At 51.6% G+C, this 105620-nt stretch carries 98 protein-coding genes and 2 tRNA genes; 68 read left to right on the forward strand and 32 right to left on the reverse strand.

Annotated elements, in window-relative coordinates; translation table 11 throughout:
* The first annotated feature begins 296 nt into the window (after positions 1-296).
* Positions 297-905, forward strand: coding sequence for an OmpW/AlkL family protein (locus K7H08_RS15790; RefSeq protein ID WP_174412718.1), 609 nt, complete (start codon positions 297-299; stop codon positions 903-905).
* A gap of 84 nt (positions 906-989) precedes the next feature.
* Here the strand turns inward: K7H08_RS15790 and pepQ are convergent, their stop codons facing one another.
* The 8 genes from pepQ to K7H08_RS15830 all read right to left on the reverse strand — a co-directional run bounded on the left by pepQ (position 990) and on the right by K7H08_RS15830 (position 9833).
* A complete protein-coding gene (gene pepQ, locus K7H08_RS15795) occupies positions 990-2279 on the reverse strand; it encodes a Xaa-Pro dipeptidase (RefSeq protein ID WP_231658501.1) in 1290 nt (429 codons plus the stop codon).
* A gap of 84 nt (positions 2280-2363) precedes the next feature.
* The gene (locus K7H08_RS15800) at positions 2364-3275 is read right to left on the reverse strand and encodes a LysR family transcriptional regulator (RefSeq protein ID WP_231658502.1); all 912 of its coding nucleotides are present in this window, start codon (positions 3273-3275) and stop codon (positions 2364-2366) included.
* Between the two features lie 49 nt (positions 3276-3324).
* The gene (locus K7H08_RS15805; RefSeq protein WP_095604195.1) at positions 3325-4386 is read right to left on the reverse strand and encodes an ABC transporter ATP-binding protein; all 1062 of its coding nucleotides are present in this window, start codon (positions 4384-4386) and stop codon (positions 3325-3327) included.
* Positions 4383-5399 carry an ABC transporter ATP-binding protein gene (locus K7H08_RS15810; RefSeq protein ID WP_038483575.1) on the reverse strand — a complete coding sequence of 339 codons (1017 nt, stop codon included), beginning with the start codon at positions 5397-5399 and terminating at the stop codon, positions 4383-4385. The genes K7H08_RS15805 and K7H08_RS15810 overlap by 4 nt, the downstream gene beginning before the upstream one ends.
* A 7-nt stretch (positions 5400-5406) precedes the next feature.
* Positions 5407-6351: an ABC transporter permease gene (locus tag K7H08_RS15815; protein ID WP_038483577.1), complete on the reverse strand. Its 945-nt coding sequence runs from the start codon at positions 6349-6351 to the stop codon at positions 5407-5409.
* Positions 6348-7397 carry an ABC transporter permease gene (locus tag K7H08_RS15820; RefSeq protein WP_231658503.1) on the reverse strand — a complete coding sequence of 350 codons (1050 nt, stop codon included), beginning with the start codon at positions 7395-7397 and terminating at the stop codon, positions 6348-6350. The genes K7H08_RS15815 and K7H08_RS15820 overlap by 4 nt, the downstream gene beginning before the upstream one ends.
* 151 nt (positions 7398-7548) lie before the next feature.
* On the reverse strand, positions 7549-9120 hold the full coding sequence (locus tag K7H08_RS15825; protein WP_231658504.1) for an ABC transporter substrate-binding protein: 1572 nt from the start codon (positions 9118-9120) through the stop codon (positions 7549-7551).
* A gap of 326 nt (positions 9121-9446) precedes the next feature.
* Positions 9447-9833, reverse strand: coding sequence for a glutaredoxin family protein (locus K7H08_RS15830; protein ID WP_231658505.1), 387 nt, complete (start codon positions 9831-9833; stop codon positions 9447-9449).
* A gap of 242 nt (positions 9834-10075) precedes the next feature.
* Here K7H08_RS15830 and mpl point away from each other — a divergent pair, with 242 nt between their 5' ends.
* From mpl to K7H08_RS15845, 3 genes are read left to right on the forward strand one after another with little or no spacing between them, the layout of a single operon-like run.
* Entirely contained in the window at positions 10076-11461 is a 1386-nt protein-coding gene (gene mpl, locus K7H08_RS15835; protein WP_231658506.1) for a UDP-N-acetylmuramate:L-alanyl-gamma-D-glutamyl-meso-diaminopimelate ligase, read from the forward strand.
* On the forward strand, positions 11458-12123 hold the full coding sequence (locus tag K7H08_RS15840; RefSeq protein WP_038483587.1) for a flavin prenyltransferase UbiX: 666 nt from the start codon (positions 11458-11460) through the stop codon (positions 12121-12123). Before mpl ends, K7H08_RS15840 begins: the two co-directional genes overlap by 4 nt.
* A gap of 2 nt (positions 12124-12125) precedes the next feature.
* Positions 12126-12749 (forward strand): LysE family translocator, encoded by a 624-nt coding sequence (locus tag K7H08_RS15845; protein WP_176472125.1) that lies wholly within the window; start codon positions 12126-12128, stop codon positions 12747-12749.
* Between the two features lie 10 nt (positions 12750-12759).
* Here the strand turns inward: K7H08_RS15845 and K7H08_RS15850 are convergent, their stop codons facing one another.
* Genes K7H08_RS15850 through K7H08_RS15860 form a run of 3 tightly spaced genes read right to left on the reverse strand, consistent with a single transcriptional unit; the run spans position 12760 to position 15883 of the window.
* A complete protein-coding gene (locus tag K7H08_RS15850; protein WP_231658507.1) occupies positions 12760-14151 on the reverse strand; it encodes a bifunctional DedA family/phosphatase PAP2 family protein in 1392 nt (463 codons plus the stop codon).
* Positions 14152-14178: 27 nt separating this feature from the next.
* Positions 14179-15111 carry a diguanylate cyclase domain-containing protein gene (locus tag K7H08_RS15855; RefSeq protein ID WP_038483592.1) on the reverse strand — a complete coding sequence of 311 codons (933 nt, stop codon included), beginning with the start codon at positions 15109-15111 and terminating at the stop codon, positions 14179-14181.
* On the reverse strand, positions 15104-15883 hold the full coding sequence (locus K7H08_RS15860) for a hypothetical protein (RefSeq protein WP_370687198.1): 780 nt from the start codon (positions 15881-15883) through the stop codon (positions 15104-15106). The genes K7H08_RS15855 and K7H08_RS15860 overlap by 8 nt, the downstream gene beginning before the upstream one ends.
* 264 nt (positions 15884-16147) lie before the next feature.
* On the opposite strand from K7H08_RS15860, the gene K7H08_RS15865 reads away from it, so the two are divergent.
* The 11 genes from K7H08_RS15865 (at position 16148) to lipB (ending at position 26576) form a co-directional block, all read left to right on the forward strand.
* On the forward strand, positions 16148-17455 hold the full coding sequence (locus K7H08_RS15865; protein WP_120387073.1) for a glutamate-5-semialdehyde dehydrogenase: 1308 nt from the start codon (positions 16148-16150) through the stop codon (positions 17453-17455).
* Positions 17452-18111 carry a nicotinate-nucleotide adenylyltransferase gene (gene nadD / locus K7H08_RS15870; protein WP_038483597.1) on the forward strand — a complete coding sequence of 220 codons (660 nt, stop codon included), beginning with the start codon at positions 17452-17454 and terminating at the stop codon, positions 18109-18111. The genes K7H08_RS15865 and nadD overlap by 4 nt, the downstream gene beginning before the upstream one ends.
* Before the next feature lie 107 nt (positions 18112-18218).
* Complete coding sequence (gene rsfS, locus K7H08_RS15875) at positions 18219-18605, forward strand: ribosome silencing factor (RefSeq protein WP_038483599.1); 387 nt, start codon at positions 18219-18221, stop codon at positions 18603-18605.
* The gene (gene rlmH, locus K7H08_RS15880; RefSeq protein ID WP_038483601.1) at positions 18602-19069 is read left to right on the forward strand and encodes a 23S rRNA (pseudouridine(1915)-N(3))-methyltransferase RlmH; all 468 of its coding nucleotides are present in this window, start codon (positions 18602-18604) and stop codon (positions 19067-19069) included. Before rsfS ends, rlmH begins: the two co-directional genes overlap by 4 nt.
* 35 nt (positions 19070-19104) lie before the next feature.
* The gene (gene mrdA, locus K7H08_RS15885) at positions 19105-21012 is read left to right on the forward strand and encodes a penicillin-binding protein 2 (protein ID WP_038483603.1); all 1908 of its coding nucleotides are present in this window, start codon (positions 19105-19107) and stop codon (positions 21010-21012) included.
* Positions 21012-22175, forward strand: a complete 1164-nt coding sequence (rodA, locus tag K7H08_RS15890) for a rod shape-determining protein RodA (RefSeq protein WP_198349805.1) — start codon at positions 21012-21014, stop codon at positions 22173-22175. The genes mrdA and rodA overlap by 1 nt, the downstream gene beginning before the upstream one ends.
* A 47-nt stretch (positions 22176-22222) precedes the next feature.
* Complete coding sequence (gene mltB, locus K7H08_RS15895) at positions 22223-23239, forward strand: lytic murein transglycosylase B (protein ID WP_198349806.1); 1017 nt, start codon at positions 22223-22225, stop codon at positions 23237-23239.
* A 2-nt stretch (positions 23240-23241) separates the two neighbouring features.
* Positions 23242-24216 carry a septal ring lytic transglycosylase RlpA family protein gene (locus K7H08_RS15900; protein WP_198349807.1) on the forward strand — a complete coding sequence of 325 codons (975 nt, stop codon included), beginning with the start codon at positions 23242-23244 and terminating at the stop codon, positions 24214-24216.
* Positions 24217-24284: 68 nt separating this feature from the next.
* Complete coding sequence (locus tag K7H08_RS15905) at positions 24285-25487, forward strand: D-alanyl-D-alanine carboxypeptidase family protein (protein ID WP_120387069.1); 1203 nt, start codon at positions 24285-24287, stop codon at positions 25485-25487.
* A gap of 118 nt (positions 25488-25605) precedes the next feature.
* Complete coding sequence (locus K7H08_RS15910; RefSeq protein ID WP_231658508.1) at positions 25606-25917, forward strand: HP0495 family protein; 312 nt, start codon at positions 25606-25608, stop codon at positions 25915-25917.
* 2 nt (positions 25918-25919) lie between these two features.
* Positions 25920-26576 carry a lipoyl(octanoyl) transferase LipB gene (gene lipB, locus K7H08_RS15915; RefSeq protein WP_231658509.1) on the forward strand — a complete coding sequence of 219 codons (657 nt, stop codon included), beginning with the start codon at positions 25920-25922 and terminating at the stop codon, positions 26574-26576.
* Between the two features lie 73 nt (positions 26577-26649).
* On the opposite strand, the gene lipA is transcribed toward lipB, so the two are convergent.
* Entirely contained in the window at positions 26650-27708 is a 1059-nt protein-coding gene (lipA, locus tag K7H08_RS15920; protein ID WP_038483617.1) for a lipoyl synthase, read from the reverse strand.
* 248 nt (positions 27709-27956) lie between these two features.
* Complete coding sequence (locus K7H08_RS15925) at positions 27957-28943, reverse strand: LysR family transcriptional regulator (RefSeq protein WP_038483619.1); 987 nt, start codon at positions 28941-28943, stop codon at positions 27957-27959.
* Between the two features lie 229 nt (positions 28944-29172).
* Here K7H08_RS15925 and K7H08_RS15930 point away from each other — a divergent pair, with 229 nt between their 5' ends.
* From K7H08_RS15930 to K7H08_RS15955, 6 genes are all read left to right on the forward strand, one after another.
* On the forward strand, positions 29173-31710 hold the full coding sequence (locus K7H08_RS15930; RefSeq protein ID WP_231658510.1) for a DUF3141 domain-containing protein: 2538 nt from the start codon (positions 29173-29175) through the stop codon (positions 31708-31710).
* A gap of 303 nt (positions 31711-32013) precedes the next feature.
* Positions 32014-34641: a type I DNA topoisomerase gene (gene topA, locus K7H08_RS15935; protein WP_038483622.1), complete on the forward strand. Its 2628-nt coding sequence runs from the start codon at positions 32014-32016 to the stop codon at positions 34639-34641.
* Positions 34638-35099 (forward strand): DUF6586 family protein, encoded by a 462-nt coding sequence (locus K7H08_RS15940; protein WP_038483624.1) that lies wholly within the window; start codon positions 34638-34640, stop codon positions 35097-35099. The genes topA and K7H08_RS15940 overlap by 4 nt, the downstream gene beginning before the upstream one ends.
* A gap of 53 nt (positions 35100-35152) precedes the next feature.
* A complete protein-coding gene (locus K7H08_RS15945; RefSeq protein WP_198349811.1) occupies positions 35153-35617 on the forward strand; it encodes a 2-hydroxyacyl-CoA dehydratase in 465 nt (154 codons plus the stop codon).
* 174 nt (positions 35618-35791) lie between these two features.
* Positions 35792-36424, forward strand: coding sequence for a L,D-transpeptidase family protein (locus tag K7H08_RS15950; protein ID WP_038483627.1), 633 nt, complete (start codon positions 35792-35794; stop codon positions 36422-36424).
* Between the two features lie 222 nt (positions 36425-36646).
* Positions 36647-36910 carry an Lpp/OprI family alanine-zipper lipoprotein gene (locus K7H08_RS15955; protein ID WP_009723517.1) on the forward strand — a complete coding sequence of 88 codons (264 nt, stop codon included), beginning with the start codon at positions 36647-36649 and terminating at the stop codon, positions 36908-36910.
* A gap of 89 nt (positions 36911-36999) precedes the next feature.
* On the opposite strand, the gene K7H08_RS15960 is transcribed toward K7H08_RS15955, so the two are convergent.
* Together K7H08_RS15960 and mfd are read right to left on the reverse strand one after the other, a co-directional pair.
* Positions 37000-38124: a L,D-transpeptidase family protein gene (locus tag K7H08_RS15960; protein ID WP_120387066.1), complete on the reverse strand. Its 1125-nt coding sequence runs from the start codon at positions 38122-38124 to the stop codon at positions 37000-37002.
* Positions 38125-38230: 106 nt separating this feature from the next.
* The gene (gene mfd / locus K7H08_RS15965; protein ID WP_231658511.1) at positions 38231-41680 is read right to left on the reverse strand and encodes a transcription-repair coupling factor; all 3450 of its coding nucleotides are present in this window, start codon (positions 41678-41680) and stop codon (positions 38231-38233) included.
* Between the two features lie 254 nt (positions 41681-41934).
* On the opposite strand from mfd, the gene K7H08_RS15970 reads away from it, so the two are divergent.
* The 9 genes from K7H08_RS15970 (at position 41935) to sthA (ending at position 51644) form a co-directional block, all read left to right on the forward strand.
* On the forward strand, positions 41935-43389 hold the full coding sequence (locus tag K7H08_RS15970) for a glyceraldehyde-3-phosphate dehydrogenase (RefSeq protein ID WP_231658512.1): 1455 nt from the start codon (positions 41935-41937) through the stop codon (positions 43387-43389).
* A 317-nt stretch (positions 43390-43706) separates the two neighbouring features.
* On the forward strand, positions 43707-45056 hold the full coding sequence (locus tag K7H08_RS15975) for a Na(+)-translocating NADH-quinone reductase subunit A (protein WP_120387065.1): 1350 nt from the start codon (positions 43707-43709) through the stop codon (positions 45054-45056).
* Positions 45056-46282, forward strand: coding sequence for an NADH:ubiquinone reductase (Na(+)-transporting) subunit B (locus tag K7H08_RS15980; RefSeq protein ID WP_120387064.1), 1227 nt, complete (start codon positions 45056-45058; stop codon positions 46280-46282). Before K7H08_RS15975 ends, K7H08_RS15980 begins: the two co-directional genes overlap by 1 nt.
* Positions 46282-47103, forward strand: a complete 822-nt coding sequence (locus K7H08_RS15985; RefSeq protein WP_120387063.1) for a Na(+)-translocating NADH-quinone reductase subunit C — start codon at positions 46282-46284, stop codon at positions 47101-47103. Before K7H08_RS15980 ends, K7H08_RS15985 begins: the two co-directional genes overlap by 1 nt.
* A gap of 2 nt (positions 47104-47105) precedes the next feature.
* Positions 47106-47774: an NADH:ubiquinone reductase (Na(+)-transporting) subunit D gene (locus K7H08_RS15990; protein ID WP_120387062.1), complete on the forward strand. Its 669-nt coding sequence runs from the start codon at positions 47106-47108 to the stop codon at positions 47772-47774.
* A gap of 1 nt (position 47775) precedes the next feature.
* A complete protein-coding gene (gene nqrE, locus K7H08_RS15995; RefSeq protein WP_120387061.1) occupies positions 47776-48393 on the forward strand; it encodes an NADH:ubiquinone reductase (Na(+)-transporting) subunit E in 618 nt (205 codons plus the stop codon).
* Positions 48394-48461: 68 nt separating this feature from the next.
* Positions 48462-49694, forward strand: coding sequence for an NADH:ubiquinone reductase (Na(+)-transporting) subunit F (gene nqrF / locus K7H08_RS16000; RefSeq protein WP_038483644.1), 1233 nt, complete (start codon positions 48462-48464; stop codon positions 49692-49694).
* Between the two features lie 203 nt (positions 49695-49897).
* Positions 49898-50152 (forward strand): (Na+)-NQR maturation NqrM, encoded by a 255-nt coding sequence (nqrM, locus tag K7H08_RS16005; protein ID WP_009723507.1) that lies wholly within the window; start codon positions 49898-49900, stop codon positions 50150-50152.
* A 100-nt stretch (positions 50153-50252) separates the two neighbouring features.
* Complete coding sequence (sthA, locus tag K7H08_RS16010) at positions 50253-51644, forward strand: Si-specific NAD(P)(+) transhydrogenase (RefSeq protein WP_231658513.1); 1392 nt, start codon at positions 50253-50255, stop codon at positions 51642-51644.
* A 40-nt stretch (positions 51645-51684) separates the two neighbouring features.
* Here sthA and K7H08_RS16015 read toward each other — a convergent pair whose 3' ends face one another.
* The 5 genes from K7H08_RS16015 to leuS form a co-directional block, all read right to left on the reverse strand.
* Positions 51685-52626: a PA2778 family cysteine peptidase gene (locus K7H08_RS16015; RefSeq protein WP_415963970.1), complete on the reverse strand. Its 942-nt coding sequence runs from the start codon at positions 52624-52626 to the stop codon at positions 51685-51687.
* Between the two features lie 10 nt (positions 52627-52636).
* On the reverse strand, positions 52637-53065 hold the full coding sequence (locus K7H08_RS16020) for a PA2779 family protein (protein WP_120387060.1): 429 nt from the start codon (positions 53063-53065) through the stop codon (positions 52637-52639).
* Positions 53066-53165: 100 nt separating this feature from the next.
* Positions 53166-54233: a DNA polymerase III subunit delta gene (gene holA / locus K7H08_RS16025; RefSeq protein ID WP_089038120.1), complete on the reverse strand. Its 1068-nt coding sequence runs from the start codon at positions 54231-54233 to the stop codon at positions 53166-53168.
* Positions 54230-54742 (reverse strand): LPS-assembly lipoprotein LptE, encoded by a 513-nt coding sequence (locus tag K7H08_RS16030; protein WP_038483653.1) that lies wholly within the window; start codon positions 54740-54742, stop codon positions 54230-54232. The genes holA and K7H08_RS16030 overlap by 4 nt, the downstream gene beginning before the upstream one ends.
* Entirely contained in the window at positions 54739-57324 is a 2586-nt protein-coding gene (gene leuS / locus K7H08_RS16035) for a leucine--tRNA ligase (protein WP_095604168.1), read from the reverse strand. The genes K7H08_RS16030 and leuS overlap by 4 nt, the downstream gene beginning before the upstream one ends.
* 163 nt (positions 57325-57487) lie before the next feature.
* On the opposite strand from leuS, the gene K7H08_RS16040 reads away from it, so the two are divergent.
* Positions 57488-58006, forward strand: coding sequence for a zinc ribbon-containing protein (locus tag K7H08_RS16040; RefSeq protein ID WP_009723500.1), 519 nt, complete (start codon positions 57488-57490; stop codon positions 58004-58006).
* A gap of 20 nt (positions 58007-58026) precedes the next feature.
* Here the strand turns inward: K7H08_RS16040 and K7H08_RS16045 are convergent, their stop codons facing one another.
* Positions 58027-59340 (reverse strand): hypothetical protein, encoded by a 1314-nt coding sequence (locus K7H08_RS16045; protein ID WP_231658514.1) that lies wholly within the window; start codon positions 59338-59340, stop codon positions 58027-58029.
* Between the two features lie 619 nt (positions 59341-59959).
* Here K7H08_RS16045 and K7H08_RS16050 point away from each other — a divergent pair.
* The 3 genes from K7H08_RS16050 to K7H08_RS16060 all read left to right on the forward strand — a co-directional run bounded on the left by K7H08_RS16050 (position 59960) and on the right by K7H08_RS16060 (position 61838).
* Complete coding sequence (locus K7H08_RS16050) at positions 59960-60361, forward strand: GFA family protein (protein ID WP_231658515.1); 402 nt, start codon at positions 59960-59962, stop codon at positions 60359-60361.
* 90 nt (positions 60362-60451) lie between these two features.
* On the forward strand, positions 60452-61072 hold the full coding sequence (locus K7H08_RS16055; RefSeq protein WP_231658516.1) for a LysE family translocator: 621 nt from the start codon (positions 60452-60454) through the stop codon (positions 61070-61072).
* Between the two features lie 142 nt (positions 61073-61214).
* Complete coding sequence (locus K7H08_RS16060) at positions 61215-61838, forward strand: peptidase E (protein ID WP_231658517.1); 624 nt, start codon at positions 61215-61217, stop codon at positions 61836-61838.
* A gap of 241 nt (positions 61839-62079) precedes the next feature.
* Here the strand turns inward: K7H08_RS16060 and K7H08_RS16065 are convergent, their stop codons facing one another.
* Positions 62080-62988, reverse strand: coding sequence for a LysR family transcriptional regulator (locus K7H08_RS16065; protein WP_231658518.1), 909 nt, complete (start codon positions 62986-62988; stop codon positions 62080-62082).
* 104 nt (positions 62989-63092) lie between these two features.
* Here K7H08_RS16065 and K7H08_RS16070 point away from each other — a divergent pair, with 104 nt between their 5' ends.
* The 4 genes from K7H08_RS16070 to K7H08_RS16085 all read left to right on the forward strand — a co-directional run bounded on the left by K7H08_RS16070 (position 63093) and on the right by K7H08_RS16085 (position 65828).
* Positions 63093-64211 carry an FAD-dependent monooxygenase gene (locus K7H08_RS16070; RefSeq protein ID WP_231658519.1) on the forward strand — a complete coding sequence of 373 codons (1119 nt, stop codon included), beginning with the start codon at positions 63093-63095 and terminating at the stop codon, positions 64209-64211.
* 21 nt (positions 64212-64232) lie between these two features.
* Positions 64233-64607: an AAA family ATPase gene (locus tag K7H08_RS16075; RefSeq protein WP_231658520.1), complete on the forward strand. Its 375-nt coding sequence runs from the start codon at positions 64233-64235 to the stop codon at positions 64605-64607.
* A gap of 223 nt (positions 64608-64830) precedes the next feature.
* Positions 64831-65370: an MAPEG family protein gene (locus K7H08_RS16080; RefSeq protein ID WP_231658521.1), complete on the forward strand. Its 540-nt coding sequence runs from the start codon at positions 64831-64833 to the stop codon at positions 65368-65370.
* Between the two features lie 89 nt (positions 65371-65459).
* Positions 65460-65828, forward strand: coding sequence for an ASCH domain-containing protein (locus K7H08_RS16085; protein WP_038483689.1), 369 nt, complete (start codon positions 65460-65462; stop codon positions 65826-65828).
* A 30-nt stretch (positions 65829-65858) separates the two neighbouring features.
* Here K7H08_RS16085 and K7H08_RS16090 read toward each other — a convergent pair whose 3' ends face one another.
* Positions 65859-66461 (reverse strand): glutathione S-transferase family protein, encoded by a 603-nt coding sequence (locus K7H08_RS16090; RefSeq protein ID WP_231658522.1) that lies wholly within the window; start codon positions 66459-66461, stop codon positions 65859-65861.
* 150 nt (positions 66462-66611) lie between these two features.
* On the opposite strand from K7H08_RS16090, the gene K7H08_RS16095 reads away from it, so the two are divergent.
* The 3 genes from K7H08_RS16095 (at position 66612) to bla (ending at position 69096) form a co-directional block, all read left to right on the forward strand.
* Positions 66612-67508, forward strand: a complete 897-nt coding sequence (locus tag K7H08_RS16095; RefSeq protein WP_231658523.1) for a LysR substrate-binding domain-containing protein — start codon at positions 66612-66614, stop codon at positions 67506-67508.
* Between the two features lie 89 nt (positions 67509-67597).
* Complete coding sequence (locus K7H08_RS16100; RefSeq protein WP_198349821.1) at positions 67598-68137, forward strand: GrpB family protein; 540 nt, start codon at positions 67598-67600, stop codon at positions 68135-68137.
* Between the two features lie 65 nt (positions 68138-68202).
* On the forward strand, positions 68203-69096 hold the full coding sequence (bla, locus tag K7H08_RS16105; RefSeq protein WP_415965750.1) for a class A beta-lactamase: 894 nt from the start codon (positions 68203-68205) through the stop codon (positions 69094-69096).
* 71 nt (positions 69097-69167) lie between these two features.
* Here bla and K7H08_RS16110 read toward each other — a convergent pair whose 3' ends face one another.
* Positions 69168-70067 (reverse strand): LysR family transcriptional regulator, encoded by a 900-nt coding sequence (locus tag K7H08_RS16110; RefSeq protein WP_089038159.1) that lies wholly within the window; start codon positions 70065-70067, stop codon positions 69168-69170.
* Between the two features lie 197 nt (positions 70068-70264).
* Here K7H08_RS16110 and leuC point away from each other — a divergent pair, with 197 nt between their 5' ends.
* The 18 genes from leuC (at position 70265) to K7H08_RS16200 (ending at position 89811) form a co-directional block, all read left to right on the forward strand.
* Positions 70265-71716, forward strand: coding sequence for a 3-isopropylmalate dehydratase large subunit (gene leuC, locus K7H08_RS16115; RefSeq protein ID WP_120387048.1), 1452 nt, complete (start codon positions 70265-70267; stop codon positions 71714-71716).
* Positions 71717-71719: 3 nt separating this feature from the next.
* Positions 71720-72367, forward strand: coding sequence for a 3-isopropylmalate dehydratase small subunit (gene leuD / locus K7H08_RS16120; RefSeq protein ID WP_231658525.1), 648 nt, complete (start codon positions 71720-71722; stop codon positions 72365-72367).
* A 42-nt stretch (positions 72368-72409) separates the two neighbouring features.
* A complete protein-coding gene (leuB, locus tag K7H08_RS16125; protein WP_038483705.1) occupies positions 72410-73489 on the forward strand; it encodes a 3-isopropylmalate dehydrogenase in 1080 nt (359 codons plus the stop codon).
* 128 nt (positions 73490-73617) lie between these two features.
* Entirely contained in the window at positions 73618-74730 is a 1113-nt protein-coding gene (asd, locus tag K7H08_RS16130; protein ID WP_038483707.1) for an aspartate-semialdehyde dehydrogenase, read from the forward strand.
* Positions 74731-74898: 168 nt separating this feature from the next.
* Positions 74899-76440, forward strand: a complete 1542-nt coding sequence (locus K7H08_RS16135; protein ID WP_231658526.1) for a type IV pilus assembly protein FimV — start codon at positions 74899-74901, stop codon at positions 76438-76440.
* A gap of 24 nt (positions 76441-76464) precedes the next feature.
* Entirely contained in the window at positions 76465-77424 is a 960-nt protein-coding gene (truA, locus tag K7H08_RS16140) for a tRNA pseudouridine(38-40) synthase TruA (protein ID WP_038483709.1), read from the forward strand.
* Positions 77421-78056, forward strand: coding sequence for a phosphoribosylanthranilate isomerase (locus K7H08_RS16145; protein ID WP_038483711.1), 636 nt, complete (start codon positions 77421-77423; stop codon positions 78054-78056). Before truA ends, K7H08_RS16145 begins: the two co-directional genes overlap by 4 nt.
* Before the next feature lie 86 nt (positions 78057-78142).
* The gene (trpB, locus tag K7H08_RS16150; RefSeq protein WP_038483713.1) at positions 78143-79381 is read left to right on the forward strand and encodes a tryptophan synthase subunit beta; all 1239 of its coding nucleotides are present in this window, start codon (positions 78143-78145) and stop codon (positions 79379-79381) included.
* Between the two features lie 8 nt (positions 79382-79389).
* A complete protein-coding gene (gene trpA / locus K7H08_RS16155) occupies positions 79390-80193 on the forward strand; it encodes a tryptophan synthase subunit alpha (RefSeq protein WP_009723460.1) in 804 nt (267 codons plus the stop codon).
* Between the two features lie 90 nt (positions 80194-80283).
* Positions 80284-81303 carry an acetyl-CoA carboxylase, carboxyltransferase subunit beta gene (gene accD / locus K7H08_RS16160; RefSeq protein ID WP_038483715.1) on the forward strand — a complete coding sequence of 340 codons (1020 nt, stop codon included), beginning with the start codon at positions 80284-80286 and terminating at the stop codon, positions 81301-81303.
* The gene (gene folC / locus K7H08_RS16165; RefSeq protein WP_231658527.1) at positions 81296-82630 is read left to right on the forward strand and encodes a bifunctional tetrahydrofolate synthase/dihydrofolate synthase; all 1335 of its coding nucleotides are present in this window, start codon (positions 81296-81298) and stop codon (positions 82628-82630) included. The genes accD and folC overlap by 8 nt, the downstream gene beginning before the upstream one ends.
* Before the next feature lie 42 nt (positions 82631-82672).
* Positions 82673-83320: an SPOR domain-containing protein gene (locus tag K7H08_RS16170; protein ID WP_231658528.1), complete on the forward strand. Its 648-nt coding sequence runs from the start codon at positions 82673-82675 to the stop codon at positions 83318-83320.
* Positions 83321-83323: 3 nt separating this feature from the next.
* Complete coding sequence (locus tag K7H08_RS16175; protein WP_038483719.1) at positions 83324-83914, forward strand: CvpA family protein; 591 nt, start codon at positions 83324-83326, stop codon at positions 83912-83914.
* 171 nt (positions 83915-84085) lie between these two features.
* Complete coding sequence (gene purF, locus K7H08_RS16180) at positions 84086-85609, forward strand: amidophosphoribosyltransferase (RefSeq protein WP_038483721.1); 1524 nt, start codon at positions 84086-84088, stop codon at positions 85607-85609.
* Positions 85610-85665: 56 nt separating this feature from the next.
* Positions 85666-86865 carry an O-succinylhomoserine sulfhydrylase gene (locus tag K7H08_RS16185; RefSeq protein WP_120387042.1) on the forward strand — a complete coding sequence of 400 codons (1200 nt, stop codon included), beginning with the start codon at positions 85666-85668 and terminating at the stop codon, positions 86863-86865.
* 234 nt (positions 86866-87099) lie between these two features.
* Positions 87100-87654 (forward strand): cytochrome b, encoded by a 555-nt coding sequence (locus K7H08_RS16190; RefSeq protein ID WP_038483725.1) that lies wholly within the window; start codon positions 87100-87102, stop codon positions 87652-87654.
* A 72-nt stretch (positions 87655-87726) separates the two neighbouring features.
* A complete protein-coding gene (locus tag K7H08_RS16195) occupies positions 87727-88311 on the forward strand; it encodes a YceI family protein (RefSeq protein ID WP_038483727.1) in 585 nt (194 codons plus the stop codon).
* Between the two features lie 165 nt (positions 88312-88476).
* Positions 88477-89811 (forward strand): MATE family efflux transporter, encoded by a 1335-nt coding sequence (locus tag K7H08_RS16200; protein ID WP_231658534.1) that lies wholly within the window; start codon positions 88477-88479, stop codon positions 89809-89811.
* A gap of 6 nt (positions 89812-89817) precedes the next feature.
* Here the strand turns inward: K7H08_RS16200 and K7H08_RS16205 are convergent, their stop codons facing one another.
* From K7H08_RS16205 to K7H08_RS16220, 4 genes are all read right to left on the reverse strand, one after another.
* Entirely contained in the window at positions 89818-91302 is a 1485-nt protein-coding gene (locus tag K7H08_RS16205) for a uracil permease (protein WP_038483730.1), read from the reverse strand.
* A 250-nt stretch (positions 91303-91552) separates the two neighbouring features.
* Entirely contained in the window at positions 91553-92743 is a 1191-nt protein-coding gene (locus K7H08_RS16210) for an amino acid aminotransferase (protein ID WP_038483732.1), read from the reverse strand.
* On the reverse strand, positions 92744-93082 hold the full coding sequence (locus K7H08_RS16215) for a 4a-hydroxytetrahydrobiopterin dehydratase (protein ID WP_038483733.1): 339 nt from the start codon (positions 93080-93082) through the stop codon (positions 92744-92746).
* Positions 93083-93110: 28 nt separating this feature from the next.
* Positions 93111-94010: a GGDEF domain-containing protein gene (locus K7H08_RS16220; protein ID WP_038483735.1), complete on the reverse strand. Its 900-nt coding sequence runs from the start codon at positions 94008-94010 to the stop codon at positions 93111-93113.
* Positions 94011-94321: 311 nt separating this feature from the next.
* Here K7H08_RS16220 and cobA point away from each other — a divergent pair, with 311 nt between their 5' ends.
* From cobA to dcd, 4 genes are all read left to right on the forward strand, one after another.
* A complete protein-coding gene (gene cobA, locus K7H08_RS16225; RefSeq protein WP_231658535.1) occupies positions 94322-95092 on the forward strand; it encodes a uroporphyrinogen-III C-methyltransferase in 771 nt (256 codons plus the stop codon).
* Between the two features lie 159 nt (positions 95093-95251).
* Positions 95252-96376 carry a kinesin gene (locus K7H08_RS16230; RefSeq protein WP_231658529.1) on the forward strand — a complete coding sequence of 375 codons (1125 nt, stop codon included), beginning with the start codon at positions 95252-95254 and terminating at the stop codon, positions 96374-96376.
* A 154-nt stretch (positions 96377-96530) separates the two neighbouring features.
* Positions 96531-97331, forward strand: coding sequence for an iron-sulfur cluster carrier protein ApbC (gene apbC / locus K7H08_RS16235; RefSeq protein WP_120387039.1), 801 nt, complete (start codon positions 96531-96533; stop codon positions 97329-97331).
* Positions 97332-97342: 11 nt separating this feature from the next.
* A complete protein-coding gene (dcd, locus tag K7H08_RS16240; protein ID WP_038483741.1) occupies positions 97343-97909 on the forward strand; it encodes a dCTP deaminase in 567 nt (188 codons plus the stop codon).
* A gap of 76 nt (positions 97910-97985) precedes the next feature.
* On the opposite strand, the gene purN is transcribed toward dcd, so the two are convergent.
* Positions 97986-98744 (reverse strand): phosphoribosylglycinamide formyltransferase, encoded by a 759-nt coding sequence (gene purN, locus K7H08_RS16245; protein ID WP_038483743.1) that lies wholly within the window; start codon positions 98742-98744, stop codon positions 97986-97988.
* Entirely contained in the window at positions 98741-99808 is a 1068-nt protein-coding gene (purM, locus tag K7H08_RS16250; protein WP_231658530.1) for a phosphoribosylformylglycinamidine cyclo-ligase, read from the reverse strand. Before purM ends, purN begins: the two co-directional genes overlap by 4 nt.
* 200 nt (positions 99809-100008) lie before the next feature.
* On the opposite strand from purM, the gene K7H08_RS16255 reads away from it, so the two are divergent.
* Together K7H08_RS16255 and hda are read left to right on the forward strand one after the other, a co-directional pair.
* Positions 100009-101121 carry an AI-2E family transporter gene (locus tag K7H08_RS16255; protein WP_038483747.1) on the forward strand — a complete coding sequence of 371 codons (1113 nt, stop codon included), beginning with the start codon at positions 100009-100011 and terminating at the stop codon, positions 101119-101121.
* A complete protein-coding gene (gene hda, locus K7H08_RS16260) occupies positions 101118-101822 on the forward strand; it encodes a DnaA regulatory inactivator Hda (RefSeq protein WP_231658531.1) in 705 nt (234 codons plus the stop codon). Before K7H08_RS16255 ends, hda begins: the two co-directional genes overlap by 4 nt.
* Before the next feature lie 76 nt (positions 101823-101898).
* Here the strand turns inward: hda and K7H08_RS16265 are convergent, their stop codons facing one another.
* Entirely contained in the window at positions 101899-102273 is a 375-nt protein-coding gene (locus K7H08_RS16265; protein WP_038483751.1) for a phasin family protein, read from the reverse strand.
* Positions 102274-102622: 349 nt separating this feature from the next.
* Between K7H08_RS16265 and K7H08_RS16270 the strand changes: the two genes are divergently transcribed.
* The gene (locus K7H08_RS16270; RefSeq protein ID WP_231658532.1) at positions 102623-103999 is read left to right on the forward strand and encodes a class II fumarate hydratase; all 1377 of its coding nucleotides are present in this window, start codon (positions 102623-102625) and stop codon (positions 103997-103999) included.
* A gap of 30 nt (positions 104000-104029) precedes the next feature.
* On the opposite strand, the gene K7H08_RS16275 is transcribed toward K7H08_RS16270, so the two are convergent.
* A complete protein-coding gene (locus tag K7H08_RS16275; protein WP_095604130.1) occupies positions 104030-105100 on the reverse strand; it encodes an endonuclease/exonuclease/phosphatase family protein in 1071 nt (356 codons plus the stop codon).
* Between the two features lie 182 nt (positions 105101-105282).
* On the opposite strand from K7H08_RS16275, the gene K7H08_RS16280 reads away from it, so the two are divergent.
* Both K7H08_RS16280 and K7H08_RS16285 read left to right on the forward strand, forming a co-directional pair.
* Positions 105283-105359, forward strand: a tRNA-Val gene (locus K7H08_RS16280).
* A 28-nt stretch (positions 105360-105387) separates the two neighbouring features.
* Positions 105388-105464, forward strand: a tRNA-Val gene (locus K7H08_RS16285).
* Positions 105465-105620: the final 156 nt, after the last annotated feature.

Raw genomic sequence — 105620 nt, forward strand, 5'->3', positions numbered from 1 at the left:
ATGAGTCTGTCGAGATTTATAACGGTCAGCGGCCACACCTAGCGCTGAAATACAAAACGCCCAATGCAGTGCACTGGGCGTTTGAGATGAAATAAGTGTCAATCTATTTTAGGACTAGACACTGCCCTTTGTGCTTGATTTTTATAACCGATGCTGTCTGCCGACAGAGCTTGATATGTAAAACTTATATTAAAATAACACAACAAGTTTGGAAACGCTGTTCGATTGGTATATATTGTATAGGTAGCTGGAGTTACCGGCACCAATCCCGAGTAAGATGTAAGAGGATGACCCTGATGAGTAAATTAAAATTAGTTTCTGCTGCTGTTCTTACCGCTAGCGCATTGATCGCCAGCCAAGCAGCACTCGCTTACGAAGCAGGTGACGTTTTCGTACGTGGTGGTGTCGCCCAAACGGATACGGGTTCTGGAAATGGCAATGTTGGCGCGGCAGATCTAAACGTACAAAGCGCGCGAGGATTTACGTTTGGCGCGGGTTACCTGTTCACCGATAAGCTTGGCGCTGAACTGAACAGCTCCGAGAAGTTCGAACACGACCTCAACACCAGCCCTGGTGGCAGCGCAGGCAGTGTAGACCGTCTGCCGATTAATCTGTTGGTTAACTACTATCCGATGGGCGGTTTAGACTCTAAGGTTCAGCCTTATGTAGGCGTTGGCTTGAACTATACTCGCTTCTCAGGCGAGCCCACTGGCTTAAGCGTTGATGAAAGCTATGGCGCGATCGGTCAGGCGGGGGTTGATTTAGCGGTTACCGATAACGTCATGCTAAATGGTTACGTTAGCTATGCAGACGTGAATGCTGACATCAATGCGGGTGGTAACAAGGTCGGTAAAGTAAACATGGAACCCGTTACTATCGGTGGTGGCGTTACCTACCGCTTCTAACGAGAAGTGCGCAGGGTGATCTTGCCCGCGATCTGATAGTCGCCCGGCCTGGGGAGTTAATCCTTGGGTCGGGCGTTTTGTTGATCAGGGGGTCAAGTTTTTGAAGCCACTCTCTGTGACAACGACGTTATCTTCAATACGGATGCCGCCACAGTTGGCTAACGAATCAACGACTTTCCAGTTAATCGGTAGTGCCTTGTCGCGCAATGGGGCCAGCAACATAGGGATATAGTAGAACCCAGGCTCTATCGTTACTACCATGCCAGGGCGCAGCGTACGGGTTAAACGTAGCGCTGGGTGCTGTGCAGGAGCGGGTGAGGGCGTTCCATCTGGATGGCGAAGCCCTGCCACATCATGAACCTGCAGCCCCAACGAATGACCTAGTCCGTGTGGGCAAAAAGCTCGCGTGATTCCCTCATCAATTGCCTGTTCTGCGCTGCCGTGAAAAAGATCATTGGCAATCAGAATATCTGCCAGCAAACGATGCATTTGCTCATGTAGCGCAATGAACTCGACGCCTGGAGCAACGCTTTCCACCAGCGTGTCTTTTACATGATGAATGCCGTCAATTAAATCACGATAGATGCCTGGCGCGTCAGGGCCTGCATAAGTGCGTGTAATATCCGCGCAGTAACCGCGAAAACGGCGACCAGCGTCAACCAATAGGCTATGTCGTTGCGTGGGACTGTTTAGGTCATAGTGTTGGTAGTGTAATACGCCCGCATGATCATTTAGCCCAATAATGTTCTGGTAGGGGACATCAGACTCCCTCTGTCTGCTGGCAGCCAGGTAGGCCAGTTGAATATCTAACTCAGCCGATGCGCCAATAAAAGCAGCCTGCGCGGCTTGATGTCCTGCTATAGCAAGCCGGTTGGCTTCGCTTAAGCAGGCTATTTCATAAGCGGTCTTCAACATGCGCAGTTCATCTAGATCCCTAACCAGCGGTTCGGGCTGATACTGCGCGTCTAGTGCTTGACGTGTGGTGGCCTCAATATCACCGATCACTGCCGCGCGACCCGCTAACGTTGGTGTAGTCTTTTCGCTACACAGGTGGATATCAAACTCAGTTACCCATGGCTCTTCAGGCAGGCGAGTAGGCAAATGCCAGAAATCTGCTGGCGCATACAGGTACAGCTGCGGGCGCTTGCCGGGTTGAATCACCAGCCAACTGTGCTGAATATCGGCCATGCCTACCCAGTGCATAAAATGGCCGTAAGTTTGGAAGGTTGACGTTTGGTCGTCGCCAAAGTGTGCGCTGGCGTGGCCGCTATAGATGGCTAAGCTATCGAGACTGTGACTGGTTAACAGGTCTGCATAAGCTTGCTGTAAATGCGCTAAGTGTTCGCGCTGCAAGTTAAACAAAGAGGCTGACATGCAGGTGGTGTCCTTTTATCAATGGCGGCTTGGCTAGTGGATCAGGATACGGCATCAAGTCGGGCTATTGCTTTAACTACGGGCTTAACTGCGTGGTAGAGCAAGCTCACTCCACAGGCTATCCAGCTCTGCGTGATGCTGGTTTTGGTGCCGATATAGTCGTAGCTCCATCGGGACATCCCAGCGGCTATCGCCGGCTCTGATTAATGTGCCGTTGGAGAGCTCAGCGGCTATGTTGCGTTCGGGTAACCAGCTCATGCCATAGCCGAGAAGCACCAGCTCTTTAATACCTGCCGCATAGAGATTTTCACTTTGCGCCGTGAGGTAGGTGCTTTGCGGTAAGCGAGCGAGATGCGCCTTTACTGCTGAGCCCAATAAGCCGCGCTTTGGATAGGCCAGCCATGGCGCTGGCTGCTGTCGCGAGCCGGGTAGCAACGCGCAAGGTGTGCCATTCGCATCTAGGCCTGTGACAGGAATCAAACGCTCGTGGCCAATGACCCGATACGTGCAGGCACTGGTATCAATATCTAGATCGCAACGCCCGATTGGCCAATAGCAGATAGCAAGATCGCACTCTGCCCGACCAAGTGCTTGAAAATAGTCGTTTGCCACCCAGCCAGTTGCACGTAAATAGGGCTGTATGCGCTCTTGCCAGCCCGTAGCAGCAAGCCATTCTGGCAAAAACTGCGGGAGTAAGCTCTGTGGAGCAGCCACCATGATGCGGCGCTGCTGCCCGGCGCTAATTTCGCGCACGCGGTCACGCGTTAAGCGCACGCGATCAGTTACCTGCTCGCACAGCGTCAGGAACTCCTCTCCCGCGGGGGTTAGCGAAAGTGGCAACGTCTGCCGGTTGATCAGTGTCACGCCCATCTCTTCCTCTAGCAATTTAATGCGCCGGGAAAAGGTGGGCTGTGTGACGTGCTGTTCATCCGCTGCGCGAGAGAAGTGTCGCGTTCTGGCCAGGGCGATAAAGTCTTCTAGCCAGCGAATTTCCATGTCTTACCTCGTCGTGCTGCCAAACGTGATGCTGTCGTTAAAACTGGCGTCATAGGCGGCCTTCTTCAACAGCGTGGCACGCAACGCGAGTGCCGTCATCCTGCGTTTGCAGGGTAGGGATTTCCTGACGGCAGCGGGCGTTGGCATAGGGGCAACGGCCATGGAATACGCAGCCGCTCGGTAAGTTGACCGGCGTAGGCACTTCTCCGGTAAGACGAATATGCTGGGGGCGGTCATCTTTTAAGCGTGGAATAGCGGATAGCAGAGCTTGGGTATAGGGATGGCGCGGTTTAGCAAATAGCGTTGCCGTTGTGGCCACTTCACACACCGTGCCTAAATACATCACCGCTACGCGGGTACCAAAGTGCTCAACCACTGCCAAATCGTGGGTGATAAATAGATAGGTCAGGTTACGCGCTTGTTGTGCTTCCATCAGCAGGTTGAGCACTTGCGCCTGAATGGAGACATCCAGTGCCGAAATGGGCTCGTCGGCAACAATAAACTCAGGATCAACGGCTAGGGCGCGTGCTATGGCGATACGTTGGCGTTGACCGCCGGAAAACTCATGCCCAAAACGCTTGCCCCAATCGGGGTCTATCCCCACGGACCCCATAACGTCTTGGACCTTGTCGAGTATCTTCTCTCGGTTCCAGTCTGGGTGGTGCAAACGTAGTGGTTCTTCCAGCGTTTGCTGAATCGTCATCCGTGGATTAAGCGAGGCATAAGGATTTTGGAAAATCATCTGCATGCGCTTGCGATAAGGCAATAGCTGGCGAGAGCTCAAATTATCAATGCGCTGCCCGTCATAGCGAATTTCACCCTCTGTGGGGGTGAGTAAGCCCATTACCGTGCGTGCCACGGTGGACTTACCGCAGCCAGATTCACCGACCACGCACAGTGCTTCTCCGCGTTTGATATCAAGGTTAACGCCATTAATCGCGTGTACATGCTCTTGATGACGCACCAGCTTGCCGCCTTTAAAGCGCAGCTGTTCCAAAAAATCCCCTGATAATGAAAAGCGCTTCTTAAGGCCACGAATTTGTAGCAACGATTCGCTGCTCTCTTCATTTTGCGTGGGCGCAGCGTGGCGAGTTTCGACCTGAGCACTCATTGTGTTTCCTCCTTCAGGCGACGATCTTCAAGCATTTCAGCCACCATATGGCAGGCGACACGGCAATTGCCGGATTCGACAAATTCAGGCACTTGCTGGGTGCAGGCAGGCCGTGGTTGACCATCTGCCCTATTGATGAAGTCGCAGCGAGGGTGAAACGCGCAGCCGCTAGGTAAGTTAGAGAGTGACGGCATGCTGCCACGGATCTGGTTGAGCTTTTCACCTGGGGTCGCCATTTGCGGTAACGCGTTGATCAGCCCTTGGGTATAGGGGTGCTGAGGATCGTTGATGATTTCCCGTGTGAGGCCTTGCTCAATAACGCGACCGGCGTACATAACCAGCATGCGCTGGGTGACCTGACTCACTACCCCCAGGTCGTGGGTGATAAGAATCAGGCCGACGTTGTGCTGTTCGCATAGCTCAAGTAACAGCGCCATGATTTCCGCTTGGATGGTCACGTCCAGGGCGGTAGTCGGTTCATCGGCAATGATAATATCGGGGTCGAGCAGTAGGGCGATGGCGATAATAATGCGCTGACGCATACCGCCAGAAAGCTCGTGGGGATATTGATCCAAGCGCGTTTCTGGCGATGGGATTTGTACCTGTTGCAGCTTGTCCAGGGCTATCGCGCGGGCTTCTTTGGTGGAGATCCGTCGATGGGCTTTTAAACACTCGACCATCTGCTCACCAATCGAGAGCACGGGGTTCAGCGTCATCATCGGATCTTGGAAGATCATCGAGATGCGGTTACCGCGTATTTTGCGCAGGCCGCGCTCAGACATGGTGTTAAGCGTCTGACCTTCAAACGTTATGCTGCCACCCGCGATAAAGCCGGGTTTGGCGATTAGGTTAAGTAGCGAGAAGGCGGCCACGGATTTACCCGCGCCAGACTCGCCTACGATACCTAAGCGCTCGCCGCGCTCCAGGGTGAAGTTGACATCGCGTAGAGCGCGCACTTCACCTTGGCGAAGGGCAAAACGTACATCGAGTTGAGAGACTTCAAGTAGTGCCATGGTGTCCTCAGCCTTTATAGAGTCGTGGGTTCATGACATCGCGCAGCCAATCGCCCAATAGATTGATAGACAGCACCAGCACAATGAGTACTGCTCCAGGAATCAGAGTGATCCACCAAGACCCCGATTGAATATAGTCAAAGCCCGATTTGATGAGCGACCCAAGCGAGGGGTGGGTTTCGGGCATACCCAAACCTAAAAATGACAGCGCAGCCTCTGAAATAATCGCGTTGGCAATTTGCACCGTTGAGATAACAAAAATCGGCGACATGGTATTAGGCAGTACATGGCGGAACATAATACGTTTGCTACGTAGCCCCATGACGCGTGCAGCATCGACGTACTCTTTGTTTTTCTCAGCCAACACTGAGGCGCGCACCGTACGTGCATACTGAGGCCACTCGGCTAACCCGATAATCAAAATAAGCATGAGTACGGCATATTGGCTGTAGAACGCGCTGCCCATAGTGGCTTTCACTAGAGCGCCCACGACGATAGCGACCATCAAGGTGGAAAATGACAGCTGGATATCGGCTAAGCGCATCAAAAAAGCATCAATGCGGCCGCCTAGGTAGCCTGCCATTAGGCCGAACGTTACGCCAAGCAGTGCTTGAAGTATGACCGCGCCAAAGCCAATCAGTAGCGATACGCGGGTTCCGTAGAGAATAATCGACCATAAATCGCGCCCCTGGGCATCGGTGCCTAGGCTGTAACGCTCATCGGCACCATCAATCCAAAAGGGTGGTAGCTCGGACGACATAATGTCGATTTGAGCCAGATCATAAGGATCGGTAGGGGCTAGCAATGGGGCTGAAAACGCTGCGATCACTAAGCAAATAAATACTGCGAGGCACAGTTGAGCCGTGCGGTCGCGTTTGAAGCTGTACCATAAATAGGAGTCGCGCAGGCGTTCCCAGCGGCTGGGTGCAGTCGTTGTTGTGGGCGTTGTCATGCGGGCTTACCTGTTAGTTTTACGGTGGGGTTAACGAAGCCGTAGATCAAATCCACAATGGTGTTCGTCACCACGAAAATGACGCCGACAATCATCAGGTAGGTAACAATCAGCGGTATATCGGCTCGGTTAATCGCATCAAGGAACATCAGTCCCATGCCCGGCCATTGGAAAACGGTTTCGGTCAAAATGGTGTAAGCCACCATGGTGCCGATCTGTACGCCGCCAACGGTGATAACCGGCAGCATGGTGTTCTTAAGCGCGTGCACAAAGTAAACGCGTCGCATTGAAATGCCTTTGGCTCGGGCATACTTCACGTACTCTGACTGCAGTACTTCCATCATTTCTGCGCGAATCAGGCGGATAAACAGCGGCAACATAATCGATGCTAGTGAAATAGCGGGCAGTACCAAATGCTGTAAACCGTTCCAAGTCGCCAGGTTGGTGTCCCAGTGGCCTACCACATGTACTAGGTCATAGCCACGGCCAAACGATGGCATATTGCCTTCTGTCGACAGCAGGCCATTTAGCCAAGCTCCCCAACTGGTACTTTCAGGAAACAGAGTGATAGTGATGCCAATCGCAAAAATCTGAATCAATAAGATGGCGGTCAAAAACACCGGTATCGAAATGCCGATGATCGAAGCGCCCATAAAAAAACGTGATATAGGAGAGCGAGGTTTTATCGCGCTATAAACGCCAATCGGTACTGAGAAAAGCACAATAATCAGCGTAGCCGCAAACACCAGTTCAAGGGTTGCGGGCAAATGCCGGGCGATAACCTCCAGCGCAGGTTCGCGATAAAAATAAGAGTCGCCAAAATCGCCTTGAACGGCGTTTTTCGCAAAGCGTACATACTGAACTAAAAACGGATCATTTAAGCCCAAGCGCTCGCGAATGGCTTCACGCTCGCTTTCGGGAACCGACTGACCGACCATCTGTTGTACAGGGTCACCCAGGTTATCCTGGATGGCGAAGGCCAGTACACTGATGACAAACATCACCAATATCGCGTGCATCAGGCGCTTGATTAAAAAAGCAATCATGGCGTACGCCACCTATGTCATAGGTTTAATAGAGAGTTAATTGCAAGTTAGGGCGAAGCCTATGATGAGGCTGTTAACCACATACAACGCTTCGTCCCCCAAAGCTTTGGGGAACGAAGCATCCTTGCACGTGTGAAAGTAAGCGTGGCAATTAGCGACTAATTACCAGATCACCTAGATAGGGAAAGTCTAGGGCGTTAACAACCGGCTCGATATCAACGCCGTTAGCTGCACCATAGGCAAGGTTCTGCCAATGCAGTGTGATGTAGCCCACGTCTTCATAAAGCATGGCTTCGGCTTCACGCAGCATTTCATTGCGTTTTTCGAGATCGGTTTCACTATCTGCCGCAGTCACAAGTGCGTCGATTTCTTCGTTGCAGTAGCTGCCGTAGTTGTACTGACCAGCGCCAGTCTCTTCATCAATGCAGAAAGAGAGGTACTGGAAGAAGTTAGCGGTATCTTCGGTGTCAGCATGCCAGCCAATCATCGCCATATCGGAAGCGCGCTCGTCATACTCAGGCCAGTACTGGGCAAGCGGCATGGTGCGCAGATTAACGTTAATGTTAATTTGTGCCAGCATGTTTGCCACTGCTTGAGCGATCTGAGCATCGTTCACATAGCGGTTATTGGGTGCGATCATGTCAACGCTGAACCCTTCCTCGTAGCCCGCTTCTGCCATCAGCTCTTTGGCGCGTTCAATGTCATAACGAGGCACTAAGTCAGGGTTGTGGCCGGAATAGCCTGCGGGAGAGAACTGGCTTGCTGGCGTCGCGAAGCCGCGCATTAAGCGGTCGGCAATACCTTCTTGGTTAATCGCCAGATCAACAGCTTGACGCACACGTGCATCCTGGAAGGCTTCAACGCGCTCTTCGTTCATTTGGAAGCCAATGATGCGCGTACCATCCACTTCTACCAGGTTGGCGTTATCGGCTTCGCGAACACGGTCCAGATCGTTGGGCGGTACGGCATCGATAAAGTCAACGCCGCCTGACAGTAGTGCCGCAACGCGTGAGGCATTCTCAGCAATAGGTGTCAGGACAATTTTAGAAACGTTGCCTTCGCTTTCGGTATCCCAGTAATCCTCAAAGCGTTCAAAATCAACGCGGACACCTTGGCGGCGTTCAGTGATAATAAATGGGCCTGTGCCCGATGCATTACGCGATGCAAATGAGTTGCCCGCTTTGACGATTTCTGCTTTTTCATTGCCGCTTTCCGTTTCACCCGTGTAGAACTCGCTATCCATCGGGAAAATGTAAGTCGCAAGGTTGAGCAGTAGCGGGTAGGGCTCAGTGGTTGTAATTTCGACAGTGTAATCGTCAACTGCTTCGGCGCCTGCGACGGGCTCAAAAATAGCGCGATAATCGGGGCTCTCTTTCAGGCGCTCAATGGTCCATACCACGTCTTTGGCGGTGAAATCGTTACCTGAGTGAAACTTGACGCCTTCACGCAGCGTCATGCGTGTCGTGGTTTCGTCTACCTGTTCCCATTCGGTCGCCAGGCGCGGCTCAAACTCGAAATCTTTTGTCCAACGTACCAACGGGTCAAACGCTAAGTGTGAAAGGCGCAACATGCCGCCAGATAACTGCTCGTGGATATCGAGGGTTTCAGGATCGGCAGAGTAACCAATGCGCAGGGTTTCTGCGCTCGCGGTCATGGGCAGCATCGTCGTGCCTGCAACCACAGCACCAATAACAGAAGCCAGTAGCGTTTTCTTAAACGTCATAATGTTTCCCTTTGTATTGTTTATTGTTCACTTTGCTGGCCAAAGCAAGTGTGTTTAAAAACAGTGTGTTTAAAAGCTAAGTGCTCTTAAAAACCAGCAAAACAGACACGGTCAGCTTGCAAGCTGTTCTAACAATATTCTGTTCTCTTTAAACATAGAGAGTGGGGGGCGCGTCATACAATCGAAATAATGAGAGGTATCATTCATCTGCTGAATGACAGGGCTGGGCACGGCATTAAGAGGAAAGGAGATTAGACGAAGGTGTAGGGAGTGTGAGCCGCTATTTAGGCGCTTCTGCTCAATAGCGGCATCTGTATAAAGGTGTTTTAAGCGAAATGTTGGTGCAACCAGCGGTTAATGGCATCTGACTCGTAGAGCCACTCTTCACGGCCGTCTTCATGATTAATTTTTAAACAAGGAACTTTAACCTTGCCACCGCCTTCTTGAAGCGCTTTTTTATGGTCAGGGTCTAGCTGAGCATCGCGCAATTCGATCTTTAGGCCCAGCCGAGCGATTTCTTTGCGTACTTTGATACAGAAAGGGCATGTCCGGAACTGGTAGAGGGCTAGGTGTTCACAGGCGGCATCGACTTTCGCTTGCTCTTCCTCAGTACGCTCTACCGATTTAGGGGTTGAAAGCTTCTCTGAGATCAACATGACGGGGGCTAGAATAAGGCGAACACCTCTGAAAAAATAGCGAATTAAAACGCGCATCGTAAGCTCCCTCGGTAGCACTGACACTGGTCAGCGATAAGATATGTATGAATGATCGTATTTAAGAGATCATGAGCAAAAAGGTAGCCGCATCCTGCATCAAACTGGGCGTTTTGTCACTTCTGAACGAGCTTAGGCGCTAGCTTTAAAGCCAAGACCTGCCTTGAACTAGATGAGCAAGTTAACGTTGCATGCTAGTCTCAGCAGCTTAGTTAACTGGTTAAGTAAGGAGCGCTTCACCTATGCGTCTGCATATTATGGGTATCTGCGGCACTTTTATGGGGAGTCTGGCTTTGCTAGCGCGGGAGTTAGGGCATCAGGTGAGCGGCTCAGATACGAACGTTTATCCTCCCATGAGTACCCAGTTGGAAGAGGCAGGGATCACCTTGATGGAAGGGTATCGCGCCGAAAACCTTGCTGATCAACCTGCACTTGTCATTGTAGGAAATGCGCTATCGCGGGGTAATCCCGAAGTCGAGGCGCTGCTAAATAGCGGTTTGCCCTATACCTCAGGTGCTCAGTGGTTGGCTGAACATGTACTGCCTGGCAGGCAAGTCATTGCTGTTGCAGGTACTCACGGTAAGACCACCACTGCCAGCCTTTTAGCATGGCTATTGGAAAGCGCTGGCTTAACGCCTGGGTTTTTAATTGGCGGCGTGCCGCGTAATTTTGGCGTGTCGGCACGCTTAGGTCATCACGACAGCCCCTTTATTGTCGAGGCTGACGAGTACGATACGGCGTTTTTTGATAAGCGCTCTAAGTTTGTTCACTACCGCCCCCAGATTGCGGTGATGAATAACTTGGAGTTTGACCATGCCGATATATTCCCTGACCTTGCAGCGATTGAGCGCCAGTTTCACCATTTGGTTCGAACTGTGCCGAGCCAAGGCTGCTTGCTGGTTGCTGATCAACAGCCAGCGCTGGAGCGTGTTCTGGCAATGGGGGCATGGTCGTCGGTCGAGCATTTCGGCACGTTAGAGAGCAGCGAGTGGCAACTGCGTTTGGAACGTGCTGATGGTAGTCGTTTTCAGGTACTCCACATCGGGGCAAACAGCGAAGAGGACGGCGTGGTCGAGTGGGCGTTAACCGGTGAGCACAACGCGCGTAATGCACTCGCGGCACTTGCTGCAGCGAGCCGTTGCGGTGTGAATCTCGCTCGTGCTTGTGCCGCTCTCGCGCGTTTTAAAACACCCCGTCGGCGTCAGGAAATCATCGGTGAAGTGGACGGCGTACAAGTTATTGATGACTTTGCCCACCATCCAACAGCAATTGCAGCGACGTTAAAAGGGTTGCGCGCAGCCACCACCAAAGGGCGACTACTCGCGGTGATTGAGCCTCGTTCCAACACCATGCGTTTAGGCGCTCTACGTGCCCGACTAAACGAGAGCGTTGCTGATGCGGATGCAGTGTTCTGGTTTCAACCGGCAGGGCTTGATTGGTCAATGGAGGCGTTAGTGGCTGAACAAGGCGAGAGCGCTGAGCTATATAGCGATATAGATGCACTTGTTAAGGCGGTTGTTACTCAAGCGTCACCACTCGACCGTATTGTTGTTATGTCTAATGGTGGTTTCGAGGGCGTTCACCAGCGTCTATTGAGTGCGCTATCTGCCAAGGAGCAAACTGAGTGACAGACTTTAAACCTCCGGTGACGGTGGCGCTGACAGGTGCTTCAGGGGCGCAATACGGCCTGCGCTTGATCGACGTACTGGTGGCCTCAGGGCATGAAGTGTGGGTAATGATCTCCAAAGCGGCACACATGGTTATTGCCACTGAGACTGATGTGTCGTTACCCGCTCAGCCAAAACGCTTAGTAGAGGCGCTTACTGAGCAGAGTGGTGCCAAGCCCGGTCAAATCCGCTGTTTTGGGCGTGAAGACTGGATGGCGCCCGTGGCATCGGGGTCCGGCGCTCCCTCTGCGATGGTAATTTGTCCCTGCTCTACAGGTACGTTGTCTGCCGTCGCAACTGGCGCGAGCAATAACTTAATTGAGCGTGCCGCTGACGTTGCCATCAAAGAGCGGCGGACATTAGTCATGGTGCCGCGTGAAAGTCCATTTTCCCCTATTCACCTAGAGCACATGCTGGCGCTAAGCCGCCTGGGTGTCGTGATTTTGCCTGCGGCCCCCGGCTTTTATCATCGCCCAGAACGGATAGAAGATTTGATCGACTTTGTGGTCGCCCGGATACTCAATCAGTTAGGTATTGCCCACCGCCTTGTACCGCGTTGGGGAGAGGGCCATGAAACCACGTCGAACGATACAGATAACGAAGTAAACAGCACGGAAGAGTAATGATGATGTCATGGGCGACGCTGTCGGTGTTTGTACCCACGTTTTTGTTCGTTTCCCTAACGCCGGGGATGTGTATGACGCTGGCCATGGTGCTGGGCATGACCCAGGGAGTGAAGCGAACGCTGTGGATGATGATAGGCGAGTTAATTGGTGTTGGTATTGTGGCCGCCGCTGCAGGTGCTGGTGTGGCCGCGTTAATGCTACGACAGCCAGAGCTGTTCATTGCGTTTAAGTGGGTAGGCGGCGCTTACTTAGCTTATTTGGGCATTATGATGTGGCGCTCTAGAGGGCGTATGGCTATTCCTGCCGAACTGAATGCCGGACCTGCTGCAGGGCGAGTGCAGTTGGCTACTCAGGGATTAGTCACGGCAGTGGCCAACCCTAAAGGCTGGGCCTTTTTCATGGTGCTGTTGCCGCCGTTTTTAGATGGCAGTCGGCCACTTGCGCCTCAGTTAACCCTGCTGATTGCGGTTATTTTAGTGATCGAGTTTGCCAGCATGCTGGTATACGCAACAGGTGGCAAAACGCTGCGTAACGTGCTGGGCAAAAGTGGCAATGTAAGGTTGCTTAATCGCATTGCGGGGACATTGATGATAGGCGTGGGAATCTGGCTGGCCCTGGGATAGCACAGAATGGCTAGACAGGTGGCATCAGGATAATTCGCAGGACTACCAGCGCGATGGTGGATGCCATTAGTCTGCCTCTCGGGCAATGAGGTAAAGGAGCTCTAACGCGTCGCTGCCAATTCAGCCGAATGAGGGCGCATACCAGCAAGCCCAAGAGCGCGCCGCCGATGAGATCACTTAGCCAATGAACGCCTAATATCAAGCGCGATAACGCCATGGGTGTTGCTAAGATAATGGCCAGCCAATAAACCCAAACGCGTTGTTTGCGGTGCAATTCTGCTGCAATGAAAGCCGCTGCTAGCCCTACAACAACAACCGTCGTGGAGGTGTGTGCACTTGGGTATGAAAATGAGCCAATTAAGTACTCCGGTGTTACTGGTCGAGCACGCTCAAAAACCATTTTTCCTATTGTGTTGAGCAGCGCAACGCCACCGATGGCAAAGACCCAATGGCAGAGAGCATCGATGCGTTTATGATGGATCAGCCAAACGACCAAAGGCAAAAGTAGTGCGCTAACCCCAAGTGCATCGCCTATTTTAGCTAAGACTAAGCTGATTAACTGAAGTGGTTCATTGGTTAACCAGCTAAACAGTCGCTGAGCTTGTAGGTCTATCGCCAGCGGACCTTGATGATTGATTACTAGCAGAGTCCAGGCGGAGACACTGGCCAACGTGATCAAAAACAGCAGTAGAGAGGCTAGCGGCACTTCATCATTAAGGCTCATTGAGAGCCACGACCGACGCATAAAGGGGATGCGGCGAATAAGACGTGCTGTCGCTAAGTAGATGACGCCGTGGCGTCCAACCTGGGCTCTTCCCCAGGAAAAAATCACTGCAAGCACGACGATACTGACGCTTAATGTAATGATTGCCGTTTCTATATTTGGAGGGAGGTTGAGGTGCTGTTGCCAGGTTCTTCCTAGTAAGTAGCCAGGCAACACATAAGCGGGAGCCCACAGGGCTGCGGAGGTGATATTGGCCCACAAAAAAGTGCGCTTTGGCATCCGCATCATACCTGCAATAAGCGGAATAATGGGGCGGACTGGGCCTACGAATCGGCCAATAAATACTGAATGGATACCATAACGGTTAAAAAAACGTGCGCCGCGTTCCAGCCATTCTGGGTGCATGGATAAAGGCCAACGGTTAGTGACCTGTTGACGATGGTGATAGCCGAGCAGGTAGCTAATGCTATCCCCGAAAATTGCACCTATTAACGCAGCACCGATTAGCCATGGCAGGGCAATGGCTTCATGCCCCGCCACGGACGAAGCGGCGGTAATTAACACAACACCAGGCACCAATAAGCCAACCAGCGCAAGGGATTCAAGCAGCGAAATCAGTGCAACCATCAGTAGTAACATGGCTGGCGAGAGTGGCAGGGCAAAAAGCGCATCAGCCATTAAAAATACTGCTCCATTTAATCCGCATTAGGCGATAGATAATGCTTTTGCACGAGCTTCCAAGCGATTTATATAGCGTTCAAAGCTCTCATTTCGGCATGGTAGGCAAACAGCAATACGGGTTTCTAACTGCCCAGTTTCCACTAGAACACGTTGCGATAGTGCGCGTTGAAGCCGCTCGCGCACCAACATAGCACCGCTCTCACTTGTGTCGGGCAGCACTAGCCAGAACGTGGCGTTGTCTGCCCGGCCTAACAGATCGTGGTCGCGGCAACGGCTATTGACTTCGTTACAGAGAGCGCCCAACAGTGCCGTTTGCGCGCGTGAGCCAAATTGCTCTTCCGCCATATCAAGCTGAGGTAAATGCATCACTAAGACTGCCAAGCGTTTGTTAAGCATTGCAGCGCGCAGAAACTCATTGTGAAGCCGCTCTTTTAGCGTATCAATATGGTAAGCATTGCAATCATTGTCGTTTGGGTCTGTCGCCCTCAGCAATGCTCTTTGTCGTGCGTGCTCCCATGGTGGTAAGGCCATCAGCAGAATGAGAGCGGTATAAGCAATAATTATCTCTGAGGATGCATCGCTGTGACGGGTTAGTAGCCACCACAAGGGGCTGGAAAATACCGTTAGCAAGAAAGCGTTCGATAGCGGTAGTAAAAAAAATGCAGCGGCCGTGGGCAGCCCGATCCAAATTGTCGAGATGCTAGGATGACTGTAGAAGGCAGCCAGGGTAATGATATAACTACTACCCAGCAAAATAGCACGGGGAAGAACCGGGTTTAACGCCTGACTGTGGTGCATTAGCAACGCAGTAAGTAGCAGCAGTGTCACAAACATTGGCACTAAAAGGTCGTGATATTTTCCCATGCCATAAAGCCAGAATGTGTACCCTGCTACTAGGATCACACTGGCAGTGTAGGCAAAAGTCATCAGGTGTCTTTGCCGCGGTTGATCAATCATCGTTACCTTCCCGTTGTTGAGGCGGGGGCTGAACCAGCGTTTCGATGGATAGGCCTGATAGCTCTATATCCATTAGTGGTAGATGGTGGGAGTGCTGTGTTTCTGGGAGGCCTGCACAGAGAAGCTTGCGGCGGTGGGCGGCTTCCTTTGGGTTATGCGACAAGGTCAAGGCGGCAAGCGTCTGATTATTTAAGCGATAAACGTGTTCAAAACTGTATATGAGGTTGCATAATTTTTGCGCCGCCGACCAAAGCTGATGGCGTTTTACTTGGATAATTAACAACTCTGCATAGATGGCTTCACGTTCAGATCGGGTTTGTTCTCGGCTCAGGTCTCTCAGCAGCTGTCCACTTGGCCATAGATTTAATCCGGGGATTAGCCGAAGGCGTTTGCGAATGGAGCCGTTAATATCGATTAACTGGCACGCTTTTGCACTGGACAGCACACCTAGCGTGATCAATGCCGCCAACAGTAGTAGCGCTTCGGGTAAGTTAAGAAGGGGGGCAATGAATGACCAGCTAATCAACGCAGCGCAGGTATTGAACACGGCCACCCAGCGTTTCTGAGGCAGCATAAACATTGCCGCCCAAGCCCATATTAAAAAGCTATGGCGCTCTGGAGCCACGGCAATAAGCCCCAGCAGTAGCGCCCCGGAGAGTGCTTGCCAAGGTAGGCCTTTAGAACGACGATGGCTAAAATCGAGCAATAGTGCAGTAACAAAAAGCCAGCCTACAGATAACCAAAGTACTAGCGCGGCCGCGGGCTGCGCCATATATGTCCAGGACGCTAATGCTAACGCCGCTGCGAACAAGTTGGCTCTTAATAGGCGTATTTTGTACTTGCTTTGCATGGTGGCTTACTATTCACCTTTAATTCAGGATTGCCCATGGAGCACTTTGACTAGGCGTGGGCGTCGAAATGTAATCATTAGTAGCGTCAGTATAACGCCCTAATGGCGTAACATACTGCCAAACACCTAGTACCACTACCATAGAATGCAACTTGCCTTGCATACGCAATAAGACAGGGAGAAAGTATGAGCGGTTCAAACGCACACCAAAACATAGCCCTACAGCAATTAGCTGCGGGGAATGTGCCCGCTTATATCCAGGTGCTCGGTCAAGGCGCTAGGGCAGCCGCCAGAGAGCTGCGTCGTGCTGATACAGGATTGAAAAATCGTGCGCTTGAAGCAATGGCATCGCGCCTGACGGCATCTAAACAATTAATACTAGAAGCTAATGCGCTTGATTTACAGCGTGGCAAAGAAACCGGCCTAGACGCTGCATTGCTTGATCGTCTGGCGCTTAATGATGCGCGAATTGATGCCATGGTCGAAGGTCTTCACCAAGTGGCTGCACTACCTGATCCCGTTGGCGAAATTGACGATATGCGCTATCGCCCAAGCGGAATTCAAGTTGGCAAAATGCGCGTGCCTCTAGGGGTTATTGGCATTATTTATGAATCTCGCCCAAACGTTACCCTTGAGGCAGCAAGCCTGTGCTTAAAATCGGGTAATGCTTGCTTGCTGCGCGGAGGTTCTGAGGCCAGTGCGTCAAATGCGGCGATTAGTAGTTGTATCCAAGAGGGGCTAGCTGACGCTGGCTTGCCAGCTGAATCAGTGCAGGTTGTTGCCACCACCGATCGCGCTGCGGTGGGTGCGATGATTAGTATGCCCGAGTACGTCGACGTCATTATTCCAAGAGGTGGTAAGTCTCTGATCGAACGCATTTCCCGCGAAGCAACGGTGCCGGTCATTAAACATCTTGATGGGGTTTGTCACGTTTACATCGACACTACGGCAGATCCCGCTAAAGCACTGGCCATCGCGGTAAACGCGAAAACGCATCGCTATGGCACCTGCAATACGATGGAAACGCTGCTGGTGGATGCGCCGATTGCCGATATCGTGCTGCCAGAGTTGGCTCGTGCCTACGCCGAGCACCATGTAGAGCTACGTGGTTGCGAGCGTACACGAGCATTGCTGCCCCAAGTGGCGTTGGCCACCGAAGAAGACTGGGGCGCTGAGTACCTTGCGCCTATTTTAGCGATTAAAGTCGTCGATGGTATGGATGAGGCGATTCAGCATATCGAGCAATATGGCTCCCATCATACTGATGCCATTGTGACTCAAGACATCAGTCTAGCGAGACGCTTCATGGCTGAGGTCGACTCAAGCTCAGTCATCGTAAATGCTTCTACGCGCTTTGCTGATGGCTTTGAGTATGGACTGGGCGCAGAAATTGGTATCTCAACCGATAAGCTGCATGCGCGAGGGCCGGTTGGATTAGAAGGGCTTACAACGCAAAAATATGTCGTCTTTGGTGATGGGCAAATCAGGCAATGAGTTCAACACCCATGCGAATAGGCATGCTGGGGGGCACATTTGATCCTGTGCATCTGGGGCATTTGCGAAGTGCCGTTGAGGTTCGTGAAGCCCTGGAGCTTGATCGTTTACACATGATTCCCGCACCTCAGCCGCCTCTGCGTGATACGCCTCAGGTGTCACCGGAACAGCGTTTTGAGTTGTTAAGGCTAGGTATTAGCGACACGCCAGGTGTGATGGCTGATGATCGGGAGCTGCGCCGCGAAGGGCCTTCTTATAGCGTGGATACGCTTGCCGAGCTGCGGCAAGCGTATGGCGATAGCGCGAGTCTAGTGATGATTATCGGGTTCGATGCTTTTCTAAGGTTAGCCAAATGGCACAAAGCTAATCAGATATTCTCTTTAGCACATCTCGTTGTGATCGCTCGACCTGGCTATAACGCGCGGTGGCCTGAGGAATTAAGGGAACTGGTGGGTAATCGTGAAGTCGATAGTGTGGATGAACTGATGCGAAGCCCTAATGGTAATGTTCTGACGCTGGCCTTGCCCTCCATGATGGCGATTTCGGCTACTTATATAAGAGAGCGTTTAGAAAAGGGCAAAAGCGTTCGTTATCTACTGCCTGAGGCCGTCGAGGAAGCCATTCTGCGGCATGGTTTCTATCATTCTGGTGAATAGCGCTGGCAGTCAGGAAAGAAGCCGTTACAATGGCCGGCTAATTGACTGAATATCACTGAGCTTGCTTTTGCTGAGCTTACGACAACAAGGGGTTGCCTTTAGGAGCCATGCACATCGATACACTTAAAAATCTAGCGGTTGATGCCCTAGAAGAACTTAAAGCACGAGATATTACGCAGTTAGATGTTTCCAAACTGACTGAAGTTACTGATTTGATGCTGATCGCCAGTGGTACGTCTACTCGCCACGTGGCTGCCTTAGCGCAAAATGTTGTGGAAAAGGCCAAAGCGTCAGGCCTTGCGCCCCGAGGTGTTGAAGGTGGCGATAATGCTGACTGGGTATTGGTCGATTTAGGCGATGTGGTTGTCCATATTATGTTGCCTGAAGCGAGAGCCCTCTATGATCTTGAGCGCTTATGGGCAGACCTACCCAATGACGCTGGGGCTATTAGTGAGTCGCTCAAACGGTTTGAAGAGCGAGCCACGATGTCATGAAGATCCGGCTGTTAGCGGTGGGCACCAAAATGCCTGCGTGGGTTGAGGAGGGCATTGAGACCTACCGCAAACGGCTGCCTCGAGACTTCTCGCTTGAAATTGAAGAGATTCCACTCGGTCAGCGTGGCAAAAATGCTGATATAGCCAAAGCGCGTGCGCAAGAGGCTCAGCGTATACGTGACAAGCTTCGTGGCGACGAGTATATCGTGGCACTTGAGGTTAAGGGTAAGACCTGGAGTACCGAACAACTTGCTGACGAAGCCGACGCTTGGCGCATGTTGGGCAAAGATATTGTGTTGTTGGTGGGAGGACCAGATGGCTTAGAGCCATCCCTTTCAGCAATGGCGGATAAAGCGTGGTCTTTATCGCCTCTCACGTTGCCGCACCCACTGGTACGTATAATGCTGGCTGAGCAACTTTACCGGGCGTGGACACTGTTAGTAGGTCATCCCTATCATCGATAATTGCTTTTTGTCTGATTTGAGAGTCATCGTTACCCATGCCTAAGCGCCGTGACACGCTTAAAAACCCTGAGCAAGAATTGCGTATTTTTCGTGTCAGGGCGCTACTTGCCGTTTTGGTGGTGGTTGTTTTGACGGGATTGCTGACTGGACGATTAGCATACTTGCAGATCGTTCAGCACGATTTATACAGTACTCGCTCCGAAAAAAACCGTGTCCGTGTCGAACCGCTGCCCCCCAATCGGGGGTTGATTTATGACCGCAATGGCGTCCTCCTTGCCGAAAATCGCCCTACCTATAACCTCACGTTGGTGCGCGAACGCGTTGATGATTTAGATGAAACGCTGGCGCTGTTAGTTGAGCTTCTAGACTTGCCCGAAGATGATATTGAAGCGTTCAATGTCCGTTCCCGGCAACGCCAACGCCCGTTTCAGCCTGCGCTTTTAATGAGTGATTTGAGCGAAGACCAAATCGCACGGTTAGCGGTGAATCGGCATCGTCTACCAGGGGTTGAAGTAGAGGCACAACTGCTCCGTTATTATCCTGATGCCGAAATGATGGCCCACTCACTGGGCTACGTAGGGCGCATCAACGCAGAAGAGATGCAAACTCTAGATGCTGGGCGATATGCGGGAACACACTTTATTGGTAAAACAGGGATTGAGCGCTTTTACGAGACGGAACTGCACGGGCAGGCGGGGCTGCGTAAAGTTGAAACGAATGCACGTGGGCGTGTACTTAGAGAGCTTGGTCGTACTGATCCGGTACCTGGGGAAAACCTTACTTTAACGCTTGATAAGTCAATGCAAATGCTGGCTTACGAGCTGTTAGATGGCAGGCGTGGATCTATCGTCGCGATCGTTCCTGGGACGGGTGAAATCCTCGCCATGGTATCGACGCCTGGCTTTGATAGTAATCAGTTCGTGACGGGAATTGATGTCGCTTCTTATCGCGGCTTGCAGGAAAATATCGACCTCCCGCTGTTTAATCGAGCAATTCGTGGCCATTATCCGCCAGGTTCGACCATTAAACCTTTTTTGGCGCTTGCGGGGCTGGTCGAGGGTGTTATCACTCCCGATAGCACGATTAATGATCCTGGTTTCTATCAGTTACCCAATGACTCTCGTCGCTATCGTAATTGGTTGCGTTGGGGGCATGGTCGGGTAGACATGGAGCGGTCTATTGCTGTTTCAAACAATACTTACTATTACACCCTAGCCCATGATCTGGGTATCGATAATCTGCATGAACAAATGACCAACTTTGGTTTTGGCCAACGTGTTGCTCATGACGTGCAAGGTGAAAGCACTGGCCTGATGCCGTCTCGTGACTGGAAGCGGGCACGCTTTAATCAGCCTTGGTATCCCGGTGAAACACTCTCTGTGGGAATTGGGCAGGGTTACTGGCAAGTAACTCCGTTACAACTGGCTAGTGCAACGGCTACATTGGCTAATCGCGGTCATTGGGTAAAGCCACGTCTTGCGTTAGCAATAGGTGAAGAGCCCTTAGCGTTGGATTTGCCGGATACGCTGCCCGATATTCAGTTGGATAATGACAACTGGTGGGACCGTGTTTTCAGTGGCATGGAAAAAGTTATCAGCGGTAATGAAGGTACAGCACGCCGTACGGGAGTAGGGCTAGAGTACCGTATGGGGGGGAAATCAGGCACCGCCCAGGTGTTCTCGCTTGGACAAGATCAGCGTTACAACGCCGCAGAACTTGAGGAGCGCTTACGCGATCACGCTCTTTTTATGGCGTTTGCGCCAATCGACGACCCTCAAATTGCGGTCTCAGTCATTGTTGAAAATGCTGGAGGCGGTAGTACGCATGCCGCTCATTTGGCGCGTGCGATGACCGATGCATGGATATTAAGAGACGATGCGCCAGACGTTGAAGAAGTTAAAGAAGTATTGGAAGAAGATACTGCCAACGTGGAGGGTAACTAATGAGGTCATGGCAAACCCTCTCTCGCCCATTACGTCGTTATCCAGTACGCCCACCCGATAGTGGTATTGCTCGGCGCAAAAGCATCTGGGAGCGGATTCACCTTGATCCGTGGCTGTTAGGTTTGCTGCTGTTGCTGATGGGTGGTGGTCTATTAGTGCTTTATAGCGCTTCCGGGCAGCGTATTGATACCGTGATTGCTCAAGCTATACGTTTTGGTGTTGCCATCGCTGTTATGGTGGTTATTGCCCAATTATCGCCTTCCACGTTTCTGCGCTGGGCTCCCTTGGCTTACGGCTTGGGTCTAGCTATGTTGTTGGCAGTTGAAATAGCGGGTGATGTGGGTATGGGGGCAAAGCGGTGGCTTGAAATACCGGGTGTTATTCGGTTTCAACCATCTGAAATGATGAAATTAGCGGTGCCACTGATGGTGGCTGCCTATCTGAATCGTTGCCAATTACCGCCACGTTTCAAGCATATTTTTGTATGCGCGGTGATAATCGGCTTGCCGGTGGTGCTTACAGCTATTCAACCGGATCTTGGGACGTCGCTTTTAGTGGCCAGCGCGGCGGTTATTGTCGTGCTTTTGGCAGGTTTGTCCTGGCGCCTAATTGGTTTGATTGCTGCCTTAATTGCAGCAGGGCTTCCTGTTCTATGGATGAATATGCACAACTATCAGCGTCAACGGGTTTTAACATTCCTGGATCCAGATAGCGACCCCTTAGGGTCGGGTTGGAATATTATTCAATCAACAACAGCGATAGGCAGCGGTGGCTTATGGGGGAAAGGCTGGCTTGAGGGTACTCAGTCTCAATTAGAATTCCTGCCTGAGCGCCATACGGATTTTATTATTGCCGTGCTGGGTGAAGAGTTTGGTCTGGTGGGAATGCTCGTGCTGCTATCCCTCTATGTCATGATTGTGGGGCGAGGTCTTTGGCTGGCAACCTCTGCTCAGGACACCTTCGGGCGACTTTTTGCAGGCAGTATTATCCTGACGTTTTTTATATATGTGTTTGTCAATGTCGGCATGGTAAGTGGTATTTTGCCAGTTGTTGGCGTACCGCTGCCGCTAGTGAGCTATGGCGGGACTTCTAGCGTGACCTTGCTGGCAGGGTTCGGTATTCTCATGTCAATACATGCCCATCGGCGGTTGTTGCCGCGCTAGTATCGAATAGATAAGTAGCGGTGCTTTTTCACAGGAGTGGTTAGTTAATGAAATGGGCCCGAAATAAAGCAAGCGGCTGCATGGCAGCTATGTTACTGGCGTGTGCTTACACGGTTGCATGGGCTGACGACGCGTCGCCTTTTGATCCTCAGCAGCACGAAGGTACTCAACAGCTAGTTGACGAGTTAGCAGAACAAGGAATTCCTCGGCAATGGCTAACAGATGCCCTGAATCAAGCCAGCTTTAGCCAATCTGTTTTGGACGCGATGGAAGGTGCGGCTGAACGTCGCTTACGTTGGTATGAGTATCGCGATATCTTCTTAACTCAGCAACGTATTGAGGAGGGAGCCGACTTCATCAGTGAGTATGAGGATGCGTTTGCTCGGGCTGAGGATGTGTATGGTGTCCCACCAGAGATCATTGCTGCCATTATTGGTGTTGAAACCTATTACGGTAAGCATAAAGGGCGTCACCTTGTATTAGACTCATTGGCAACATTAGCCTTCAACCATCCTGTCCGTGGTGGCTTTTTCCGGGGCGAACTGGCGGCTTTTTTGAAAATCGCTCATGAGCAAGGCGTTGAGGTTGACGAGCTTTATGGTTCGTATGCAGGCGCAATGGGGTATCCCCAGTTTATTCCCACGAGTTATCAAGCCTATGCCGTCGATTTTGACGGTGATGGTAAACGAGATTTATGGGAGAATCCGGTTGATGCCATTGGCAGCGTGGCGAACTACTTTGCTGTACATGGTTGGCAGCGTGATGGGGCAATTTATCATGAGGCCGATGGCCCTGATTCAGCGCCTGAAACGCTTCCTATTAACCAAACCAGTAAGCCTGATGTGACTGTATCTGAGGCGATTGAAGCTGGCATTGAACCACAAAGTGCGCTTGATCCAGAGTTACTTGTGGTGCCTTTAAGGCTCGAGCTTGCCGATGATAGTATCCAATATCGCTTGGGGGAATATAACTTTTACGTTATTACCCGCTATAACCACAGCCATCTCTATGCAATGGCGGTGACAGAGCTATCAGAAGCGATTGCACGGCAGGTTGAGGGCTAAATATGAGAACAGTGCTGTCTGAGGCTCGTGGCATAGGTGGTGCGGTGATCATCATGGCGTTGGTTAGCGGCTGTGCCAGCCATGAAGCTCAACAAAATAGCGCCAATCAGCCTGCTAGTAAGCCTGCTGAAAGTGCGAGCGGGGCGCTCAGCAGTGGAGCAAGTAGTGGTGGTGAATCGACGGGGGAGCGCTATGCAATGACCGGCGACGCGTATCCGTTAGAGCCGCCGGATGTGAGCAAGGTGCCAAACGCTGAGCCTCGCATAGAACCGCTATCGCGTTCCGGTAATCGCTCCACTTATGAAGTGTGGGGTGAAACCTATCATGTATTGCCGGATGCAACGGGCTACGTGAAGCAAGGGACGGCCTCCTGGTACGGTGAAAAATTCCATGGCTATGCCACATCAAACGGTGAAATTTATGACATGTATAAAATGTCTGCGGCTCACCGTTCGTTGCCACTGCCAACATTCGCCCGTGTCACCAGTTTAGACAGCGGTCAATCTGTTATCGTGCGCGTCAATGATAGGGGGCCTTTTCATAGCGACCGTGAAATAGATCTTTCCTATGCAGCGGCTGCACGGCTAGGCTTTTTAGATAATGGTACTGGCGCCGTTCGGGTTGAGGCTATCGAGCCTGAACAATGGCTGGCTCAGCAAGGTAGGAGTAGCCGTCCAGTCGATGAGGTGCCTTCGGCATCTTCTACTGTGAATGCACGGCCTGTTCCAAATATTGCTGCTCAGCGACCAATGGCAGCGGATGACGCGATTTATCTACAAATTGCGGCACTGGGCAGTGAAGAAGGAGCCCAGCAGTTGCAGCAACGTTTGGTTAGTGAGCTCCCTCATAAAGTACGGGTGATGAGTGATGCAGATGTGCATCGTGTGCAGGTTGGGCCAGTGAGCCCTAATCAGGAAACCCAAGCACGTGAAGAACTCCGTCGGGCGGGCTTCCCACAAGTGTTTATCGTGAGATAGTTCACCCCATTTATTAGCTAAAATAACGTGCTTCGTTGACGTTTTTTCTTTGTTGTGAGAAGTAAGAGATGAATGTATTGATGTCTATTCGCCGTACCGCTGGGCTTTGTTTGTTTGCGGTTTTTGCCGTGGTGTCTTCACCGGCCGTAGCTCAGGTGATACCTCAGCCGCAAACGATTATTCCCTCCGCTCCTCAGCTAGCGGCGAGCTCATGGATTCTGATGGATGCCAACAGCGGTCGTATTCTTGCTGAGCATAATTCTGATGAACGCTTACCGCCAGCCAGCCTGACTAAACTCATGACCGCTTATTTGGTCGAGCGTGAGTTAGATCGCGGCACAATTAGCTTGACTGATATGGTTAATATCAGTGAGAAAGCTTGGCGTACCGGTGGCTCCAAGATGTTCATCGAGGTAGGCGATCAAGTCTCGGTCGATAATCTGCTGCATGGCATTATTATTGTATCCGGTAATGATGCTAGCGTGGCGATGGCAGAGCATCTAGCTGGTGGCGAAACGCCATTTGCCGATTTGATGAATCAGCATGCTACGCGCTTAGGAATGCACAATACTAATTTCCAAAATCCGACAGGTCTTCCTGGCGATAATCACTACTCCACCGCTCACGATATGGCGTTGTTGTCACAGCATATTATTAACGACTACCCTGAGCACTATACTATTTACTCTCAACGCAACTTCGCGTTTGGTGGCATCGACCAGCCAAACCGTAACCGGTTGCTATGGCGCGACCCGAGTGTCGATGGTTTGAAAACCGGTTGGACAACGGAGGCGGGCTACTGTCTTGTCTCTTCGGCCGAGCGTGATGGCATGCGGCTAATTTCAGTTGTGATGGGCACTAACTCAGAAGAGGCGCGAGCGCAGGAAACGCAAAAGCTACTCAGCTACGGCTTCCGCTTCTATGAAACGATGAAGCTCTATGAGCGTGGTGCAGTGCTTGCAACGCCACGGGTATGGGGCGGTGATAGTAATGAGTTGCGTGTTGGCGTTGATGATGAAGTGTTTATGACACTTCCGCGCAACCGTAATGAAGAGTTGCGTGCTCGCTTGAACCTGGATAGCGATCTTCAAGCGCCGATTGCCGTGGGTGATGATGTCGGTACGTTAGAAGTATATTTAGGTGAAGAAATGGTTGGTGAGCGCCAGCTAGTGGCGCTAGAAAATGTTGAAGAGGGTGGCTTGTTTAAGCGCCTATTTGACCAAGTAAGGCGTTTCTTCAGTGGTTTGATTAGCAACTTTACTGATAAGTAGCCACGAGCTTAAGCGCAGGATTTTTAGTATTTTGCGCTTAAGTTATTAATCTTATAAGGCTGTACTGCACTCGTACCCTGAGCAGAAGTATCTATATATTCCCGTGTAAAGGCGAGCTATGAAAAAAGGCGCGAAAAATGGGCTAAGAGATTTACGTCAGCCTGAAGTAAACGAGCCACCTAAAATCACTTTTCCCTGTGATTACTCATTGAAAGTGGTTGGCGATGCTGCTGAGGATTTTCCAGCCTGCGTGTGCCAAGTGATTGTTAAACATTCCCCAGAGTTTGATGAGACGTCGCTTCAAGTCATCGACAGCCGTAACGGCCGTTTTCAATCTGTGCGTGTCACTATTGTAGCCACTGGCGAACAGCAATTACGCCAGCTGTTTGATGATCTGAAGGCTACAGGTCGCGTACACATGGTGGTTTGACCTTGGCTAGTCAACCTATTGAGTTGCATCAGCTTGGCCATCGTGCCTACTTGCCTGTGTGGAGCGCGATGCGCGAACTCACCGACACGCGAGACGAGACAACGCCTGATCAATTCTGGCTAGTTGAGCACGATCCCGTTTTTACTCAGGGGCAGGCGGGTAAGCCCGAACATGTGTTAATGCCAGGTGATATCCCTGTCGTGAAAACGGATCGTGGGGGGCAGGTAACCTACCATGGCCCAGGCCAAATTGTATTATATCCATTGCTGGACGTTAGGCGTGGCAAGATTGGTGTTCGTGAGCTAGTAACTGCGCTAGAAAATTCGGTGATTGACGTACTTGCGCTTTATGGCGTTTCTGCCTGGGCGAAACCAGATGCACCTGGCGTCTATGTCGACACGCAGCAAGGTGAGGCGAAAATTGCCTCGCTAGGGTTACGAATTCGGCGGGGCGCAAGCTATCACGGGGTTGCGCTAAACGTAGACGGTGACTTATCTCCCTTTGGGCGCATCAATCCCTGTGGCTATGCAGGTATGCAGGTAACGCGATTGGCTGATTTAGTGGCGCTGCCTGTCGCTCACCAAGTGGGGAGTCAACTAGCGTCTGCATTAGCTCAGCGGTTGGATCGTCAGTTGGTGGATGTATCCTTTACCCAATAATAAGCGATCTGCACGCAAGGCACTGTTGGAACTGATTTAGCTGTGCCAATTGCGTGCAGCTAGCCTAGACGATTTATCCGACGTTAAACGCAGGAATGCGGTTAGCGTCAGGCTCATGACCAGGAACCGCAGCAGGCGACGCGAGACCAAGATTGTTTTTCTCAAAAACACGGTCAGCGCGATAGCTAGAGCGAACCAGCGGCCCGGACGGCACTTCCATAAAGCCTTTTTCAAGACCAAGCACACGATAGCGATCAAACTCTTCTGGGGTGACCCAGCGCTCTACGGCTAGATGGTTTTTGGTTGGGCGCAAATATTGTCCAAGCGTCACGATATCAACGCCAATCTCTCTCAGGTCATCAAAGGTTTTAAGAATCTCTTCGTCTGTCTCACCTAATCCAAGCATCAAGCTTGTTTTGGTAATTATATCTGGCCGATACTGTTTGGCATGCGCTAAGACATTCAGCGTTTTGCGATAACCTGCACGTGGGTCGCGTACTTTGCTGGTTAGTCGCTCTACCGTCTCTACGTTCTGTGCAAACACTTCCAAGCCCGAATCGACTACCCGCTCAATGGCGGCTTTATCAGCGTCAAAGTCGGGTGTTAGGGCTTCTACAACTACTTCCGGCGTGCGGGATTTGATAGCCTTAATACAGTTGGCGTAGTGCGTAGCGCCGCCGTCGTCCAGGTCGTCTCGGTCAACGGAGGTCAATACGATGTAGCGCAGCCCCATCAACTCGACTGATTTTGCTGTGTTTTCCGGCTCATCTAGATCCAGCCAGCCTTTCGGATTGCCTGTATCCACTGCACAGAATCGGCAGGCGCGTGTGCATACAGACCCCATTAACATGATGGTGGCGGTGCCATTGCTCCAGCATTCGCCCATGTTAGGGCAGTGCGACTCTGCACAAACAGTGCTAAGACGGTGTGTAGAGACATTCTTTTTGACGGCTTCGAAGCGTTCGCCCCCAGGGATCTGTGCGCGCAACCATTTAGGTTTACGGTCAAGACTGGGAGACGCCTCATCTGACGACGTTTTACGCTGTTTCATGCCGTCTTTAATGACCGACATGCCATGCTCATTGCGGAATTTTTCGCCGCTAGGGACGCGCGTTGTGGGGTTATTGCTCATAGGAAAGAGCCTCTCTACTGTGCGGCAGGCAATGCCCAAACGTCGTGGCGTCTAACCATATGCTGTGGCGATGGCGTTTAAATGCCATGGCGTTGACAGTTGGATCGCCTGCGCGAATACATGCCAAACCCTGAAGATTCTGAATGATACGTAGGTAGTAGGCTAATGTAACATATCTGTTGGTTAACAAGACACTAAGCCCTCTTCATCGAACCGCCAAACAGACAGTCCAGCCAATCGATAGCCCACTATAGTGACAGTAAAGGTAGGCAGGAAACGCCGTGGCTAGGTAGTGGGCTAGATGGGGCTTGGAAATACCGACGAAAATCTGGCAGGTGTTCCCGTGTAAAGCGTAAAAAAAGATCAGCGACTGGTGTCGGAAAATGATCGCGACGATACACCGTGCACCACGAGCGCCGAATGGGGAAGTTAGGTAGCGGGAGCGCTGATAGCAGCCCTTGTTCTAGTTCAAGTTGAACCGCCAAGCGGGGCAAGACGGCAACGCCTAAGTGGGCCATAACGCCTTGTTTAATGGCTTCATTAGTGCCTAATTCAATGCGGTGGGGAAGGCCGACTTCTTGGTCAACAGCCAGTTGCTCAAATGCGATACGCACCCCAGAACCTGGCTCACGCATCAATACATAATGGCGCGCAAAGTCGGCTAATGTTGGTGCTTCCATGTGAAGTAGTGGGTGGTCTGGCCATACGAGAGCGATGAGTTCATTTTCAAGAATGGGCATGACTACCAGGTCGTCGTCTTCAGGCACCATGGCCATAATCACGACATCATCTTTTTGTTCTGCCAGTCTTTCCAGCGCTTGACTGCGGTTGCATACCTTTAGACGAATACGTACGTCGGGATAGCGTGCTCGAAACCGTGCTAGTAAATAAGGCACCACATACTGGGCTGAGGAGACTGCTGCGATGTTCAGCTCACCGCTAATGCTGCCATTAATCTCCGAGAGATTCATTTGCAGTCTAGAGAGCTGTCCGAAAATCTCGCGTGTGGAGAGCGCTAGGGTATCCGCGGCAGGTAGCACGTGAAGGGTTTTACCGGCATATTTAAACAGCGGCTGACCAAGAGCGAGTTCTAACTGGCGAATTTGTGCGCTAACCGCAGGTTGTGTAAGCCCTAGCTGCTCGGCTGCGCGCGAGTAAGAGCGCTGGCGGTGAACTGCCTGAAATACCTGTAATTGTCGGAAGGTCAAACGGTTGAGTAGTGTAAGGGATGACATAACAACCTCTAGGTATACACCCTCCGAAGATAGAAAGTGCCACAAAACAAAAAAGTTTCAGCATTACGCTGGAAATGCTACCACCGATGATGTGCGGCGTCTTTATGACAACAATGATGAATTTGCAAAGGTAGGCATCGACGTTATGCAGTGAGTGGCCTAAACTATATTGCATTGCAGCATCAACGCTTCGGGACAGATGCTTTGCATCAACCCAATGGGAGAATTTATGAACTTTCTCGCTCATCCTTTGTTGCCTGGCAGCGCGCTGAAAAGCCTGTGGCCAGGAGCGTCTGATCAAATGGCTCCATTACCGGTCGGCGAGGCCTTTGCTAGCATGGTAGATCCGTTCGGATTCGGACGGGCTGCAGCGGGCTATTGGCGCGACAGTATTGAGCGTAGCGTCCTGTATTGGGATGTTATGCGCGAACGCGGAAATCAATATCTTGAGCATATGGAGCAAACCAAGCCGAACGTGCTTGGATTTGATACAGAGGTGCTCATTGATGGACGTACGCTTCCCCATCCAACCAATTATGAGCTGCTGAGAGTTCTTCCCCCCAGCCATATTCAGATTGACCCTGAGAAACGACCGTTTGTTGTCGTGGATCCTAGGGCAGGTCATGGCCCTGGTATCGGCGGGTTCAAGCCTGATAGCGAGCTTGGGGTTGCTCTAAAGGCTGGTCACCCTTGCTATTTTATTGGTTTTTTGCCTTTTCCTGAACCGGGGCAAACCGTTGAGGATGTGGTAGAAGCGGAAATTGCGTTTTTGCGTCATGTTATCGCTCTGCACCCAGAAACAGCTGAAAAACCAATGGTGGTGGGGAACTGTCAGGCGGGTTGGCAAATAATGATGGCTGCGGCACTTGAGCCGGATGTGTTTGGTCCGATTCTTATTGCCGGTGCTCCGCTTTCTTACTGGGCCGGGGAGCACGGTAAAGCGCCCATGCGCTATACCGGTGGTATGACCGGTGGAAGCTGGATTACTGCTTTAACTAGCGACATTGGTAACGGCCTGTTTGATGGTGCTTGGCTAGTGCAGAACTTCGAGCGTCTCAACCCAGCCAATACCTACTGGAAAAAGCAGTACCATCTGTATGACAACATTGATACCGAATCCAAACGCTATTTAGAGTTCGAGCGCTGGTGGGGTGGTCACGTTGTTTTAGGTGGCCAAGAGATCCAATATATTGTCGATAACCTATTTGTTGGTAATCGTCTCTCGACGGCCCAACTGGTGACTCGCGATGGCCGCCGGATTGATCTTCGCAATGTGCGCTCACCTGTTGTCGTATTCTGCTCGCGTGGTGACGACATAACGCCGCCGCCTCAGGCGCTGGGTTGGATTCGTGATTTATACGAAGGCGAAGAAGATATCATCGCCAACGAGCAGACGATCGTGTACTGCATGCACGACACAACAGGGCACTTAGGGATCTTTGTTTCCGGTAGTGTGTCGCGCAAAGAGCATGCTGAGTTCACGGCCAACATGGACTATATCGATGTTATGCCGCCCGGACTGTATGAGACAACGGTCTCGCATGTCAGCGAGCGAGATGATGCGGAGTTACTTGAGCGTGATTATTTGCTTGAGTTTACATCGCGTAACTTTGAGGAGCTGGATCAGGATGTAATGCATATCCCAGAGGATGATCGTCGGTTTGCAACGGTTGCACGTATTTCCGAAATCAACCTTGGTTTCTATCGGTTATACGTTCAACCCTGGGTGCAGGCCATGATGACGCCAGAAGCGGCACGCTGGATTCGTCGTATGCATCCTATCCGGTTAGGCTACAAGCTTCTATCTGATCGTAATCCGCTGACTGTTCCGCTGCCGGTGATGGCTGAAGCAGTACGCTGCAATCGTCAGCAAGTAGGTCAAGATAATGTTTTCAAAGCATTAGAAACGATGTGCTCCGATCAAATCGTTGCCAATCTCAATGCAGTACGAGATTTGCGCGATAGCACGACGGAAAGGCTGTTTATGGACATTTACGGACAGCCACTATTGCAAGCAGCGGTAGGTTTGTATGGCGATGCGCATGTGCATCGTCGTCGTCCTGGAGCCGAGCCAGAGCATCAACGTTTTGTTGAAAACCGCAAAAATGAGCTGCGCAATAAAATAGCCCAGGGTGGCGCTCATGAAGCCGTCATGCGCTCAGTTATCTATGTGCTAGGTGGAGCGCCAGCGACAGATGAGCGCAATTTCAAACGGTTACGTGCTTCCCGTGCTGAGTTAGAGCCTAGTTCAACGTTGAGTGAATTTAAGCGTTTGGTACGCGATCAGTTCTTTATCCTGAAATTAGATCGTGAGCGAGCGCTATCGTCATTGCCCGAGCTGTTAAAAGGGCAAAGCAGCAGTGACATCGACGGGCATATCGAGCACCTTAAACATGTGTTCGCTGCGAGTGGTGAATTATCCGAGCACGCAGCAGAGCGTTTTGAGCAGGTGAAGATGCTATTTGATCAAGCGAGGCCGCCGAAAGCCGCTCAACCAAAATCTACTCAGCCAAAAGCCTTGAGCGCACCCGCTACTGACACTAAGCAAGCAGGTGACCAGAAGGCGGCTATTGATACGCAAACCGCTGCAAGCTCTCTAGCTGAAAGCGTGTCGACAGAGACAGTATCGACGGAAAAGGAGGCTACCCAACGCGCATCTACCGAAAGTGTTCCTGCTACTAATAATGTAGCAGCAGATGCAGCTAAAGAAGCAAGCAAGCCTCAGCCAAGAGCGGCGTCGCGTAGGAAATCACCGCGCAAGCGCTAAGCTTTGTAGCGTTTGTCTGCGCCCCTGTTTTGATACAGGGGCGTTTTTTTGTTTCCGTATTTTGGGTTGCCGTCTGCGTATTGGCAGTCTAGTGTCTAGCTACTTCATTATGAAAAATAGTACGGATAGACACCTTGCGCTTCAGCATTAGTTTGTTACTTATGCGTCGGTTGTTACTGGCGCTTGTTGCAGGCCTGGGGTAGGGTAGGCGCATTTTTCTCATGGTCGTCAAGTGGTAACGACAGGCGACAACGTATTCAGAGCATGGGCGATAGCGCCTGAGCATTAGGAAAGTGGAGCACTATGGGCAAGTCACTGGTCATCGTCGAGTCGCCTGCGAAAGCGAAGACGATCAATAAGTATCTCGGCAACGATTTCATCGTAAAGTCGAGCGTGGGTCACATCCGTGACCTGCCGACCAGCGGCTCAGGTAAGGCAGCCTCCGACCCGAAGGAGCGCGCTCGCCAGGCTGCGGCAACACGCAAGATGTCGGCGGAAGAGAAAGCAGAGTACAAAAAACGTAAGGCTCATGATCAGTTAATTCGGCGGATGGGCATTGACCCGGATAACGGCTGGGAAGCGCGCTATGAAGTGCTCCCTGGTAAGGAAAAAGTCGTTGCTGAATTAAAGAAGCTGGCTGAAAAAGCTGATGCTGTTTATCTCGCAACGGATTTGGACCGCGAAGGGGAAGCAATTGCCTGGCATTTGCGCGAGACGATTGGTGGTGATAACAGTCGTTATAAGCGCGTTGTATTTAATGAAATAACCAAAAATGCCATTCAGGATGCGTTTAAGTCGCCAGGGGCGCTAAATATTCCCCGGGTGGAAGCGCAGCAAGCGCGCCGCTTCTTGGACCGTGTTGTTGGTTTTATGCTTTCACCGTTGCTGTGGGCCAAGATTGCCAGGGGCTTATCAGCAGGTCGTGTTCAATCTGTCGCGGTTCGCCTGATCGTTGAGCGTGAACGCGAAATTCGTGCGTTTATTCCTGAAGAGTTTTGGGATGTCCATGCAGATCTCGCTTCCCCGGATGGCGAGCTGGTTAGATTTGCGTTGGTGCGTCAGGATGGTAAGCCCTTCCGTCCTACCTCCGAAAAGGACACGCTTGCACGCATTGAGCAACTGCGCAAAGCCAAGCTTGCGATTACCTCCCGTGAAGACAAACCGACGAGCTCCAAGCCTACTGCGCCGTTTATTACCTCAACATTGCAGCAGGCTGCCAGTGGCCGGTTAGGGTTCTCTGTTAAGAAAACCATGACCATGGCTCAGCGTCTCTACGAGGCTGGTTACATTACCTACATGCGTACCGACTCCACCAATCTTTCAAAGGATGCGGTAGAGAGTGTTCGCTCGTTTATTGGTGATGAGTACGGAGCACGCTATTTACCAGACTCTGCTAACCGTTACAGCAGCAAGGAGAGCGCCCAAGAAGCCCACGAGGCGATCAGGCCCTCTAGCGTTGAGCGCAAGGCTAGTGACCTATCTGGAATGGAGCGTGATGCAGAGCGTCTCTACGAGCTGATTTGGCGTCAATTTGTGGCCTGTCAGATGACGCCTGCTGAGTACCTTTCCAGTACGCTGAGTGTTGAGGTTGATGGCTACGACTTGCGCGCCAAAGGGCGAGTGCTCAAGTTTGATGGTTATACGCGGGTGATGAAACCATCGGGTAAAAATGAAGACCAAAGCCTGCCTGATTTGCCGAAGGGCACGGCGATGGCGCTTGAAAAGCTTGACCCGCAGCAGCACTTTACTAAACCGGCCCCGCGTTATACGGAAGCCAGCTTAGTAAAAGAGCTCGAGAAGCAGGGCATTGGCCGTCCTTCTACCTATGCTGCCATCATTTCCACGATTCAGGATCGTGGTTACGTGAAGCTAGAAAGTCGCCGTTTTTATGCTGAAAAATTGGGTGATATTGTCACCGAACGGCTGAAAGAGTCTTTCCCCGATTTGATGGATTATTCGTTTACGGCTCGAATGGAAGATAGCCTGGATGAAGTTGCGGAAGGCGAGCGTAACTGGCAAGCCTTGCTGGATGCTTTCTATGGTGAATTCAGTCAGGAGCTTAGCAAAGCCGAAAGCGACGAAGGAATGCGCCCTAATCAGCCGGTTCCTACGGATATTGACTGCCCAAGTTGCGGTCGCAAAATGCAAATTCGGACGGCTTCCACCGGTGTGTTCTTGGGTTGCAGTGGTTATAACTTGCCGCCCAAAGAGCGCTGTAAAACCACCATTGATTTAATCCCTGGTGAAGAAGCTGTTGCAGAAGATGCAGGCGAAGAAGCAGAAACCAACGCACTCCGTGCCAAGCGTCGTTGCCAGAAGTGCGGAACCGCCATGGATAACTATCTCATCGATGAGGGTCGCAAACTGCATATTTGTGGCAATAGCCCTGATTGTGATGGTTATGAGGTGGAAGCGGGCAAGTTCAAAATCAAAGGGTACGACGGCCCCATTATCGAATGCGATAAGTGTGGTTCTGAGATGCAGCTTAAGTCAGGTCGATTTGGCAAATATTTCGGCTGCACCAACAGTGAGTGTAAAAACACCCGCAAGTTGCTTCGTAGTGGTGAAGTGGCACCGCCCAAAATGGACCCCATTCCCATGCCGGAACTGGCCTGCCAGAAGGTAGAGGATCACTACGTGCTGCGTGATGGTGCCAGTGGCTTGTTCTTAGCGGCCAGCAAGTTTCCTAAAAATCGTGAAACCCGTCCGCCGCTGGTAAAAGAGCTAAAAGCCCACGCCGACGAACTACCGGAAAAGTATCACTTTATCTTAAAGGCGCCCAGCGAAGACCCGGATGGCCGTCCTGCGCAAATTCGCTACTCACGGAAAAATAAAGAGCAGTACGTGATGACCGATGAAGAAGGTAAAGCAACCGGCTGGAAGGCGACATTTGAGGCGGGTAAATGGCACGTGGAGGATAAGCGCAAGTGAGCCCACGTTCTCGTACCAACCAACTGCTTTATCAAGCTGAGCTTTTGGTTGGTCTTCCAGCAGGTAATGACGAACATGCTCAGGCTCGTCAAATGGCGATTGAAGAGAGCGCCTTGGCGCTCTTTGAGCTGGCATTAAACTCGCTGCTCAAAGAAGTGACCGAGCATGCGCGTCTTAACGAGCATGGCTGGCAAGTGCTCCTTAATGAGAAGGGGCCTGCCGTTGCTGAGCTGCAGCGCTTAAGAGATATGCTGCACCAGCCGGATAGCTGGTTGCACTGGCTGGTAGGGCAAATTGAGAAACTGCACAGTGACGAGGGGGCTAGTAAACGCGCAGTGCAGAACCCCTCAATGATCGCTGTCGGCAGCCAAGTGAGTGTTGCTGACCAGCTGTTAGCTAACCTTCATGCTGCAAAACGGGATATTGCTGCGTTACGTGAAACTAGCCAAGAGTGGTAATTATAACGACAAACGTATTGCCTAGAGAGAGTGAATCGCAAGAGGAGATATAGATGCGCTATAACCAAGTCAAAGACTTCGTTGAATGGGCCGCGGATTATCATGGGCGCATGGCGCGTCAGTATCGTGCTGCGGCTGATTCAAGCGACCAACAACGTCTTGTCATGGCGTTAACGTATTTAGCCGACAGCGAACTCCGGATGAAGACTGGGCTGGAGGCGCTTTTTAGTGATGGCTTTAATCATAAAGAAGTGTTGGAAATATGGTTTGATGACCCTAATGACTTTCCTCAGCCTCCAGCCCTTGAGGCACTTGCTCAACAAACGATTGCAGACTCAATTGATGAGCTGACTCGTGTAGCGGTTGAGTCGCATCGCAAGCTACAGGATCTCTATGAGCATCGTGCATCACGGGCAAAAATAGAGCCAGAGGAAACTTTTTTTAACGCCTTGGCGGAAGGGCATCATGCTGAAGCGCGCAAGCTAGTAACGAGTATGCAAGAATTCGAAGATATCTAGGCAGGCATTTGAGGTGATTTAGATAGCGTTTAATAATGGCGCGGTTGCCATATTGTCGCACTGGCTTATTTTTTGGCTTTTTTGAAAGCACTGACATTTGGTGTGAGAATAAGGTATAACAACCGCCACAAATGCTTTGTTGGCTGGTGATACTGGCCTATATAGAGAACGATAATGATGCCTGTAAACCGTCGCCGTTTTTTAGCGTTGGCGCTGGGCTGGCCTGCTGTGGCCAGTGCAGCGACTTCCGGTACCTTAAATAATTATGAGCCCACAGATCTGGTTGAGACGCTGCTTTCGCGTGCGAGTATTCCGCGTCACAGCAATGAACTTTGGGTATTAATTGATGATAAAGACGCCACGTTGAGTGTTTACCGTGGTAATGCGTTGGTTGAGCACTACGCGCCCATATCCCTTGGGCGAGGTGGGGCGAAAACCCAGCGGATCCGCGGTGATAATGTGACACCACTTGGCGAGTTTCGAATTAATCGATTTAATTACGAAAGTCAGTGGCATATCTTTATTGGTATCGATTATCCTACGCCACCTCATGCGAGGATGGCGCTCGAAAAAGGCATTTATTCCCAAGCGGATTATGATGCTTATTTTGATCACTATCAGCGCCACGGCTCACCGCCGCAGAATACGGCATTGGGCGGTGCCATTGGCATACATGGTATTGGCGAGGGTGATCCAGATATTCATGGCCAGTACCACTGGACTCAGGGTTGTGTTGCTGTCACCAACGAGCAAATTGAACGCGTTGCGTCGCTGGTAGGTGTTGGCACTCGCGTAGTGATCCGATAAGCTATGTCGTTGAAGGAAGTTAAAGGTTTTAAATACGTGGCTATAGACAACCGCTGTGGTCTATTATAAAACAGCGTTTGACTTGCGTGCATTGGTGTAATGCCATGGTACAAGTCGCTGTAAAGAACCTGCACCGCAGGTAGACAAAATTGAGCTAACGCTTTAGCCTTAAATTTGTCATACCCTTAACGTTGTACCCAAGGAAGACTCAAGGAGAACATTATGACTCTGAAGACTGCTCTGAAGATGACTGCCGCTGCTGCTTCACTGGCAATCCTGGCTGGCTGTGCTTCTACCAGCGCCCTGGAAGAAGTTCGCATGACTGCTGAATCTGCACAGGCTGACGCCGCAGAAGCACGCAGCATGGCTTCACAAGCAATGAACACTGCTAACCAAGCTCAGCGCGATGCGCAAGCTGCTCTGCAGATGTCTCAGCAGAACCGTGAAGAAATGAACCGCATGTTCCAGCGTTCCATGCAGAAGTAATTCTGCCTGGGCTCTAAGTGTTAAAACTTAGGGTTGCTGTAGATGTAAAAAAACCCCGCCTCGGCGGGGTTTTTTTATTTTGACTAAGGTTATGCTTCTTCCTCGGCTTGTGTCGCTGTTGTGAGCTCAATTTCTTCTAATAATCCATCAAGCTCCACAGGCTCTTCAACAGGGGCTGGTGCTGGTGCTTGGGGGCCATAAAGCGCTATAAGGCGACCATCCGGATTTTCTACTGCTAGTTTTACCTGGGCATAGTCAACTTCTGCTTGGTCTTCAGCAAGCTCGCTTACTCGTTCGATGGCATTAAGCAGTGGTTCAAAATCGCCAACGTTTTCTTCAAGCTGAGGGTAAGACTGCACAAACAGTGTGCCGTCCGCTGCCCAGCCTGCTTTAAACGGTGCATCCATCAAGTTGACTTGAGTGCCGGTAGGCATGCGCTCGTAGAGCGACTTGATATCTTCGGGGAACATGCGGATGCAGCCGCGGCTGACCCGCATGCCGACGCCTTCAGGGCGGTTGGTGCCATGAATCAGGTAGCTAGGCATCGCCAGTAATATAGCGTGACGACCCAGCGGGTTGTTAGGGCCAGCAGGCACAATAGAGGGGGCTGGCTCGCCACGTGCAGCTGCTTCACGACGCATAGAGGCTGGCGGCGCCCAGGCAGGATCTTTTACCTTCACTGTCGTGCGGGTAATGCCGATCGGTGTGGCAAATTCCTCACGGCCAACACTGACGGGATAGGTTTCAACAATGCCAGGGTTGTCAGCCGGATAATAATAGAGTCGCAGTTCAGACAGGTTTACGACCACGCCTTCGCGGGGTGCAGGCGGTAAAATATAGCGCGCAGGTATAACGATTTCTGTGCCTTCCCCAGGTACCCACATGCTGACGCCTGGATTGGCCATACGAATCTCTTCGTAGCCAATGTTATGGCGTCGCGCTATATCGATGAGTGTGTCTTCAGGATCTTCTACGACGACGGTGTAGTGTTCTCCAATAATGTCGCCTTCTTCAGGAAGGCGAAAATGGCCGCGGGGTAGTTCTCTTTGCTCAGCGAGCTGGTCAGCGCTGGTAAGCGCCTCTTCTGTAGCAGGGGCTGGGCCTTCAGCTGTATCGGCTGAAGACTGTGCATAAATAGGGGTAGAGAGGCTTGCTGTAAGTAAGACAGCTAAGCTCGTCGGGCCCCAGGCGTTATATAACTTACGAATATTCATGGTGGTTCCTAATTAATTTATGCGCCACATTGCTGCAAACTAGCATTGTCAAGGGCGGCAGTTAGAGGGCCGTGCGTAGGGCTTTCATACAAGTTTGCCCCAAGGTTCACGCCGCCGCTACTTTTTGATTGAGTGTTGTAAGCAGAGCTTCGACTTTATCAAAACGCTGTTCGGTGGTTTCCATTGGGAATTCAAATCGTAAAGTGTCTGAGCCATCCAGTCGGTAGTGCTGTGGCGATTTTTGAATAAGCGTCACAAGGGTTAGCGGATCGACCTGGGTAGAGCCGTTGAAAAGCACTCGTCCACGGTTCTCACCGGCTTCAATGCGCGCTACACCCAGTTGTTCAGCGCGGTGGCGAAGCCTAGTCTGACGTATCAGGTTCTTCAAAGGCTGAGGAAGGAGCCCAAAGCGATCAATAAGCTCGACTTGTAGCTCCTTAAGCTCAGCGTCGCTCTGGGTATTGGCGATACGTTTATACATCACCAGGCGCTGCTGTACGTCGTGAATATAGTCGTCAGGAATCAGCGCCGGCAGATTGAGGCTAATCTCGACACCGGTGTTGAAGGGGGCGTCAATGTTAGGCGTTTTGCCCGCACGGATAGCCTTCACCGCGCGATCCAGCATTTCCATGTAAAGCGTGTAGCCGATGGTTTCCATTTGGCCGCTCTGCTCGTCGCCTAGAAGCTCGCCTGCGCCACGTATCTCCATGTCGTGGCTTGCTAAGGTGAAGCCAGCACCGAGATCATCAGAGGCGCTAATCGCTTCCAGACGTTTCACGGCATCTCGTGTCATTGCCTTGGGGGGCGGCGTTAGTAGGTAAGCGTATGCTTGATGGTGGCTGCGTCCAACACGGCCACGCAGCTGGTGTAGCTGGGCCAAGCCGAACTTATCGGCGCGCTCAATCAAAATAGTGTTGGCGCTGGGCACGTCAATGCCGGTTTCGATAATGGTAGAGCACACCAGCACATTGAAGCGACGATGGTAGAAGTCTGACATGACTCGCTCAAGGCTGCGCTCGGGTAATTGGCCGTGAGCGACAGCAACCCGTGCCTCTGGCACCAGTTCGCGGATTTGTTCGGCAGCGTTTTCAATCGTTTTGACTTCATTGTGCAAAAAGTAGACTTGTCCGCCGCGTAATATTTCACGCAGCAGGGCTTCTTTAATGACGCTGCTATCTCGCTGTTGCACAAACGTTTTGACCGATAAGCGCCGTGCTGGTGGGGTGGCAATAATCGACAGGTCTCGGATGCCGCTCATGGCCATGTTCAAGGTGCGCGGAATCGGTGTTGCCGTTAGCGTCAGAATGTCGATTTCGGCGCGCAGCGTTTTGAGTTTCTCTTTCTGCGCGACCCCAAAGCGGTGCTCTTCGTCGATAATTAAAAGCCCCATTTTGGGCAGCTCAACGCTTTTAGACAGCAGTTTATGAGTACCGATTACAATGTCGGTTTGGCCATTTTTGATGCTTTCCAAGGTTTGCGTCATTTCCTTGCCGCCTGTGAAGCGTGAAATAAGGCTAATATTCACAGCGGTGTCGGCAAAGCGGTCGCGGAAGTTTTCAAAGTGCTGGCGAGCTAATAGCGTAGTGGGCACAAGCACCACTACTTGGCGACCAGTCTGAACGGCTAGGAATGCAGCACGCATGGCGACTTCGGTCTTGCCAAACCCTACATCGCCACAAACGACGCGATCCATTGGCTGAGGAGAGATCATGTCGCTTATTACTGCTTCAATGGCTGCCTGCTGGTCAGGGGTTTCTTCAAATGGGAAGCTGGCAGAGAAGCGAACGTATTCATCGCCCGGCGTATCATAAATGAACCCTTCCTGAGCCTCCCTCCGGGCGTAGATGTCGAGTAGCTCAGCGGCAGTGTCGCGGATTTTCTCAGCCGCTTTACGGCGTGCCTTTTCCCACTGATCTGAGCCTAACCGATGCAGCGGAGCGAGTTCGTCATCAGCGCCGCTATAGCGAGAAATAAGATGCAGGCTATCGACCGGGACATAAAGTTTGGCACCGTCGGCATATGAAAGCGCCAGGAATTCGTTAGCTTGACCGCCAGCTTCAAGGGTTTCCAGCCCCAAGTAGCGGCCGACGCCATGTGCTTGGTGAACAACCGGTGCGCCTTCTCGTAACTCAGATAAATGGCGCACGGCCAATTCGTTGTCGTCGGTCGCTTTTTCTCGCCGCCGACTCTGGCGCACGACATCGCCAAAGAGCTCAGTCTCGCTGATTACCGCGACATTCGGTTCGGTAAGCCACAAGCCGCTGCCTACCAAGCTTTCAGTAATGGCAATGCGATCAGTGCTGCTTAAAAAGTCTTGGAAGCTGTCAATATGGGACAGGCTTAATTTAAGCGGCGCCAATACTTCTTCTAACGCTTCTCTGCGTCCCCGTGACTCGGCAACAAACAGTACCCGCGTAGCTTGCTGTGCATCCAGAAAGGTAGCCAGTTCGTTAAGGGGGTGCTTGGTGCGAGCGTTAATTGCCAGCGAGGGTAGTGCTTGGGCCTTCGGCGCCAGGGCATGGCGTTGCGTGTTGTCTTCGGTTAGTTCGATTCGGGGGCGGGCTTTTATCGCCGAAAAAACGTCATTAACGGGAATGAACGCGCGAAGCGGTGGTAAAAGGGGGCGTGTTGGATCAACACCCAAATTCTCGTAGCGTGATTCAATGGACTGCCAGTGTTGCTCAGCTGCTTCGAATACACCTGGCAACAGTGCTACACGGGTGTCATCGGTAACGTGCTCAAATAAAGAAGCGGTTTCGTCGAAGAACAGTGGCAAATATTGTTCCAAGCCCGGGGAGGGGATGGCTTTCAGTGCATCGTTATAGAGAGGGCACTGGCGCGGATCAACATCAAAAAGCGTTTCAAACTGTTCTCGGAAGCAAGCAATAGCGCTGCGACTGAGTGAATACTCATGAGCTGGGAGTAGCTCAATCACATCGACTTTATTGGTAGAGCGCTGATTGCCAGGGTCAAAATGGCGTAGCGTATCGATTTCGTCATCAAACAAATCGATACGAATTGGCTCATCCATACCCATGGCGAAAAGGTCGATAATTGCGCCGCGCATGGCGTATTCGCCAGGCTCGTAGACCGTTTCTACGGCACGATAACCTGCCCGCGATAGCGATTCGCGAAATGTTTCTCGATTTAGCTTAGCGCCCGCTTTTAGCGTCATCACGCGCCCAGCGATGTATGATACGGGAGGCAGACGCTGCATCAGCGTATTGATTGGCACCAGCACAATGCCGCGTACGCCATCCTGCAGTAAGCGCAGCGTGCGTAGGCGTGACGAGATAATATCCTGGTGCGGGGAGAAGCTGTCATAAGGCAGTGTTTCCCAGTCTGGAAAGGGTAGAACGGGAACATTGCTATAGAATGCCAGATCCTGCTCCAGGCGCTGTGCGCTGGCAGTGTTCGGCGTAATAACCAATAATGGTGCGCTTAACGCGACCTGAGCCAGCGCCAGGGCAGTTGCACTGCCCGGCGGCGATGTTAGGTAGAGCGTGTCGCGAATCCCTTTGGGTTGGGGCGGTTCGAGCAGAGAAAAAGAGGACATAGTCACGGTATCGTTTTGCGCTGAAACGGAATCTGGATCATACACGATCAGTACTTTCAGGCAGAGGCCTGCGCAAAGCAACCACTAGTAGTTAAGTAAGCCTTGTGGTTCCGATACACTATTGTGGTTTGTAGTCAATCCGCTTTTTCTGTAATACCCCTACATGTTGTGCGACTATCCATTCATTGCGGCATGTAGGTAAGCCCAGGATAATGCTCCAGGAAATTTCTTTTCACTACCCAATGAGGCCGCACGTGAGTCAGCAAGCTCTCGAAAACGTTTTTCAGGAATGGCAAAGCAACGAAGCTCTGGCTGAGCAAATGATTCCGCTAGTGGGTCAGCTGTATCGCCAAAATAATGTTGTCGCCACTATGTTTGGTCGTTCCTTGATTAAGCGGTCCGTCATTCGCATCCTCAAAGATCACCGCTTTGTACGCAAAATTGAAGGCACTGAGCTATCTGTTGAAGATACGTTCCCCATCGTAAAAGCGATGAGTGAGATGAACCTCGGCCCTGCCCATGTTGACGTTGGAAAGTTGGCGGTTAATTTTAAACGCCAGGGCGGTGGTGACCTTGATGCTTTCCTGCGTAAAGAACTTGCTGAGATCATTGATGGCTTTCAGCCAAACGGCAGCAAAGGTGAGCCTCAAGACGTTGTGCTGTACGGGTTCGGTCGTATCGGTCGTTTGCTGGCACGTGTAATGGTCGAAAAAGCGGGCGGCGGCAATCTGTTGCGCTTGCGAGCCATTGTCGTTCGTGGCCGCGGCGATGTGGCAAAAGACCTTGAGAAACGCGCCAGTCTGCTGCGTCGTGACTCGGTACATGGGCCTTTCGACGGCACAATTACTGTCGATGTTGAAGCGCGTACACTTATTGTCAACGGTAACGTGATTCAGGTTATTTACGCCGACTCGCCTAGTGAAATTGATTACACTGCTTACGGTATCGACAACGCGGTGATTGTTGATAACACCGGTATCTGGCGCGACGAGGCTGGATTGGGTCAGCATCTTGAGTGCAAGGGCGCTAAGAAAGCATTGTTAACGGCCCCCGGCAAAGGCGATATCAAAAATATCGTATTCGGCATTAATCATGAAACGATTGGCGATAATGACCGTATCGTGTCGGCAGCGTCCTGTACTACCAACGCCATCGTGCCAGTGCTAAAAGCGCTAAATGATGAATATGGCGTAGTGACAGGCCACGTAGAGACCGTGCACGCCTACACCAACGACCAAAATCTTATCGATAATTACCACAAAGGCGACCGTCGTGGGCGTAGTGCGGCGCTGAATATGGTATTGACCGAAACAGGTGCAGCAAAAGCGGTCGCAAAAGCGCTACCTGAACTTGAAGGTAAGCTCACAGGTAACGCCATTCGCGTGCCTACGCCCAATGTTTCTATGGCTATTTTGAATTTAACCTTGGAAAAGGGCGCCGATGCAGAGGCGTTGAACGATTACCTACGTCGCGTATCGATTGATTCCTCCTACCAGAAGCAGATTGACTTCGTGGATTCAGCAGAAGTTGTATCGTCTGACTTTGTTGGCAATCGTCATGCAGGGATTGTCGATGCTAAAGCCACCATCGCAAACGGTAACCACGCCGTCGTTTATGTGTGGTATGACAATGAATTTGGCTATAGCTGCCAAGTTATTCGTATTCTTCAGCATATGTCTAATGTGAAGTTTTTGAAGCTGCCGCATTAAGCCGTTTGAGCATTAATGGCGTTTAAGCAGCAGTTAATGCGCTTTTAATCGCTAAGTTGTACCAAAAGCCACCTCCGGGTGGCTTTTTTTATGTTGAAAGCGAGATCAGATCAAGCGTCTATAGCACTTTAGGAGGCTGTCATGGATGTGGTCATTGGCCGCGCTTATCTTTATAATACGATGGATTTTTCGGGGTGGTTCAAGCGTGCTTGAGCCTGACTGGTAACGATCTGAACAGACAATAAGAATTTACTGAACAGAAATAAGCATTCGAACCCCTTACCTTCGTATATCCGATCCATCAACTGGGCGAGACTATGATCGAAGTCAAAAAAGGCCTGGATCTCCCCATCACGGGAGCGCCCGAGCAGCGTATTGAAGATGCGCGGCCTGTGCGCCACGTGGCAATCCTGGGCACCGACTACGTTGGCATGAAGCCGACGATGGAAGTTCAGGAAGGGGATAAGGTCAAACTGGGCCAATTACTCTTCACCGATAAGAAAATTGATGGTGTACGCTTTACAGCGCCCGCCAGCGGTGAAGTAGTTGCTATTAACCGTGGCGAAAAGAGACGTCTGCTGTCTGTCGTTATTAAAGTCGATGAAAATGAAGAAGCGATGACATTTGCTTCTCATGATCGTGACGCTTTAGGGCAGCTTGAACGTCAATCTGTTGTTGATCAACTGGTTGAGTCAGGGCTTTGGACTGCTTTGCGCACCCGGCCTTTCTCTCGCACGCCAGCTATCGACAGCACACCTACCGATATTTTTGTTACTGCTGTGGATACTCATCCACTTAGCGCTGACCCTGCGGTAGTGATCAACGAAAACTCCCAAGCATTTGAAGACGGCCTCAAGGTGCTAACCCGCCTGACCGAGGGCAACGTTTTTCTGTGTACGGGAGCTAATGCTTCCATTCCTGGTGGTAATGTCAGCGGCGTAAAGACTGAGAGCTTTGCTGGCCCGCATCCGGCAGGTTTGGTAGGAACGCATATTCATTATCTTTCACCGGTAGCCCTGCATAAAAAAGTGTGGCACATCGGTTATCAGGATGTGATTGCGTTCGGCAAGCTGTTTGTAGAAGGCAAGCTTGATACGAGCCGTATCATTGCTGTCGGCGGCCCGCGTGCTGAAAATCCTCGTTTATTGCGCACCCGTGTTGGTGCCAGTACGGAGGAACTCTTAGCAGGTGAGGTCATCAAACCCGATGACACCCGTGTTATTTCAGGTTCTGTGTTCTCTGGTGCCTCTGCTGAAGGGAGCCTGACTTACTTGGGACGTTTCCATAACCAAGTAAGCTTGCTTGAGGAAGGTAACAAGCGCACCTTCTTGGGATGGATGTCTACGGGCGCTAATCGGCACTCAGTCATGGGCATTTACATTTCTAAGATTAAAGGCCTGAGCAATTATGCACCAACCACTTCAACCAATGGCTCTGAACGTGCCATGGTGCCGGTGGGTAACTACGAACGCGTCATGCCGTTGGATGTCATGCCAACGCAACTGCTGCGTTCGCTGATTGTGGGCGACATTGAGGTTGCCATGCAGCTTGGGTGTCTTGAGCTGGACGAAGAGGATCTGGCGCTGTGTACCTACGTTTGCCCCGGCAAATACGAGTACGGCCCAATCCTGCGTGACAATCTCACCATGATCGAGAAAGAGGCCTGATGATGGGTATTCGACAAACACTCGATAATCTCGAGCCGCACTTCCATAAAGGTGGTAAGTACGAAAAGTTCTATCCGCTGTACGAAGCGGTAGACACCATTTTCTACTCGCCCCCCAGTGTTGCAAAAACTACCGCGCACGTGCGTGATGGCGTCGATCTGAAACGCATCATGATCACTGTGTGGATGTGTACCTTCCCGGCCATGTTCTTCGGTATGTGGAACGCAGGATGGCAGGCGAACACCGCTATCGAAGCGGGCTATGCCTCCATGAACGGCTGGCGCGAAGCCATCATGATGACCCTCGCGGGCGGTCATGATCCGAGCAGCCTGTGGGCGAACTTCGTTCTCGGCGCGACTTACTTCCTACCGATCTACTTGGTGACCTTCGCCGTGGGTGGTTTCTGGGAAGTACTGTTCGCCATCAAGCGCGGCCACGAAGTCAACGAAGGCTTCTTCGTGACCTCCGTGCTGTTTGCGCTGATTCTGCCGGCCACGATTCCGCTTTGGCAGGTTGCCTTGGGTATTACCTTTGGTGTGGTAATCGGTAAAGAGATCTTCGGCGGCACGGGTAAGAACTTCTTGAACCCTGCGCTGACTGGCCGTGCCTTTCTCTACTTCGCGTATCCAGCGCAAATCTCCGGTGACGCGGTATGGGTAGCAGCCGACGGCTATACGGGTGCGACGGCGCTCTCCATGGCGTTCCAAGATGGCATGTCCGCATTGACCGATACCTACAGCTGGTGGGATGCCTTCCTGGGCTTCATTCCCGGTTCCGTGGGTGAAGTCTCGACGCTGGCGATCCTGATCGGTGCTGCGGTCCTGCTGTGGACCAAGATTGCCAACTGGCGCATCATGCTGGGCGTTTTCCTGGGCATGGTGATCACCAGCACGCTGTTCAACCTGATCGGTTCTGATACGAATCCGATGTTCGCGATGCCCTGGTACTGGCACCTCGTCATCGGTGGCTTTGCCTTCGGCATGGTATTCATGGCGACCGACCCCGTGTCCGCTGCGATGACCAACCAAGGTCGCCTGGTGTTCGGTGCACTGATCGGTGTCATGACCGTGCTGATCCGCGTGGTGAACCCGGCGTTCCCGGAAGGCATCATGCTGGCCATCCTGTTCGCCAACCTGTTTGCGCCGCTGATTGACCACTTCTTCGTCCAGGCCAATGTGAAGCGCCGTCTCAAGCGTACTGGCGTACCGGCCGAGGAGACTGCCTAATGGCACAAGGTAACAACTCCATCAAGAAAGTCCTGATCGTAGCGTTCTCGCTGTGCATCGTGTGCTCGGTCATCGTTTCGACGGCGGCCGTTGCGCTGCGCCCTATGCAGCAGCTCAATCAGGAATTGGATCGTAAAACCAACATCCTCAACGTGGCACGTCTTTATGAGCCCGGCATGGATGTTGAGGAAGTGTTCCGCACCCAAATCACCGCGCGTGTGGTAGAGCTTGATTCTGGTGAGTATACCGATCAGTTCGACCCAGATACCTTCGATGGTTTCGAAGCTGCGCGTGACCCGGCTACCGGCCGCACGCTGTCTGGCGACCGTGACATCGCGGGCCTGACGCAGGTGGAAAACTTCGCGACCGTGTATCTGGTCGGCGATGCTGAAAACCCCGATCAGATCGTTCTGCCCATTCGTGGTCAGGGCCTCTGGGGTCGTATGATGGGCTTCCTCTCCGTTGAAGGTGACGGTAACACCATCGTCAGTATCACGTACTACGACCACGCGGAAACACCGGGCCTGGGTGCCGAAGTGAACAACCCGCGCTGGCAAGCCCAATGGGAAGGTAAAGAGATTTACAGCGAAGAGGGCGACCTCTCTCCTGAAATCCACCTGACCAAAGGCGGTGCGAGTAACGAGCATGAAGTCGATGCGCTCTCCGGGGCCACGCTGACCAGTAACGGCGTGACCAACATGCTGCAGTTCTGGCTGAGTGAAGAGGGCTTTGCGCCTTACCTGGCTAAATTCCGCAGCGGAACCGAGCCATCAGACGCCGAAGACACCGATACCGACTTCGACGACGTTGAGGGGGCCTGATCATGGCGGATGTAAATGCAAAAGGCGTTTTGACGGCGCCGATTTTCAAGAACAATCCCATTGCGCTTCAGATTCTGGGGATCTGTTCTGCTCTGGCGGTCACCACCAGCATGAGCGTGTCGCTGGTCATGGCGCTGGCGGTTATCTTCGTAACATCTTTCTCGAACTTGTTCGTATCGCTGATTCGGAACCACATTCCGTCCTCGATCCGTATCATCGTTCAGATGACAATCATTGCCTCGCTGGTTATCGTGGTCGACCAGATCCTCAAAGCCTATGCTTACGAAATGTCTAAGCAGCTATCGGTGTTCGTCGGTCTGATCATCACTAACTGCATCGTAATGGGTCGCGCGGAAGGTTTCGCGATGTCCAACACACCGGGCATGTCGTTCCTGGACGGTATCGGTAACGGTTTGGGTTACGGTTTTGTTCTGATGGTCGTTGGCTTCGTTCGTGAGCTGCTGGGTGCGGGTAGCATCTTCGGCTTCACTGTCCTGCCGACCATCCAGAACGGTGGCTGGTACGTGCCGAACGGTTTGCTGCTACTGCCGCCTTCTGCCTTCTTCATCATCGGTCTGTTGATCTGGGTACTGCGCTCCGTCAACCCCGAGCAGGTAGAAGAGAACGAGTTCAAGATGAAGCACAACACCAAGCCGAAGGAGGCCGTGTAACATGGAACACTATCTGAGCCTTTTCGTTGCTTCGGTATTCGTCGAGAACATGGCACTTGCTTTCTTCCTGGGCATGTGTACGTTCCTAGCGGTATCCAAGAAGGTGTCTTCTGCCATTGGCCTCGGCATCGCCGTTATCGTCGTACTGACGATCACGGTACCGGTCAATAACCTGGTATTCACGTACCTGCTGCAAGAAGGCGCGCTGACTTGGACCGGCATTAGCGGTGCTGAAAACATCGACCTGTCATTCCTGGGTCTGCTCTCGTACATCGGTGTCATCGCGGCGCTGGTACAGATCATGGAAATGTTCCTTGATAAGTACGTGCCGTCGCTCTACAACGCACTGGGTGTCTTCCTGCCGCTGATTACCGTTAACTGCGCCATCCTCGGTGGCGTACTGTTCATGGTGGAGCGTAACTACAACTTTGGCGAAGCCGTGGTTTATGGCTTCGGCGCGGGTACCGGTTGGGCGCTAGCGATTGCGGCCTTGGCCGGTATTCGTGAAAAGCTGAAGTACAGCGACGTGCCGGGCGGTCTGCAGGGCCTCGGCATTACGTTTATCACCGTTGGCTTGATGTCACTGGGCTTTATGTCCTTCTCTGGCATTCAGCTTTAATCGGAGCCGGTTTTCTCGGCAGCTCAGGCTGCCGAGGTATAGAAAACCTTCAGCAATAGGAAACCGACATGGTTGATACATCTGTCATCTTGCTCGGTGTTGTCATGTTCACGATCATCGTTATTAGCTTAACGGCGATCATTCTGGCAGCGCGCAGCAAGCTAGTGAGTAGCGGGGACGTGACGATTGAAGTCAACGGCGACCCCGAGCACACCCTGCAGACTCAGGCTGGTGGTAAGCTTCTTAACACCCTAGCTGCAAACGGAATCTTTCTTTCCTCTGCCTGTGGTGGCGGCGGTTCTTGCGCTCAGTGTAAGTGCCGAGTAGAAGAGGGCGGCGGCTCTATTTTGCCGACGGAAGAGTCTCACTTCACTATGCGTGAAAAGAAAGAAGGCTGGCGTCTGTCTTGTCAGGTTCCTGTGAAGCAGGACATGAAAGTAGAAGTGCCTGAAGAAGTCTTCGGCGTTAAGAAGTGGGAGTGTGAAGTTACCGCGAATCCTAACGTCGCGACCTTCATTAAAGAGTTGAACCTGAAGCTGCCCGAAGGTGAGGAAGTTGCCTTCCGCGCCGGTGGTTATGTGCAACTGGTAGCGCCGCCTTACGATATTAAGTTCTCCGATTTTGACATCGAAGAAGAGTATCGTGGCGATTGGGAAAAATTTGATATGTTCAAAATTTCCCATAAGAATAACGAGGAAGTTATTCGCGCTTACTCCATGGCTAACTACCCGGATGAAAAGGGCCTCCTCAAGTTCAACATTCGTATCGCGACGCCGCCTCCGGGTACAAGCCACCCGCCGGGCCTTATGTCGACCTATGTCTTCAGTTTGAAGCCTGGCGACAAGGTTACCGTTATGGGGCCGTTTGGTGAGTTCTTTGCCAAAGACACAGATGCGGAAATGATCTTTGTCGGTGGTGGTGCGGGTATGGCGCCAATGCGTAGCCATATTTTCGATCAGCTCAAACGCTTGAAGTCAGATCGTAAAATTACTTTCTGGTACGGTGCGCGCTCCTGGCGTGAAACCTTCTACAACGAAGAGTATGATCAGCTAGCCGAAGAGTTCCCGAACTTTGAGTGGCACCTGGCGCTTTCTGACCCGCAGCCAGAAGATAATTGGGAAGGGCCGACAGGCTTTATCCACAATGTATTGTACGAAAACTATCTGAAGGACCACCCAGCTCCTGAAGATTGTGAGTACTACATGTGTGGGCCGCCCATGATGAACGCGTCTGTTATCAAGCTATTGCTCGATATGGGCGTGGAGCCGGAAAACATCCTGCTGGATGACTTCGGCGGTTAACAACGTGATTGTGTAAGTTGCCTTCGGGCATGAGCGGGGCTGGCCTTTTGGTCAGCCCCGTTTGTATGTGAATGTTTGAAAAACGATGAGTTGCCTGATCATTTTGAAGTGGCTGAGGTACAATAGGCATTAAAATTCTACGGCACTTAACGACATGACCGTTGTCGGCAGGTGAGCAGTTAATGCAATGCTGGGAGGTGAACATGACAATCTGGCTACTGGTATTTGGTTTTATGGCGCTGGTAATGACGGCAATGGCCGTTGGCGTATTAATGGGCCGCAAGCCTATTGCCGGTTCCTGTGGTGGATTAAATCAGTTAGGCCTAAAAGAAGGCTGTGACATCTGCGGCGGCAAAGATGAGGTTTGTGAAGAAGAAAACCGCAAGCGTGGAAGTGTACGTCGGCGTAGCGATGAAAGCCGTGGAGCTGACCTAGGTTATGACGCAACGCGTCGTTAATCTAGCAATTGGCTGCTCAGACGCTCGCTCACCGCGAGCGTTTATGTAAATGCCATTGTTGAGAGCGCTTTTAAGTCAGGAATAAGGAGATCCAAGTCGTATGGCCGTTCACAATTACGATGTTGTGGTGATAGGTACTGGTCCCGCTGGGGAAAGCGCTGCTATTAACGCCGCAAAGCATGGCAAGCGAGTGGCGATTATTGAAAAGCAGGCCCAGGTGGGGGGTAACTGCACCCACTGGGGCACAATCCCTTCAAAAGCGCTGCGCCATCAGGTCAAACAGATCATGGCGTTCAATACCAACCGCATGTTCCGCGATATCGGTGAACCCCGCTGGTTTTCTTTTCCTAAAGTGATGGAGCGCTCGCGTGGCACCATCGATAAACAGGTCGAAATGCGCACAACGTTTTACGCGCGCAACCGCATTGATCTGTTTCATGGTGTGGCGCGTTTTAAAGATGAGCATACCGTGGTAGTGCGAGACCGGCAGGAAGGCGTGGAAGAGCTGGTAGCCAAGAAAATTGTTATTTCTACCGGCTCTCGGCCTTATCGTCCGGCGGATATTAACTTTCGTCATCCACGTATTTACTGCTCTGATACGATTCTCAGCCTTTCCCATACCCCGCGGACACTGGTGATCTTTGGGGCAGGTGTGATCGGTTGCGAGTACGCCTCTATCTTTTCGGGTCTTGGTGTTAAGGTTGATTTGATCAACAACCGCGATAGTCTGCTGTCATTTTTGGATGATGAGATCAGTGATGCGCTTTCCTACCATCTGCGTAAACACGGTGTGCTGATCCGCCATAACGAAGACTATAAAAGTGTCGAAGGTGATGAAGCCGGCGTAACCGTAAATCTGAAGTCAGGCAAGAAAATCCGCGCCGATGCATTTCTTTGGGCGAATGGTCGTACCGGTAATACCGATAGCCTTGGACTTGAGAACATTGGTTTAGAGGCAAACGGCCGAGGCCAGCTTAGCGTTGATGAGCACTACCGCACCGCGATTGCGCATATTTACGCTGCAGGTGATGTGATTGGTTGGCCGAGTCTCGCCAGTGCTGCCTACGACCAGGGATTAAACTCCTGTAACGAGTTACTGGAAAAAGAGTATCGCTTCGTTAGCGATGTACCCACCGGGATCTACACTATTCCCGAAATCAGCTCTTTCGGCCCCAACGAGCGTGAACTGACCGAAGCCAAAGTGCCCTACGAAGTGGGTAAGGCCTTCTTTAAAGATACTGCTCGTGCGCAAATCACCGGCGATACGGTGGGAATGCTGAAGATTTTGTTCCACCAAGATACGTTGGAGATTTTAGGTATCCATTGCTTTGGTGACCAGGCGTCGGAAATTTTGCACATCGGCCAGGCCATTATGCAGCAGGAAGGGGATGCGAATACCGTGAAGTACTTCATCAATACGACCTTCAATTACCCCACCATGGCCGAAGCGTACCGGGTGGCGGCGCAAAATGGCTTAAACCGAGTGTTTTAAAATGTTTTAAGCATGGGGGCTATGCCCCCATACTCACGCCTCACAAACCATCCAGCAGTTGCTGCGCGCGTGGTTGCCAGTCACCGTCTAAGGTGGCAGCCTGAGTGAGTGCTTCGCGCGCACCCTCCCTATTTTCCTTCTGAAGCCTGAGTATGGCTACATTGAGCCATGCAGCGCCCATGGCAGGGTCAAGCTGTGTGGCTGATTCGAAGGCTTCCAGCGCTGCTTGAGGTTGTTGATCGGCGTATAGCGCATTGCCGAGTGCAAATTGACCTAGCGGATTGGCTGGGAAGCGTTCTACAAAAGCTTGCCAGCTGGAAAGTGTTGCAACAGGCCCATGCTGCTCCTCGTATGCGCTAATGGCTTCCAGTGCATTGCGGGCGGTAACGCCTTCGGGCAGGCTGCCTGGTTCGCTAACCACAAATCCCCAGCGCTCACTGCGTGCCCAGGTAGCATCAAAGCGGCTAAACGACATCGTATGCCGTTCGATTTCGCCACTACGTAAAATCAGCGTTTCATTAGGTAAATCAAAACCAATGGCCATCGCGTAGTGCCACATCGGGAAAGCTGGCAAAGCGAGGTTTTGCATCACCACCACGGGGTCACCTGCTTCCAGGTGGCCAAGCAATGCATCCATGGTGCCACGAACGGGGATCGCTAACTGCTTATAACGGCGCACAGTGGCTAGCATTTCAGGTTGGACGCTACCCTCTCGCCCAGGCAGAAATACCTGTGGGATTAACTGCTCAAGCCCTGCATCTACCCCCTGGTGATTGAGCACCATTGCCAGCGTTGCTGGGCCACACTGATACGCCGTCTGGGCGTAAAACGGTACTTCGGTAAGCTCAGTTTGCGGTGCTAGGCTAGCTTTAGTGCTTTCTAGTAGCACCGGGCTGCGGGCGCAGCCGCTAAGCAGAGTGGGCAGCAGTAGGGCAAGCAGTAAAACGCCCGCAAAGCGGGCGTTTAAAAGGTGTTTCATCATGGCAGTCAAATTAGCGAGTGAACGGATAAACATCGGTGAGACCGAGAATGTCAGTCACCAGCAGGATAACGAATACCGCAAATAGGGCGCCAATCACGCCGGCGCCGGCGGGCAGCTGTTCGAGTTGTTCGGCCATTTGCTGCGCTTCTGCATCGCTTAGTGCGGCAACGCGGGCTTCAACGTCATCTAGATCAACACCTTGCTTGAGCAGCTCTTCTTGCACATCTGCACGGGCGAGAATTTCATTAATACGCTCGCGGTCAGCACCTGCGCGGTCGCCTGCTAAAACAGATTGGGTAGAGACCAAGTTTGTAGAGACTATGTCTGTAGAGGCTGCGTCCATACTCTGCGGGGCTGTGGGCGCAGCGGCAACAGGTAGACTGGTAATGACTAACGCAGCGATCAGTAAGCTTGAGAGGTAAGCGCGCACTTTTTTCATTGTCTTCATCCTTAGACGTATCGGGGAGCAAGCTAATTTGTAACCTGAATCAATAGTATAGAAATAAACCGTACTGGATTTAAGGCGAAAACGAAAAGTGCTAATTATTTGCACTAATGCGGTAGGTCCAAGGGGATTCAGCTAAAAGCCCCTTACCACCCGCCATGGTCATGGCTAGGTCATGAAGCCCTGGCCATAAGGGCACCGCAGAAGCCCCTTTCACAGCAAGATCTAACCGTTGGGCCATCAGCAGGAGTTTGTGTAAACGTTTCATTGATAGGCGACTGATCGCTTTTTGGTAAGCGGGGCGGCGTTTATCAAAAATCATTGGTTTCTGAGTTTTACACGCGTGCTCAAAGCTTTGTCCCTGATCCAAATGCTGGTGTAGCGAAAGCAGGGTGCGTAGCTCGCGACTGAGTGCCCAAAGCACGATGGGAGCTTCAACCCCTTCACTGCGCAGCCCATTAACGATACGCGAGGTCCGGCTTGGCTCTCCTTTTAAACAGGCATCCGCAAGGTTAAACACATCAAAGCGAGTGCTGTCTTCCACGCCTTGGGCAATGCTTTCAACATTAAGGCGAGTGTTAGGTGGATGAATCAGCGCGAGTTTTTGCAGCTCTTGATCAGCGGCCAACAGATTGCCTTCGGTGCGCTCACCCAATAAGCGAGCCGCTTCTAGGTCAATTTGCAAACCATGCAGCGATGCGCGATCCCTCAGCCAGTAGCCTAAGCGCGAAGCATCAACGGGCCATACAGGTACAAATAAACCGTGTTTATCGAGTGCTTTAAACCAAGCGCTTTTTTGTTGCTTGGCGTCTAACTTGCCCATGCTGATCAGCAACAAGTCGTCACTGCCATCCATCAATTCAGCATACTGTGCCAGTGCTTTACTGCCATCTTGGCCGAGTTTGTGCGTCCCCAGCCGCAGTTCCAGAAGCTTATTAGAGGCGAATAAAGAGAGGTTGCTGGCGGTTTCCAGTAGCCGGCCCCAGGCAAAATTAGGTTCTACATCTAGCACTTCCCGCTCTTCGACACCCGCTTGCCGCGCGGCTGAGCGCACGGCATCGCAGGCATCACGATGTTGCAGTGGCTCATCACCGGCAACAATCACCACCTTAGGCAATTTTTTTGCTAAGGCCGCGGGAAGCTGATCCGAAAATACCTTCACTGAATGGCCTCAAGGTTCGCCAGTCTTTCGATAATGCGCTCAGCCAGTTGTCGCGTTAGCGTTTGTTCAGCTTCTTGAAAGAGGGTTTCGCGATTGAGCAGATCATCATCGCTGACCCGAATGCGTGTATTGGTCGTTACCGTTGCATTATTAAGCACATAAGCATTGTCCTCTCGCTGCTGTACGGAGAGAGACGTGCTTAGCGTTAGCTCATGTTCTTGGCTGGCACGCCCTTCGCTGCCAATACGGCGTTGGCGAAGCGTCGGTGAGCCCAGCGTGACCCGCCAGGGGGCGCCATCAGAAACCTCGCTGCTTTGCTGCAGTAACCGGATGCGTAGCTGTTGGGCCAAGGCACTTTTGTCGTCGCCCTCTAGTGACAGGGCCGGCAAGCGCGGCATTGAATCTAAACCGCGCAAGCGAAACCCGCAGCCGCTGAGCAGCACCGCCGCTGAGGCGGCGATGCTGGTAGCGAGGAAACGACGGCGTGTAACGTGTTGGGATGGTTTCATCCACTCACCACAATGTTAACCAGCTTGCCGGGTACAACGATGACTTTACGAACCGTTTTACCTTCCAGATGGCGCTGGACGTTTTCGTTCTCCATCGCCAGTTGCTCGATGGCGGCTTTATCTGCGCTGGCCGGGGCTTCTAGGCGCGCGCGCAGCTTTCCGTTCACTTGCACGACTAGTTCGATACTGTCGCGGGTGAGTGCGGCTTCATCCACCTTCGGCCACTGAGCTTCAATGGCGGGCTGGTCATAGCCTAATTGTTGCCACAGCGTGTGGCATAGGTGCGGTGTAATGGGTGCCAGCAGCAGCACACATGCCTCAAGCGCTTCGCGACTGACCGCTAGGCCGAGCTCGGACGTGTCGTCGAACTTGGCCACTGCGTTAGAGAGTTCCATTACCGCGGCAATGGCGGTATTAAAGGTGGTGCGGCGGCCAATGTCATCGCTGGCTTTCTTGATAGTCTCGTGGGTCTTACGACGCAGCGCTTTTTGGTCGTCGTTTAACGCATCAAGGGTCAGTTCGCCCGGTGTACCAGCAGCAAGGTGCTCGGTCACCTGACGCCAAATCCGTTTCAAGAAGCGGTGCGCACCTTCAACGCCTGAATCCGACCACTCCAGTGACTGCTCGGGCGGTGCGGCAAACATCATAAACAGACGGACAGTATCGGCACCAAACTTGTCGATCATCGACTGAGGATCAACACCGTTGTTTTTCGATTTAGACATCTTCTCGATGCCGCCCATTTCCACCGGCAGGCCGTCGCTGATTAGAACAGCGCTTAACGGACGACCTTTCTCATCGCGTTTGACTTCTACATCAGCGGGATTGAACCACTCCTTACCACCATTATCTTTAAAGCGGTAGAAGGTTTCCGCGATGACCATGCCCTGGGTGAGCAGTTGCTGGAACGGCTCATCGGAATCCAACATGCCGAAATCGCGCAGCAGTTTATGGAAGAAACGGGCGTAGAGCAGATGCAGAATCGCGTGTTCGATACCGCCGATATACAGGTCAACGGGCAGCCAGTAATTGGCGCGCTCGTCCAACATTGCTTCGTGGTTATCCGCGCAGCAGAAGCGGGCGAAGTACCAGGACGATTCCATAAAGGTATCGAAGGTATCGGTTTCGCGCACCCAGCCATCGCCCAGTTCAGAAAACTCGGGCATCTTCTTCAGCGGTGAACCAGAAGCATCCACGGTGACTTCCATGGGCAGTGCTACCGGCAGCTCATCATCAGAGAGCGGCACGGTTTGGCCTTCCGGGCCGTATTTCACAGGGATTGGCGCACCCCAATAACGCTGGCGTGCAATACCCCAGTCACGCAGACGGTAATTGGTTTTTACTTCACCGCGGCCAAGCTCAGTAAGCTTCGCGGCAATCGCATCAAACGCCGCCTGGAATTCCAGGCCATCAAATTCGCCTGAGTTAATCAGCGTGCCGTGCTCAACATAAGCACCTTCGGAAATATCCGGCTGGTTGCCGTTGGCATCGGCCACCACAGGCTTGAGTTCTACGCCGTACTTGGTCGCAAATTCCCAGTCGCGCTGATCGTGGGCAGGTACCGCCATAACCGCACCGGTGCCAAACTCCATTAATACGAAGTTGGCCACAAACACCGGCACTTCATCGCCGGTGAGCGGGTGAATCGCTTTGTGCCCGGTGAGCATGCCCAGCTTTTCTTTGGTAGCCATTTCGGCTTCCGACGTGCCACCTTTGGCGCACTCGTCACAAAATGCCGCCAGTTCGCTGTTTTGTGCGGCAGCCTGCTTGGCCAGGGGGTGACCAGCGGCGACGGCCACGTAGGTGACACCCAGCAGCGTATCCGGGCGGGTGGTATACACCGCCAACGGCTCGCAGGCGCTGCCGTCTTCCGCCTGAATATCAAAGGTCATCTCAACGCCGCGGGATTTACCAATCCAGTTGCGTTGCATGGTTTTGACCTGTTCGGGCCACTCGACATTATCAAGATCTGCCAACAGCTCGTCGGCGTAGTCGGTAATTTTCAAGAACCACAGCGGGATTTCTTTACGCTCTACCGGTGCACCAGAACGCCAGCCGCAGCCGTCAATCACTTGCTCGTTAGCCAGTACCGTTTGGTCAACCGGGTCCCAGTTCACCGTGGACATTTTCTTATAGACCAAGCCTTTTTCGACCAGCTTGGTAAAGAACCACTGCTCCCAGCGGTAATAGCTGGTATCGCAGGTAGCGAATTCGCGGCTCCAGTCGTAGGCAAAGCCAAGTGCCTTCAACTGGTTACGCATGTAATCAATGTTTTGATAGGTCCACTTCGCGGGCGGTACCTGGTTTTGAATCGCGGCATTTTCCGCAGGCATACCGAACGCATCCCAGCCCATGGGCTGCATGACATTTTTACCCTGCATGCGCTGGAAACGGGACACAACGTCGCCGATAGTGTAGTTACGCACGTGGCCCATATGCAGCTTGCCGCTGGGGTAGGGGAACATGGATAGGCAGTAGAACTTTTCGCGGTTAGCGTCTTCTACTGCTTTGAAGCACTGGTGTTTATCCCAGTACTGCTGAGCGTCACGTTCAATCTCACGGGGGCTGTAATGTGCGTCCATCGGTGTTTTCAATGCCTTGGGGTAATTCGCCCAAAAAGGGCGCAAAGTGAATAATGGATGACGGCTGTCAGATAAGTAACGTCGATTGTATCCTATGCAGGTGTATCCTTGAACGGTTAGCCGATGATAGGCCGCACCTTGGGTCGACAAAAGGAGAGGTACCATGGAACAACATAACGATCACCGTTTGCGCGAAGGCTACGAGCGCCTGCTAGAACGCATGCAGGACGGGGCCAACGATCTTACCTGGGATAATCTACAAAAGGATTTGGACGACGCCGTTGCTTTTGAAGCGGAGCTGGAAGAGTACACCAAAGACGAGCTAGCACTGCTGCGTGCCTGGGTAGAGCGTGACCTGAAAGATATGCGCTACTACATGGCAGATACCGGTAAGCAGGTTGCTAGCTGGTTGGGCATTGATATCGACAGCCTTTCACGGCGTGTGGCGGAATCGCTGCTTTCAATCGCCGACCGCAGCGTGGTGGAGCGCGAACGCTTCGAAGATGACCTGGAAGCCGCCCGCGCCGACTACTGCGAAGGTGAAGTTGCTGCGCCGGGCCTGATGGCGTGCGTACACTGCGATGCCCAGGTGATGCTAGAAAGCGTCTCGCGCCTGGAACCATGCCACCAGTGTGGCCACCGCTATTTCTACCGCTTTCCCAGTAAAATCGTCGAAACCTAAGAGGCTAGCGCACTCATCACTTAATTGACCCAGATGCTCAGGCCTGCGATCGCGCCCAGCGAGAGCAGGCTCATCATGGCGGCATACAGTAAATTGTTTTTCATCATGCGGTAGCCGCTGATTCCGTAGCGCCCCTGCAGCGAAAGGTTTATGCCAGATAACGGCCCAACGCTGGTACCCACCGCCCAAGCGCTCAGCGCAACAAAGGCAAACAGCGTTTGCTCACCGCTGGCTAAATTCAAAATAGATGCCAGCACGGAAACGCCAATGATCGGGTGTAATCCCGCCAGCGCACTCAGTGTAATCGCCGCAAAGCTTACCATGGCCTGCCACATGCCAAAGGTAGCAAATAGCGTCCATTCGTCACCTGCTGCGGCCGCTACCAGGGTAGAAAGCCCCAGCGTTAATAAGCCCGCCGCTAAAAACAGCGAAATTTCCCCGCGCATGGCGGGTAGTCGTGTGGTGGTGTGTTGGCGAATGCGCCGCAGGGTAAAGCGTGTGCCTTCCCGTAAGTTGCTCAGTACCGCTACCACTGGCAGTAAAAAGGTAATAATACTGACAATGGTGAGCGACGGCGTCAGCCAAAAATGAAACAGCATCACCAGTGCTGCCATGCTCGCCGGCATCAACAAGCTACGTGGCGAAAGTGAAAAGCCGTCGACCTCGGTTAAATCAAACCGACGCCTCAACTCTAAGGTGGTTAATAGCCCCGATAGCACCGCCAACGGAAACCCTATCAGCGCAATCTGGCCGTACTGAACTTCAGGCGCCAAGGCAATCACCACCGCCATAGAGGCAAAGAAGGGTGACCACAATGCCGCACTTGAAAGCCCACGATTTAAGGCCAACAGCTGGGGCATGGTTAACGGAGAGCGCCTAGCTAAGCGGTCGCCCACCATAAAAATCGTCGAAAGATTCAGAATAGTGCCAAGAAAGTGCACTCCCAGCCACGTGCGCAGCACGCCATCTGCACCGGTCACCCGTTTGCCCGGTGGGCGCTTATTACCCTGGGTGCCAATCAACGAAATAAAGCTAACGCCCACCAGCATCGTGGCCACAAACACATTGCCTTGAAGCATGGCAGGCCAATTTACATTGGCACCATAAATCACCCGTGCCACCACTAGCATCAGCACTCCAAGGGTAATCAATACCCCCGCCTGAATGCGCGAACGGCGCGGAATGTCCCGCCACAGCAGCGCCACCGCTGCCCACAGCACATAGCTCACTGCCTGCGCCGTCGGCACCACGCCGATAAAGCCAATAATTTGAGCAAACAGCCCAAGCAGAATCAAAACACCCGCCACCCGCTGCCGCATCGTTGTCTCTTGCATCTCAATCCCTTGCTGGTTGAGTTAGCAGGCTAATCGGCTTTTCAACAATTGGCTAGCGGAAGAGAAGCTAAGAGGGCGTTTACCGAAAGAAAAGTCGAATTTTCGTAGCGCGATGATAATGCCGCCACCACTAGCCGTGCCGTTATAACCAATCAAAGCAACTTGTAGCGCGCGGTAACGAATTTCGCGAGGAACGAGCGAATGAGGCACCCGCGAAAAGGATCAATTTTGTTCCTCCACGATTTAGCTGTGTCGAGTAATTCGTTTGGCAAAGGTATTGGCTCAAAAATGATGGCGCATTTAGGAACGTTGCCATTGTCTCAGGCCGGCGTCACCCCATTGCAGACGATCTTCGCTCTGACCTGAAAATACTTCGAAAATACCGGAATAAATGGGTTCATGTGAATGACCCATGGGATGATCAATGCCTTATCGACACACCGGAAGAGGCCGAAACAGATTACAGGTTCTACTGTTGTACTCAATTAAAGCACGTAAAATCGCAAAACAAGGCGTTTAGGAGTGATTTCAAATGCTTGTCGGGTTCGCTTCGCTCAAGTATGGCAAGCGCTGGTGACACATTAATACGGCGTTATGTGAGGCCGTGAAAGGAGTTCTTATGACTGATTATTTTGGTTCTTGCCTGTGTGGCACCGTGAGATTTGAGGTAAAAGGCGAGTTTGACAGCTTTTATCTGTGTCATTGTCAGCACTGTCAAAAAGATACAGGCTCGGCTCATGCGGCAAATCTATTCTCAAATTCAGCTAAATTGATCTGGCAGTCAGGTGCCGATGCAGTGACTTCCTTTGAGCTTCCAGGCTCTCGTCATAATAAGAGTTTTTGTAAGTTGTGTGGTTCAGCATTACCCAATACTCAGATCGCGGGTTTGCTCGTCGTTCCTGCTGGGTGTTTGGACACTGAAATCACTATGTTGCCAACTGCACACATCTTTTTATCTAGCAAAGCTGCTTGGGATGGGGAGTTAGGGGAGGTGCCAAAGTTCGAGGGGCTGCCAGATTGAGCTATCATCACATAACCAGCGGCTGTTGGCAGATGCACCTACGTTGCGCTCTGGCAACTCGCAAAGCCAAGCGTTAAACCTGGAATTGCCATGAGTTTAGTTGAAATATTAGCTCTGTTTATAGTGATGGCAGCTTTAGCGCTAGTTCCCAGCACTAGTGTCGCTTTGGTCGTTGCTCGCGCTTCTTCTGCCGGGTTCTCGAACGGCTGTGCCGTTGCGGCGGGAATTGTAGCCGGTGATCTTATCTTGGTATTGCTAGCTGTTTTAGGAATGACTGCGCTGGCAGACGTTGTGGGTAGCTTTTTCTTGATACTGAGATATTTGGCAGGCGCGTATTTGATCTGGTTTGGTATATGCCTCATGAGAACGAAAGCTCCATTGCAAGTGGAGCTTTCCGGCCGGCCAGCAGCGAAATTATCAGTAAGCTTTTTCTCTGGTCTACTTCTCACCCTCGGTGATGTAAAGGCTATATTTTTCTACGCGAGTTTATTCCCTACTTTTGTTGATTTGGCCACTATCAGGGCATTGGATATCGCAGCAATTGCGATGATAACCATAGTCGCCGTTGGTGGTGTCAAATTAGGCTATGCATATTTCGCGGGGGGCGTTTCGTCATTTGGCACTAACCATAGAGCAGAACGAGCAGTTAAAGTGACGGCTGGTGGTTTAATGGTTGGAGCCGGATCGTATCTGATAGCAAAGGCTTATTGAGCTTCTCTTAGGATGATCGTTAATCAATGACCTTTCCCCCAAAACTAACCAACATGGAAGGTGGCAGATAGGGCTCGAAAATGGATTTTCTACAGCCTGTTGAGCCACTATAATGACAGCATTTAGACAGTAAGGAAGTCGAATGAAAAAAATGTTTTTAGCTTCATCTTTCGTAGATGTTGCAGACCTATTTGTGAAATTTACCAGCGCAAAATGTGTAGGAAAAACGGTTACATTCATCCCTACTGCAAGCCTAGTCGAAGAGGTCGATTTTTATGTGGCCGCAGGCAGAGATGCACTCGAGAAGTGTGGGCTAATTGTTGATGAGCTTGAGATTTCAACTGCTCCAAGTGAAGAGATAAACAGCAAGCTTCAAGAAAATGACTATATCTATGTCACTGGTGGAAATACTTTCTTTTTACTTCAAGAGTTGAAAAGAACTGGTGCAGATAAAATCATAAAGGAACAAATAAGTTCAGGGAAAATGTATATCGGAGAGTCTGCCGGCTCTATTGTTATGTCGCGTAACATCGAGTATGTGAAAGATATGGACGATTTCACGGCGGCACCTAATGTAGGCTCTTTTTCATCATTAGGCATGGTTGGCTTTTATCCAGTGCCACACCATACCAACGCTCCTTTCAAGCAAGTCGTTGAAGGCATAATCACTAGCTATGATGAAAAAATAGACCTTTGCCCAATTAGTAATACACAAGCCATTATCGTCAATGGTGATGAGTTTGAAGTCTGGACGGCCGAAACTTAACCAGACACAGCAGTTCGCGGACTGTGGTTACGAGTTACTCATTCCCCGCGCTGCTAAAAGAGGTTGCGGAGTAGTATCAGTGCTGGCAAAGCCATCAGTTCGCCGCCGGACGCTTGTTCCACGCGCCGTTTATGATGGCAGCCCAGTCGCTGGCTTTTGGGTGTGGCTATAGCGTCACTACCATACATATGTCTTCAGGCTGACGTTGAGTAGCAGGTGGAAGCTGATATGGGTGAGGTCATCACGAGACTTTATTTCCATCTGAATCAAGATCCATAATTGCTAATCTCAGGTGTTCCAAAAATACTCTCACTTTTTCCAGCGGGTATTTTTTTCCCGAGTAAAACGCATATAACACGAGATCCTCTGGCTGGCAGTTAAGATCAATCTTGATAAGCGATCCATTTTCTATATCTGCTTGGCATGCATGAGTGGGTAAAATAGCAAAGCCAAGTCCTTTCAGTGCGGCAGCTCTAGCCATGTAGCCACTATTGACCTTATAGCTGGATTGCACCTGAATGGTTTGATTATGCTTGAATCGCCAGGGCATGCCTTGCAGGACAGACAGGCTGGTAATGCAGGGCGCCTTACTCAGTTCATCCAGTGAGCCAGGCAATCGGTGTTGTTTAAGCAGTTGCGGCGCGGCAACTACGCAACTCGGCCAGCGTTGGATTTCTTTAGCGACCCAGCCAGAATCCTCCAATGGCCCTCTACCGAAGCGTAACACCAGGTCGAATCCTTCTAGCAAACCTTCTGAAGGGTTTAATTGGGTGTCACAACTTAGTTGTATTTGAGGATGCTGGAGGCAAAAGTTTGCGGTGATTTCGGCCAGAAAGGGGAGGTCAGGCATGATGATCTTAAGGTGGCCGGATAGGGCGTCACCGTGTAGTGAGGCTTCTTCAAGTGCGTCATTCATCGCCCGTGTGAGCGGCGTGATGGCCTGATAAAGTTGCTTGCCTGCGGCGGTTGGAATCATCTTACGGGTGGTGCGTTCCAATAGTCGCAAACTAAGTTGTTGTTCCAATAACGCGACATGGCGACTGACATTGGATGTTGGTAATTGACGTTGCTCCGCTGCACGCTTAAAGCTCAGTTGTTCATATACCGCCTGAAAGCTCAGTAGCCATTGAAGTTCGATTTTCTCAATCATAGATTCTCTCAGAAAATGGGATTAATAACGCAATAATAGCGTGTTTATCCCTGTGAGTGGCTTTGTGACAATCTCTACCGAATTTAATTATTTAGGTAGGGTTGATGAAAAACACTAATCGTATTGCCATTGTTGGTGCAGGGGTTGCTGGAATTGCGCTGGCGATACTCGCCACACAACAAGGCTATCAAGTGAGCGTATATGAGCGTAACAGTAAGGTCTCGTCCATTGGTGCTGGCGTGACTTTATGGCCAAATGCAATTTTTGTTCTGCAGCAGATGGGGGTGGAAAAAGAGCTAAAACGTCTGGGGGGGACTCCCCGTTTAATGCGTCAGTTTGATCAATTTGGCGTTTGGCAGGGTGAGCTTGATCTTGAGGAAGTGAATCTGCTGAGTGGTTTCCCCAGTATAACAATATTGCGCCGTGATCTTATGAGCATGCTGGCCGAGAGGTTGGATGATTTGGGGGTGAAAATACACCTTGGCTGCCCAATGACGACGCAGGATATTGGCCGATTAAAGCAAGAGTTTGACGTGGTAGTAGGAGCCGATGGGCGAATGAATTCGGTGGTGCGTCACACGCTATATGCCGAGAAGGTGAGCCCCCGTTACCAAGGGTTCATTAACATCATTGGTATCAGTCAGTTGAATGAGGGGGTTTTAGATAACGCCATCCATGATTTTCGTGGCTTGGGTGAGCGGTTTGGAATTGTCCCTGTGAATAATGGGCTATGTTTCTGGGCTGGCGCATGGAATGCCGATATTGATAAACAACGGCCCTTATCTACTTGGTATGATGAGCTGCATCAGCGTTTTCGGTGCTGGCCTGACCCGGTACGTAACGTGCTGAAATTCTATGATGCAGCATCGCTCAATCGCATTTTTGTTCATGATCTTGATCCCCTGCCTTATTGGCATCAAGACAATGTTGTCATTATTGGAGATGCGGCCCATGCGTCTTTACCAACATCTGGGCAGGGAGCATGTCAGGCGCTGGAAGATGCGTGGCATTTTGTCAGGCTTTTGGGAGAGCAAGGTGAGTTGGAAAGTGTTCTGACAAGTTTTTATCAACAGCGAATAGTTAAGACGTCCTCAGCTCAAGCCGTTGGAAGACAGGTAGCCGAGAGAGTTTTTGGAACACAATTTGAGTCTCAGTCAGCGACTTTAGGCATTTCTGCTGAGCAATTAAGCCTGTTATGGATGCAGGGATTAGAAACGCAGTAGGCGTAATTAAAGGAGCAGATAATGAGTTCTTACGGAACGTTGATATTCTTCTGTGGAAAGATGGGCGCTGGAAAAAGCACGCTGTCTGTCAGCATTGCGCGTGAGCGCGGCGCCGTGCTTCTTTCAGAGGACGACTGGTTAGCTATTCTTTTCCCAGGCGAAATCAACGATTTCAACGACTACATCAGTTACTCGTCACGCCTTAAGCCATTGCTTAGGAAACACGTTGAGCAAATACTCTTGGCAGGCACCACTGTGGTTCTAGATTTCCCCGGCAATACCAGGAAGCAAAGGGCATGGTTCAAGGATATCTACTCGCAACGAGGGATATCTCACGAACTGTACTATGTGATGGCAGAAGACGAGGTTTGTCTAAAACAGCTGAAACAGCGCTAAAGGGAGCAGCCTGAGCGGGCGAGCTTCGATACCGAGGAAGTTTTCAGGATGGTAACGGGTTTCTTTGAGTCACCTGAAGAGTCTGAGGGATTCAATGTCGAGGTTGTAGAGCGGACGTTCACATAACCTTCATATTGCCGATCTAGATGCTTGTGATACCGTTTTAGCAGCGTTTTGAAAGCATATGCTTAAAGCCTCATTATGGCCTAAAAGGAATTAGAATATGACTCAAAAAAGCGATGATAGAACAGTTAAAATGGGGATGCTGCTAGGATTTGTTGGAACAATAGTGGTGTTTGTCTCTTTCTATAGTTTTTTGCCTCAAGTTGCTGAGGAGGTTGTCGTAGTAGAGCGACTAAAGCTCGCAATAATGTGCCTTGTTTTTCCTGTTGCACTGTTTTTTTTGATGATTGTTAGAATCGGCTCTCAACGTTACGGAAACCCGTCAGCGGATCCCACTAAGTGTGAAGCAAATACAGAGGGGATGAAGGTTGACCTAAGAGTTCTATCTAATACTCATGAACAGCTGATGATATTCGCTATTAATATACTGGCGCTATCTGTTTTAATTCCTTATCAATTATTGAGCTTGCTGCCCATCTATTCTGGAGTTTTTGTTGCTGGTCGCGTCATGTTTTGGATAGGTTACAGGCGTAATGTGTTATGGAGAGCGCCAGGGTTTGCAATGTCTACACTGCCTGCAGTGATAGGAGTAGGGTATAGCTGTGTTGCGGTTTTATTATCTGCATTCGCAGTTTTTTAATAAAATTGAACTTGATGTTGTGTATGTTTTTTTCTTTTTATTGTCGATTTTAATTCGAGTTTGTGATTTTTACTAAAGAAGGAAGGCCTATGCTCGCACTTTCAATAGTAAGCCCGCATGGCTCTAATATAGCTTCGGGAAAAAAGACGCTGGAGGTTCGCTCATGGCGCCCAGAATCTTTACCTATCCGTGATCTTTTGATTGTAGAAAATTCTCACTTCTTATCTGCTGATAACCCCGTTGACCCTGATGGCAGGGCTGTTGCAATTGTGGATGTTGAAGAGATACATGAATGGCAGCCTTCAGAAGTGAAGGCTGCTTGTTCAAATGGCTGGGAACCTGGTTATTTGGCTTGGTGTTTGTCAAATGTTCGTCCTATTACCAACAACCCGGTTTTTAACAACGTGGCTGTGCCAGCCAAGAGAAAGCTATATGAAGTTGAGCTGGTGCAATTTTAAGCTTAGCAATTGTCAGCATGGGAACGGTTCCTACTCCGCTATGATCGAAATGTGGTTCGGGTGAGACGCTACCCGATCCAGCCACCGGCAAACGTTGGGATAATCCACCAATGCGAACCCGCCATCTTCCGCTACATGGGTATAAGCGAAGAGGGCAATATCCGCGATGGTGTAGCGACCTGCGGCGAACCAGTCCTGTCGTGCCAAGTGATCGTCCATTACCGCTAGCGCTTCGCGCCCCAGTGCTTGTTTACCCGCGAGCTGTGCTTGGCGTTCATCGTTCAGGCCAAGGTGAGTCAGCCAGAAGCGCGGTGTGGCGATGTTGGGCTCGTGACTGTACTGTTCAAAGTTCATCCAACGCAGGGCCTGGGCCTGATCCCAGTGATCTTCCGGCCAATAATCACTCCCTTGGGCTAGATAGTAGAGAATGGCGTTCGACTCGCTGAGAAAGCGGCCGTCGTCGAGCTCCAGTACCGGAATCTTGCCGGTGGGGTTCTTCTGCAGGAATGCTGGGGTTCGCGTTTCTCCATGCACGATATCGTAATGACGATAGTCATAGGGTCTATCCAGCAAATTCAGTAATATGCGCACTTTGTAGCCGTTGCCGGAGGGTAGGTAGTCGTGCAAGATCATCGTCTTCTCCAGTGAGTTTAACGCAAGGGTGGCCGGTCTGGAATTCACACCCAAGCCACGGAGGACAGTGTTTCGTTTTCCGCGAAGTTCGACAAACGAATAGTACTAATATCAGCCATCAGTGGGGCTGATGGATAGAGGCCTCGTTACATGGATATGGATCTCCTACGCACCTATATAGCCGTTGTTGATACCGGCAGCCTTACCCGTGCCGCGCGTCAGGTGCACCGAACTCAGGCCGCGCTCAGCATGCAAATGAAGCGGCTGGAAGAGCAGGCCGGCTGCAGCTTGTTCTTTAAAGAAGGCCGCAATCTAGAACTCACCAACGAGGGCAAACGTCTTGTCAGCTACGCTCGCCGATTGCTGGCAATGCATGATGAGGCGCTAGTTCAACTGAGATCGAGCGCCGCTTTACCGACGTTGCGTATTGGCAGCCCAGATGACTACGCCCAGAGCCTGCTACCTTTGTTGGTAGATACCCTTCATGATCAACACCCTAGTGTTCAGCTACAGCTGATATGCGCGCCTACCATCACGTTGAGAAAGCAGCTGGATGAGGGAGCGCTGGACTTGGCTATCCTGACGCGAGCGGCCAACAGTGATGAAGGTCATGTGCTGATGCTTGATAAGGGAATTTGGATACAGCACCCGGAATTTGACTGGCAGCAGCACGAAACGTTGCCTTTAGCTCTGTATGAAGCCGACTGCAAATTTCACAGCTCGGCTTTGGATGGCCTAAACAAAACACGCCGCTCTTACCGCATTAAGGCGCTCAGTGCCAACGCAGGAGCTTTGATGGGGTTGGTTCGGCAGGGCAAGGCCATCACTGCGGCGGCGACGGCTTCCTTGCCGAGTGATTTGGTCGAAGTCGATGCTGCCCATGAAATGCCGGCACTGCCTAGTATTGATATTGTGCTGGTCAACTCTTCCTCTGGGCATCCTTTGGTGTCGGTGAGTTGGGCGGGTGATTTGGCAAAAGCGTTGTCGCTTAGGCTTCATGACGCACAGAAAATAACCGAGGTCTGTCGCTATGAATGTTCAGTTTAGGCGTGGTAATAACATCGCCACAGTGACCGGACGGGAGTGCATGGCCATGGTGATTTTTGATCAGGTTGATAGAGCAAGGGATAGCGACGATGGATGAAGCAGAGTCCCTTAACAGGGCGATTAATGAGGAAGTGGTAATCTTCCCATCTGATGCTAACTGGCAACGAATGTTCGAGGAGGAGCGAGAGCGTCTCTTTGATTTGTTTCCAGATGATTTTTTGGCGATCGAACACGTTGGGAGTACAGCCGTACCGGGGCTTTCTGCCAAGCCAGTTATCGATATCTTGGCTGGAATGGACTCGATGTCACGTGCCGACAAATTAATGGAACCGTTGTGCCGCGCAGGCTATGCAACATCAATGGCGTTCAACGCTTCGCTAGTTGGTCGGCGTTGGTTGATGCGGTGGGCCGAAGGGCGTAGGACGCATCACTTACACCTCATGGTCTACGGTAGCCGTGAGTGGGATCAGCGCTTGGCATTTCGAAACATACTGCGTGCCAATGCTGAGCTAGCCCAACGGTATGAGAAGAATAAGCGGTTATGGGCGGCAGAATTTAAGTCAGATAGAGAAGCATATACGGCTGCCAAAGCGGGTTTTATCCTGGAGGCCTTAGAGAGCTCTCTATAGGCCATATAGATAGGCGAAGTGATCAATTTACCTCTCGTTATAGATTTTATGATTTTAAAAGGATGATGAAAGTGGATTGCAAACAACGAGTTTCGCGCTGGGTTATATCGATTTGCTTAATAGCGGTTCCTTCTGTGTTGATGGCTCAGGATGATAATTTGCTTACAGAGGTTGATCGTATAGAGAGACAGTTGGATGCACGCGTTGGTTTTGCAGCCTATGACCTGGAAACTGGGCAGCGCTGGGAATACAACGCAGACCAGCTGTTCGCGATGTCCAGCACTTTTAAAACCTTAGCGTGTGCATCGCTGCTGCAGCGTGTGGATGAAGGAAGTGAGCAACTCGAAAGACAAGTGAAAGTATCTGCTTCTGACATTGTCACCTATTCACCCGTTACCGAAGCGTATGCGGATAACCGGGAAATATCGCTGTTTGAACTCTGCGAAGCGACGATGACAACCAGCGATAACACCGCGGCTAACCTGATCTTACAGGCGATTGGTGGACCACAGGCCGTGACGGCGTTTGTGAGAGACTTGGGGGATAGTGTCACGCGTTTGGACCGTTGGGAGACAGAGCTAAACGAGGCTGCTCCACATGATGAGCGTGATACCACCACGCCCAATGCAATGGTAAGTAACCTTGAGAAGCTGGTAGTGGGAAACGCGTTATCGCCCCAGTCGAAAAACCAGCTGCGTGAATGGTTGGTTAATAATGAAGTGGCTGATGGCTTGTTTAGGTCACAAATGCCTGATGAGTGGGTAATTGGAGATCGAACGGGAGCCGGTGGTTTTGGTTCAAGATCGATAACCGCTGTTATATGGCCGCCTGAGCGCGAGCCTACCATCGTGGCGTTTTATATCACCGAAACTGACGCATCCTTTGAAGAACGAAATAGCGCAATAGCTGAATTGGGCAGTGTGATCCGAGAGGTTGTGGAGACGGATAGCGCTTTGTAATTGTTCAGGCATCGCTTCGCGGGTGATTGGTAGGCACGAGTATCGCTTTCCCGCAACACTGGTGCGTGCGGCTAGTTGAGAGTGGCGTGGCGGGTGCTTTCCAGTTCTTCAATCATTTTTTTAGCGGCATTGGAAAGCGTACGACTGGTGTGGACGAGATAGCCCAACGGGCGCTGGATGGGGGCGGTGTCTACATTGAGCTCTATGAGTTCGCTATCGATCATGTTTTCAGGTAGCAGGCTCCAGCCCAGGCCCACGCTACACATCATTTTCAGCGTTTCTAAATAGTTTGTTGCCATGCTGACGGGAAGCTGTAGGCCCACTTCGGCAAAACGTTGGCCAATCAAGGTGCGGGTAAAGGTTTTTGCACCTGGCAGCACGCAATTGAATTCACATAATTCAGTCAAGCTGAGCGGGCTGCTGGTGTGGCGGGTACGCTGCGCCAACGGGTGGTCGGTGGCGCAGACAAAACACAGCCGGTCGCGCCATAGCTCTACCACGTGAAGCTGTTCAACGGGGTGGGGGGCGAGAGTGACTATTGCCATCTCCAGCGTGCCGTCGACCACGCCTTGGTAGGCTAGCTCTGAGTCCAGAAAGTGCAGGTCTAACGCCACTTCCGGGTGGCGGTGAGTGTATTGCTTTAAAAGCGGGGGCAGTCGGTGTAGGCCGATGTGGTGACTGGTGGCTAGCATTAGCTTACCGCCTACTTGGCCGGAAAGATTGGCGAGTGCTCGGCGGCTGTCTTCCACGGTAAACAGTATGTGCTGTGCTTTGGGAAGTAATACATTGCCCGCTTCGGTCAGCGCAATGCGCCGCCCGATGCGGTCAAACAACCGGGTACCAAGTTGGTCTTCCAGAGTGGCGATGCGTTTGCTTACTGCTGGCTGCGTTAAATACAGTTGTTCTGCCGCGCGGGAAAAGCTCTGGGTTTCGGCAACGGCCAGAAATGCTTGCAGGCTTTGAGTATCCACTTGCGACTCCCTGAACAGGTATTTCTAACTAGGTAGTTAATAGGTGCTACTGAATAAGTATTCCAGTTTGGAATCTAATCTATGAATAACATGAATTGCTTTTATGCGCGACTCGCGTGACACTGCCTGTATAGCCACATAAGCAGCACGTAGAGGCTGCCATACCGAACTAGCAGGGCAATGCCCAGGAGAGCAACATGTCAGGTCAAACGCTTTACGACAAACTCTGGAATCAACATTTGGTGAAACAGCGTGACGACGGCACGGCGTTGATCTATATCGACCGCCAGTTGCTTCATGAAGTCACCTCGCCCCAGGCGTTTGAAGGACTGCGCCTGGCTAATCGCAAGCCTTGGCGTTTAGATGCTAACTTGGCAACGCCTGACCACAACGTTCCTACGACGGTAAAAGAGCGCGCTGAAGGCAATAGCGGTATTAAAGACCCGGTGTCGTTAATCCAAGTACAAACCTTGGACGATAACTGCCTTGAGTACGGCATTGAAGAGTTCAAAATCAACGACCCGCGCCAGGGTATCGTGCACGTGGTAGGCCCAGAGCAGGGCGCAACGTTGCCTGGTATGACCGTGGTGTGCGGCGACTCCCACACCGCTACCCACGGTGCATTTGGTGCCTTGGCCCATGGTATTGGCACCTCAGAAGTTGAGCACGTCATGGCGACCCAGTGCTTGCTGGCGCAAAAAATGAAGAACATGCAAGTGCGCGTGGAAGGCGAGCTTGGCCTGGGCGTGACCGCTAAAGACGTGGTGTTGGCGATTATTGGCAAGATTGGCACCGCTGGTGGTACGGGCTATGCCATTGAGTTTGCCGGTAGTGCAATTGAGTCGCTCTCTATGGAAGGCCGCATGACCGTATGCAATATGGCCATTGAAGCGGGTGCCCGTGTGGGCCTGATTGCGGTCGATGACACAACGATTGATTACCTGGCCGAGCGTCCCTTTGCGCCCACCGCCCAGCAGTGGGAAGCCGCCGTAGCCGATTGGCGTAACCTGGTTTCCGATGCCGATGCGCAGTTCGATAAAGTAGTTACTCTGCGAGCTGAAGAGATCGAGCCTCAGGTCAGTTGGGGGACTAGCCCGGAAATGGTCACCGGTATTTCCGGCCAAGTGCCAGATCCCCAAGCCGCGCTGGATGACACCGTGCAGCGCAGCCATGCGCGTGCCCTCGAATATATGGGCTTGCAGGCAAACCAGAAAATTACCGATATCAAGCTCGATAAAGTATTTATCGGCTCCTGTACTAACTCGCGTATCGAAGATTTACGCGAAGCGGCCAAGGTAGCGAAAGGCAATAAAGTCGCTGGCTCGATTAAGCTTGCCATGGTGGTGCCGGGCTCTGGTTTGGTGAAACGCCAGGCGGAAGCAGAAGGCTTGGATAAAATCTTTATTGAAGCAGGCTTTGAATGGCGTGAGCCGGGTTGCTCAATGTGCTTGGCAATGAATGCCGACAAGTTGGGCGCTGGTGAACACTGTGCATCAACGTCTAACCGCAATTTTGAAGGTCGCCAGGGTTACGGCGGTCGCACACATCTGGTGAGCCCTGCGATGGCCGCTGCGGCAGCGATTGCTGGTCACTTTGTTGATGTACGTACCTTACCCGCTAACGACACTAGCCACGCGCAGGAGGCCTAAGCCATGAAAAAGTTTGAACGTTTAGAAGGAATCGTAGCGCCGCTTGACCGTGCTAATGTCGATACCGACCTGATTATTCCGAAGCAGTTTTTGAAGTCGATTAAGCGCACTGGCTTTGGCGTGAACCTGTTTGATGAACTGCGCTACCTGGATGAAGGCCAGCCAGGACAAGACTGTTCGCAGCGCCCGCTGAACCCAGATTTTGTCTTGAACCAACCGCGTTACCAAGGTGCTGAAGTGTTGCTGGCGCGCCGCAACTTTGGCTGTGGTAGTTCTCGTGAGCACGCCCCGTGGGCGCTGGAAGATTTTGGTTTTAAAGCGGTGATTGCGCCAAGCTTTGCCGATATTTTCTACAACAACGCTTTCAAAAACGGCATTCTGCTGATTGCCTTGGAAGAAGACGTTGTTGACCGTCTGTTTACGGAAGTGGCAGGCAGTGAAGGCTATCAATTAGACGTAGATTTAGAAAATCAGCGGGTCATTACGCCCAGTGGCGAAATTCTCGAATTTGAGGTGGATGCGTTCCGGAAGCACTGCCTGCTGAACGGTCTGGACGATATTGGTATTACCCTGCAGGACGAAGACGCTATTCGCGCGTTTGAAGAAAAACATCGCCAGCAGCGCCCGTGGTTATTCCGTCAGCCTGCGTAAGTGTTTATTCACCTTCAACGTTTGAAATGCTAAGGAAATTGCATGACTCATAAGGTATTACTGCTGCCGGGTGACGGTATTGGCCCTGAAATTGCGGCCCAGGCGGCTCGCTTGCTGAAGGCCTGCCAGGAAGCTGGTTTGGATATCGACGTCGAAGAAGGCCTTGTCGGTGGCTCTGCTTACGATGTTCACGGTGAGCCACTGCCTGCTGAAACTCTTGAAAAAGCCAAGGCAGCCAGTGCTATTTTGCTGGGCGCTGTTGGTGGCCCCAAATGGGATACACTCGAAGACCTTTCCAAGCGTCCTGAAAAAGGCCTGTTAGGTCTGCGTAAAAACTTGGGTTTGTTCGGCAACCTGCGTCCGGCCATGCTTTATCCGCAGTTGGCTAGCGCTTCTAGCTTGAAGCCGGAGTTAGTGGCTGGGCTGGATATTATGATTGTCCGTGAGCTTACCGGTGGCATTTATTTCGGCCAGCCACGTGGCATTGAAGAGCGCAACGGCGAGCGGGTGGGTTTTAACACCTACATCTACTCTGAAAGCGAAATTGAGCGTATTGGTCGCGTCGCCTTTGAAATGGCTCAGAAGCGCGGCAAAAAACTCTGCTCGGTAGATAAAGCCAACGTGTTGGAAGTCACTATTCTGTGGCGTGAAGTGATGGAGCGTTTGGCACCAGAGTACCCGGATGTTGAGCTTTCCCATATGTACGTGGATAACGCCGCCATGCAGCTGGTGCGCGCGCCGAAACAGTTTGATGTGGTAGTGACGGGCAATATGTTTGGCGATATTCTTTCCGATGCCGCTGCCATGCTTACCGGCTCTATTGGCATGTTGCCTTCAGCATCGCTAAACGAGAGTGGGCAGGGCATGTACGAGCCTTGCCACGGTAGCGCGCCAGATATCGCTGGGCAGAATATTGCTAACCCGTTAGCGATGATGCTATCGGTCGCGATGATGTTGCGCTATTCATTGAATGAAACCGCCATGGCTGAGCGCATTGAAGCCGCTGTTGGCAGTGTGTTGGATGATGGCTTGCGTACTGCTGACATCGCCTCTGAAGGAACGCGCCGTGTCTCTACCGATGAGATGGGTGATGCAGTATTGGCGGCCTTCGCAAAAAATTAAATTATGTATAAAGCGTGCTAACTAATTGACGCTGAAAGGTATTAACAGTCGGCCACCCTAGGGGTGGCCGACGTTGTGTCTAATATTTGTGTATAATATCGCTCTCATTCTTAGTTGGAGGACTTCACATGTTGAAAGTCGGTTTCGTGGGATGGCGTGGCATGGTTGGCTCAGTGCTGATGCAGCGCATGCAGGAAGATGGTGATTTTAACGGTATTGAACCGGTATTTTTCACCACCTCCCAAGTTGGTCAGCCTGGCCCCGATATCGGCGTGGACGTGCCTCCACTGAAAGATGCGTTTGATATTGATGCGTTAAAAGCACTGGACGTGGTGGTGACCTGTCAAGGTGGCGACTATACCAAGCCGGTTTATAAAGACTTACGTGAGGCGGGCTGGAAAGGCTACTGGATTGATGCGGCCAGCACCCTGCGTATGGAAGACGAAGCGACCATTATTCTGGATCCGGTCAATCGTAAGGTGATCGATAACCAGTTAGCGAAGGGTGCTAAAACCTTTGTCGGCGGCAACTGCACCGTGAGCCTGATGCTGATGGGCTTGGGTGGCTTGTTCGAAGCAGACATGGTCGAGTGGATGACTTCCATGACGTACCAAGCAGCTTCCGGTTCAGGCGCTAAGCACATGCGCGAGCTGTTGAACCAGATGGGTCAACTGCGCGACAGCGTAGGCGAAGAGCTTAAAGATACCTCTAGCGCGATTCTGGATATCGACCGTAAAGTGACTGCTGCGATGCGCAGTGGTGACTTTCCCACGGATAATTTCGGTGCACCGCTAGCGGGTAGCTTGCTGCCATGGATCGATACCAAGCTTGATAACGGCCAAAGCCGTGAAGAGTGGAAGGGCAGCGTTGAGACTAACAAGATCTTAGGTTTGCAAAACAACCCGATCCCCATCGATGGCCTTTGTGTGCGCATCGGTGCAATGCGTTCTCACAGCCAAGCGTTCACTATTAAGCTGAAGCAGGATGTGCCGCTTGATGAGATCGAAGATCGTATTGCTAAGCATAATGAGTGGGTTCAGCTGATCCCGAACGACAAAGACGCTACAGTTGCTGGCCTAACGCCCGCTGCTGCGACTGGCACGCTGCAAGTACCGGTCGGTCGTATTCGCAAGCTGAATATGGGCGGCGAATACTTGTCAGCCTTCAGTGTTGGTGACCAGTTGTTATGGGGTGCTGCCGAGCCGCTCAAGCGTATGCTGAAGATCTTACGCGAGCAGTAGAGCACGCCACGCTTAAATAAAGGCGTTGATAAAAACGGGAAGCTGTTCGCAGCTTCCCGTTTTTTTATTCTCTGGGTGTGGTAAAAAGGATGCAGAGTGTGATTTTGCTAAGTAAATGTAAGAAAGTGTGGCTTGGCCGCAACCAAATAAAAGGCAGCAGAGGCCTTTATGAGAAAACAGTTAACAGGGATGTTGGGGCTATCGCTGAGCGCTATTAGCCCGCTGGCAGTGGCGCTTGGGTTGGGCCAGGCAACGGTAAGTTCGCCGTTAGATGCGCCGCTTGAGGCCACTGTGCCGCTTCAGGAAAGCGAGCATTTCGCGCTGAGTGATTTACGTGTCGACCTGGCAAACGAATCGGCGTTTAGAGCGCTGGGGTTAGAGTGGACACCCCTTACGGCAAGTATCAGTGTTCAGGTTCAAGAGCAGCCAGCTGGGCATCGACTTTTGCTGCGCTCTTCCCAGGCAGTTCATGAGCCATGGTTGGATCTACTGTTAACGATTTCTTCGCCAGAAGGGCGGCAGACGCGCGCTTTAACGCTGTTGTTTGATCCACCTGAATACGCGTTAGGTGGCCCTGTTGACGCCATTGGCTCGGCCGAAGCGACCAGCAGCGCAGCCGCTTCTATGGCATCGGCCGCACGCGATATTGTCTACGTAGCCAGTGGCGATACTCTTTGGAGCGTTGCCGCAAGGGTGAAGCCAGCCGATGTAACCATTCAACAAATGATGACGGCGCTCTTAGCAGCTAATCCCGCTGCGTTTCCCACTGGCAATGTAGATGAACTCCGTGCGGGCCAGACGCTCAATATCCCTACCCGTCAACAGGTTGCTTCACGAACGTCCAGCAATGCTGCCCCGGCGATTCAAGCGATGCGTCAGCCTGTAGACCGTCAGGTTGAGCCCCAAGAAAAACCTGAAAGCCATAGTGATTCGAGCTCGGAGCAGGCAGGCGAGCCAACCCTGGAAAGTGACGATCAAGGCGCTAATCCATCCCAGAGAGCATCTGGTGCTGTTGCCATCGAACAAGTGCTCGCTGAACAGCTGTTGGAGAGCCAGGATAGGCTGCTGGCGGCGCTTGACGAGCGCGAAGAAATGCGTAATGAGTTAGTCATGCTGCGTCAAGAGGTGGTGTCGCTAACACAAGCATTGAGTGTGTCTCAGCGCGAGCTTCAGCAAGCTCAAGAAATATCTGATGCGCTGGCGGGGAGTGCCGCGCTGATGGCAAGCAGCCATACACCTAACGAGATGCCTAGCTTGAACCGTTCGCAGAGTGCTTCAGACACGATTGTTGAGCGCATTACCGCCTATCAATGGCCGCTTGCTAGTACTGCGTTAGCGCTTTTGTTGGGAGCGCTAGTATGGTCGCGTAGGCGTCGCGAACGGCAGTGGGAAGATGTTCCGCCCACTTCATCAGTTTATAACGCTGATACGATGCCAACCGCTACGTTTTCACCTACTACGTCTTCACCTACTGCGCTTTCACCTACTATGCCTTCATCTACTACTGAGCCACCAGCGCGGGATTCATCAGCGGCGGATACAGTATCAGCTAGCAGTGAGCCAGTACCGATAGTTGAGGCCGAACGGCAGGAGACGTCTTCACCTTCAGTCATGGGGGACAGCCAACATGGGCGGAAGAGCGTCGAGGAACGCTGGGAAATCGAAGAGGTGGCATTTGAGCCTCGACGTCGGGATAATGGCACATCCTAACTATCTTCTATGTGACGTGGCTTCATGACGCTGTTTTACCATTTTGACGAAACAAAGCCCCTGACGGGGCGCCTAGCGATGGGCATTGAATATGATGGTACGCGCTTTTGCGGCTTTCAGCGTTTGAAGCACGCAGCTTCAGTTCAGCAAGCGGTGGAAGATGCGCTGGAAAAAGTGGCCAGCGCCCCAGTGCGTATTCATGCCAGTGGTCGAACCGATTCTGGCGTGCATGCCACCCGTCAGATCATCCATTTTGACCCGCCTGTTCAGCGTTCTGAAAAAGCCTGGATTTTTGGCAGCAACACCAACCTTCCTAGAGACGTCGCTGTGCGCTGGGTAAAACCTGTGTCCGATGACTTCCATTCCCGCCTGGGCGCACTTGGGCGTCGCTATCGTTATATTTTGTTGAATCAAATTAGCCGTCCGGTGTTAGAACGCCACAACGTAACTTGGTGTCGAGATCCGCTAGATGCCGATGCTATGCATCGGGCGGCACAGGCTTTAGTAGGCGAACATGACTTCAGCAGCTTTCGAGCGGCGGGCTGCCAGTCCAAAACGCCTTGGCGGCAAATGCACTTTGTAGAAGTGAAACGCTATGGGCCAATAGTGGTCATTGATATTCAGGGCAATGCTTTTTTGCACCACATGATTCGCAATATTGCGGGGGCGCTGGTCAGCGTAGGGCGCGGCTCACAAGATGAAGGGCACATTGCGCGCCTGCTGGCACTGAAGAATCGCCGAAAAGGCGATGTCACTGCACCAGCCTGTGGCCTTCATTTCGTAGACTCACTTTATGACGAACGATTTGATCTGCCCAAAGAGCCGTTAGGCCCCAACCTGCTCGCATTTACCGGTGAGTGGACCGGGGAACGTCAGTTACCTGATAATCCGCGCATTGCGGCACGGCGCAAGTTGACGTTTAAGAGTCAGACGCCTTTAAACCAAGAGTCAGCGCCTTCAGAGCAGCAGGAGACCCCATTATGAACGCGCGTTCTGGTCGTACACGGATTAAATTCTGTGGCTTAACTCGCCATGAGGACGTCGCGCTGGCAGCATCGCTTGGTGTGGATGCGCTTGGCTTCGTGATGTGGCCTAAGAGCGCCCGCAGCATAACGCCTGCTGTGCTGGAAGAGTTGGCAGTGGAAGTACCTGCCTTTGTGACGCGTGTGGGGTTGTTTGTTAATCAGCCCGCTGAATTCATTGAGCAGTGCTTACCTTACTTGGATTTAATTCAGTTTCATGGTGAAGAGCCTGCCTCGTTCTGTCAGCAGTTTGGACGGCCTTGGATTAAAGCACTGCGCATGCGTGATGATATCGACCTGCATCAGGCGGCGGCTGACTACTCGCTTGCGCAGGCGCTGCTATTAGATGCCTATCGACCTGGTATCCCAGGGGGAACGGGAGAGACGTTTGATTGGTCTAGAATCCCCGCAACCTTAGAAAAACCTGTTATCCTGGCTGGTGGGTTAACGGCTGATAATGTGGCTTCTGCGGTTAACCAAGTAATGCCTTATGCTATTGATGTCTCTGGTGGTATAGAAATATCTCATGGCATAAAAGATGCCGAGTTAATGGCATCTTTTGTTCAAAATGTGGCGTTAGCCTGCGCCCATTAAGCTCATTGCGTAGCGTACCCGACAGGGTGACTACGCCTCATTGTTAGTTCATTTATTGTTTGCCTGTTCTGGCGATCTTGTGAGGTATGCCTGTGACTGTCTCAGCGACTGAAACCAAGTTCAGCGACCTGACCCGAATGCCGGATGCCCGTGGTCATTTTGGCCCCTACGGCGGCCGGTTTGTGTCGGAAACCCTGAGCTTTGCCCTGGAAGAGTTAGAGCAGACCTACCTGAGTCTGCGTGATGATCCCGATTTCCAGGCTGAGTTTGACCGTGATCTTGCCCATTATGTGGGGCGTCCTTCGCCGCTTTACCATGCAGAGCGTTGGTCACAGTCGTTAGGTGGCGCGCAAATTTGGTTGAAGCGTGAAGACTTGAACCACACAGGTGCCCACAAGGTTAATAACACCATTGGCCAAGCGCTGTTAGCCAAAAAAACCGGCAAGCCCAGGGTTATTGCTGAAACCGGAGCAGGCCAGCACGGTGTTGCTACGGCGACTGTGGCAGCTCGCTTAGGCCTGGAATGTGACGTTTATATGGGGGCGGCAGACGTTCAGCGCCAGAAGCTGAACGTTTATCGTATGCGCCTGTTGGGTGCACGTGTAATTCCGGTCGAATCAGGCACTCGTACGCTTAAAGACGCAATGAATGAAGCCTTGCGTGATTGGGTCACCAATGTTGATAACACGTTTTACATTATCGGCACCGTGGCGGGTCCGCACCCTTATCCGCAGTTGGTGCGTGATTTCAACTCGGTAGTGGGGCGTGAGGCGCGCCAACAGTCATTAGCGCAAATTGGGCGTTTGCCAGATGCGCTAATTGCCTGTGTGGGCGGTGGTTCCAACGCCTTGGGCCTATTCTATCCCTTCGTCGAAGATGATGCGGTGGCGATGTACGGTGTCGAAGCCGGTGGCGATGGTATCGAAACAGGCCGACATGCCGCGCCGCTTTCGACTAATGCGCCGCGTGGTGTTTTGCATGGCAACCGAACTTACTTGATGTCTGACGAAGCGGGACAAGTGTCTGACACGCACTCGATTTCTGCTGGCCTCGACTACCCAGGGGTTGGGCCTGAACACGCGCTGTGGAAAGATGTTGGGCGAGTTAACTACGTAGCCGCAAACGATAAAGAAGTGCTGGAAGCGTTTCGTGAACTGACGCACATGGAAGGGATTATGCCAGCATTGGAATCGGCCCATGCGCTTGCTCATGCGAAGGTGCTGGCACCGACCATGCGCCCTGACCAGCATATCGTGGTCAACCTTTCTGGTCGTGGTGATAAAGATATCATGACCGTTGCGAACATCGATGGCATTGAGTTTTAAGGGCTAGCATGAACCGTATTGACCAGCGTTTTTCCGAATTAAAAGAGCAGGGTCGTAAGGCCCTGATTCCTTATATTACCGCCGGTGACCCTGCGCCTCAGTACACTGTGGGCTTTATGCATGCCCTAGTAGAGGCGGGGGCTGATATTATTGAGCTTGGCGTGCCGTTTTCAGACCCAATGGCCGATGGCCCGGTGATTCAAAAGGCCTGTGAGCGCGCGCTTAAGCAGGGCACTCGCTTGGTTGACCTGCTGGATATGGTCGCTGAGTTCCGCCAAGTGGATGCTAAAACGCCTATCGTGTTGATGGGGTATCTCAATCCGATAGAGCGGATTGGCTATGAAACGTTTGCTGATAAAGCGGCAAGCGTTGGCGTTGATGGCGTGCTCGTGGTAGATATGCCGCCTGAAGAGGCTGATGAGTTCGGCCCGCTGTTAAAAGCCCGCGATTTAGCAGCGATTTTCTTGGTTGCGCCTACCACTTCCAATGCTCGTGCCGCTACAATATGCGCCCACGGTGAGGGCTATCTCTATTATGTTTCGCTTAAGGGCGTTACCGGTGCTGCTACACTCAATGCTGACGATGTGGCAGAGCATCTCGCGCCCTTGCGCGAAATGACCGATTTGCCATTATGTGTTGGCTTCGGTATCCGCGATGGTGTGACTGCCGCTGAAGTGGCGAAAGTCGCTGATGGTGTGATTGTTGGCAGTGCGCTAGTGAACCGCATTGCAGAGAGCGTTGACGCACCTGAAACCATTGCTGGTCAGCTTAAAAGCGTGTTGGGCGAAATGCGCACCGCGATGGATGCCTAAGCGCATTCCCTCATCGTCTACACTGAATTGATTGACGACACTCATCAAGCTTGGCGTTGCTAAGCATGACGTATACGGAAACTTTTTGATATGAGCTGGTTAGACAAGATTGTGCCCTCCATGGGGCGTATCCAGCGTAAAGACCGTCGCGCCAGCGTGCCCGATGGCCTCTGGCGTAAATGTCCCAAGTGCGAAGCGGTTCTCTATCTCCCTGAGCTTGAGAAGCACCACAGCGTCTGTCCCAAGTGCGACCACCATTTACGGTTGACCGCGCGTAAACGTTTGGACTGGTTTTTGGATAAAGAGGGGCGACAAGAGATCGCGGCTGAGATTGAGCCTAATGATCGCTTGAAATTTCGCGACTCTAAAAAATACAAAGACCGCTTAACGGCTGCCCAAAAAGAGACCGGTGAAAAAGATGCGCTGGTCGCTATGCGTGGCGAGCTAGACGGGCTCCCGGTTGTGGCTGTTGCTTTTGAATTTACCTTTATGGGTGGCTCAATGGGGGCGGTTGTGGGCGAGAAGTTTGTCCGCGCGGCAACCATTGCACTTGAAGAGCGACTTCCGCTGATCTGCTTTGCCGCTTCTGGTGGGGCACGGATGCAAGAAGCACTGTTTTCACTCATGCAGATGGCCAAAACCTCGGCAGCGCTTGAAAAGCTTAAGCAGTCGGGTGTGCCTTACATTTCTGTTCTGACAGATCCAGTGTTTGGCGGGGTATCCGCATCGCTAGCGATGCTGGGCGATCTAAATATCGCCGAGCCCAATGCCTTGATTGGTTTTGCTGGCCCGCGCGTTATTGAACAAACCGTCCGTGAAACGCTGCCGGAAGGTTTTCAGCGCAGTGAATTTCTGCTGGAACACGGCACCGTAGATATGATTGTGCATCGTCATGAAATGCGTGCTCGTGTTGGTGGTGTGCTGCGTAAGCTGACTCATAATATCGCGCTACCTACCGAAGGTGATGTCAGTGACGACGCATCGATTGACGAGCCGTTGGTTGATGAAGCGCCAATAGCCGATGCTGTAGATGCAACAGACGTTGATACGCCTGAAACGCATAGCGAAGCCAGCACCGTTAAGAGCGACGATTCGACCCGCAATGCCTAAGTCTATAGCCCCTGAATCTTTAGCTTCTGACTCTTTAACTCCAGGGTCTTTAGCCGAATGGCTGCACTACCTTGAAACCCTACACCCCGTAGGGATTGATATGGGGCTTGAGCGCGTAGCAGAAGTTGCCAAGCGCATGGGGTTACTAAACAGCCCGATTGCACCACAGGTGATTACGGTGGCAGGTACGAATGGCAAGGGGTCAACCCTTGCCATGATGGATGCTGTCGCACGCACGCACGGTTTGCGGGTGGGGACTTATACTTCGCCCCATCTAGTACGCTATAACGAGCGTGTCACGATCAATGGTGACCATGCTGACGACCAGCGGCTAATGACTGGTTTCTCTCGCGTAGAGGAAGCTAGGCTACAAACGCCTGAAATTAGCTTAACCTATTTTGAGGCGGGAACGCTGTGCGCCCTCTGGTGCCTAGCACAGGAAGACCTCGACTTAGCGCTGCTCGAAGTTGGTCTGGGTGGGCGATTAGATGCTGTCAATATCATTGATGCAGACGTTGCTATTGTTACCACCATTGCTCAGGATCATGCCAATTTTTTGGGGTCTGATATTGCCCAAATTGGCCGAGAAAAAGCAGGCATCTTTCGTGCTGCAAAACCCGCTGTATTGGGCAGTCGACTGCTTCCCAGCAGTGTAGCAGAGGCTGCCAATGCAATTGCCGCTCCTGTTTACTGTCTTGGTGAAGCTTTTAGCCACTCAATTACTGATGACTCTGCCGCTGATAGCCTGTCTGAATGGAGCTGGAGTGGGCTGAACTGCCAGGGAGAGGTTATTTCTCTGGCAGGCCTTCCTGATCCCGGTTTGCCAATTGATAATGCAGCAACGGCTCTCCAAGCATTGACACTTAGCGGATTAGTGGTGAATGCAGACGCATGCCGCCGTGCGTTTCATGGGGTGCAAGTGCCAGGACGTATGCAGTGGATAGGGCAGTGGTGCTTGGATGTCGGGCATAATCCTCATGCAGCCGATTATGTCGCTAGGCGACTCCCATCGGTGCCTGAGGGTGGTCGGCAGTGGGCGTTGATCGGCATGCTCAATGATAAAGACGCTGATGGTGTTATTAGTGCTTTGCTACCCCGCATTACTGACTGGGTATGCGTGGCGTTGGAGGGCGAGCGTGGTCGGTCAGCTGCCGAGCTGGCGGGGCGTATCACATCTTTGGGTGGACGTGTGCATCTTTGCGCCAGTTCCCCAGAGGCCGGAGTACAGATAATGGCTGAGCAGTTGGCACCCTCCGACCGGGTGTTAGTTACCGGCTCGTTTTTTACAGTTGCGGCCTTGTTGGAAATAACACTGCCGCAAGCTTAATCGGCCTAACCGTTGTGCTCGCTAAGCTTGATGGAGAGGGATATGAAATACGGTAAAACGGAACGCATCAGTGGTATTGTCATTTTACTCGCGTTGCTGGCGATTTTCGTGCCGTGGTTGATGAGTGATCCTGCTCCCCGAGAAGAGCGCCCTCAGCCTACGTTTGTTATTGAACGGCCTGTAGAGGCAACACAGCAAGATGTTCCGGCTCCGCAAATGCCGTCATCCATCAACACGTCCTCAAGTGAAGGTCGTTCTGTAGATAGCGGGGTCAATAGTGTGCCAATTGATGCCAATCCAAGGCAGCCTCAAACCGGTCAAGCCAGTAGCTCTAACGCGCAGAGTGCTGGAGCAAATGATCCAATTGCTGAGTTAATGGCTGCAAATAACCGTAATAACGCGTCTACAAGTTCTTCTGCCAGCTCTTCTAGCACTGCTGCTGGTCCAACATCTTCTTCCCAAGGCGAGTGGGCCGTTCAAGTGGGAAGCTTTGGTAATGCGGATAACGCGCAGCGGCTAAGTGATCAGCTTACTCAGGCGGGGTTTAGCGCCTATCTACGCGAGCGTGATAATAACCTCACCTCTGTTTATGTTGGGCCATATGCGACGTCTGAAGATGGTGAGTCTGCGATGGCGATTATTAAGCAGCGTGCCAATGTACAGGGCTTGTTAGTGCGAGTGAGAAATTAACTTATGGCACTTACTTGGATAGACGCGCTTTTCCTGGCGGTGCTAGCACTTTCCATGCTGGCCGGCTTTACGCGCGGATTTGTCAGGGAAGCTCTTGGGCTGGCCGCATGGGTAGTCGCCTTGTTGGTAGCGCGGGTCTTGGCAGAGCCGGTGGCGGATCTAATGAGCGGGTTCATCGACAGTTTCGATGCGCGCTTAGTGTTGGCATTTATTTTAGTGATTTTTGCAGTCATTTTACTTTGTGGGATTGTGATCCGCCTCGTTCATGCGGCGGTAGAGTGGGTCGGTATGGGGTTGCTTAACCGCTTTGCGGGAGCTGCCTTTGGGCTTGCTCGTGGCGCTGTCATTTTATTGGTGGCAACCGTCCTTATTACACTAACGCCCTTAGCTGAGCTACAGGCTTGGCAAGAAGCTGAGCTACGGCCGACGTTTATTGAGCTGCGCGATTGGGCGGTAAGCCAGTTAGATCAATGGGAGCGGGAGCTGCCACAAGCACCTGACTCGCTTCGCGATATTTCGTTGCCAGATTTCCGCGCTCAGGAAGAGCTAGTTCCACAGCCTTTTACGCCAACATCTGAGAATGGTGGCCAGTGAGTCACTGCTTAATGTTGGCTCAACGCGACGTGATGTTTAGTTAGTAATACAGTTAGCCGCTGTCTACCAATGCCCGCTTTTGCGATCGAAAAATAGGCAGTGGCTCACATTCGTTTGATGAACGTACGGGTTTGCTACGGTGAACCATGGCACTAAAGCGAGGTAAATTGAATGTGCGGTATAGTGGGCCTTCTGGCCAAGCAGGCGGTAAATCAGGGAATCTACGATGCTCTGACCGTACTTCAGCATCGGGGCCAGGACGCTGCCGGCATGATGACTTGGAGCGAGGGACGCTTCCTACTGCGCAAGAGTAACGGGCTGGTGCGAGATGTGTTCCATACCCGCCACATGGCTCGCCTAAAAGGTAACCTTGGCATTGGTCACGTACGTTATCCAACCGCTGGTTCCTCTAGTGAAGCTGAGTCTCAGCCGTTTTATGTCAATTCCCCCTACGGTATTGCGCTGGCTCACAACGGTAACCTGACTAACTCTGAGCAGTTAAAGCAAGAACTTTTCTCGACTGACCTTCGTCACATCAATACCAGCTCTGATTCTGAAGTTTTGCTAAACGTATTTGCCCATGAGCTGGGTAAGCAGGGTCTGCACCTGGAAGCCGAGGATATTTTTGATGCCGTTCGTAGAGTGCACCGGCGCTGCAAAGGCGGCTACGCGGCGGTCGCGATCATTAACGGTTTTGGCATGGTGGCATTTCGGGATCCTCATGGTATTCGTCCCGTGGTATTTGGTACTCGCCAAAGTGACGAGGGCCAGGAGGTCATGATTGCTTCGGAATCCGTCGCCCTAGATGTAGGTGGCTTTGAGCTGGAGCGTGACCTTTCACCAGGTGAAGCGATTTTCGTCGACATGCAGGGACAGATTCACACCCAGGTGTGTGCTGATCGACCTGTGTTGACTTCCTGTATTTTTGAGCATGTTTACCTGGCGCGCCCCGACTCTATTCTTGATGGTGCCTACGTGTATGGCACGCGTATGCAGATGGGACGCAAACTTGGCGACCGCATTCTTAACGAATGGCCTGATCACGATATTGACGTTGTCATTCCAATTCCCGATACGTCGCGCACCTCTGCCCTTGAGATGGCTCAGCACTTGGGTGTGACCTACCGCGAAGGGTTTATGAAGAACCGCTATATTGGCCGTACGTTTATTATGCCGGGCCAAACGCAGCGTAGAAAATCGGTGCGTCAAAAATTGAACGCCATTGATGTCGAATTCAAAGGCAAAAATGTGCTGCTGGTGGATGACTCTATTGTGCGAGGAACCACCTGTAAGCAGATTATTCAGATGGCTCGCGATGCAGGGGCTCGTAAAGTGTATTTCGCTTCTGCTGCTCCGCCCGTTCGCTACCCCAATGTCTATGGCATTGATATGCCAGCAGCAAAAGAACTGATTGCGCATGGCCGCACAGAAGAAGAGGTTGGCCAACTGATTGGTGCAGATCGAATTTTCTATCAAGACCTGGAAGATTTGAAAGCAGCTTGCCGTGAGGTTAATCCTGAGATGGATGAGTTTGATTGCTCAGTCTTCGACGGTAACTACGTCACTGGCGATATTGATGATGCCTACTTGGCGGTGCTTGAAGCGAGTCGTAATGACGCGGCTAAAGATCAAAGTGCGGGCGACCATGCGCTAGTGGATATGCATAACCAAGATGATGATGATCTTGACGACTAATGCCGCTTAATAGCCCGTATTATAACTTTTATTGACGTTTTAAAAGGTGCTCAGCCATGCATGATGATAGTCACCAGGATGATTGGTCGCTAGAGACCCTTGCCATTCGCGCGGGCCATCACCGTACGTTTGAGCAAGAGCATGCCGAGCCCATTTTTCCCACTTCAAGCTTTGTTTACGAAAGCGCGGCTGAAGCCGCGCGCAAGTTTGGGGGGCAGGAGCCGGGCAACGTCTATTCGCGCTTTACTAATCCTACTGTGCATACGTTCGAGCGCCGTTTGGCGGCGCTTGAAGGTGGTGAGCGGTGCGTGGCAACAAGTTCGGGTATGTCGGCCATTTTATCGACGGCGTTGGCACTGCTAAGTGCCGGCGATGAAATTGTTGCATCTCGGTCGCTGTTTGGTTCTACCGTGAGTTTGTTTGACAAATACCTGGGAAAATTTGGCATCACGACTCGTTATGTAGAGCTATCTAACGTTTCTGCCTGGGAAGAGGCCATCGGCCCAAATACTAAACTGTTGTTTGCGGAAACACCTTCCAATCCACTGTCTGAAGTCGCAGATATTCCAGCATTAGCTGAACTTGCTAAGCGTAGTGGTGCACTTTTGGCGATTGATAACTGCTTCTTAACACCGGCACTTCAGCAGCCAATTGCACTTGGCGCTGACTTAGTTATCCATTCAGCAACGAAGTATCTGGATGGCCAGGGACGTGCTGTGGGTGGCGCAGTGGTTGGTAAACACGACGTATTGGAAGAAGTGTTTGGTGTGGTACGTACTTGCGGGCCTTGCCTGAGCCCCTTTAATGCGTGGATTTTCACCAAAGGTCTTGAAACCTTATCGTTGCGCATGAAAGCGCATTGCGAAAATGCGCTGACTTTGGCGCTCTGGTTAGATCAACACCCGGCCGTTAATAAAGTGTATTACAGTGGTTTAGAAGCCCACCCTCAGCATGCGCTTGCCAAAAAACAGCAGCAAGGGTTTGGGGCCGTATTAGGCTTTGAAGTGATAGGTGGCCAAAAAGGGGCTTGGCAAGTGATTGATGCAACGCGCATGCTGTCCATCACTGGCAATCTAGGGGATGTTAAAACGACGATTACCCATCCGGCTACCACCACCCATGGGCGTCTTTCTGATGCGCAGAAAGATGCTGCGGGCATCACGCCAGGGCTGATTCGCGTAGCGGTAGGGTTGGAAAGCCAAGCTGATATTCAGCATGATCTTGCCGCTGGCCTGGATGCTTTGGCGGCTAGCTGAGCGATTCAAATAGCGTTTTGATAAGCCGGTCATTCGTGGCCGGTTTTTTATTGCTTGCTTCGCTGGCGGCAGTTTTTAACTACGACTTTACGAATGTTTTTTAACAAACGTTTTTTACGAATGGTGTGTTCTGCTTTTTTCAGCAGTGTTTTGATTAGCAAGACGGTATGCTTTATATAAGTATGTACTTACAGCGGGCATGAGCTATCGCTGTTGTAAATGAGGAAATCAAGGATGTGGCGGAACACGCAGAGTGGTTGGGGAGTCATTAGTATTACTCTTCACTGGCTAAGTGCATTAACCATTGTAGGGTTGTTTGCTTTAGGTTGGTGGATGACAGATCTTGGCTACTACGATACATGGTATAACCAAGCGCCGTGGGTGCATCGCTCGATTGGTATCTTGTTATTAATAGCTACCTTTGCTCGCTTGGTATGGCGCTTGATTCAACCAACGCCTCATGCAGAGGGTAGTCGCTTTGAACGTCTAGCTGCCCATGCTGGGCATATAATGTTATATGTCTTGTTATTGTTAGTGCTTGTTAGTGGCTATTTGATTTCTACTGCCAACGGGCGCGGAATTAGTGTGTTTGATTGGTTTGAAGTGCCAGCGCTGCTCCACGGGCTTCCTGATCAAGCTAGTCTGGCAGGCGATGTTCACTGGTACAGCGCCCTGGCACTTATGGTATTGGCCGCAGGGCACGCGCTAGCCGCGATGAAGCATCATTGGTGGGATCGCCACTCGACACTCGTGCGGATGGTTAACCCTGCTCATGGCCGCAAGCGGTAATGGAATTTTTTTGTCCACTGCGCTGATAGTTTGCTCGTAGTGTTTATTAGGAAAATAAAGGAGATTTCCACGATGTTAAAGAAAACCGCTTTTGCTACTGCAATTGCCGCCGCTTCGCTAGCGACGTTCAGCCAAGCGCAAGCAGCAGAATATCAAATTGACACTGAAGGCCAGCACGCCTTTGTTCAATTCAAAATTAGCCACCTCGGCTTTTCCTATATTCTGGGTACTTTCGAAGAGTTTGACGGTCAATTCTCTTATGACCCAGAAGATTTAGAGGCCTCTTCTGTAGAAATGGAAGTGCAGGTGAGCAGCCTGAACACTAATCATGCAGAGCGTGATCGTCACTTCTTGAGCAGCGATTTTCTTGATGCCAGCGAATATCCTACGGCAACTTTCACTTCAACAGGTTTTGAATCAACGGGTGAAAATGAAGGCGTCGTAACCGGTGAGCTAACGCTTCATGGTGAGACACAAGAAATTGAAATGCCTGTTACCTTAATGGGTGAAGGTGATGACCCCTGGGGCAATTACCGTGCAGGTTTTGAAGGCAGCACCATGTTAACACTGGATGATTTCGGCATTGATATGAGCGACTTCCCAGAATCAATGCACGAGCTGGAGCTTTACGTGACGTTTGAAGGCATTCGTCAGTAAGCGAGTGTAAGCAAAAAGCGCCATCACCCTTGCCTGGGTGATGGCGCTTTTGCGTTGGGAGTTACTAGAAACAACTTACATCTCGTAGGTTGTAAGTATTGTTAACTAGGTGGCGTTCACCGTTATCTACTCTGTTTTGAGGATTTCTCTTTGGCAGCGGTCATTATGCAGCAACGCGAGCTGGCGATAACCTTATGGCGTCAAACGTGGCCGATGGCCATTGGCGTGTTGGCGCTATTGGGTTTCCAGCTTGTAGATAGTGCTTTTATTGCCCGTTTGGGAACAGCGCCCTTGGCCGCTCAGTCGTTTACCTTTCCTTTGTCATTTCTGATTATTGGTATTCAAGTGGGAATGGGGATCGCGATTGCGGCGCTGATTTCCCGAGCTCTAGGGGCTGGAGAAGAGAGTAGAGCGAAGCGGTTAGGTAGTCTGGTGCTAATTGCCGGTGGGCTTGTCATCGGTCTATTAGCTGTAGTGCTCTGGTTTCTTCAAGTACCCATATTCAGGTTGCTAGGTGCCGATGATAGCGCGCTGGTCTATATTCGCGCTTACTGGGGGCCACAGCTATTTTCGGCTTGGCTAGGCGCGCTGCTCTATTTTATCTATAGCGTGTTTCGTGCTCACGGCGATACACGGCTGCCAGGTAAGATGATGGTGCTTAGTAGCCTTGTTAATCTGGGATTGGACCCGCTATTTATTTTTGGTATTGGTTCTTGGCAGGGGTGGGGGCTAGCGGGCGCGGCTTGGGCGACCGCCATTGCATTTTTTGTGGGGCTGTTATTCAGCAGTATTAAACTAAAGCATCGAAAGTGGACGACGAATACCGCACTATGGCAAGAAGCTAGGCGCTCGTGGCGGCTTTTTACCGGTATTGCTGCTCCTGCTATGGTTAGCCAGTTGATGCCGCCACTGGCGGCGATGTTGGCGATTGCGGCTGTTGCTAGCCTAGGAGATACCCAAGTGGCGGCTTGGGGGCTTGCCAGCCGCCTAGAAACGGTTTCGCTGATGGTGATATTGGCGATGACTATGTCGCTACCACCATGGCTTGGGCGCTGCTATGGCGCGGGCGACTGGGGACAGATTCAGCAACTGATGCGCTTGGCAGTGAATGTCGCGTTGATATGGCAGCTTAGCCTGGGGCTGTTGCTGGCGCTGGCTTCACCCTGGGTGGCTATGGTGTTAGCCGGGAACCAGGAGGTGCAAAGTGAGCTCGCGCTGCTAATTCGCTTTTTGTTGCCAAGTTATGCTGCGCTGGGCGTGTGTATGCTGGTGGTGTCTGCAGGTAACGCTCTCGGCTGGCCACTTAGAGCAATGCTGCTTTCAAGCGCACGCTTGTTTATTTGCTATCTACCTTGTTTATGGTTGGGTGCGCAGTTGTTTGGCTGGACAGGCTTAGCCGCTGGTGCGGCATTGGGTAACGTGTTGGCAGGTATGGTTGCTTGGATAGTGCTCAAGCGCATTTTATCCCGCCCGCATCGGCAGGCGGGATTCAGCAAGTAATGCAGTTTAGTGCTTCTTAGGGGCTTCCTGGAACGAGAAGTACATAAACAGTAATGCCATGCCCAAGTAACCCATGACAAATTCAGGCGCCGCGTTGAAGGCCAGTTTTGGGGCGTGCATCAGTCCTACAAATGAGAAGCCTGCCGCAATGGCGGCGAATGCGGCTGCACGCCGGAACTGATGATCGATCACCGATACTGTCATGGCCCCTAGGAAGATGGCCATAAACATCGCACCTTGTCCCATGACAACAATGGCACTGGAAATATCGCTGACGACGTCACCAGCACCCCGGTTGAAGCGTGTCATTACGTAGTTGGCAAAGTAGGGCAGCATCGCCAGCGCAATGGCCGGATAATAGCGGGTATCGTTCGCTTGAAATGCAGTGGCTATCATCGACATGCCGACAAATACCAAGATAGGGGCCACTACTGAGACCGGAATAATGGCCGCTAAGGCAGCGATCAGACCAAACATGGTGGCGAGGGCATAAACGGCACCGTTTAAAATGCTGTAGCCTCGTCCTGCCCCCATCCACTTCGCGCCCACCGTTGCGATATAAACAGTTGTCGGGAATACGCCGCCAAATAGAGCGCCGATCATCGTGCCTGCTCCGTCCACTGCCTGGCACTCGCGCACATCGTATTTATCGCCAGCCGCTTCCATCGCTTCAACGTTATTCATGGTTTCAATAGCGTTATAGAGGGTGATGGGGAGCACGACGGTAAGTACGGCCAGCATGCCGGTAAACAGCAAGCCTAGCCCTTCATACCATGCCAAATTAGGCAGTAGGGGGTAGAACCCTAAATGTGTAAAAGCATCGCTAAAGCGTTCACTGCCCGCATCGCCAATCAAATATGCCATCGCAGTACCGACCACAATGGCAAACAGCGATGTCGGTAGCTTAAATGGCATGCTGACGCGGGCCACAAGACCAACAATGATAATGCCGAGCACCAGAAGTCCAATGATAGGCATTTCCAGGGTTTTAAATAGCATCTCACCGGCAATAAAGGTGAGTGCGACGCCAGCAACAGCGCCCAACATGGCCGCCCGTGGGAGGTGATACTGCACCCAGCGGCCAATAATGCTAATCAAGGCTTCTATTGCGCCGCTAATAAAGCAGGCGGCCACGGCAACTTTCCAGGCTAATTCCGCGTCACCGGTTAACTGCTTGGCGGGGAGCAATACGCCGAATAGAAACACAAACATGACCGGTGTGGAGATGCCGTAGGAGAGCGCGGTGACATCACTGCGGTTTTCTTTGCGTGCGAGCCTAGCGGCACTCCATGCGTAATAAAAATTGCCTGCCATGACTGCCACTGCGGCACCAGGTAACACCTGACCATACACAATGGATGTGGGGAACCCCATGCCCAGCATGGTAATTGCGATAATGACAAAGTTGGCAATATTGTTTTGAAACAGCGCGAAAAACGCGTCGGTATCTTCTTTTTTGTACCACGGATAGTGAGTGCCGACAGCTGCCATGATAGGCCTCTTAGTTATGGTGTGTTGTATACAAGGCTATGCTGAGTGTGCCGAAGATTTGACTGATCGGTCAAGCATTGCGTTGTAGCGGACGCCGCACGGGCGCCCCAGGCTCTGGCGGCAAGCGGGCAATTGTACATAACAATCGCTTGCCTGTTCAGTGGCTTATCTTCAATTCATCTACAAAAACGCCCAGGCAATTTGCCTGGGCGTTTTAGCTGTTGACACTAAGGTTAACAACTCACTGGCGTTATTCGTTAACGGCAGCGATGGCTTTAGCGAGGTAAGGTAAATTCTCGTGTGAGAATCCTGCAACGTTGGCACGGCCAGAGCGCACCATGTAAATACCGAATTCGTCACGCAGGCGGTCTACTTGCTCGGGGGTTAAACCGGTGTAAGAGAACATGCCACGCTGTTCTGCAACGCATGCATACTTTTCATCAAGGCCGTAAGGCTTAAGGGCTTCAACGAAGTCGCGACGCAGCGTATTGATGCGATCACGCATTTCGGTCAGCTCTTCACGCCACATTGCAGACAGCTCAGCGTCGTGGAGAATTTCGCTAACAATCGCGCCGCCGTGGGCGGGAGGGTTAGAGTAGTTCTCACGGGCCACAATGGCAGCCTGAGAGCGAACGTTCTCCATCTGCTCGGCGTCTTTTGCAATCAGGATCAAGCAGCCAGTGCGTTCGCAGTAAATGCCAAAGTTCTTTGAGCAGGAACTGGTGATGATAACTTCATCAAGGTTTTCGGCCAGCAGACGAACACCATAGGCATCTTCGTCCAGGCCTTCCCCGAAACCTTGGTAAGCAAAGTCAACCAATGGCAGTAGTTTGCGCTCGCTCAGTACCGCCATTACTTCTTGCCACTGATCTTTGGACAGGTCAAAGCCGGTCGGGTTGTGGCAGCAAGCGTGAAGTACCACAACGTCGCCTTCAGGAATCTTTTTCAGTGCTGCTAACATACCATCGAAATCAAGGCGGTTGTCAGCATCAACGTAGGGGTACTTGTGAAGTTCGATACCTGCAGCGGTGAAAATGCCGTGATGGTTTGGCCAAGTAGGATCGCTGACCCAGATTCCTTTTCCAGGAAGCTGGTGAGCAATAAAGTCAGCGGCTAAGCGTAGTGCACCTGTTCCACCAGGAGACTGGGTAGCGCTCGCGCGGTTGGCTTTCAATACGGAAGAATCTGTACCTAATACCATAGGCAGCACAGCATCACCGTAAGCAGGGGCACCGTGAGAGCCAATATAGGTCTTGGTGGTTTCATTCTTGAGCAGGCGAGCTTCTGCTTCCTTGACAGCGCGCATGACCGGCGTATTGCCTTGTGCATCGCGATATACGCCAACCCCTAAATCGACTTTCTGGGGATTGGTGTCTTTTTTGAAAGCTTCGATCAGCCCGAGAATGGCATCTCCTGGGACTCGCTCAATTTGCTCAAACATTTATTCGGCTACCTCGTCGGTTCTGGCGGCAAGAATGAAATCATTAAGATGCAGGCCCTTTATTGCATGAGACCACCATGTCACGGTGGTTTTACCCCACTCAGTAACGATGACAGGATGGTGCCCAGCCTGCTCTGCTATATCGCCAACGCGCTGGGTGAATGCCAGGGCATCGGCAAAGTTGCGAAACGTAAACTGTCTCGTCAGCTTCATGATGCCATCGTGGTCAACAATCTGCCACTCTGAAAGTGCTTCTAGATGGGGTTGGCATGCGCTATAAGTGAGCGGTATGGCGTTGCTACTGCAAGGTTCACAGGTTTTCTGAGCAAGCGTTGTCATGTGTTGCCTCCTTTTAAAATTGCTCTTATTAGGGTAGAAGGCATACACAGTCGCGACCAACCTCTTTCGCGCTGTATAGAGCTTGATCAGCGCGCTCTATTAAGTTGGCTAAAGGCTCACCGCACCGATACTCCGCTACACCAATGCTCACGGTTACTTGGCCGGCACCGATTCCAAAATCGTAGCTTGCGATGGCATGTCGGAGACGGTCAGCGAGTTTATGGCATTGTTGCAGCGGTGTAAGCGGCAACACGACCATAAACTCTTCACCTCCAAGTCTTGCCACCATATCTTCGCAGCGCAGGAGTTGCTGAGTTTGCACGGCAAGTTGTTCAAGTACGCTATCGCCCTGCAAGTGTCCCCAACGATCATTGAGCTGTTTAAAATAATCTATATCTACCATCATGATAGATAAAGGCGTCCCATGCCGCGTGCTTAATGAGGCTAGGTGCGTTAAGTGCACCATGAGTTTGCGACGGTTAGGCAATCCCGTTAAAGGGTCGGTGTCGCAGAGTTTTCTTAGTCGCTGCTCTTCAGCGACTTGATCAGTAATATCCATCATGATGCCGCTCCAGCGAACACCATTGGATGCCGGGGAAGGGTTAGCACTTACCGCAATCCAGTGCGGTTTTCCTTTAGGGAAGGGGAGGCGGAAGCGAGTTGTGAGCGGTAGCATCCAGCGTGCAGATCGCTCAATAGACGACATGATTTTGGGGTGATCGTGACCGGTTAGGTGTTCAATAAGTTGGCCAGCGTCATGCGCTAATTGTTGTCGGTCGATGTGTGCCAGCGCCTCGCCCCCGCCTTCCAGATAGGGAAAGTGCATACGGCCGCAATGTGATCGATAGAATTGAAAAATAACCCCTGGTATCTGGGATATCAGACTATCAGTACTGTGCGGTACTGGGGCTGTATCATTCACGAGCATGCGTGAAGCTCCAAAGCATATGCCAAATAAAAGTTAATCGTAAAGGTTAGCCCTAAAAACGTAACTAATATGTAAGCCATTACTGACAATGCTTGCTTTTTTTAAAATCAATTGATCTATATATATTCTATAAAAGAATTTTAGTGTGACGTTAAGTGTCTTCCATAGAAACTTTGGCGCGACACGGGAAGGCCTATTGCATTTTAATAGATTGGATCATTTTTTATTGTCGGGGTGTTTCTTTGAGCGAAGTAAAGGCAGCCACTATAAAGACAGGCCATTCGGCTAGCGCTCAAAAAGTTGGCGGTGGTTTGGTAAGTTTGGTAGGTGCTGGCCCAGGGGATCCAGAGCTATTGACGTTGAAAGCGTATAAGCGGCTTCAGGTAGCAGAAGTGGTGCTCTACGACCGCCTCGTTAGCGATGAAGTGCTAGCCCTGATAGGGCCTAAGGCTGAGCGATTTTACGTTGGCAAGGCGAAGGCGTTGCACAGCGTCCCTCAAAATGAAATTAACCAAACATTGGTGGCTTGGGCCAGGCAAGGTAAGCAAGTTGTGCGTCTCAAGGGGGGAGATCCCTTCATTTTTGGCCGAGGTGGAGAAGAATTAGAAACGCTCATGGCTGAAAATGTGGCGGTAGAAGTCATCCCGGGTATTACCGCGGCATCCGGTTGTGCAGCTTATGCGGGCATTCCTCTGACACACCGAGACCATGCGCAGTCGGTTCGCTTAGTCACGGGCCACTTGCAACATGGAGAGAGCACGCTTGATTGGCAAGCGTTAGCTAGCCCTGGACAAACCTTGGTATTTTATATGGGGCTGAGTAACTTAGAGGCAATTCGCCAAGCATTAATTGACCATGGTCTCGCACCCAGCACCCCTTTGGCGCTGATTGAACAGGGCACAACACAGCACCAATGTACGCATATTGGTTCTTTGCAACAGCTGCCTGAGGCATTTCACCAAGGTGAGATTACACCGCCTACGTTATTGATTATTGGCAGTGTTGTGTCGTTACACGCCACGCTTTCTTGGTTTGAGGTTGCCGCTGCCGATGCGATAGGCTTTAAGGAAAGTAAACACTAGGTTAACCAACAAGCGGGTAACCGTATGGGCTGTTAGTCATATACGTTGATCGCTGGCTAGATGTTGCTAGATGTGTATGCTAGTAAAAGAATGTCAGGTGCTAAATGTCTATCAACGCTGCTGATATCGGTAGCCTAAAAAAGAAGAGAGGGACGCAGTATGCCAGAAGCAAACCACTCGGATAATCAAGCGCCAGCGAGTAAGCCGGACATGAAAACGCTTTTTAAAGACAACCGTGTCAAAGGCATTGCTGGTATTGCCGCCATTGCTGTTATTTGGGCAATTATGGCGCAATCGAACTCGGGCACACGGCAAGAGCGTGTCGAAACGTTAGAAGGCCAGTTAGCCAGCATTGAGCAAGATAATAACCAGCTTAGCCAGCGGATTGCAGAAGTTGAGCAAGCTGAGACCGATTTAAGTGCAATGCGTGAGGAAATGGCAGCGCTGGAAGAGCAGCAGGCTCAGGCACAAAGCGATCTAGAGTCCGCTCAGCGTGATACAAGTGCGGTGCAATCGCGTCTTGAAGAGCTAGAAGCTGAGCGTGATGCACTTCAGCAAGAAGTCGATACGTTAAGTGAGCAAGTAGAAAGCGCTGAAGCCGACTTGCAAGCACTCAAAGAAGAACGTGATCAAGTGGTAAGCGCGCGTGACGAAGCTGAGTCTGCTCGTCAGGAAGCTGAAGAAGCTCGTCAAAGTGCCGAAGAGTCCCGCCAAGAAGCGGAGTCGGCACGTCAGCAAGCTGAACAAGAGCGTCAGGAGGCCGTTGACGAGCTTAGTGCCGCTCAAGAGGAACTGTCGGGTTTAGAAACCCAGATTAGCGAAGCTAGCGAACAATTGTCCGGTACTGAGGAAGAGGTGTCAGCCGTTCAAAGTGAATTGGATAATTTGCAAAGCGAGCGTGACTCGCTCACTAGTGAGCGAGATGAGTTGCAAAGCGAGGTTGATTCGTTAACCCAACTGCGAGAAGAAGAGCAACAGAGCCTCGACCAAGTGCGCAGTGAGATGGATGATCTTATGGTCGCGCTGGATATTGGCCGTGAAGAAGTAGCCAATGTTGAAAGTGATATTGAAGCCCGTGAAGAGCAGCTTGCACGCTTGGAAACCCAGCTTAGCGATTGGCGTGACGAGCTTTCATCTTTGGAGAGTCGTTTGCATGTAAGCGATGCGGCGAATGACGAAGTGCCTTCTCTTACTGATGAGCAGAGTGACAACGCTGATTCAAATGGTTCTGAGCAAGCTGAAGAAGCAAGTTCTGAAGAGCAGGATCAACAAAACAGTAACTGATCTATACACTTGATCGTGCGCTGATTGCTAGCGTAATAAAGCGGATGTAGGTACCCCCTGCATCCGCTTTTTGTATGTTGGTTTAGAAATAGGCCGCCTAGGAGTATCATTCAAACCACGGATAGATTAGTCGCAATAGACAGGAGTGCCATTGATGGACGGTGTAAAACATATAGTAGCAGTGGCATCGGGGAAAGGTGGGGTCGGCAAATCGACCGTTACTGTGAACTTGGCACTAGCGCTTTCTGCCCAGGGGTATCGTGTTGGCGTACTGGATGCTGATATTTACGGCCCTAGCCAAGCGCAAATGCTGGGTGTTAAAGAAGGCGTACGGCCTCAGGCGACGGAGGACAATAAGTTTCTGCCGCTAGAAGCGCACGGCCTTCAAGCGATGTCGATGGCCTTTATGGTTAACACCCGTGAGGCGATGGTCTGGCGTGGCCCGATGGTCGTTGGTGCGTTTCAGCAAATGCTGACACAAACCCAATGGGATAATCTGGATTTCCTGCTGATTGATATGCCGCCAGGTACCGGTGATATCCAACTGACGCTGGCGCAAAAAGTGCCTGTTTCAGGCGCCGTGATTGTCACCACGCCTCAGGATATTGCGCTCCTTGATGCCCGCAAAGGCATTGAGATGTTCCGTAAGGTCAATGTGCCAGTGCTTGGCGTGGTAGAGAACATGAGTCTTTATCATTGTGAAAATTGCGGCCACGAAGCGGCTATTTTTGGTGCCGGTGGCGGCGATCGCATCGCGGAAGAGTATGATACGACAGTTCTTGGGCGGTTGCCGTTAACGCTATCTATTCGTGAGTTAGCTGACTCTGGTCGCCCCAGCGTGATTTCCGAACCCGATAGTTCAGTGAGTCGCACGTTTGCAGATATTGCCAAACAAGTAGCGCAATCGGTAAATGCCGGCCATAGCGGCGGCCCCACTATTTCTTTTAGCGAGTGATGACGTAACAAATGAGTATTAAATCTGATAAGTGGATTCGTCGCATGGCACAAAGCGATGCCATGATTGAACCGTTTGAAGCTGAGCAGGTGCGCTATGTGAATGATCAGCGCGTTATTTCTTATGGCACGTCGAGCTACGGTTACGATGTTCGCTGTGCCGATGAATTTAAAGTGTTTACCAACATACATTCGGCTATTGTCGATCCCAAAGCGTTTGATGACAAAAGCTTTGTCGATGTTAAGGGGGATGTGTGTATTATCCCGCCGAATTCCTTCGCATTAGCACGCACGGTTGAGTATTTTCGTATTCCGCGCAGTGTGCTGACGATTTGCCTTGGAAAATCCACTTACGCGCGCTGTGGCATTATTGTCAACGTAACGCCGCTTGAGCCAGAGTGGGAAGGACATGTGACGCTTGAGTTTTCAAATACTACCAACCTGCCTGCCAAGATTTATGCCCATGAAGGGGTAGCTCAGATGCTATTCCTTGAGTCTGATGAGATGTGCGAAACATCTTATAAAGATCGCGGTGGTAAATATATGGGTCAACGAGGCGTTACGCTGCCTCGCACTTAATATCCGCAAGCTAAACGAAAAACGCCTTACGCGCTAAATAGCGGTAAGGCGTTTCTTATGGTCAGAACAGTGACGTTTACGTGTTTTCGTCAAACTCTTCGTCTAGCTCTTCTGCAGCATCTGTGTGGGAGAGCCGCATACCATGGGGGGGCAGGGGATGGCCATCCATGGTGGCGTTTTCAGCGCTATATTGCAGGCGGCCTTGCAGAAACCACTGAACGGCAATTGGGAAGATTAAGTGTTCACGAGCGTGCACCTTCTCCTTCAGCGTCTCAACGGTATCTTCATTTGTAACGTTCAGTTCTGCTTGCAGCACAACAGGCCCACCATCTAGCTCTTCAGTGACAAAGTGCACGCTGCAGCCATGCTGTTTGACACCATCTGCCAGCGCTCGAGCATGGGTATTTAACCCTTGATAGGCGGGCAGCAGTGAGGGGTGGATATTGAGCATTTTGCCTAAAAAACGCTGCACAAAGCGGGGCGTCAGAATGCGCATAAAGCCTGCTAAAACAATCAAGTCAGGCTCATGACGTTCGATGACTTTGATTAGCGCTCCGTCGTAAGCATCGCGGCTGTCATATTCGCGATGAGGTAGCGCAACGGCTTCAATACCCGCTTCTAAGGCGCGCTTCAAGCCATAGGCATCCGGCTCATTGGAAATAACAGCGACGATTTCCCCGCCGAGTCGATCATGGCTTTGTGCATCAATCAGCGCCTGTAAATTACTGCCACTGCCAGAAATTAGCACCACAATACGTCGCGCCGCTGCTGGTTCTGGCGCCATGTCGTTTATGGTGTCGTTGAACGTGCCACTATTAAAGTCGGTACTGCTCATGCGCGAAGGTTCTCCAAAACGACGGCTTCCTCCTGGCGCTGAATAATCTGACCAATTCGATATACGGTCTCGCCTTGAGCTTGCAGATGCGCCATAGCGTCTTCAGCTTGGGCCTGGGGAACTACAACCACCATGCCGATGCCGCAGTTCAGTACGCGGTGCATTTCCGTTTCACTGACATTGCCTTGGGCTTGTAACCAGTTAAATACTTCTGGGCGTTGCCAGGTAGAAAGATCAACGTGGGCTGCGAGGGTATCGGGTAGAACACGGGGAATGTTTTCCAGTAAACCACCACCCGTAATATGGGAGAGCGCGTGAACGGGAATATCTGTGCCGTGCATCATCGACAGTAACGACTTCACATAAATACGCGTCGGCGCCATTAACGCGTCGCCAAGCGGCTGCCCATCCACAGTATCATTGAGTGAAGCGTTGCTAATTTCGAGAATTTTGCGAATCAGTGAATAGCCATTGGAGTGCGGGCCAGAAGAGGCCAATCCCAGCAGTACATCGCCTTCGGCTACCTTGCTGCCGTCTAAAATATCGGCCTTCTCAACAACGCCAACGCAGAAGCCTGCCAAATCGTAGTCATTGCCCTCGTACATACCGGGCATTTCCGCAGTTTCGCCGCCTACTAGTGCGCAACCAGCCAGTTCGCAACCAGCGCCAATGCCGGTCACGACATCTGCAGCGATATCCACATCCAGCTTACCCGTGGCATAGTAGTCAAGGAATAGCAGTGGTTCAGCACCGGCAACGATCAAATCGTTGACACACATAGCGACCAAGTCAATGCCAATGGTGTCATGCTTACCAAGGTCCATGGCAAGACGCAGTTTAGTGCCGACACCATCCGTGCCGGAGACCAGGACTGGCTGTTTATAACCAGCGGGAAGCTCACACAGTGCGCCAAACCCGCCAAGGCCACCCAGGACTTCAGGGCGTGTCGTGCGTTTGGCAACGTGTTTGATGCGATCAACTAGCGCGTTGCCGGCATCAATATCGACACCTGCGTCTTTATAGCTGAGTGAGGGAGTGGCCTGAGAAGTGGAGGTATCGGTCATGACAGATCCTGTGAAGCCTATAGCAATACGGGTAGTGCTGGCGAAATGGCCAGTGCTGGGGCGATAACGGAACGGATTGTAACACCCAGAGACGTAAGTCGCATCGATGTGCGGCGTTAACCGATGTTCAATACGCTACTTTTGTTACTATTCAGTACGCTAAGGGCGCTAACCATCTTTCCAGGAGGGATATAAAGAGCATGCGACATTCATGGTGGGGCGTTGTTTTTTTGGTGGTATTGGTGGGCTGCCTCTACTTATTAGATGCGGTACTGATGCCATTTATTGCGGGTTTAATTTTGGCCTATTTGGCTGACCCGCTTGCTAATTATTTCCAGCGGTTAGGCATGAAGCGGCCCTGGGCAGTTAGTAGCGTCTTTTTTGTCCTGTTACTGATCCTTATTTTAAGCCTGCTTATTTTGATCCCGCTGGTTGTGCAGCAGACAAAACAGCTGGGAGAGGCGTTGCCGAGTGTCTTCAACTGGATTGAGAACATATTAGCGCCGCAAGTTCAGGAGTGGACGGGTTACGATTTGGGCGCTGAGCTAACGAACGTTAGAGAAACTTTGATCGAAAACTGGCGTGATGCGGGTAGCTATGCAGCTCAGGCGTTAAGTCAAATAGGCCGTTCTGGGATGGCTTTCGTTTCCTGGGTTACCTACGTCGCCCTGATTCCTGTCGTAACGTTCTATTTACTACTTGATTGGAGCAGGCTGATTTCTAGTCTTGCTGATTTAGTTCCTCGTCAATGGACAAGCGATGTTTCCCGTTTGGCTCAGCGCTGTGATGAAGTTCTATCAGCGTTTCTACGTGGGCAGTTACTGGTCATGCTGTGTTTAGGCATTATATATGCGGCGGGCCTAACGTTGATGGGGCTGAACTTCGGCCTGCTGATTGGTGTTGTGTCTGGGCTTGTCAGTATTGTGCCGTTCCTTGGTTTTATTGTGGGGTTAGTGGTGGCGCTTATCGTGGCGCTTTTCCAATTTGATACATGGTGGGCTGTGCTGGGCGTGATCGCGGTATTCGGTATCGGTCAGGCGGCAGAAAGTGTCATACTTCAGCCTAAGCTGTTAGGCGATAAGATAGGTTTGCATCCTGTTGCGGTTATCTTTGCGGTACTGGCGGGCGGTCATCTTTTCGGTCTGACGGGCGTACTCTTAGCATTGCCTGCCGCAGCGGTCATTATGGTGCTTTTAAGGGAAATTAAAGACCGCTATAAAGGCAGTGCTCTCTATGATGCCGAGCAACGTCCGCAAGAACAGCAACATTACAATGATGGACTGGGTCGTCACGACGAAAGGGAGTCACCATGAGCCGATTACCGGCACAGCTACCGCTTGGGGTAGGGTTGCGAGACGACGCGACATTTAATAATTACTATGCCTCACAAGCAAACGCTTCATTAATGGAGTACCTGAGCCGGCAGCTTAAGTCAGATGCTGAGCCGTTCTTATATTTATGGGGCGCGCCGGGCAGTGGCCGTAGCCATCTTTTACAGGCGGCGTGTCATGCCGCCTCGGATGCAGATAAGCGGGCACTTTATCTTCCATTGGCAGACCTTGGTCATTTTCCACCGCTGATGCTGGAGGATATCGAACGTTTGGATCTCGTCGCCATTGATGATCTTGAATATGTGATAGGGCGTAAGCGTTGGGAAGAGGCTCTGTTTCATGCCTTTAATCGGCTGCGTGATGCGGGAAAAGCCTTAGTGATTGCCGCCAATACGTCCCCACGTCAATTAGACGTTGCATTGCCGGACTTGGCGTCACGGCTAACCTGGGGAGTTACGTTTCATCTGCATCCGTTGGATGATAACGAACGCCTATCAGCGTTAAAGCTTCGCGCCAACGTACGTGGAATGCAGTTGCCTGATGACGTAGGGCGCTACATTATGCATCGCGGGCCGAGGGAGTTGGGGGATTTGTGCCATGCGCTGGAAACGCTTGATCAAGCATCGTTATCCGCTAAACGGAAGCTGACTATTCCTTTCGTTAAGTCTGCCCTTAATTGGTAAAGCGCAATTGATAAAACGCCCCTGCCAGTTATCTGGCAGGGGCGTTTTAATGACAGCAAGTCAATAACTAACAGGATTAAGCAGTTTTGCTCATTTTGCTAGCAGCAGCTTGCGCTTGCTTAACATTATCTTCTGTCAGTTTTTGGCCTTTCTGCAAAAAGTCTTGCTGAAGAGCAACGACTTTATCTGCATCGCCTTTTACACGTTCAGCTAGTTCTTTAGCCACTTTTTGCTGGCCTTCCATGTAGCTACGCAGGCCGTTGGCGTCTTTCACGCTCATCAGCTGACGCATTTGGGCGATGCCGGTATCTACGTAAGATTTGTTGGCATCAAACTGTGCGTTAAGCATTTTTTCAGAGTAATCGATGCTTAGCGTCATGTATGCACGCACAGGTGCCATGAACATGTTGTCGAACTGCTGAGTCATTTCGTTGGTGTTAAATGTTTGCATGGTAAACACTCCTGTTCCATTGCCCACTAATCGGCCCATTGATTGACGGTGCCGTTAGTGTTGGTTGATCAGCAACGGTTTTGTTAAGCATCCACCGCAGCTGATATCTAGTTATCTTGCGTTGCAGCATAACAGGGGTTTTTGTGCAGTGCAACATTGTGGTGAAGTGAATTTAAGGATCGTGTGAGTGTGGCTGTGTGAGTCGATGATACGCGCGGATTTACCTAACGCGCCGGTAGGGCTAGGCTAAGCGTATAGATAACCGTTATCACTAAAATAATCGTTGGGAAACGTGACGCTAGTGATGTGAGTGGCGTTAGCTAAGCCGTTTTTAAAAAGGAGTGCCAGGATGGACACACGTATTGAACGGGATAGCATGGGTGAGCTCGATGTGCCTGCAAATGCGCTTTATGGCGCTCAAACCCAACGGGCTATCAACAACTTCCCTGTCTCGCATACCCCCATGCCCACGGCATTTATTCACGCTGTCGCGCGGATAAAGCTCGCTGCTGCGCGGAGTAACTGTCAGTTGGGTTTGTTAGATAAACCCCGCGCGGAGGCGATTGAGAATGCGGCTCGGGCGGTGATTAGTGGCCAGCATGATGGGCATTTTCCTATCGATGTTTTCCAGACAGGCTCTGGTACGTCGACCAATATGAACGTCAATGAAGTGCTAGCGACGCTTGCCAGTCGTAAAGGGGTCGAAGTGACGCCAAATGATCACGTTAATATGGGGCAGTCGAGTAACGACGTTATCCCAACGGCCATTCACCTATCGGCAGCGATAGCCGTTAATGAAACGCTTCGTCCCGCATTGGTGACGCTGCAGGCCACGATTGATCGTAGGGCGAGTGAGCTGGCCCATGTTGTTAAAACAGGTCGTACTCATCTGATGGATGCCATGCCGCTGCGTATGGATCAAGAACTAGGAGCGTGGTCGAGCCAAGTGGGGCAGGCCATCGAGCGTTTTGATAGCGCCATGACAAGGCTGTGTCGATTAGCGCAAGGCGGCACGGCGGTGGGCACCGGTATTAACGCGCCTGAGGGGTTTGCCGAGCTAATGGCTAGCGATTTAAGTCAGCAAACGGGCCTACCTTTTGTGCCTAATGATAGCTTTTTTGCCAGTTTGGCATCTCAGGATGCTGCCGTAGAGTTATCGGGGCAGTTGAAAGGGTTGGCCTGTGTGGTTATGAAGATCGCTAACGATTTACGCTGGATGAATTCGGGGCCGTTGGCGGGGCTGGGCGAGATTGAACTTGAGGCACTACAGCCTGGTAGTTCCATTATGCCGGGTAAGGTAAATCCTGTGATTCCTGAGTCGGCCGCCCAAGCGGCAGCGCAAGTCATCGGTTTGGATGCCGCGGTAACAGTGGCGGGTCAGAGTGGAAACTTCCAGCTCAACGTGATGCTGCCGCTAGTGGCTTCGAATCTTCTCACATCGATTAGATTGATGAGTAACACAGCCACCTTGTTGGGTGAGCGTGCTATCGCCACATTCAAAGTGCGTGACGATAATTTACAGGGGCCGCTCGCACGGAATCCTATTTTAGTCACGGCCCTTAATAGCGTGATTGGCTATAACGCCGCCGCCGCGGTGGCTAAAAAAGCCTATCAAGCTGGGCGCCCAATCATCGACGTTGCGGAGGAAGAGACCGACCTAGATCGCTCAACGCTCGAACGTTTGCTAGACCCTGCAGTACTAACGCAAGGAGGCGTACCTGAGTAGCCTCTATTGAGATATTAAGAGGGTAGGCGGTTAGGTTTCTTGCGTTTCCGTTTTGCCCTTTTGAATGGTTTTGTTCGCCTCTTGACGCTCTTCTGCACTGGCGTCGGGCGTTTCGTGTTCATTTTGACGCGAAGGCCGATAGCAAAAAGTGGCTAATATAGGGAAGTGGTCAGATCCGAACGCCCCAAGTCGCTGCATGTTGACGAGGGTGAAATGCTCGCTTACAAACGCGTGGTCGAGAGGCCAGCGCAATAGGGGGTAATTAGCGTGAAAGGTGCTGTACAAGCCGCGACCACGGCGTGGGTCCAGCATACCCCCTATGCGACAAAAACGGCGTGTTGTACGTGACCAGGCAACATCATTCAGGTCGCCGGCAACGATAGTGGCCTTTGGGTGTCGATGTATCTCTTTGCCAATCCACAACAGCTCTGCGTCACGCCATAAAGATTTTTCGCTTTCATTGGGTGCTGGTGGTCTTGGGTGAACGGCAAATAAGCGAATATGCTGGCCGCTTTTAAGCTCTACCTGGGTGTGAATCGAAGGTATGTCATCCTGGATAAGCCACTTAATCTCAGTATCTTTCAGTGCTAGGCGAGAATAGAGGTGCATGCCATAAAGGTTATCTAGGGGGATCTTAACGCTATAAGGCCACAGCGCATCTAATGCTGGGTCAAGTCGTTCTTGCCACCATTGGTTGGATTCTAACGTGAGAATCATGTCGGGCTGGTGGCGCGTTATCATCGCCAGTAATTCTTCTGACTGACGGTTTGGTGTCAGTACATTGGCGATTAGCAGCGTAATCATCTGGTCTTTAGGGGCATTATGGGCGGCTTTTACCTGCACAGGCCAGAGCTTTGTCCATGGCAAAATGTAGCGCAGTTGAAGCGCTAGCGTGGCGAGTGAGACCAGTGTCGCGGTAACTCGCCACGGCCCTGGGTCTAGTAACCACAGGCTAGCTAAGCCACACGCTAAAGCCATTACGGCAATTTGCAGTCGGGGAAATTCAAAACTGCGCACCCACCACCAGCGCATAGGCACGCGGGCAATCAGTGTGGCGAGTAACAATGAGATGGCGATGCATCCTAGCAAAGGCCCAAGCAAGGTTTGCCTCCTGGTTTAACCGTGAATAGTGGTTAATCTACGTTTAGCTTAGCGGTAACCGTAGATAAGTGTCGATAAGACATTAAAATTGAGGGGAGTTAATTCATTTACGTCATTTCAAAATGCTAAAAACTACTTGCAATTCAGCTATGAAGCCGTAGAATACGCATCCGTTGCACAGCAGGACCATAGCTCAGTTGGTTAGAGCGCCACGTTGACATCGTGGAGGTCGGCGGTTCAAATCCGCCTGGTCCTACCATATTACGTGCAGCTGATTAGTTATATTTAGGACCATAGCTCAGTTGGTTAGAGCGCCACGTTGACATCGTGGAGGTCGGCGGTTCAAATCCGCCTGGTCCTACCAGATACTTAAAAGCCCCATGCCTCTTAGCATGGGGCTTTTTTTATGGTGCGCCAGGCATGGCGCGCAGCGCCTTAACAGGCGCTATTCCTGAGGGTGGTGCCTCAGGATGACTTGGGGGTGAAAGTCCCCTGCACGCCCGGCAAGGGGAAGTGCTAG

Source organism: Halomonas sp. IOP_6 (assembly GCF_021151565.1).
GTDB classification, from domain to species: Bacteria; Pseudomonadota; Gammaproteobacteria; order Pseudomonadales; family Halomonadaceae; genus Vreelandella; species Vreelandella alkaliphila.

What these genes read in the sequence shown, in the direction of transcription:
- K7H08_RS15790 (WP_174412718.1), top strand. Translation starts at nt 297, where the DNA reads ATGAGTAAATTAAAATTAGTTTCTGCTGCTGTTCTTACCGCTAGCGCA.
- pepQ (WP_231658501.1), bottom strand. Translation starts at nt 2,279, where the DNA reads ATGTCAGCCTCTTTGTTTAACTTGCAGCGCGAACACTTAGCGCATTTA.
- K7H08_RS15800 (WP_231658502.1), bottom strand. Translation starts at nt 3,275, where the DNA reads ATGGAAATTCGCTGGCTAGAAGACTTTATCGCCCTGGCCAGAACGCGA.
- K7H08_RS15805 (WP_095604195.1), bottom strand. Translation starts at nt 4,386, where the DNA reads ATGAGTGCTCAGGTCGAAACTCGCCACGCTGCGCCCACGCAAAATGAA.
- K7H08_RS15810 (WP_038483575.1), bottom strand. Translation starts at nt 5,399, where the DNA reads ATGGCACTACTTGAAGTCTCTCAACTCGATGTACGTTTTGCCCTTCGC.
- K7H08_RS15815 (WP_038483577.1), bottom strand. Translation starts at nt 6,351, where the DNA reads ATGACAACGCCCACAACAACGACTGCACCCAGCCGCTGGGAACGCCTG.
- K7H08_RS15820 (WP_231658503.1), bottom strand. Translation starts at nt 7,397, where the DNA reads ATGATTGCTTTTTTAATCAAGCGCCTGATGCACGCGATATTGGTGATG.
- K7H08_RS15825 (WP_231658504.1), bottom strand. Translation starts at nt 9,120, where the DNA reads ATGACGTTTAAGAAAACGCTACTGGCTTCTGTTATTGGTGCTGTGGTT.
- K7H08_RS15830 (WP_231658505.1), bottom strand. Translation starts at nt 9,833, where the DNA reads ATGCGCGTTTTAATTCGCTATTTTTTCAGAGGTGTTCGCCTTATTCTA.
- mpl (WP_231658506.1), top strand. Translation starts at nt 10,076, where the DNA reads ATGCGTCTGCATATTATGGGTATCTGCGGCACTTTTATGGGGAGTCTG.
- K7H08_RS15845 (WP_176472125.1), top strand. Translation starts at nt 12,126, where the DNA reads ATGATGTCATGGGCGACGCTGTCGGTGTTTGTACCCACGTTTTTGTTC.
- K7H08_RS15850 (WP_231658507.1), bottom strand. Translation starts at nt 14,151, where the DNA reads ATGGCTGATGCGCTTTTTGCCCTGCCACTCTCGCCAGCCATGTTACTA.
- K7H08_RS15855 (WP_038483592.1), bottom strand. Translation starts at nt 15,111, where the DNA reads ATGATTGATCAACCGCGGCAAAGACACCTGATGACTTTTGCCTACACT.
- K7H08_RS15860 (WP_370687198.1), bottom strand. Translation starts at nt 15,883, where the DNA reads ATGGCGCAGCCCGCGGCCGCGCTAGTACTTTGGTTATCTGTAGGCTGG.
- K7H08_RS15865 (WP_120387073.1), top strand. Translation starts at nt 16,148, where the DNA reads ATGAGCGGTTCAAACGCACACCAAAACATAGCCCTACAGCAATTAGCT.
- nadD (WP_038483597.1), top strand. Translation starts at nt 17,452, where the DNA reads ATGAGTTCAACACCCATGCGAATAGGCATGCTGGGGGGCACATTTGAT.
- rsfS (WP_038483599.1), top strand. Translation starts at nt 18,219, where the DNA reads ATGCACATCGATACACTTAAAAATCTAGCGGTTGATGCCCTAGAAGAA.
- rlmH (WP_038483601.1), top strand. Translation starts at nt 18,602, where the DNA reads ATGAAGATCCGGCTGTTAGCGGTGGGCACCAAAATGCCTGCGTGGGTT.
- mrdA (WP_038483603.1), top strand. Translation starts at nt 19,105, where the DNA reads ATGCCTAAGCGCCGTGACACGCTTAAAAACCCTGAGCAAGAATTGCGT.
- rodA (WP_198349805.1), top strand. Translation starts at nt 21,012, where the DNA reads ATGAGGTCATGGCAAACCCTCTCTCGCCCATTACGTCGTTATCCAGTA.
- mltB (WP_198349806.1), top strand. Translation starts at nt 22,223, where the DNA reads ATGAAATGGGCCCGAAATAAAGCAAGCGGCTGCATGGCAGCTATGTTA.
- K7H08_RS15900 (WP_198349807.1), top strand. Translation starts at nt 23,242, where the DNA reads ATGAGAACAGTGCTGTCTGAGGCTCGTGGCATAGGTGGTGCGGTGATC.
- K7H08_RS15905 (WP_120387069.1), top strand. Translation starts at nt 24,285, where the DNA reads ATGAATGTATTGATGTCTATTCGCCGTACCGCTGGGCTTTGTTTGTTT.
- K7H08_RS15910 (WP_231658508.1), top strand. Translation starts at nt 25,606, where the DNA reads ATGAAAAAAGGCGCGAAAAATGGGCTAAGAGATTTACGTCAGCCTGAA.
- lipA (WP_038483617.1), bottom strand. Translation starts at nt 27,708, where the DNA reads ATGAGCAATAACCCCACAACGCGCGTCCCTAGCGGCGAAAAATTCCGC.
- K7H08_RS15925 (WP_038483619.1), bottom strand. Translation starts at nt 28,943, where the DNA reads ATGTCATCCCTTACACTACTCAACCGTTTGACCTTCCGACAATTACAG.
- K7H08_RS15930 (WP_231658510.1), top strand. Translation starts at nt 29,173, where the DNA reads ATGAACTTTCTCGCTCATCCTTTGTTGCCTGGCAGCGCGCTGAAAAGC.
- topA (WP_038483622.1), top strand. Translation starts at nt 32,014, where the DNA reads ATGGGCAAGTCACTGGTCATCGTCGAGTCGCCTGCGAAAGCGAAGACG.
- K7H08_RS15945 (WP_198349811.1), top strand. Translation starts at nt 35,153, where the DNA reads ATGCGCTATAACCAAGTCAAAGACTTCGTTGAATGGGCCGCGGATTAT.
- K7H08_RS15950 (WP_038483627.1), top strand. Translation starts at nt 35,792, where the DNA reads ATGATGCCTGTAAACCGTCGCCGTTTTTTAGCGTTGGCGCTGGGCTGG.
- K7H08_RS15955 (WP_009723517.1), top strand. Translation starts at nt 36,647, where the DNA reads ATGACTCTGAAGACTGCTCTGAAGATGACTGCCGCTGCTGCTTCACTG.
- K7H08_RS15960 (WP_120387066.1), bottom strand. Translation starts at nt 38,124, where the DNA reads ATGAATATTCGTAAGTTATATAACGCCTGGGGCCCGACGAGCTTAGCT.
- mfd (WP_231658511.1), bottom strand. Translation starts at nt 41,680, where the DNA reads ATGTCCTCTTTTTCTCTGCTCGAACCGCCCCAACCCAAAGGGATTCGC.
- K7H08_RS15975 (WP_120387065.1), top strand. Translation starts at nt 43,707, where the DNA reads ATGATCGAAGTCAAAAAAGGCCTGGATCTCCCCATCACGGGAGCGCCC.
- K7H08_RS15980 (WP_120387064.1), top strand. Translation starts at nt 45,056, where the DNA reads ATGATGGGTATTCGACAAACACTCGATAATCTCGAGCCGCACTTCCAT.
- K7H08_RS15985 (WP_120387063.1), top strand. Translation starts at nt 46,282, where the DNA reads ATGGCACAAGGTAACAACTCCATCAAGAAAGTCCTGATCGTAGCGTTC.
- K7H08_RS15990 (WP_120387062.1), top strand. Translation starts at nt 47,106, where the DNA reads ATGGCGGATGTAAATGCAAAAGGCGTTTTGACGGCGCCGATTTTCAAG.
- nqrE (WP_120387061.1), top strand. Translation starts at nt 47,776, where the DNA reads ATGGAACACTATCTGAGCCTTTTCGTTGCTTCGGTATTCGTCGAGAAC.
- nqrF (WP_038483644.1), top strand. Translation starts at nt 48,462, where the DNA reads ATGGTTGATACATCTGTCATCTTGCTCGGTGTTGTCATGTTCACGATC.
- nqrM (WP_009723507.1), top strand. Translation starts at nt 49,898, where the DNA reads ATGACAATCTGGCTACTGGTATTTGGTTTTATGGCGCTGGTAATGACG.
- sthA (WP_231658513.1), top strand. Translation starts at nt 50,253, where the DNA reads ATGGCCGTTCACAATTACGATGTTGTGGTGATAGGTACTGGTCCCGCT.
- K7H08_RS16015 (WP_415963970.1), bottom strand. Translation starts at nt 52,626, where the DNA reads ATGATGAAACACCTTTTAAACGCCCGCTTTGCGGGCGTTTTACTGCTT.
- K7H08_RS16020 (WP_120387060.1), bottom strand. Translation starts at nt 53,065, where the DNA reads ATGAAAAAAGTGCGCGCTTACCTCTCAAGCTTACTGATCGCTGCGTTA.
- K7H08_RS16030 (WP_038483653.1), bottom strand. Translation starts at nt 54,742, where the DNA reads ATGAAACCATCCCAACACGTTACACGCCGTCGTTTCCTCGCTACCAGC.
- leuS (WP_095604168.1), bottom strand. Translation starts at nt 57,324, where the DNA reads ATGGACGCACATTACAGCCCCCGTGAGATTGAACGTGACGCTCAGCAG.
- K7H08_RS16040 (WP_009723500.1), top strand. Translation starts at nt 57,488, where the DNA reads ATGGAACAACATAACGATCACCGTTTGCGCGAAGGCTACGAGCGCCTG.
- K7H08_RS16045 (WP_231658514.1), bottom strand. Translation starts at nt 59,340, where the DNA reads ATGCAAGAGACAACGATGCGGCAGCGGGTGGCGGGTGTTTTGATTCTG.
- K7H08_RS16050 (WP_231658515.1), top strand. Translation starts at nt 59,960, where the DNA reads ATGACTGATTATTTTGGTTCTTGCCTGTGTGGCACCGTGAGATTTGAG.
- K7H08_RS16055 (WP_231658516.1), top strand. Translation starts at nt 60,452, where the DNA reads ATGAGTTTAGTTGAAATATTAGCTCTGTTTATAGTGATGGCAGCTTTA.
- K7H08_RS16060 (WP_231658517.1), top strand. Translation starts at nt 61,215, where the DNA reads ATGAAAAAAATGTTTTTAGCTTCATCTTTCGTAGATGTTGCAGACCTA.
- K7H08_RS16065 (WP_231658518.1), bottom strand. Translation starts at nt 62,988, where the DNA reads ATGATTGAGAAAATCGAACTTCAATGGCTACTGAGCTTTCAGGCGGTA.
- K7H08_RS16070 (WP_231658519.1), top strand. Translation starts at nt 63,093, where the DNA reads ATGAAAAACACTAATCGTATTGCCATTGTTGGTGCAGGGGTTGCTGGA.
- K7H08_RS16075 (WP_231658520.1), top strand. Translation starts at nt 64,233, where the DNA reads ATGAGTTCTTACGGAACGTTGATATTCTTCTGTGGAAAGATGGGCGCT.
- K7H08_RS16080 (WP_231658521.1), top strand. Translation starts at nt 64,831, where the DNA reads ATGACTCAAAAAAGCGATGATAGAACAGTTAAAATGGGGATGCTGCTA.
- K7H08_RS16085 (WP_038483689.1), top strand. Translation starts at nt 65,460, where the DNA reads ATGCTCGCACTTTCAATAGTAAGCCCGCATGGCTCTAATATAGCTTCG.
- K7H08_RS16090 (WP_231658522.1), bottom strand. Translation starts at nt 66,461, where the DNA reads ATGATCTTGCACGACTACCTACCCTCCGGCAACGGCTACAAAGTGCGC.
- K7H08_RS16095 (WP_231658523.1), top strand. Translation starts at nt 66,612, where the DNA reads ATGGATATGGATCTCCTACGCACCTATATAGCCGTTGTTGATACCGGC.
- K7H08_RS16100 (WP_198349821.1), top strand. Translation starts at nt 67,598, where the DNA reads ATGGATGAAGCAGAGTCCCTTAACAGGGCGATTAATGAGGAAGTGGTA.
- bla (WP_415965750.1), top strand. Translation starts at nt 68,203, where the DNA reads ATGAAAGTGGATTGCAAACAACGAGTTTCGCGCTGGGTTATATCGATT.
- leuC (WP_120387048.1), top strand. Translation starts at nt 70,265, where the DNA reads ATGTCAGGTCAAACGCTTTACGACAAACTCTGGAATCAACATTTGGTG.
- leuD (WP_231658525.1), top strand. Translation starts at nt 71,720, where the DNA reads ATGAAAAAGTTTGAACGTTTAGAAGGAATCGTAGCGCCGCTTGACCGT.
- leuB (WP_038483705.1), top strand. Translation starts at nt 72,410, where the DNA reads ATGACTCATAAGGTATTACTGCTGCCGGGTGACGGTATTGGCCCTGAA.
- asd (WP_038483707.1), top strand. Translation starts at nt 73,618, where the DNA reads ATGTTGAAAGTCGGTTTCGTGGGATGGCGTGGCATGGTTGGCTCAGTG.
- K7H08_RS16135 (WP_231658526.1), top strand. Translation starts at nt 74,899, where the DNA reads ATGAGAAAACAGTTAACAGGGATGTTGGGGCTATCGCTGAGCGCTATT.
- truA (WP_038483709.1), top strand. Translation starts at nt 76,465, where the DNA reads ATGACGCTGTTTTACCATTTTGACGAAACAAAGCCCCTGACGGGGCGC.
- K7H08_RS16145 (WP_038483711.1), top strand. Translation starts at nt 77,421, where the DNA reads ATGAACGCGCGTTCTGGTCGTACACGGATTAAATTCTGTGGCTTAACT.
- trpB (WP_038483713.1), top strand. Translation starts at nt 78,143, where the DNA reads ATGCCTGTGACTGTCTCAGCGACTGAAACCAAGTTCAGCGACCTGACC.
- trpA (WP_009723460.1), top strand. Translation starts at nt 79,390, where the DNA reads ATGAACCGTATTGACCAGCGTTTTTCCGAATTAAAAGAGCAGGGTCGT.
- accD (WP_038483715.1), top strand. Translation starts at nt 80,284, where the DNA reads ATGAGCTGGTTAGACAAGATTGTGCCCTCCATGGGGCGTATCCAGCGT.
- folC (WP_231658527.1), top strand. Translation starts at nt 81,296, where the DNA reads ATGCCTAAGTCTATAGCCCCTGAATCTTTAGCTTCTGACTCTTTAACT.
- K7H08_RS16170 (WP_231658528.1), top strand. Translation starts at nt 82,673, where the DNA reads ATGAAATACGGTAAAACGGAACGCATCAGTGGTATTGTCATTTTACTC.
- K7H08_RS16175 (WP_038483719.1), top strand. Translation starts at nt 83,324, where the DNA reads ATGGCACTTACTTGGATAGACGCGCTTTTCCTGGCGGTGCTAGCACTT.
- purF (WP_038483721.1), top strand. Translation starts at nt 84,086, where the DNA reads ATGTGCGGTATAGTGGGCCTTCTGGCCAAGCAGGCGGTAAATCAGGGA.
- K7H08_RS16185 (WP_120387042.1), top strand. Translation starts at nt 85,666, where the DNA reads ATGCATGATGATAGTCACCAGGATGATTGGTCGCTAGAGACCCTTGCC.
- K7H08_RS16190 (WP_038483725.1), top strand. Translation starts at nt 87,100, where the DNA reads ATGTGGCGGAACACGCAGAGTGGTTGGGGAGTCATTAGTATTACTCTT.
- K7H08_RS16195 (WP_038483727.1), top strand. Translation starts at nt 87,727, where the DNA reads ATGTTAAAGAAAACCGCTTTTGCTACTGCAATTGCCGCCGCTTCGCTA.
- K7H08_RS16200 (WP_231658534.1), top strand. Translation starts at nt 88,477, where the DNA reads ATGCAGCAACGCGAGCTGGCGATAACCTTATGGCGTCAAACGTGGCCG.
- K7H08_RS16205 (WP_038483730.1), bottom strand. Translation starts at nt 91,302, where the DNA reads ATGGCAGCTGTCGGCACTCACTATCCGTGGTACAAAAAAGAAGATACC.
- K7H08_RS16210 (WP_038483732.1), bottom strand. Translation starts at nt 92,743, where the DNA reads ATGTTTGAGCAAATTGAGCGAGTCCCAGGAGATGCCATTCTCGGGCTG.
- K7H08_RS16215 (WP_038483733.1), bottom strand. Translation starts at nt 93,082, where the DNA reads ATGACAACGCTTGCTCAGAAAACCTGTGAACCTTGCAGTAGCAACGCC.
- K7H08_RS16220 (WP_038483735.1), bottom strand. Translation starts at nt 94,010, where the DNA reads ATGCTCGTGAATGATACAGCCCCAGTACCGCACAGTACTGATAGTCTG.
- K7H08_RS16230 (WP_231658529.1), top strand. Translation starts at nt 95,252, where the DNA reads ATGCCAGAAGCAAACCACTCGGATAATCAAGCGCCAGCGAGTAAGCCG.
- apbC (WP_120387039.1), top strand. Translation starts at nt 96,531, where the DNA reads ATGGACGGTGTAAAACATATAGTAGCAGTGGCATCGGGGAAAGGTGGG.
- dcd (WP_038483741.1), top strand. Translation starts at nt 97,343, where the DNA reads ATGAGTATTAAATCTGATAAGTGGATTCGTCGCATGGCACAAAGCGAT.
- purN (WP_038483743.1), bottom strand. Translation starts at nt 98,744, where the DNA reads ATGAGCAGTACCGACTTTAATAGTGGCACGTTCAACGACACCATAAAC.
- purM (WP_231658530.1), bottom strand. Translation starts at nt 99,808, where the DNA reads ATGACCGATACCTCCACTTCTCAGGCCACTCCCTCACTCAGCTATAAA.
- K7H08_RS16255 (WP_038483747.1), top strand. Translation starts at nt 100,009, where the DNA reads ATGCGACATTCATGGTGGGGCGTTGTTTTTTTGGTGGTATTGGTGGGC.
- hda (WP_231658531.1), top strand. Translation starts at nt 101,118, where the DNA reads ATGAGCCGATTACCGGCACAGCTACCGCTTGGGGTAGGGTTGCGAGAC.
- K7H08_RS16265 (WP_038483751.1), bottom strand. Translation starts at nt 102,273, where the DNA reads ATGCAAACATTTAACACCAACGAAATGACTCAGCAGTTCGACAACATG.
- K7H08_RS16270 (WP_231658532.1), top strand. Translation starts at nt 102,623, where the DNA reads ATGGACACACGTATTGAACGGGATAGCATGGGTGAGCTCGATGTGCCT.